The following is a 115,343-nucleotide window of genomic DNA, read 5'->3' as shown; positions in this document are numbered from 1 at the left end:
TTCAACAAATAAAAGAAGCTGAAATCTTTGTATTGATTTCAGCTTCTTTTTTGTTGGGAAAAATATTAAATTTATACAATTCATTTAATTAGACTATACGGATTTGCCTGTCTTTGTGGCTACCAAAACCCATATGGTTAATTAAATAATTTCCTTTACCTGCGCCACGCCTTTATCGGTCAGCATATAGTACCCATTTGTTACATACAACAAGCCTTGCTTCTTAAGATGTGATGCGGCTTGGTGTGTATAGTCTGGCTTCCAGTTCAAGTGTTCGTGAATGGTGCCGATACCGTTTTCAATGGCCGCCACAGGTGTGTTCATATGGGTATAGATGTGGCAGAGCATCATCGTTTCTCGATAGTGACGACGCAAGTGGCGTTGACGACGATAGGTTGCGATATAGCCCGTCTTTGGCGTGCAAATAACGGCAATTAATAAAGCGAGACCTATGGTGGTTGCAATGGAACCCGCGATGGATACGTCCATGGTGAAAGCTACTTCCGTACCGACGACAGCACAGATTATACCGATGATGATACTGCTAGTAAGCATGGCTTTCACAGAGTCCGTCCATAAATAAGCGATGGCTGCAGGTCCTATCATGAGGCCGATGACGAGAATGGCACCAACCGCTTGGAACGAGGCTACAACGGTGAGGGATACCATGGTCATGAGCACATAGTGGATGAGGGCTGGCATAAAGCCGAAGAGCCCCGCTAGTAGCGGATCGAAGGTAGATAACTGCAATTCCTTGTAGAAGAGCATGACTAAAATTAAATTGATGATTGCCACGCCTAGAGAAATCCATAGCGATATAGGCCCCAAGTCGGTGCCGTTCACAATCCATCGGTCAAAGGGGGCAAAGGCTATTTCGCCGAGTAATGCGGTATCTACATCGAGATGAGCGTTACCACTGTATAGGCTGACTAGAATGATGGCGATAGAGAATAGAAGCGGGAAGATGATGCCGATAGACGCATCTTCGTTGACAAGCCCCGTATTGTGTATCATTTCTGTAAGCCATACGGTGCCTACACCAACTAAGGTAGCCCCGACGAGTAGAAATGGAGAGTTTAAATCTTCCGTCATAAAGAAGGCTAGCACGATGCCGAGAAATACGGTGTGCGTAATGGCATCGGCCATCATGGACATGCGGCGCAATACGAGGAAAACCCCAGGGATGGCACATGCGATGGATACCGCAATGGCAATGAGCAATATCTCTGTATGAACTGTCATGGGGCACCTCCTATGCGAGGTTGTGCGTCCTCTGCTACGTAAATACTATGCTGTGCCTTGGATTTGGGAGCCCTTGTGGTTTCTAACAATAATGCGTGCTTTGACTGTCTATTTTTGCGGAACTGCCAGAGCATACCTCTGTTAGGAGCAAAGATGAGGCTCAATAATACGAGAATCGATAAAATAACTATGATAGCTGGGCCTGTCGGTAATTTTAGAACCGATGTACTCCAGATAGTACCGCCGATGGCGGATATCATGCCGAAACATCCTGCTAATATACACATGGTGCCCAGTTTATTCGTCCACTGTCTTGCCCCTACGGCGGGTGCAATGAGGAGGGAGCTAATCAAAATAGCGCCTACCGATTGAATGCCGATAATAATGGTCATGATCAATAGTGAACGATATAAAATAAGGGTGAAAGTGACGGGAATTTGTAGTGTTTTGGCGTATTCCACATCGAAGGAGATGAGCTTTAACTCCTTCCAGAATAATGCGGTTAACACGATGATGATGAGCGCCGCTGCAGATGTGATGTACACGTCACGCGCCAATATGGTGGCTGCCTGTCCAAATATGAATTTTGAAAGCCCCGCCTGACCTGCATTGTTTAGACTTTGAAGGTAGGTGAGTAGAACCATACCAAGACCAAAGAAGGCAGAGAGTATAGTAGCCAGAGCGCCATCGAATTTGATTTTGCTGTTTTCTACGGTAATGGTAATGAGCCAAGCCGCAGTAATCGATGAAAGTGCGGCACCGGCGATGAGAACCTCAATATCTTTAATGCCTGTCAGCAAGAAGGCTATGACCACACCGGGTAATGCCGCATGTGATAGACCGTCACCAATGAGACTTTCCTTGCGAAGTACCGCAAAGGTACCAGCGATACCGCTAGCGAGACCTAATAACGCCGTGCCGAGCAGTACCATTTGCGTCGTATAGGATTGGAGTATGGTCATACAATCCTCCCCTTGCCGTAGGTGCGCTCAATAGCTTCGTCCGTAAATGTATCTGCTACGGGGCCATAGGCGACAGTTTGTTTGTTTACCATCGTTACCCAATCGAAATATTGGGGCACCGTATTTAAATCGTGGTGGACGACGATAACCGTTTTGCCTCGAGCTTTCATTTCTTGTAAAAGCGAAATAATAGCATGCTCTGTGGTTTTATCGACGCCCTTGAACGGTTCGTCCATGAGGTAAATATCTGCCTCTTGGACGAGGGCTCTTGCGAGGAAGACGCGTTGTTGTTGTCCCCCTGAAAGCTGGCGAATTTGTCGATCCACATAGTCGCTCATACCCATTTTTTCAATCATAGAGAGGGCGAGTTCCTTATCCTTTTTGCTAGGTCGCTTGAACCAACCTAGATGACCATAACGGCCCATGAGTACTACATCTAGTACGGTGGTAGGAAAGTCCCAGTCTACGCTGCCACTTTGAGGGACGTAGGCGATTTTCTTGTAATCATTTTTGTCCATTGCTAAGTGGTGATCGATATAAAATTTTACACTTCCTGAGATAACTGTTAGTAGACCGAGCATGGCCTTTAATAATGTGGACTTACCGGCACCATTAGGGCCGACAATGGCCGCTAAGGAACCGATGGGTACCTTCATATCTACGTCCCATAATACGGGTTTTGTCGTATATGCTACGGTCATATCTTCAACTTCAACGGCCCATTCCATGGAAACCTCCTTGTATTAATGAGTGCTACTGGCTGTGAATTGCTAGTAGCACATGTACTTACAATAATAAAGTAAACTTAAGTCAATCTAATTTAGTATAAGTAAATTTACTTTGTTGTATTCAATTAAGAAATTCTAATAAATGATTATTTAAGTGCTTTGGTAATTGTATCAATATTAGCTTTCACCATACCGATATATGTACCACCTTCAGTGCCTTCAGAGCCGAGAGAGTCAGAGTATAATTCGCCGCCGATGGAGACGTTCCAACCTTTAGCTTTAGAAGCTTCTTGAACGGCTTCAATTGTTTTGTGAGGTACAGAAGACTCTACGAAGATAGCTTTGATCTTGTGGTCTACGATATATTGAACCAGTTCATTCACATCTTGTGTGCCTGCTTCTGTAGCAGTGCTTACACCTTGCAAACCTTTTACTTCAAAGCCGTATGCGCGAGCGAAGTATTGGAATGCATCATGAGCTGTTACAAGTACGCGAGATTCTTTCGGAATAGATTCTGCTTGAGCTTTAACGTACGCATCAGTTTCATCTAACTTAGTAAGATATGCGTCATAGCGTTTTTTGTAATCTTCTTTATGAGCCGGATCGGCTTTAGCAAGACCTTCGTATACTGCTTTTGCTGCCAGCTTCCAGTTAGCAACGTCAAACCAAATATGAGGGTCTTTTGTTTTTACACCATCTTCTTCGTCAAAGTCGAGCAATGTAGATGGATCAATGGCATCAGATACGCGGATGGTCGCTTTATTTTGCTTTGTTAGATTATCGAAAATGGAGCCCATTTTACCTTCCAAGTGAATGCCGTTGTATACTACAACATCCGCCTTAGACATAGCTGTTACATCGCCTGCACTCGCTTGATATAGGTGAGGGTCTACACCTGGGCCCATGAGACCTTGAACGGTTACATGGTCACCGCCGATTTCTTTTACTAAATCCGTTAACATCGTCGTTGTAGCTACGACATTAAGTTTTTTCTGACTATCTTGGGCTGTGTCTTTTCCGCAGCCTGCAAGGGCAAATACTATAAGTGCTAATGATACGACGACTAATAAAATTCGATTAAATTTCATAATAAGTCTCCTTTTTATAGATACTAAATTTAAAAACATTAATGACTTTGTTTGAGGGACATATTTTGTTCTAATAATGAAATAATTTGAAGAAGGAAAATATCTCTCTGAATTTAAACGGAAAACTAGCCGCTACTAACGTAGCGGCTAGTGGCAGTTATACGGTCTTCTGCTAAGGTCAAAATAATCTAGGGAATAAGTGCTTGTAGATGGTTAGGCCCAACGAGGGCAACAATACCAAGTACCATCATGACCTTCATTTGAATACGCTTTCTACGTCTCATGATGAACCTCCTTTGTGTAGTTTTTTGTCATATCAACTAGATATGTGAGTCCGGACAGTTATCTTGAATTCAATATATCATAAATGAGAAATTTTATCAATAAGAATTTATTCTTTTAATATTCATCTTTATTTAGTATGATATTATGCATAGACAAAAGGTTAATAAGGAGGCTTCTTATGAATAAATTATTCCGATACGCTGCTGCAGGTGTACTTATTGCATCTTTTGGCATGGTAAGTGATTATACAGCCGATGCGGCGAAGTTTTTAGAATCTCCACGTGAGGTTACTATTGTAAAACCTGAGTTGCCTGAGATTCCTAAAACCGCTACGGTAGCGCCTGATATGCGCGTACGCTTCTTGATTGATAAAAAAGGTAATGTTAAAAATGTTTTCGTTGAGCGTTCTTCTGGCTATGCTCCAGTTGACGAAGCAGTAAAAAAAGCAATTTTACAGTGGAAATTCACACCTGCTATTGGCACAGATCAAAAGGCACACGAATCCATTATTGGGATGACAATTACTCTGCCTAAGCAAGCTGTGAAAGCTAAATAAGGAGAAAACGATGAATAAAGTGTTGCGTTGTATTATATTAAGTTCATTGTTTGTAATGAGTATGGTAGCTTCTGTGTTGGCAGCTCCATACGACCCACCAGTAGCTATAGCTACACCACCTATTGACCGAGCACTGCTCGCTGCCTATGGTGAAGCAGCTCATGGTGCGGATATACGTTTTACCATCAAGGAAGATGGTTCTGTAGGGGACGTTGAAGTTGTTTCATCTAGTGGCTCTAGTGCTCTTGATGCGGCTATTGTAGATACTATTTCTAAATGGAGATTTAGTCCTGCTACAGATTCCAATGGTAAACCTGTAGCATCTTCTAAAACTGAATATATTGATTTTAAAAACTAATCAAAATCACTCATACAGAACTGCACCCAAAAAATTGGACACAATTTCGAGGTGCAGTTTTTGCATGCCAAAATATTCTAAAAAATAAAGTAAGGTTATTCATTTTCATAATATTGGATTCGTAAATCTTAAAAATTAATCAAAATTGTATCTGTAGCAACTGAAAATTACTTTCAAAATGATATAATAAAACTGTAATAATAAATTAGCCCGTGGAGGTATAAGCATATGAATCCATTAAAACAAAAGCTAGATATTAATAATGAACGTTACAGAATTATCGTGTCCATTAAAGAAGATTATTTGGATGGTAAATTGTCCTTAGAAGAGGGCAATCGCATTTTAAAAGAAAAATTAGGCACTTGTACACCTGATGAATTTGCCTACGCAGAGCAAAGCTTGAAAGGTGTTTACAAGGACGAAGAAATCCTAGAGAAAATGGATGATCTCTTAGAATTATTTGATGGCGTTTTGGTGCGTGCCGAAAATGAGTACCCTGAAAATCATCCGTTATGGGCATACTTGGAAGAAATTAACGCTGTTGAGAAGGTAGCACTAGAAGCGGATGAGTTATTAAAGCAAGAGAAGTTTATCAAAAATCCGTGGCTCGGCGTTTTTGATTCCTTAGCAGAGTGGAGAACACATCTGTCTCGTAAGCAAAATCAACTTTATCCAATGCTTGAGGACCACGGCTTTGACCGTCCAACGCGTATTATGTGGACCTTTGATGATGCTGTGCGCGATGCTATCTCTGCATCCTATGCATTGCTTCGAGAAGATAAATACGAAGAATTCCTAGCGTCTGTGCCAGAAACATTGGCAAAATTGCGTGATTTGAATTCTAAAGAATTAGAAGTCTTATTGCCCACATCTTATAAATTGTTGAGCGACGAAGAGTTTGTGCGGATGAGTAAAAATGACCATGAAATTGGTTATGCCATTATTCAAGCGCCAGGTTTATATGTAGTGCCAGGTATTAATGATTCTGCGGCGCAATTGAATGGTAATAATTCAGCTCAAGGTGGTGCTGTATCTAATGAATTCTTAAATGATTTAGCGGGTTTGTTATCTAAATATGTAGGTCCTGTTGGAGGTGCGCCCGTTGGTAAGGACGCAGTCCTCGATGTAGCCACAGGTAAATTGACATTAGAGCAAATTAATTTGTTATTCCGTCATCTCCCTGTAGATTTATCCTATGTAGATGAAAATGAACTAGTTAAGTTCTACAGCGATACACCACATCGTATTTTCCCTCGCAGCGCGAACGTTATCGGTCGTGAAGTGAAGAATTGCCACCCAGCGAAATCTGTTCATATAGTAGAGGAAATCGTAGAGAAGTTCCGTTCTGGCGAGCAAAGCCAAGCGGAGTTTTGGATCAATAAACCAGGCTTGTTCATCTATGTTATTTACACAGCCGTACGCGATGAAAATGGTAAATTCCGTGGCGTATTGGAAATGATGCAAGACTGCACTCATATCCGTGAGCTCGAAGGTTCCCGTACATTATTGACTTGGGATAAAACTGATTTTGTAGGCGATGGTGGTAAGGAAAAATCCTTGGCTCAAGAGGCTGCAGAAGAGGTAGAAGAAGAGCCGTTAACAACTGATGCGGATGGTCGATTCCATATCGATGCGAAAACGACATTATCTAATCTAATTAAACAATGCCCAGAAATTGTAGATCATTTGATTTCTTTAAATCCTAAATTCGAGAAATTAAAAACACCTATGGTAAAAGTAATGGCTAAGGTAGCAACAATTAAGATGATGGCAGAACGCGGCGATTTTGAGGTAGATGATCTAATTAGTAAAATCGACGCATTTATCAATAAAGATAAGAAATAATTGTATTCTTTAAACGCTAAAGAGGCGAGTTCTTAAGAGCTCGCCTCTTTTTGCTTTGTTATTTGACTAGTTGTTTTGTAAATAGGTTTAGTTACTTTGTAACTATGTCTAGTTTTAAGATACTCTATTGAATACTAATAGTTTTATGCAGCTAGGTATTAATTTATCGCATTATAAATGTGCTGCACTAATTTAAAATAAACATACATTAATTTCCTATAAATCATCTGTTTTATGTATACAAATTTGACTGAAAAGGGTAAAATAGAAAATAATGAAAGTATTTGCCTAAGCAGTGTTTTCATATACAACATTACTTTTACAAGCGAAATTGCTAATATATTTAAAGGTGAGGATCTAGATACTATGTCTACAAGACGCGTTTGGAAGCAAAGTGAAATTAAAACAAACCCATTATTTTCTATGATGCGCAGTACAATTGAAACTGCATTCTATGGGAACAATGTAACTCCTGTAACATCTGTGGCACAAGCGTATCAACTAGCCTCTGAAGAGCCAGGTGTTATCATCCTCGATATGCCGGTATTTAAACCATTAGAACAAGGCTTGCCAGCTGATGCAAAGGTCCTTGTTACAAATGATGGTAAAACTACAGGTCGTTATGCTAAAGCTCGTCGTATTATTGGAGACGAGGGTATCGATGAAGTTGAACTCGCGAATATTGCACGTGATGCAGTATATGATAGCCGTAGTAAAGAGTGGATTTCTGCAGAATCTATCGTTGGTCTTGATAAAAAATTCACAGCTCGTGCTCATTTGATGATTCCAAAAGATCACGCATCTATCTTGTATTCTTGGCTCATGAACTTTAAGTTCTTTGATGCAGCTGTAAAAGAATTCTACAATGACAGTGTAGAGATTCCAGAAGGCGACATCTATATTTACTCTGATCCTGACTATGTTGTACCAGGTCATCCAGGCGGTCTTGCTATTTTCGACCCTGCTCATAACTGTGCTATGATTCTTGGTATGCGCTACTTTGGGGAGCATAAAAAAGGTACGCTTACACTTGCGTGGTCCTTGGCAAATCGCTTCGACTATGTTGCTTGCCACGGTGGCATGAAACGTTACAACCTTGAAGATGGTAAATCCTACACTATTGGTGTATTCGGTTTGTCCGGTTCTGGTAAATCCACATTGACTCATGAAAAACATGATGGTCGTTATGATATTTCTATCTTACATGACGATGCATATATCATCAATACTGAGGATTTGAGTTCGATTGCTCTTGAACCTACGTACTTTGACAAAATGCAAGATTATCCTGTGGAACATCCTGCTAACGAATTCTTGTTGACGCTACAAAATGTAGGTGTAACGATGGATGAGGATGGCCGTAAGGTTGTACTGGCCGAAGATGTGCGAAACAGCAATGGACGTGCTATTAAATCTCAATTCTGGACAGATAACCGCGTAAACTACGTAGGTGAACCTGTTAATGCGATTGTATGGCTTATGAAAGATAAAACATTGCCACCAATCCTTAAGATTTCCGATCCTGTATTGGCTTCTACAATGGGTGCAACCCTTGCGACTCGTCGTTCTACAGCAGAAAAACTTGATGCTCACGTCGATCCAAATGCGCTTGTTATCGAACCATATGCAAATCCATTCCGTACATATCCATTGGTTCGTGATTATGAAAGCTACAAAAAATTATTCTCCAAATGTGGCGTAGAATGCTACATTATGAACACAGGTTTCTTCTTGGAAAATAAAATTCCTAAAGAAGTTACTCTCGATTTGTTAGAGCGTTTAGTAGAAGGTACATTAGAATTTAAACCATTCTGTGAATACGAAAACCTTTCCTATGTAGAGGTTCCTGGCTTTGAACCTCCATTCGAAGTGCGCGAGTATCATCACCAATTGCACCAAGCTTTTGAGTTCCGTTATGATTATGTAGAAAAACTTAAAGGTCATAAAAACGAATTACCTCAAGAAGTATTGGATGTACTTAAATCTTTAATGTAATCTAAAAATTAAAAAGGGTTATAATAGAATGGGGCTGTAATAGAATGCGATTTTACCGCATCCTATATGTAGTTCGTTTAACTTATAAGACATACCAAGAAATTTAGGTTTGTAAGACACTAAATTTCTTGGTATTTTTTTATTTTTCCCCATGTATATGTAACGTATATTTTAGTAATATATAGTTATAATAGAAATAATGTTTTATTATAAGACTTGTATATGTACATAGTAATAAGGACTCGTATATGGACATAAAAGACATTAAATATATTAGTACCATTGTTGAGATGGCATCATTTTCAAAGGCATCTAAAAAATTATATATTTCTCAGCCCGCGTTGAGTCAGGGGATTCGTCGTATTGAAGCAGAGCTAGGGGTTACGTTATTTGTTCGTGATCGTACAAAAGTTGTGCCAACTGCTGCGGCGTTACAAATTGCAAAAGAGGGTATGCCGTTAGTTTTAAAGGCGGAGGCTTTAACGCAATCTATCATTAATCAAGGCACAGATGTAGCCTATCATGTACGTATCGGCTTGTCTCAATTCTATGGACATCATATGCTTGGGAAAACACTGAAAAGCTTTCAACAGATAGAGCCTTCTTGGGAGTTCCATGTTGTAGAGGGAGAATCTCACTTTTTGGAACAGCAAATTTGTGATGGCTTAGTAGATGTAGGGCTATTCCCAACGCCGATTTATTCTCAGGACCTTGAAAGTTATCCCGTTTTAGATGAGCAGATTTTATTGGCTATTAGTGTGGAAAATAAGAAGGCCATAGACATTGCAGATTCGCTCATGACCGGTGATGGAATTCGAGAAATATCTCCTTTTGGAGCATTTCCGTTTATTTTGCTAAGAGAAGGTCTCAAATTGCGGACGTTGGTTAACCGTCTATGCCAAGCGGAGTCCTTTGTGCCAAAAGCCGTCATTGGCTCTGAAACGTTAGATTCATGCCGGTCCTTGGTAGAAGATGATTATGGTATCACATTCTTGCCGAATACTCTTAATAGCAAGGGGGATGACGATAAGGTTAAATTCTATCCTCTTGCATCGAAACTTTGCTGCCGCCAATTAGTTCTTGTGGCGAGGTCTGATAGGGCAAAACGTTTCCATTTATCTGAAGTAGCACATATTATGCAGCAATTTTTGTAATGTATAGATATAAAAATAGTTAGGTGGCGTATCCTAAGGAGGGCGGGACATATTAATGAATTAATAATTAATATATAAATTAATACGTAAATCCATCAATTAATCAATAAGATATAGAGACTAATTCCTGTAAAATTCAGGAATTAGTCTCTTTTTATTTATGAAAAGAAACTGAAAGAATCGAATTAAATAAATATAGTAATTATCATATTCTTAGATATAGATGCGTCAAAAATTTCTCAAATTTTAATTGACAAATGTCCTTTCAGAAAATATACTTATAGTAGTTTAAAACATATTTAGGAGATAGGATTTAAAACCCATCATTGTAGTGGATTTAAAGTGAATTAAAAGTAGAATATGTTTTCTTATTATTGTTGGTTGGCCTATGTAGGTCACTAGGAGGTTTACTATGAGTAAAGAAGTGGAAAATAAAAAGACTCATGAACATGATCACCATTGCTATTGCGGTGAACATCAACATGATCACGGTCATCATCACCATGGTCACGACCATGACCATCATCACGACCATGGTCATCATCACGACCACGATCATGACCACGATCATGAACATGGTCACGACCATAGTCATGCAAAGGCTCTTCCGACGGATAAATGGGTGCCACACACTCATGAACCAGGGGTACCTCATGAACATGGCGTAAATGACTATATGAAAGCCGTTGCTGAGTATCGTAAAACATGGCCTACAAAACAAGACGTTATTGAACAAACACCAGATCCTGCGGTACGCGAAATGATTCTTCGCATGGAGCAAATCGGTTGCGATACAGTATTTGACCGTTTTGATAAACAACAACCACAATGTACATTTGGTATTGCCGGTGTATGTTGCCGTATTTGCTTCATGGGGCCATGTAAAATTACACCTAAGAGCCCTCGTGGGGTCTGTGGTGCCGATGCAGATCTTATCGTAGCTCGTAATATGACACGTGCTGCTGCAGGTGGCTTGACCCAACATGGTGCACATGCTCGTGAAATCTTGATTTCTTTGAAAGCGGCTGCTAATGACCAATTGGATATTCCAATTTTAGGGGAAGAAAAAATCCGTACTGTATGTAAAGCTTTCAATATCCCTGAAGAAGGCCGTTCCTTAAAAGAAGTGGCTAATGACTTGGCAGATGTTCTATTAGAAGATTTGAGCCGTGCATTACCTGGTGAATATAAAACAATTACTGCAATGGCTCCTGCTGAACGTCGTGAAGTTTGGAAAAACTTGGATATCTTGCCTATTTCTGCGTACAATGAAGCCTTTGATGCATATCATCGTACATGCGTAGGTACAGATGGTGATTGGGAAAGCAACATGAAACAATTCTTGCGTTGTGGTCTTGCTTTCACATTCACAGGCGTAGTAGCAGCGGACATCGCAACAGACGCATTGTTTGGTCAAGGTGGTCGTCGCACATCTAAAGTTAACATTGGTGCCTTGAAAAAAGGTTATGTTAACATCGCCGTTCATGGTCACTTGCCAACATTGGTATCCCAAATTTGTAAAATTGGCGCCTCTGAAGAATATTTAGAAAAAGCAAAAGCTATCGGCGCTAAAGGTATTCAATTCTATGGTATCTGCTGCTCTGGTTTGTCCAGTATGTACCGTTATGAAAATGTTATTCCATTGTGTAATGCTATCGGTGCTGAACTTGTACTTGGTACAGGCGCTCTTGATTGCTGGGTAGCTGACGTTCAAGACGTTTATCCTGCTATCATGGACGTAGCACGTTGCTTCAACACAAAGGTTATTACTACATCTGATGCAGCTCGTTTACCAGGTGCTGAACACATCGGCTACGACCATCATCACACTAACTTGGCTGAAACAAAAGAATTGGCTCGCAAAATCTTGGATCGTGCTCTTGAAGCTCATGAATTGCGCAAAGGTATGCCTGTATTCATTCCGCCATACGAAATCACAGCAGAAGTTGGCTTCTCTCCAGAATCCACTGTTAAACATTATGGTTCCTTCAAACCATTGGCAGAGGCTTTAAAATCTGGTAAAGTTCGCGGTATCGTTAACGTAGTAGGTTGTTCCAACCCTCGTGTTATCTATGAAAAGGCAACTGTAGATATTGTTGATACACTTATTAAAAATGGCTGTATCATCCTTACAAATGGTTGTGCATCTTTCCCATTGATGAAACTTGGCTATTGTAATACAGATGCTAACAAGAAATGTAGTCCTGCATTGCAAGAGTTCTTGGGTGATGATCAACCACCAGTATGGCATGTGGGTGAATGTGTAGATAATGCGCGTTCCTCCGGTATCTTCGGTGGTATTGCGGCAGAACTTGGTCTTAACTTACCTCAATTGCCATTTGCTATGTCTAGCCCTGAATGGTCTAACGAAAAAGGTATCGATGCATCCCTTGGCTTCCGCTTGATGGGGATTAACTCTTACCACTGCGTTGAGCCACCTACACAAGGCTCTGATGCTGTTACAAAATGGCTCAAAGAAGACACTAAAGATATCTTAGGCTCTGTTATGTATGTAAATACGGATCCTGCTAAAGTAGCTGAGAAAATCTTGGCAGATATCGATGAAAAACGTGCTGCTTTAGGTTGGGCTGAAGTAAAATAGTAAGATAGAAATTAGTAAATTGTAGTTTATAATAAAAAACGCTCAAAAGCGTAATGGTTATCGTATTTCCTTAAGCTTTTGAGCGTTTTTTTTTTTAAGAATATAGTATTACTTGTTAATTCGTGAGTCCTTATAAACCCTTTACTATTAACCCTTATGGTAATATGTATGTAGACTTAACAATATGTATAAGTTTATGAAGTAACGAAAAAAGGACTCTGTATAGAGTCCTTTTTTCATGTAAGGGGAGTGTTAGTATTAATATCAAATGAAACATGTATTTAAACAAGTAGTAGGTTTGGGGTTAGTATTACTTGTCGGGAGATAAATACACGTACGGTAACCAGGGAATTGTTACCTCTATTTATCATTTGACATTATCATTATAGGAAGAGTAAATGAGTTAAAAATGAAGAAATTTAATAAATTTCTTTAAGTTTCTTATATTTGTAAAAAACATGGTAATTAATTTTAATTATTGTTGATAAATATGGGACAATTTTGGTATTATATAAAGGAGAAGTTGTATATTTTATAAAGGTTTATCCACATTAAGCTTTTATAAAATATACAGCTCGATAGCATGAGAGGGGCAGTCATATGAGTAAAATATTCACCATATTAACACTTTTGTGGCTACTCAGTATAGGGGGGACTACTAACGCAACGGACTGGTACTATGTTGGACCAGATGCATCAGGAAACCAATTATTTATTGACAATGACAGTGTACAGAAGAGTGATTACGATGCACTTTTGTGGCTGCGAGTTAATGAACTGGGTGGCGACGAATTGCGATATAAAGTTTATATCAGTAGATATAATCGAACCATGGAAACATTGAAGGTAGATGCGTACATGTCAGACGGGACGCCGTATGAGAATGTAGAATTTAATGAGAATCCTGAGCCCATTGTGGGTAACACAAATGGTCAAGCCATTTACATTTTATTATGGAAATAAAAGAACCATCTAGTACAGCAAACTAGATGGTTCTTTTTATGTGTAAAATATTTATAAAGCATTAGGGAATAATTTATATACTACATCCTCTAGATATAGAGAATGGTATATATGAGGTTTTTAGACTTGAGCTGTATTGCGAGTCAACTCCAAGTCTTGAATCATTTGGAGATCGTCTTGAGGTGAACGACCACCAGTAGTTAAGTAGCCACCAACCATAATACCGTTTAGGCCACCTTTTAGAGCATAAGCTTGTAAGTCTCGTAGATTTACTTCGCGACCCCCTGCAGTACGAATCAATGCGTTTGGCAAGATGAAACGGAATACGGCGAAGGTACGTAAGATATCCAATGGACGTAAAGCTTCGTTGCTTTCAAATGGAGTCCCTTTAACAGGATTCAAAATGTTTAATGGCACGGAGTCAATATGTAAACGTTTAAGTTCGAACGCCATTTCTACGCGTTGTTCTAATGTTTCGTTAAGTCCAAGAATGCCACCAGAGCAAACACGGATGCCTGCTTTTTGTGCATTATCTATGGTAAACATTTTATCTTCGTAGGAATGTGTAGTACAAATATCTGGGAAGTGACTAGGTGCCGTTTCGATATTGGAGTGGTATCGAGTAACACCAACTTCTTTTAATTTGAGTGCTTGTTCGTAAGTTAACAACCCAAGAGAACAGCAGATTTCAAGACCAATTTCGTTTTTGATACGGCCTAATACATGGATGATTTGATCAAATTCATCAGGGTTATTAGTATTACGACCACTTGTTACGATGGAAAAACGAATGGCACCAGCCTCTTTAGCTTTACGTGCTGCTTGGAGAATGCTTTCTTCATCCATGAAAGGATACTCCTGAACGCCTGTGTTGTGGTGTGCGGATTGAGCACAGAATTTACAGTTTTCAGGACATTTGCCGGATCGAGCATTAACAATGGCGCATACATCCACAGAATTATCATTGAAATGTTGGCGAATTTTATCAGCCATAGCGAGTAGAATCATAGTATCATCATCTGAAGTATGAATTAGCTCGATTGCTTCTTCTTTTGTAATTTCGCCGCCGTTCATGATGCGGTTTGCAATGGTAAGTATTTTTTCGTATGTACCCACTTGGGATGGTTGTTGATCTATAGGCAAAGCCATAATAGCCTCCAGGAAATTGTTAACTTAATAAAAACATAATATATTGACAATTTGATTGTAAACGTTCGCGCATAAATTGTCAACTTAATGCATGAATTGGTTAACAAAAAAATATATTATGATTTATATCTTATGATGAAAGAATATGTGCTTATCTTATAATTTATATTTATTAATAGTTAAGAAAAGTTTAGTTTAACTATATCTTTTTGATGCTAAATGATAGTTATTTTTAACTTATCTTTAAGGTTTTGTAGTATAATAAACTATTGTAATTACTATATATAACTATAATAAGAATATTAATGGAGGAGTGGATATAGATGCAGCCGTTTCGATTTATACACTGTGGTGATCTGCATTTAGGGGCACCCTTTCAATATGCTACAGGTATTAGCAGCGCTGTTGATCGCGTTGTAAGTGAAGCAACCTATGTAGCCTTAGATAAAATTATTGATACTGCTATTACAGAACATATTCATGCTGTTGTAATAGCTGGTGATATTTATAATAGCGAAGACCATAATTTAGAGGCTCAAGTCCGTTTTGTGCGCGCCATGTATCGCTTGGCGGAGCATCGTATTGATGTCTATATGGTACAAGGTAACCATGATCCTGCTGAAAGCTGGAAAGCACAATTACAGATGCCAGATAATGTACATGTATTTTCTAGCGAACAGGTACAGCGTTTCCCGCTCATCGTTAACAATATAGAAATTGGTGGCGTATATGGTATTAGTTGTGGTCATGGTAATGAAAGCGACAACTATGTTCGTCAATACAGAGCTTTTGAACGGGATGAGTTTTCTCTTGCTGTTATGCATGGTACTGTAGGTTCTAGTGTAGGCTCTGAAAATCATAATGTAATAGGACCTTGTAACTTAACTGATTTAACAGAGGCCGCTATGGATTATTGGGCATTGGGCCATATTCATAAATCTCAAGTTCTTAGCGAGGAGCCTCTCGTAGTTTATGCTGGTAATTCGCAAGGATTGCATCGTAAAGAACATGGACCAAAGGGATGTTATCTTGTATCCGTATCTCATAATGGTCATTGTGATTTGCGATTTATCGATACCTGTGCTGTCCGATTTGAGGAAATCAAAATCGATATTGCTGGCATGCAAAATGAAACGGATTTCTTAGAGATTTTGCGCCGTAAAAAAGAAAATTTGCGAAAGCAGCATAAGAAAAACATCTTGCTATCCATCGTTTTGTCTGGTACAGGACCTCTACATCGCCTATGTACGCAAGAGGGGATTCGAAAACTATGGTTGCAAGAGTCTCAAAATGAAGAGAAAAGCAAATCTATATTTGTTATGCCTTACCGTATCATTTCTAATACAAGACCTAGTATTAATCTAGTCGAACGACGTCTATTAACAGATGTAGTAGGTGATTACTTGCGTGCTTATGATGATATGGTAGATGGGGATGCGATACAGACTGCGCGCCAAATCATGGCGGATCGTCCTGAATTTAAGCGCTTAGGCGCATATGCAGATTTATTAAGTGATGAATTATTGGCACGAGCTTTGAAACGTTGTGAAATTGAAGGTGTTACTGTATTGATGGGGGCTAATGATGAACATTAAACGCATACGATTTGATGAATTTGGCCCGTATCGCGACTGGTCTTTCACCACGGGTGACAATGGGGTTCAACTCATGTATGGCCCTAATGAAAGTGGTAAGACATCCTTGCTCGAAGGGATGCGCACCTTGTTGTTTGGCGGTACTCATAAGGCTTATGGCTCTATGACGGGGGCCCTTGATGTGGACCGTAATGGTGAAAGCTACTATATCGGTCGTAAGGGTAAGCATTTAGACTTTTACAGTCCTGGTAATCCTGCCATCCATGAAGAGCCGGCTCAACATTGGTGGCATGGCATCGATAAAAAAACATATAACCGCATATTTGCGTTAACATTAGATGACCTACAAGGACTTGATGTATTACAAGAGGTAGAGGTTCGTTCCCGATTCTTTGGCGCCGAAGGGGGAGAACACTTAGGGGGAGCTGTTAAGGATGTTGAAAAAGGGGCTACAGACCTACTTGTAGCATCCTCGAATGGTAAACGTCGCATCAATGTGTTGATGGATGAGCTTAAAGAAAACCGCCAAAAGCTGAGTCAGTTGGCGGAGCATGAAGCGCAATATGTGGAATTACAAACCGTCTTTCACAGTACGGAGCAAACCGAAATAGAATTGCAAAATCAGTTGAAAGAATGGAAGGAATATCGGGATGGTATCGATGTAGTATTGCGTGCGTGGGATACGTATCGTCGCAGTGAAGAGGCACGTATGCACATGCAGCAGTATAATAGTGAGCTCGCCTTGAGTCGTGATGAGTTTCTTCGCCTTGATGAAGAAATTAAACGGGCTCGTGACAATATGCAATTATGGCAGGAAAAGGAAGCAGCATTGATGCCAGCTAACTTTAGTCCTGATAGCCCATTTGGAACTTATGGCCAAGATATTGAAGATCTTATTCAACAAGGTGCTAAATGGGAGCAGTTACGCCGTGAGTGCGAGGAAGGCGATGCGTACATCCGTAAGGTTAGAGAACAATTGGAGTTTTCACGCACCCTACATTCTGCGTGGCGTCATGATGAGCCAATGGCAGAAGACATCAATTGGTTTGATGGAGAACGTTTGGCAAGTCGTTTGCGCACCGCAAAAGAACAACTTTTACATTGGCAAGACCGCAAACCTGCAGAGGCTACCGATGAGGTGCCGACGGCGAACCTTGAAGGGGCATCCTTACCTAACTTTAGTGAAGAAGAATTAGCTAAAAAAGAATATTTGGAACGTGAATTAGATCGTATCTTAATGGATATAGATCGAGTAGAGGTTAGACGGAATAGTCTTGGTTCAGATGCACAGCCCACACTTCTGCCAAAATGGCTACAACGCATTAGTGGTATAGGTGCTGTTATTGCTGTATTGGTAGTATTAGCAGGTCTGTTGGTTCTTGAATCTGCATTATATACTATAGGTGGTTTTATTTTCTTGATTCTATCTATGGGGCTATTCTGGTATGCTACATGGAGGCTTCATAATGGTAATTCTGAAGTGTCTAAATTAAACTATGAGTTACAAATTTTATCCTCCCGTAAATCCGATGTAGAGCATCAGCTAGAGGCTTTGATCAAGGCTGCTACGCCTACAGCGAGTCCTGTACCATCCTTAGAAGGGGTGGCACATCTTGAACGTTGGATTCAAGAAGGTCATACATTACAAGGCATTTACGATGAAGCTCTCGCAGCATGGCAAAACTGGTTACCACAAGGGGCGGCTAAGAGTCTCGATGAAGATGATTTCTTTGGCCTCAAACATGAATATGATCAATATCATGAGCAAATACGTACTATAGAAGGCTATGAAAAGCGTTTGGCAGAGCATAAAGAAGGCCTACGTATTATTGAAGACCAAGCGATGGCTTTGTGGTATAACCTTGGGATAGAGGCGCCAGTATCTCCAACAGAGCTAAAACGCATTTATAACCAATATAAGAACTTCCAACAAAATAAGATTGTATGGGAACAAAAGGAAGCACAACGTAAAAGCTTCCGCAATGAATACGATAATTGGCATCGCAAGGAAAAAGAGCTACTCCTTCGTCAACAAGAACTGCTCCATAAAGCTGGTATGGAAAGCTCTAACGAGTATCGTCAACATCTTATCGATGAGGACCAATATAAACAGTGGCAAACCATCTATAAGCAAAGTCAGGTGCAGCTTGATTTGCTTGCTCCTGACGCGGAGAATAAAGACTTGTTCTACCGTCGTTTGCGTGAAGGCAACAAGGATAACTGGTTGGATGAACTGGCTCATTCTGAGCGTGAAATAGCCTCTATCGAAGATAAATTGGCTACCTTGTACGAGCGTCGCGGTCAAATCGTTGAAGCCATGCGTACACTTGGATCTGACCAGGAACAACACCAAATGTTGCAAGAACGTGAAGCTTTACGAAGTGAATTAGAGTCTGCTCTCGAAGATTGGGCTACGCAAGTATTGATAAGTCATTGTATGGATAAGGCTCAACAATCATATGAACAAGAAAAACAACCTCATATGTTAGAGCTTGCCTCCTCTTATGTTGAAAGACTAACTGGTGAGAGGTATACGCTTGATATTCTAGGTATCAATAAAGGGGTAGCACTTATCAACAACAATGGGGAACGACTAGAACTTAAATTCTGGTCTAGTGGTCTAGCTGACCAAGTATACTTGGCATTGCGTCTTGCCCTAGCCAAGGTATTCTCTTATCAAGTAGAATCCTTGCCGATTATCTTGGACGATATTTTGGTGCGTTTTGACGAAAACCGTCAACGTAGTGCCTTGGAATTGTTGGCCGAGCTTGGAAAGAATCAACAGATTTGGCTCTTTACCTGTCAACGCTCTGTATATGATATGGCTCAATCTATTATGGGCATCGATTGCCATAGACTAAGTCGTAGCTAAATTAATTTCGGACTTGAATTAAAGACTAGTTGAATTAAAGACTAATTAGATTAAATAGATATCAACGAGGTAATGAAATAATCCCTGTGGTCGCCGCAAGCTTTCACAGGGAATATTAATGGCATTGTTGTGTGTGATTGTAACCAAAGTAACTGTTTTAGTTACCATAGTGTGTTAGTATACATTTAGAACGAAAGGGGTTGAGTACTTGAACACAGCTTATTTGGACATGATCCAAGGGAAGAACCCTGGTGTAACGCCTGTGTGGTATATGCGTCAAGCTGGTCGTAGCCAAGCGGAATATCGCAAAATCAAAGAGAAATATTCATTATTTGAAATTACAAAAGAGCCCGAGTTATGTGCTCGTGTTACGGAATTACCTGTTAAGGAATACGGCGTTGATGCGGCTATCCTTTACAAAGATATCATGAGCCCAATGGTGGCTATGAATGTAAATGTTGAGCTCAAGGCCGGTGTGGGTCCTGTGTTTAGCACGCCTATCCGTTCTATGGCTGATGTAGAGGCTCTAGATTCCTTTGATCCTACCAAGGTAGAGTATATCGGTAAAACGATTACACTCTTAACATCTGGCATGCTCGACGTGCCACTCATTGGTTTTTGCGGTGCGCCGTTTACGATTGCATCCTACCTTATCGAAGGGGGACCAACGAAGAACTACAATAAGACTCGTGGCATGCTCATCGGTGCTCCTCATGTGTGGAATGCATTGATGACTAAACTGGCGGACATGTCCATTGCGTACTTATCCATGCAAGCCGAAGCGGGTGCCAATGCACTTCAAATCTTCGACTCTTGGGTAGGGGCTGTTAATGCAGATCAGTATAAACAAGGGATTTACCCTCATATGGAACGAATCATTAAGGCTGTAAAAGCTAAATATCCTCATTTACCTATAGCGATGAATGGCGTTGGCACTGACCATTTGGTGTCTATTTGGTCTCATTTGCCATTAGACGTCATTGCCCTTGATTGGCGTAGTTCCATTGTTATGGCGAATGAACGGGGTGTAACGCAAACCGTGCAAGGTAACTTAGATCCAGCGTATCTGTTCGGAGACGAAAAAACATTGGCTCACGAAGTAGATCGTATTTTGCTCGAAGGAGTTCGCTATGGTCGCCATATCTTTAATTTAGGTCATGGCGTATTCCCCGAGGCAGATCCTCAAAAACTCCATTGGCTAACGGACTATGTGCATGAACGTAGTCGTGAAATTTGGGCTCAAGAGAGGTAAATTAGTGAAAGTAGAAAAAAAAGGATTATTATTCCTGTCTTATGGTAGCCCTTTAAGTAAGGATGATTTAGTACCCTATATGACGAGCATTCGTCGTGGCCGTGTACCAACGAAAGAAGAGATTGCTAATCTTACTAAGCGTTATGATACAATCGGTCAATGGGAAAATGTTGAACTTCAAACTATGGCAGAGTGCCAATATAGAACCTTGCTTACTCTGTTGCCGACTATGCCTTCCGCTATTGGTTTTTTACACATGAAACCGTCCATTGCAGATGCAGTTGACTCCTTAGTCCAGCAAGGAGTGGAGCATATTATCGCTATTGTAACGGCTCCATTCTTCACCGCTCTCGGTACTGGAGCTTATGAAAAACAAGTACAAGCAGCTATTTCAAATTATGATAATGTGACATTCGACTTTATCCGTTCATGGTGGGACCAACCAACTTTCAAGGAATACTGGGTAAAAACAGTTTCAGAGTGTGTAAATAATGATAAATTAGAATGTATAGATAGTGTTAACGCTGATTGTGTGAATAGTGTTAAATCAGTGTATGTAGATAGTGTAAAATCAGAGTGCGCAGTTGTAGATGCGAACGGTAAAGATGTATTTGTTGTTTTTAGTGCTCACAGTATACCTCTTATCAATAATCATGGTGGCGATTCGTATGCGTTAGCTTTAGAGGAAAGCGCCAAAGAGATTGCTGAACATTGTAAATTACCGAAATGGACTGTGGCGTGGCAAAGTGCAGCTCCTCATGGGCAATGGTTGGGGCCTACTGTAGAGGATGCTATCAACGAAGCCTTACAAACTGGTGCTGATCGCATTGTTTTTGTACCATTTGGATTTGTAAGCAATCACGTTGAAGTATTGTACGATAATGATGTGGAGTGTAAAGAACTCGTTGAAACAGAGGGCGCAACATATATGCGTGCACCCATGCCAAATTGTAATGAAACATTTTTACAAGCAATGGCGAGTGCAATAATAGAAAGGATTCATTCGTGAACGTAACAATTGTGGGCGGTGGCTTAACAGGGCTAACAGCGGCTTATTATTTAGGTCATGCAAAGCCAGAATGGACCATTACTCTTTATGAACAAGCACCACGATTTGGTGGGAAAATACAAACGCAACATGTGGATGACTTCGTAGTGGAACTCGGTCCTGACTCCTATTTGGGTCGTAAAACAGAAATGACAGATCTCGTGCATGATCTTGGACTAGGGGATACCCTTGTGTCTAATGAAACAGGCCAAGCCTTTGTATATGATAAGGGTTCTATCCACCCAATTCCAGGCGGCTCCATTATGGGCATTCCTACGGAAATGATGCCCTTTGTGAAAGCAACGCTCATTTCTTGGCCTGGTAAATTGCGTGCTGGTTTAGATTATTTTAAGAAACCATATCAACTTGATGAAAATGGTGATGTATCCATTGGTCATTTCTTCAAATATCACTTAGGACAAGAAATGATGGATAAACTCATCGAGCCCCTATTAGCGGGTATCTATGGTGGCGATATTTATAAAATTAGTCTATTGTCGACATTCCCTCATTTTATTCAAGTAGAACAAAAATATGGGAACATGGTAAAAGGTATGATGGCCGCTAAGATGAGTCATTCCAAAGCAGGTGTCTCTAAAGCAGCTAAAGATGCTGTAGCAGAAGGCGATGTGCCTCGTGCTGGTAAAGGAACCATGACGGACCGTCAATTTGAAAGTCACGAAGCCAAGACTAGTCAAGATAGTTCTGCCGGTAATAGTGTAAGAGGATCTAGCTATGTGATAAAGACTAGTTCTAATCATCAGTCTGCTAAGGCGCAAGCGGATATGGAAAATCGAAAAGGAACAGCGGCTCAATCCGGTATGTTCCGTCAATTGACAGGTGGCCTTGAAAGTGTGATTACCGCTATCGTTGAGGCTATGCCTAGTAATGTACACCTGCATACAGGTACACTAGTTTCTGATATTCGATATGTTGATGGTATATACTCAATCGATGTGGTCAATCAGTATAACGATTCTTGTGGCTGTCAATCTACGGCTGATTCCGTTAATACTGATTCTATTAGTACTGATTTTATTAATGCCGATAACAGTCTGAACGAGAGTAATTCAGCTACAGAGGCGCTTCTTGATAAAGCTCCCGTTATGGCAGATCATGTGATTATCAGTACGCCACCGGCAACGTATAGACAATGGTTTAAGGATGATCAGGGTTTTGACTTCTTGCGTTCCATGGAGCAATCTAGTTGTGCCATTGCTATTATGTCTTTTGATAAAAGCACCTTTGATGGTGATTTAAAGGGCTCAGGTCTTCTCATTACTAGAAATACAGATACGCCTCTTACAGCGTGTACTATTCTTAATCAAAAATGGCCTCAAACAACGCCAGATGATAAGGTGGTATTGCGTGTCTTTATCGGTAAGCCTGGCAATGACGTGGTAGAACGACTCAGCGAAGAGGAACTTTCAGAATTGGCAGTCAAAGAAATTCAACATATCATGGGTTTCTCTGTCAAACCAGAGTGGGTGCGCATCAATCGCCTCATTCACTGCATGCCTCAATATAATGTAGGCCATCGCGCAGGTATTAAAGCCGTTCGTGAACATGTGGCAGAGCATTATCCGAATTTACACCTCATCGGTACGCCATTTGACGGTATTGGTATTCCTGATGGTGTAAAACAAGCAAAAGAACTGGTAGAAAAACTTGTGAATGACAAGTAAAATAGTGACTTGCTTAAAAGAGTTAGTATAGTATTAAGAGCTATAGGATTATCCTCAGCATAAAAGCAGTATTTTAGGCTTAACTAAAGAATATACTAATAAAAAAACTCAATAGAAACTAAATTGAAAAGACTCTATATGCTATAATAGTAAGTGGAGTCTTTTGATTTCCTTAGTTATATAGATACATTATTATTTTGATATAATCACCGTAGATAGGAGTGATCATAATGGGAAAAGCAATCCCTACAGTAGAAGGTTGGCATAGCCAACACATGGTATTCGCCATGGATTTCAGCGCATGGAACTGCTTTACAGCTGAAGAAAAAGCAGCAGCGCGCAATGAATTAAAAGCATTCTTAGCAGACCTTGAAGCTAAACATCAAGCTAAAGAAGGAAGTTATGCATTCTATGATTGTAATGGAGCAAAAGGGGACTTAATCCTATGGATTCTTGGTCCATCTCTTGAATACTTGGCTCAAATAGAACGCAAATTCCGCCGTCTTGCCATTGCAAGCGTATTAGTACAAACATACTCTTATACATCTGTAACAGAAGTAAGCACCTATGTTAAGGCTAAGCTCGATACAGAGGAAGTTAATCAAAAACTATATCCTCATGTACCTCGCGATAAATATATCTGTTTCTATAATATGAGTAAAAAACGCGAAGGTGATGATAATTGGTTCATGCTACCACCACAAGAACGCGGAGCCTTGATGAAGTCTCATGGTGAACTTGGTAAAACATACTTGGACGTTTTATCTGAATTCACCACAGGTGGCTGTGGCTTAGATGACTGGGAATGGGGTATTACCATCTTCAGTAACGACGACATCCAATTCAAAAAAATCGTATATGATATGCGCTTTGAAGTAGCCAGTGCAAAATACGGTATCTTCAGCGACTTCTACGTTGGTACCATCATCGACGACGCACTACTAGAAGAAATCTTTGGATAATAAAAGAGCCTGCAATGCAGGCTCTTCTTTATTATTTAATTCATATATATCGATAAATAACTGCTTATTGTATCGTATATTTGTTCAATTTATAATGTTGTTAAGGTAGTTGGCGAGGTTGGGCCTCTCTTCGTTATAGAAGGGGGTGAGCTTATGAGTGACTTTGAACTTATTACAGTTATTACTGGAATCTTGACGCTAGTCGTTTCCTTTGGAGCACTTATAGCGCTTATTTGCCTCACAAAAAGCAAATAGCCCTCCGTTACCAAGTGTAATTAGATAAACAGAAAGGCCATTTCCTAGATAATTAGTTTTTGAGATGCGCCTGACGTTCCTACTCGTCTGACTATCTATTTATATTATAGAGATAAAGGTATATATCGTCAAATTATAATGAATGGACTGCCTTGCAGTCCATTTTTCTCCCCTCAAAATGAAGGCTATAATTTTGAGGGGAGAAAAGTTAATATACGCACTATACTTCGTAAAATATAATTCACAATATATGAGTATCGCACTCGCAACTATATTCTCATAAAAGAGAACCCCGCATCGATCCGACTTACGAGGTCAAGGCCCTAGGCCGCAGACCTGATAAGTATGGAGGAGAGATGCGGGGTTTCTTTTATCACTTAGTATAGAAAAGTGAATTATATTTTGTAGTACTGTTCAGTGAACGTAAATTTTCTGTTCCAGAAAATTATACGTTCATGTTTGCACCTTTACGCACATAGAACCAGTAGCACACAGCCACAGTTACAATGTTAAATGCAAGTAATACAGCAAAGGCTGGGTGAATATTGCCGAACATGGAATATACAAAGCCAAAGATCTTAGGTGTAATGAAGGCACCGTATGCAGCTACAGCGGCTACGAAACCTGTAATTAAAGAGGAGAGCAAAGGATTGCCAAATACGTGTGGAATCATACGGAATGTTGCACCGGTAGCAAAACCACAGCATACAAAGGTTAATACGGACATTGCGAAGAAGAATGGGAAGTTGTGCATATCTACACCAACCGCAATCAATGCAGTGGAAGCACATAAGCCAATAAGACTAATGAAGGTAACTTTTGTACCGCTGTTGATCTTATCTGCTAACCAACCACCTACAGGACGAAGGGCACCCGCTACAAGTGGACCTACGAACGCGATGGATGCAAATGGGACTTCAGGGAATTCTTTGCCTACTAACAAGCCTAGTGCAGCTGCGTAACCAGAGAATGCACCGAAGGAACATGTGTAAAGCAATGTAAGCGCCCATGTATGCTTATTGCCAAAAATTTGTACGAGGTTTTTAGGATTTGGTTTTTCTAGAGGTAGGTTATCCATGAAACGAGTCATCAATGCAAGGATAACTACAAGAGGTACAACCCACATGAAAGCAGCATTAGCTAGATATACTGCGTTGCCCTTAATAATTGCTGGCGTTACGCCAAATACACTACCTAAAGCGGCAGATCCCATAGCAAATGGAGCTAGGAAGTAGATTACAGAAATACCAAGATTACCAACGCCGCCGTTGATACCAAGCGCTGTGCCTTTTTCGGATTTAGGGAAGAAGTTGCCAATGTATGCCATAGAGGATGAGAAGTTGGCACCTGCTAAACCGATAAGAGCTGTTAAAATCATAAATGTCGCATAAGAAGTTGTTGTATCTTGTACAGCAAAGCCAAGCCAAACAACAGGAACTAATAAGATAATTGTGGAAATAAATGTCCAGTTTTTACCGCCTAATAGTGCTGGCATGTATGTGTATACAAATCGCAATGTAGCACCTACAAGGCCTGGTAAGGCAGCTAATGTAAATAATTGATCTGTAGTAAAGTTAAATCCAGCGCTATTTAGCTGAGCCGCAATGGTTGCCCATAAGTACCAAACACAGAATGAAAGTGTTAAGGCAATGGTGGATATAACGAGGTTTTGTTTAGCAATTTTTTTGCCAAACTTTTCCCAAAATTCCGGATTATCCGGTTGCCAATTAGCCACGATTTCGCTACGGCTTGCACCTACTTGAGGCATTTTTAGTTCGTTCATTTTGAACTTCTCCTTACTGTAACAACTATACACGCAGATAAGACAAGAAAAATATATTAAAATTATATATAAAGTATATATAAATAATAAAATCTAAAAAATTCCTATAGAAAGTATTCGATTTGCTTACAAATTGCGTTATAATTATTGTAGCATTAATATTTTTCAATGTCTTACATCACAGATATATTATATAGTGTAATTTTTTTTGTGAATGTGATGTAAAACACACATATTCTGAAATTAATAAGTTATAATAATCTTATATATACGAAAAAGTATATAGTATAGGTGCTTTTACTATAAATAGATTAGTATAACTAATGGATTTTGTTATAAAAGTACTGTGGAGTGATAATGGTATGGATCAAAATTTAATTAACCAATTGCTTGCTTTGCCGGGTGAGGAACTACATCTTAAAAAAGGTGATTTTCTCTTCCGTGAGGGGGACAAGGCAGAATACTTTTACGTAGTAGTAAAAGGTAGAATGAGCATTAAAAAGTTCGAAGCTAGCGGACACATTTTTGCGTTGCGTTTAGTAGGACCGAATAATGTAATTGGTGAGGTTCCGTTGTATGAGGAGAACACTAGAACATATGTGTTCAACGCCATTGCTCGGGAGGATTGCTCTGTTTACTGTATACGCTATGATGTGTTGGAAGGGGCTATTGCAAAAGACCATTCATTGGCCATTGCGATGATGAAAATCTACACTTTACATATGCGTCGTCAACAGGCAAAATACCGAGACTTGCTACTTTACGGCAAGAAGGGAGCATTCTATTCTACCTTGTTGCGCTTAGCCAATAGTTATGGTGTAAAGCGCGAGGATGGTATCTTTATTGATATTGCCCTAACAAATCAAGAGTTGGCTGAGTTTGCTGCCACATCAAGAGAAAGTTTAAATCGCATGTTAAGTGAGTTGCGTAAGTTAGGCTATGTAGCCTATGACAAACACCATCTAGTAATCTGTGATTTTGACGCTTTAATCGGATTACTTGATTTAGAGGTTGATGGTATCGACCCTAATATTAGTAATATCGAATAACAGGATTTTCTCCCTTGTGTTAGCACATCTAGCACAAGGGATTTTTTTGTAGTTTTGAAGGAGGACACGAGATGAGCTTGTTGTCTCAAAAGTTTAAGTTTCTTCGCAAGAAGGAAGTATCTCCAAGTGGTCATCAAATCACAGAAGATGGTGGTCGCGAGTGGGAAAATTTTTATCGTGACCGTTGGTCTTACGATAAAGTAGTCCGTACGACTCATGGTGTAAACTGTACTGGTTCTTGTAGCTGGAACATTTATGTTAAAAATGGTGTTGTAGCTTGGGAAAATCAAGCAACTGATTACCCTGAAACACCAGATGATATGCCGGATTACGAACCACGTGGGTGCCCTCGTGGTGCGACCTTCTCTTGGTATCTCTATAGCCCTTTGCGCGTAAAATATCCTTATGTACGTGGCGAATTGGCTGAGCTTTGGAGAGAAGCAAAGAAGAATGCTAAGAACCCAATTGAAGCTTGGAAATCTATCGTAGAAGATCCTGAAAAAGCGAAAAAATATAAGTCTGCCCGTGGTATGGGTGGCTTTGTGCGCTCCACATGGGATGAAGCAACAGAAATCACTGCAGCATCCTTACTATATACAGCAAAAACTTACGGTCCTGACCGCAACGCAGGATTCTCGGTAATTCCTGCGATGTCCATGTTGTCCTATGCAGCAGGGGCTCGTTTCCTTAACTTGATGGGTGGTACACCATTGTCCTTCTATGACTGGTATGCCGATTTGCCACCTTCCAGCCCTCAAGTTTGGGGTGAACAAACTGATACACCTGAATCTGGTGACTGGTATAATGCTGGTTACATCATGACTTGGGGTTCTAACGTACCGTTAACTCGTACGCCAGATGCTCACTTCTTGACAGAGGTTCGTTATAAAGGAACTAAAGTGGTATCCGTGTCTCCTGACTATGCGGAATCTACCACATCTTCCGATGCATGGCTCAATGTAAAAGCTGGCACCGATGCGGCGCTTGCTATGTCTATGGGTCACGTTATTTTAAAAGAATATTACATCGATAAAGAAACTCCATACTTTATAGAGTATGCAAAAGAGTTTACAGATATGCCATTCCTTGTACGCGTTGAAGAAATTAACGGCACGGTTCAACCAGGTCGTTTCTTGAATGCTAAGGACTTAGGTCGCCAAGAGGAAGGCGCTGACTTCCAAATGGTATTGATTGATGAATTGACAAATGAAATCGTTGTTCCTAATGGTACAATGGGTGAACGTCACACACATCCTGAAAAATGGAATTTACGTCTTGAAAATCGTGATACAGGGGCTAAAATCGATCCTCGTTTATCCGTATTTGATCAACGTGAAGATGTGACTGTTGTTAAATTACCGTACTTTGGCGATGAAGAACACGAAGGTATTATTGAACGCGCTATTCCAACTATTACAGTACAAACTGTTGATGGTCCTGTGAAAGTGACTACTGTATACGATCTTATTCTTGCTAACTATGGTATTGACCGTGGTATCGGTGGTGAGGTAGCGACAGCTTACACTGACGACACACCTTATACACCTACATGGCAAGAAAAAATCACTGGCGTAAAAGCAGATATTGCTATTGCTACAGCACGTGAGTTTGCAGATAATGCAGAAAAAACGAAAGGTCGTTCCATGATTATCATGGGCGGTGGTATCAACCACTGGTACCATGCCGATGTTATTTACCGCACTATTTTGAACCTTATCATGTTCTGTGGTACAGAAGGCGTTAACGGTGGTGGTTGGGCCCACTACGTAGGTCAAGAAAAACTTCGTCCTGTTGAAGGTTGGGGTGGTATCATGACTGCCAATGACTGGAGTAAGGCTCCTCGTTTGCAAAATGGTACATCTTGGTTCTACTTTGCTACAGAGCAATATCGTTCTGACTGCATCGATTTGGCAGATCGCGTATCTAAATTGGCTAAACCTCGCTATCGTCATCCTGGGGATTACAATGTATTAGCAGCTCGTTTAGGCTGGTTGCCATCTTATCCTACTTTCAATAAAGGTAGCCAAGATTTGATTAATGATGCTCGCGCAGCCGGTGCTAGTACAGAAGCAGAAATCAACCAATATGTAGCACAAGCCTTGAAAAATAAAGATTTACAATTCTGCGTAGAGGATCCTGCAGCTAAAGAAAACCACCCTCGCAACCTGTTTGTATGGCGTGCGAACCTTATCGGCTCCTCTTCTAAAGGTCATGAGTACTTCTTGAAACATTTATTAGGCACAAAAAATGCCGTATTGGAAGATGATGATGCTCCTACGCGTCCAGAAGAAATTAAATGGCGCGAAGCAGATGGTGCGGGTAAGCTTGATCTCTTAATTGATATCGACTTCCGTATGGCGTCTACAGGTTTATATTCTGATATCGTGTTCCCAGCGGCTACATGGTATGAAAAAGAAGACTTGTCTTCCACAGATATGCATCCATATGTACATGTATTCCAAGCTGCTGTTGATTGCGCATGGGAAACTAAATCCGACTGGGATACATTCCGTACCCTTGCAGAAACAGTATCTCGCGTAGCAAAAGAATCTGGCTTTACAGAATATGAAGATATTGTAGCTACTCCACTTGGCCATGATAGCCCAGGCGAAGTAGCGCAACCAGAAGGTAAAGTTCTTGATTGGAGTAAAGGCGAATGTGAACCAATCCCTGGTAAAACAATGCCGAACCTCGTTCATGTAAAACGCGATTACAGTCAGATCTTTGAAAAATACATTGCTTTAGGACCTAATATCGAAAATAAAATGGGTGCTCACGGTTTGGCGTGGGATGTATCTGACGAATATCAAACATTGTATGCTCAAAATGGTACGATTGATAATCCAGACTTCATTTCTCATGGCCGTCCAAGCATTTACGAATGTAAGGAAGCTTGTAATGTTGTATTAACATTATCTTCTTGTACAAATGGTAAATTAGCGGTTCGTTCTTGGAAAGCGATGGAAGAAAAAACAGGTCTTTCTGGGCTTGAAAAGAATGCAAAAGGTCGCGAACAAGAAAAAATTACCTTCGATGACATGGTTCGTCAACCACGCTTTATCATTAGCTCTGTAACAAGTACTGGTAAGAACGATAAAAACCGTCGTTATTCTCCATTTACAACATCTACAGAAGATAAGGTACCATTCCGTACTGTAACAGGTCGTCAATCGTTCTATTGTGATCATGAAATGATGCGTGACTATGGCGAAGCTATGGCATTGTACAAACCTGTATTGTCATATAAACCAGTACAAGGTGATTATAAACAAGAAGGTATTCCAGAAATTACATTGAAATACTTAACTCCACATAATAAGTGGTCTACACATAGTATGTACTTTGATAGCCAACAAATGTTGACATTATTCCGCGGTGGCCAAACAATTTGGCTCAACGAAGATGATGCAGCAGAAATTGGTGTTAAAGATAACGACTGGGTAGAAGCTTTCAATAAAAATGGTGTAGTTGCAGCTCGTGCAGTTGTATCTCCACGTATTCCTCGTGGCATTTCTTATATGCATCACTCCCAAGACCGTCACATCAACGTTCCTGGTACGCAAGTTAAGAAAGATCGTCGCGGTGGTACACACAATGCGCCAACTCATATTCACATGAAGCCGACACACATGATCGGCGGTTATGGTCAATTGAGCTATGGCTTTAACTACTATGGCCCAACTGGTAACCAACGTGATATGACAATTGTGGCTCGTAAATTGAAGGAGGTGGATTGGCTTGAAGATTAAAGCTCAAGTATCCATGGTCCTAAATTTGGACAAGTGTTTAGGCTGTCATACATGCTCTATTACTTGTAAAAATACATGGACGAACCGCGAAGGCGCGGAATATATGTACTTTAATAACGTGGAAACCCGCCCTGGCGTGGGTTACCCACGTAATTGGGAAAACCAAGAGAAATGGAAGGGTGGCTGGACTCTCGATAAAAGCGGTAATTTGGCGCTTTCCACAGGCTCTAAAGGCTCTCGATTGATGAAGTTGTTCTATCATCCAGAACAACCAGAAATTACGGATTACTTTGAACCTTGGACATACGATTATGAAACATTAATTCATACCGGTCGTAAAAATAATCAACCTGTAGCACGTCCTCGTTCTTTGTTAACAAAGCAAAAAATGGAAGTAACATGGGGCCCTAACTGGGATGATGATTTGGCTGGTGGTCATCATGCACGGGAAGATGTGAACTTGGCTAAGATGGGTGATGATATCGTATTTGACTACGAAGAAGTATTCATGCGTTATTTACCACGTCTTTGTAACCACTGTTTGAATCCTGCATGTGTAGCAGCATGTCCATCCGGTGCTATCTACAAGCGTGATGAAGATGGTGTTGTACTTGTTTCTCAAGATGTATGCCGCGGTTGGAGACATTGCGTTCCATCTTGCCCATACAAAAAAATCTTCTATAACTGGGAAACAAATAAAGCTGAAAAATGTGTATTCTGTTACCCTCGTTTGGAAAATGGCTTGCCTCAAATTTGCGCTGAAACATGTGTAGGTCGTATGCGCTATGTTGGTGTAGTCTTATACGATATGGACAAAGTTCAAGAAATGGCAGCTACGAAGGATGAACAAGAAATTTACCAAAATACAGTAGATTTGATCTTGGATCCTAATGACCCAGAGGTTATTAAAGCCGCTCGCGAAGCAGGTATCTCTGAAGCATTCTTGAAAGCAGCTAAAAAATCTCCTGTTTACAAGCTTGTAAAAGAATGGGGCGTTGCATTGCCATTGCATCCAGAGTATCGCACATTGCCAATGGTTTGGTATGTGCCACCGCTCAGCCCAATCTTACAACGTGTTACATCTGATGTTTACTTGCCTGATGCACATGAAATGCGCGTGCCTGTACAATACTTAGCTAATATGTTTACTGCTGGTAATACAGATATTTTAGCTCGTGTATTACAACGCATTCTCGATATGCGTGAATACATGCGCCGCCGTGAGACAGGTGATGAAGCAATCGCTCATGAAGTAGATCTTACAGAAGAGCAAATGTATGCTATGTACAAATTGTTAGCATTGTCTAAATATAATGATCGTTTTGTTATCCCATCCGATGTTAATGTATCTCGCGAAGGTCGCTTAGAAATGCAACACAATCGTGGTTTTGCATGCCCGACAGGGGGTTGCCATAATGGATGATGCACAAAAAATAGCTCTCATTGCTTCTTTTTTGCTTCGGTATCCAGATGAATCTTGGTACAATGAACTTGGTGAATGGAAAGAGGATACTTACTCTGTTGAGCATCCTCAGCTTCGCCAAGGATTGCTAGAGTTCTTTGATTACATTGAAGAAACGGATCGTAAGGCCTTTGAAGATCAATACGTACGTATCTTTGACTTCAGCCGTAATACGACGATGTACTTATCGACTTACGAATTGCAAGGTACAGGGGAACAAGCAGAGGAACTCGTTAAATATAAAGCCTTCTTCCTAGAAAATGGCTATGATTTACCAAAGGAGATGCCTGACTATATTCCAGCTATTTTAGAGTTATGTGCAGTTATCGAACCTGAAAAGGCTCGTGAAGTATATGATTATTGTAAACCAAAGCTAGAATATATTAGGGATCGATTGATCGAAGCAAAACTGACCTATGCATTCTTATTTGATATCATATTGTCGGTTGCAAATGGATTGGAGGACGGTGCACGATGAATCTATTTTTATGGGGCGCTTTGCCATATATTGCGTTTACCTTCTTAATCGTAGGCACACTTGTTCGTTTCTTCTACTTTGAAAGAAACTGGACTACAAAATCAAGTGAATTTTTAGAGAAAAAACAATTACGTATTGCCAATCCATTGTTCCACTTTGGTTTGCTATGCGTTATCGGCGGTCACGTAGTAGGTGTATTAGTACCTAAAACTTGGACTGCAGCTATGGGTATTAATGACCATATGTACCATGAAGGTGCATTGTATATGGGTGCTGTAGCGGGTATCATCTTTATCGTTGGTTTCTTGCTCTTGATGAAACGCCGCTTTACTGTACCTGCTATGAAAGTAAATACATCTGGCTTTGATAAATGGCTATATTTATTTTTAACATTGGCTATCTTTAGTGGTATGGCCGGTACATTACTTAATGCATCTGGCTTCTTTGATTACCGTGTATCCATCGGTCCATGGTTCCGTAGCTTACTATCCTTTATGCCGGATCCATCCTTGATGGAAGGTGTACCATTCATGTTTAAATTCCATATGTTGGCATGGATGGTGGTTGCTATTATCTTCCCATTCAGCCGTTTGGTACACTGCTTGAGTGTTCCACTCAACTATTTAACACGTCCGTTCATCGTATATCGTAAACGGGATCAAAAATAATTAGGATGATGATTAATTTGTATGCCTATATATAATAGGATTCATTAATCTATGGCCCCTTGTAGTGGTGAAAGCATATGCTCACAACTATGAGGGGCTTTTTATTTACCGATTCTGTATTAGTAGATTACAATGTATTCTCTGTAGAGAAAAAATTTATTCATTGTAATAAACTTAGAATTACTATAATAGGCATTTTAATTTAGAATTATTCTTATAATATATACTACGTATCTAATATAAGTAATCTACAAAATTCGATTTAAATGATAAACTATATCGTATAGATTGAATTTTTTAGGTATTATTTTCGAGAGGTATATGATGAATCAAGTTGAAACAAAACAGAAAAAAAGTATTTACCATATCTTTGTATGGATTGCTATTTTCTCCTTAGTTATGATCGGTTTATTAGAGTGGGGCTACATGGCCGGTGGTCGTGCCTTTGGTAACTATAAAGTGTATACGGGTCTTGTGCCATGGTGTGTATGGATCGTCATGACCTATTTAGCGACTCGCCCTAAATGGTTTACAAGCCGCTATAACTTAGGTGACATGTATAAGGTACACCGTGCATTAGGTATTGCCACGGTAGCTGTTATTGCATTCCATTTATATCTCTATTTTGGTAAAGCGGCTAAATCCATCCTTGGTTGGTGGGGCGGATATGTGGCTCTTACCTCCTTTGGTATTGCTACAATCTCTGGCCTTGCGTTCTTAACTCCAAAACTTAGAAAGGTTACACCATCTGGTCGTAATGTAGGTATTTGGTTACATCGATTAAATCTTGTAGCACTTGTTGCTGCAGATATCCATATTCATGGTTTTAATCGTATTTCTAAAATGGTGCCATTCTTACAAGTGTTTGATATTATTACATACGGTCTCGTTCTTTACTGCATTTACTTGATGTTTAAAAAGAAATAATATGAATTATTAGAATCCCTTCTGTATCATGCAGAAGGGATTTTTCGTTACATTTATAGTTTCTAGTAAATTAACATAGGATATTAACATAGGATATTATCAGTTTGAGTCATAAATGATTGTGAGATTGATATACATTTTCTCTTTACTCATATAATGAAAATTGTTATTATCTGTATGTTAAACATGATAATGATAATTAGGTTCGTAAATTCATTGTCTGTTCATTTTTATTCTTGTTATTTTTATTTCTGTTATTTTATTGTGTGAGGTTTAGTATGATTAAACGTAAAATGACCAGTGCTTTTGCAGTGGCTGCCATGATGGGTGTGGCTACAGCTTTTGCTGTTAACCCATTTTCCGATGTCCCTTCTGATAGCTGGGCTTATCAAGCAGTAGATCAATTGGCTACAGCTGGTATTATCAATGGATATCCTGATGGTACTTTCAAAGGGCAAAATAATATTACGCGTTATGAAATGGCTCAAATGATTGCGAAAGGCATGGCTAATCAAGATCGTGCAAATGCGGAACAACAAGCTATGTTAAATCGCTTGGCTGATGAATTTTCCAATGAATTGAATACACTCGGTGTGCGTGTAGCTAAATTGGAAGATCAAGTAGGCAATGTCAAAGTTACTGGTGATGCTCGTATCAACTATATCGGTAAAGAGGGTATCGATGGTTATGATTACGAAGATAAAATCACAGCTCGTGTACGTTTAGGTCTTGATGCAAAGGTTAATAAAAATACATCTGTTAAAGCACGTATTACAACAGGCTCTATTGAACTAGGTGATAGCTCTAAAGAGGCACAAGCTAATTGGGATTTAGCATATGTAGAGCACAAATTCGGTAAAAATGTTGTGGTCGATGCGGGTCGCTATACTCAAAAATTTGGTGGTGGCTTGATTTATAGCTCTAACTTTGATGGGGTAGGCGCTACAGCTAAGCTTGGTGATAAAGTTACATTAAATGGCGCTTATGGTTACATGACAGCAGGTCGTTTTGCTAAGACTAGTAAAGCTGATAATGGTGATGTAGGTCTTATCAATGCTAATGTAGCTGTTAATGATCGCTTTGGTTTTGGTGGTATGTTTGCTCATGTAGGTACAACAAATGTACGTATGGGTAATGGCAAGAAAAATAACGAATTCGATAATGTATATGGATTTAATGCTAAGTATAATATTGGTAAATTTGGTATTGATGGCGAGTGGGTAAAAGCATCTGGCTTGAGTGATTCCGATATTTGGAACGTTGGCGTTAAATGGGGCGACTATAAAATTAATAAGAAGAACTCTTGGGCTATCCGATTAGATTACTTTGATCAAGCTAAGAATGCACCTGTATTTAAAACACAAAAATATGAATCTAATGATTTATTAAAGAAAACACGGTATGAAGGTTATAAAGCATGGCAATTAGGTGCATCCTACGCACCAGAGAAAAATATCGGCATTAATGCATACTACGGTTTCAATGCTAAAACACAAGAGGGTAATCGTGTAAATGATTACTATCGTGCGGATCTTAACTTTAAATTCTAATTTAATCAGTAATTAGTTCTAGGTAGAATGCTATAGGGTGAGGGTGTTTTATTAGCATGCTACATTAGGCCAAACTAGATGTATACTTGTAGATCCTATAAGACATAGAGAGGTTTATTATGGCAGAAGTTGTAAAAAAACAGTTTAAGAGTAAATACCATATTTTAATTTGGATTGCAGTTTTATCCTTAATATTTATGGGGATGGTGGAATATGGTTATGTAACAGGTGGTAGACCATTCGGAAATTGGAAGGTTCACTTAGGCCTTATTCCTTATGTGGCATGGCTTGTATTAACATACATTGCAACAAAACCAAAATGGTTTATCAAACGATACAATCCAAAAGAAATGTTTGAAATTCATCGTATCGTAGGTATTGTTAGTGTGGTTCTCGTATGTGCACACTGGTATGTATACTTCTTGAAAGCTTTGAAATCCTTTTTAGGCTTCTGGGGAGGTTATATCTCCCTTGTGGCTATGTTTATTGCTCTTATCTTTGCGGTATTATACTTAACACCTTGGGTAGGGAATATGGCAAAATCTGTATCTCGTAAAAAAGCAATCTGGATTCATCGCTTGAATCTTGTTGCTATTATTGCGGCAAATATCCATGTTCATGGATTTGGACGTTTATCTAAAATGGTGCCATTCTTACCTGTATTTGACGTAGTGACTTATGCGCTTGTTATTTACTATATTTATTGGATGTTCAAACAAAAATAATATATCGTAGGCATCTCTTTCTTTGGTAAAAGTAGAAGAATCACACGATAAAAAGGACCATCGCTGACCCTTATGGGTATAAGCGATGGTCTTTTTAGGTTGTTTGCGATACAATAGAATTATAAGTATATATTCTATGGATTTATGTAAATATATGCTGTTACATTCTTTTGAGGTAAGAATAAAAATCTGTTCTATAAACATTTCTTTTGTATTATAGTATTCTTTAGCTCATATCGATATGTATATTACTACCTTTATAGGTAATTTCAAATAAGAAAGAAGGATATTATGGATTCTTCTTGGAAACGAATTATATACCTAATCTGTACTATACAGGTTGGTGGGGGTATAACAATTATTGGTGTATTATCCTTTCTTCCGTTATTTTTAGCTGAGCTAGGTCTTCATGATCCAGGAGAAGCCGCCATGTGGGCAGGCCTTGTATCAGGTGTAACGCCTTGTATGGTGGCTCTTAGTGCACCCTATTGGTCGCGTAAGGCTAATCAGCTTGGTCCGCGTAAGGTAATGATGTTCATCTTGTTTACCCTGATGGTGACTGTTGGTGCCTGTACTTTTACACAAACACCATGGCAGTTATTAATGTTACGTATATTGCAAGGTGTGGTAGGGGGCTATGTTCCAATAGGATTGGCTATTATTATTCTCGTAACCCCTGAAAATAAGGTACCTTGGGCAATGGGCTTATATCAAGCCTCCATGGTTATGGGTCTTGTTTTTGGACCACTCATGGGTGGTTTGGTGGCGGACTTATTAGGTTATCGTGCACCATTTGTTATGTTCTCAGCCTTAACAGGGCTTTGTATGTTGGGAATTTATCTATTCATGCCTAATCTACAGTTTGAGCATAAGGTAGATGCTAGAGAGTCGCAGCTGTCTCTAATTAAATCCTTTTTGGTCATACCTCGAGTTCGCCTCTTGGTAGGGCTATTGTTCTTATGTAATTTTGGTATTACTGGTATTGGTCCCATTTTACCACTATACATTAAGCACTATATGCATATGAATGATGAGTTTGTAGCCACTATTGTTGGTATAATCATCTTTGGCGCCGGTTTGTTTAGTGCTTTAGCTTCAATCTCCATTGGTAAGATAACAGAACGTTTAACCATGCCTCGTATTGTTTTTACTGCTACATGGGCTGTAGGAACTTTGTTTATACTTCAATATATAATGCCTAGTATATGGGGCCTTGGAATATTCCGTGCCATTGCAGGATTCTTCATGGGTTTTATTACACCGATTGCCAATACGCTCATATCCAAGGCGGTTCCTATTGAGCGACGAGGTATCGTGTTTGGTGCGGTGTCTAGTGTGCCCATGATGGGAAATGTATTGGGGCCTGTCCTTAGTGGCATGATTGCTCGCGCCTTTGGGTACGGGGCGGTCTTTTGGTCTACAGCAGCTATATTCTTTGTAGCGGCGCTATTTATTTATCGTAGTTTAATTATTCCTAGTGAAAGTAAATCATTTTAGCTGACTAGCTTTCACAGTTAGATATAGTTACATATAATTAGTAATATGTATAGATAATATATAAAAAATATATAGATAATATATAGATAATATGTAAAAGATACGTATGACAAACTCCAATGCGTGGAGGGCGGTAAGTTGCGAAATGTTTTAAAGATATTAGTCTGTCTAATCGATAAAAGAGATGAGAGTGCATCGTTATGTTATTAAAACAATTAGAGTATTTTGTGTGTGTAGTAGATAACAACAGTTTTACACAAGCTGCAACAGAGCAATATGTATCTCAATCTGCTATATCTCAGCAAATAAAAGCTCTTGAAACTAGTCTTGGTGTTGAACTAATGGTTCGAGAAAAACGAAGCTTTCATCTAACACCAGCAGGACAATATTTATATCGATCTGGGAAAAAACTATTAGAACGGTTTCATGATATTAAGGTAGAAACGACGCGTATCGGTACAGATGCACGTGTGAGTTTGCGCATTGGTTATTTGAATCGTTACAGTGGAATTGCTCTGCAGCAAACGGTGATTCACATGGCAAAGCGTTATAAAAATTTAGATATTCGTATGTACAGCGGCAGTCATGAAGAGCTATATGGCATGCTCAGTGATCGTCGTGTAGATGTAGTATTTAATGATCAATGGCAAATTTTATCTGATGATTTTGAAAGTCATTTAATTGATAAAGCCACTACATCTATTGAGGTACCACAAGGATATACTAATGAAGACTGTGTAGAACTAAAGCATATCGATGATTTACCAATTATTTTATTGTGTCGTGGGAAATATACCTTGTCTGAAGAAGAACACTATCGTAAAGCCATAGGTTATAATGGTGCATTTGCTTATGCTCGTACGTTAGAAGAAGCACGCTACTTAGTTGCAGGGCAGCAAGGGCTATTACTATTAGATTGTTTTAAATATTTAACAGATCCTATGCCAGGTATCGAACGTAAGGTATTGATGAATCATGGTAAACCTATGGAACGCCACTACTACTTTATATCTCAACGAAATCAAAATAATTCATATATTGTAGCACTCAGAGATATGTTCCAGCAGGTACTTGAAAAATTATAAATGAGATTATAAATGAAAAAGCCGTTAGCAATTTGCTAACGACTTTTTTCTTTTTCTGCACATCGTCTATTTGTATTTTCCTTATATAGTTATGATAGTATTAGAAATTTAAATTTTTTTTGTATCTATGAGTATAGCCTTACAAAAAGTCTTTTAACATCATGAGGCCATCAATACATAGCTTGATACCGTAAATGACGAGAACCGAACCACAGAAACGGTTAATCCATGCCATATGAGTAATCTTAATTTTTTTAGCTAGAAGATGCATTGTGGTAGCTAGAGATCCAAACCAAATAGGTGTCATTACCAAGAAACCAGAGAAGAAGTGGTAGATGTTTTCTTTTGGAATATTAGCCTGAAAAGCACCGAGCATCATTGTCGCATCTAGAATGGCTTGTGGATTGCCCCATGATACAGCGATGGCTGAGACGATAATTTTCCTAATTGGAATATGCGTGTCTACGTTGCGTATGTCTGGTTGAGTTTTAAATATATTAAAACCCATATATACAATGAGGAGTCCCCCAAAGATGAGAACTATGAGTTTTGTGAGTGGCCACATTTCAAGAACGGTACCAATACCATAGAAGGCGGCAGCACTTAAACTCATGTCAAAAAACGCTAGTATGATCAGCGTCAATATAATACGGCGAACAGGTTGTACCAAGGCCGTATTAATAATGAAGAGGTTTTGCATGCCAACAGGGGCAAACGTAGCGAGGCCGACAAGAAGTCCTTGTAAGAAGTACATGTTAACCCTCCTGACTATAGTATGATAAAGTACTAATAAGGTGAATAGTAGCACGAAACCCCTCCATTACTGGAGGGGTTATTACTATTCTAACTATATACAATTATATCATACTATACAAAGTGTGTATATTCCTACCATAAATCGATCATATGTTGTGTTACAAGGCTTACAGCAGTGATAGCAATCCAGCAACAAGCACCTAATGCAAGAGCGGAGCCACCGGATTTAATCAATTTCACAATATTAGTATTAAGGCCAATCGCTACCATGGCCATTGTAATAAAGTATTTGGAAATAGTTTTGAATACGCTTAAGAATTGAATATCTATATTTGCATAGGATAATGCAGTAGTAATTAAAGAACAAATTACAAAGTAGAGAACAAACTTAGGGAAAATTTTAGCGATACTAACACTACCACCATCAGTTTGAGCCGCATTTTGTTTTGCTTTATATACTTGGTAACTAGCAAGGCATAAACAAATCGGAATAATTGCAAGGGTACGAGTTAATTTAACGATTGTTGCATATTCTAGAACTTGTGTACCAGTACCTTTCATGCTATCCCATACAGCAGCAGTAGCTGTTACAGAGGATGTATCGTTTACTGCAGTACCGGCAAATAGACCAAAGCCCATATTGGAAAGGCCAATGGCATCGCCAAATGGAGGGAATACAAAGGCAGCTACGACGTTGAAGAAGAATACAACAGAGATAGCCTGTGCAATGTCTTGATCTTCAGCTTTGATAACTGGTGCAGCTGCAGCGACGGCAGAACCGCCACAGATGGAGGAGCCTACGCCGATAAGTACGGCTGTATTAGAGTCCATATGAGTAAGGCGATAAATAACATAGGACACGATTAAAGATGTAGCGATGGTTGAAATGATGACAGGTAAAGAAATCCAACCTACATGTAAAATTTGTGTAATGTTTAAGCCAAAGCCCAATAAAATAACAGCCCATTGTAAAATCTTCTTGGATGTAAATCCAATGCCGGCGCCAGTTTTTTCGCGCTTCCAAGATGTGAATACAGAGCCAATAATTATACCTAGGATAATAGCAAAGATTGGACTACCGATTAGATGAAATTCAAGACCTAATAGCCAACAAGGAATAGCGAGGACCGCACAGAGCAAAATGCCTGGCAGTGTTTTTTGATTAATACCCATTATAAAAACCTCCTTACTGTACATACAGTTCACGTCATATGTGGTATCATGTGGCGTTTGCTTTCTATAGTGTTAATAGTACCATAGGAAGGGTTTTTAAATCTACTATATATGTCAGAATTATACAGAATATTCATCGCATTTTTGAAGTTTTTATATGATTGATATAAATAAAAACAAATTATAAGATAGAAGTTAATATTATTGAGTTAAAGATTTTGTATAATCGTAAAATTCATAATAATAATTTATAAGTTGAAATTTAAACTTGTTTTGTGATGAATAAGGTGTATATAATGAATAGAATCTATTTCAGGTGGGAATAGAGTATATAAAGTGAGGACCCTTATGATTGATATTACAAAAATAATTGAAACCAATAAAGAATATGTGAAACAACACCCTGAGCTACCAAAGGCAAGATTAACAAGCCATCCTACAAAAAAGTTAGGCATCGTAACTTGTATGGATACCCGCTTAGTAGGTATGCTAGAAGAAGCACTAGGCTTTAATCGAGGTGAGATAATTGTCATCAAAACTGCAGGAAATAGTGTAACACAACCTATCGATAACATTGTGCAAAGCTTGCTCGTTGCTACCTATGGTATGGAAATTGAAGATGTGCTAATCATCGGTCATGAAAACTGCGGTATGATCGACTTTTCTGCTACTACTTTTATGGAATCTATGAAAGCAAAAGGTATCAGTGAAGATGCTATTCGCATGATCGAACCGGGCCTTATCGACTGGATGGATCGATTCCATATCTCTGAAGACAATGTAATTTATACAGTTAACTTCCTACGCCACCATCCACTATTTCCAAAAGGAATGGGTTTCTATGGCGGCATGATGGATCCTGATACAGGTGAATTTCGCTACCTCGAAATCTAGGCTAAGATTTGATGGGGCCCAAGTTGATTTGTACATTTAGGTGAAAAAGAACGATAACTAACCTCTACGCTCCAAAGCGAGCTAAGTCGCTAATCGGTTAGTTATCGTTCTTTTTATAACTGTATTTGTGAACTCGTCCCATTGAGTCTATTCATAAATCAATAAAACAAAATTCACTGTATCAAAAGAGAAAGGGAATGGCTTAGCCATTCCCTTTCTCTTTTCCCATATAGCCAACCTATTATTATCGTATTCAAAGTAGCGGTCTGTGACTCTATGGGACTAATACTGCGATAATGTTATAAAAAGCTGTGTTCCTAAGCGAAGTGCGACTTAGTTTACTATGGAGCGCGGAGGTTAGGGACACAGCTTTTTAGCTAAAATGTAGCGATGTATTCGGGACCCATAGAGTCATAGCATCGTAAACTTGAACAGTAATAATAGGTTGACTATATATTCCTTTTCGCTGTATATTGTAATTAGATTGTAAACTTAATCATATAAATTAGTTAACCTATGCGGCAGTAAGTATTCGCTTGAGAGGAGCTTTGTATGAAGCAGTTAGGTATTTCTATAATTGGTACAGATACAGATGTAGGTAAGACGTTTGTGACAGGGTTATTGGGGGCGATGGCTGTAGACGATGGCTTTGCTGTTGGTATGGTGAAACCTGTGTCTTCTAGTGCAGTTCCTTTCCCTGAATGTGTGACGATGGATGAGGATAATTATAATATTGGCCTTGAGAGTAAAGATGCAACACATTTGATGCGCTCGGCAGGTATTCCTGAATCTCGTCGTTATGAAGTGAATCCTTATGCTATAGCCGGTGATTTCTCTCCTCGCCTTGCAGCGGAATTGGCTGGTATCGAGATTGACTATGATGGCCTTGTAGAACATACATTAGATGTAGTGAGTCGCTATGACATAACCTTTGTAGAAGGTGCAGGCGGTATCACGACCCCTCTCTATGGAGATAAAACTTTCACGGATTTTATGAAAGATATCAAATTACCAGCTATTGTTGTAGCAGATGGTCGTCTTGGATCTATTAATCGCGCCGTTTTGACTTGCGAATATGCTAAGTTGCATGGTATCGAGGTGAAAGCTATTATCGTAAATGATACAACAGCTGTAGATCTGTTTTTGTTGAAAACAAATGTGGCAGATATGGAGCGTTACACAGGTGTTCCTGTAGTAGCTGTAGTGCCGCCATACCAAGGTCCGGATATTCAAAAGGTTCAACTTGGTTGGGCTCGATCTTTTATTGATTCTAAGGAATTATGGAACACAGTATTAGGTCTATAAATAATAATTGGCTGATTTTATATTAGCTATAGCAATTTTATATATGTTAGAAGTGATATTGAGTACATATTAACAGTAATTTTGAGACGTATTAAATTTGTAATTTAGCATACCTTAGATTGGGCAACTTAATTTAGTTTATATAAGGTATATGTGATAGAGAGTTATAGTTTGTAAACTTAGTAAGTATGAGGTGACGAAATGGCAGAGAAACAGCTTTCACAAGCAGCACAATGGGACCACGAGTTTGTATGGCATCCATTTACACAAATGCAAGATTGGCTAGCACAAGAACCAGTAGTAATTGAACGCGGTGAGGGGGTATACCTCATCGATGAGAACGGTAAAAAGTATTACGATGGCGTATCTTCGTTGTGGGTTAATATTCATGGTCACAACCATCCTGTATTGAATCAAGCATTGAAGGATCAAATCGATAAAATCGCACATAGCACATTATTAGGCCTCGTAAGCCCTCCGTCTGCACAATTGTGTAAAGAGCTTGTAGAGCTTGCTCCAGAAGGCTTAGATAAAGTATTTCTCTCTGATGATGGCAGTACGGCTATCGAAGTGGCTATCAAAATGGCGTACCAATACCGTCAACAAGTAGGGCAAACGAAAAAGACTAAGTTTATTGCCCTCAATGCAGGCTATCATGGGGATACATTAGGTACCGTATCCGTAGGTGGTATTCAATTATTCCACCAAGTATTCCATAATCTATTATTTAAACCATTAACATTGCCAAGTCCTGGTGTATATAGAGATTTGGCAGATCGAGATAAAGCCTTTGAAGAGTCGTTGACTGAATTGGAACGCATCCTTAACGAAGAAGGCGATGAAATCACAGCTCTTGTTATGGAACCATTGGTGCAAGCAGCGGCAGGCATGCTCGTAATGCCTCATGGTTATTTGAAACGGGTTCGTGAGTTAACAGAACAACACGATGTATTCCTCATCGTTGACGAAGTAGCTACTGGCTTTGGCCGAACTGGCAAATTCTTTGCTTGTGAACATGAAGGGGTATCTCCAGATTTTATGACCTTATCCAAAGGTATCACTGGTGGGTACCTTCCATTAGCGGCAACATTGACTACAAAACGCGTATTCGATGCATTCCTCGGCACCTTTGAAGAAAAGAAAACATTCTATCATGGTCACTCCTATACTGGTAATGCATTGGCCTGTGCCGTTGCGTTGGCTTCTTTGAAAGTATTCCGTGATGAAAAGGTAATTGAACAATTGCCTGCTAAAGTAGACGCTTTCACAAAGGCTCTAGAACCTATTAAATCTTTGAAACATGTTAAAGAGGTTCGTCAGCGGGGCCTCATTGTAGGTATTGAACTTGAAAAAGATGTGTCCACCCATGAAGCGTATCGCCCAAATGATGCGGTAGGTGCTAAGGTGGCAATCCTTGCCCGTGAACAAGGTCTTATTTGCCGCCCTATTGGCGACGTGATTATCCTCATGCCTCCATTGGCATCCACTGTGGAACAATTAGAGGACATGGTTCGTATTGTGGGTGAAAGTATCCAACGTGCCACTGAGGAAGAGGGGATACTTGAAGATATGCGCCCAATTATTTTATAATGCTAAATTAATTATTGGAAAGCTACACCTATTGTCTTTTGCTAGTAGTTTAAGACAATGGGGTGTAGTTTTTTTGTATAACATATCGAAATTTCGTTATATTTTAAACTATAGACTATACATTGCCAAAATTCGATGATTATTTAGCATATCTATGATACTATATATGTATAAAGGAGGTCATCGTATGGACATTTATGTAATTATGCAAGTTATTATTTTATTTGGTGCCATCTTCCTCGGTGTTCGCCTAGGTGGCATGGGCATCGGTTACGCTGGCGGCCTTGGGGTTGTGTTGTTAAGCCTTGGTATGGGGATGTTTCCGGGACAGATTCCATGGGATGTAATTCTGATTATCATGTCTGCTATCGCAGCCATCTGTGCCTTACAGTTAGCCGGCGGTCTTGATTATTTGGTGCGCATTGCTGAAAGTATTTTGCGTAAAAATCCTAAGCATATCAACTATTTAGCACCAACTGTTACGTATTTCTTAACTATTCTAGCGGGTACTGGTCATACAGCATTCTCTATGATTCCAGTAATCGTAGAGGTGGCGAAAAGTGAAAATATTAAGCCATCTGTGCCATTATCTATCGCCGTTGTAGCGAGTCAAATTGGTATCACAGCGAGTCCTGTATCGGCAGCAGTAGTTGCTATGAGTGGGTTCCTTGAGCCATATGGTGTTAACTATCCTACATTGCTCGCCATCTGTATTTCCACAACATTTGTAGGGGTTATGATTACGGCATTTATCATGTCTACCTTTGCGAATAATGATTTATCTTCTGATCCAGTGTATCAAGAACGTTTGGCGGCAGGTCACGTGGCGCCACCTCGTGAAAAAAGCACTGATTTCCACTTAAAACCTGGTGCAAAAACTTCAGTATTGATTTTCTTGATTGGTATCATTTGTATCGTATTCTACGCAACAGCAATTTCCAAAAACATTGGTATTATTAAACCAGTTATCTTTGGTCGAAATGATGCTATCATCGGCTTTATGATGATTATTGCGGCTGCTATCACATTCTTCTGTAAGCTTGATACAGCAGAACTTGTTAATACAAGTACATTCAAATCCGGCTTATCCGCTTGTGTCTGTGTACTAGGCGTAGCATGGTTGGGTGATACCTTTGTAAAAGGTCATATCCCTGAAATCAAAGCGCTCGCTTCTAGCATGGTAACAGCATATCCGTTCCTATTGGCGGTAGCGTTCTTCTTTGCAAGTACATTGTTGTATAGTCAAGCAGCGACTACACAAGCCTTGGTACCAGCTGTAATTCTAGCTCTCGGTATTACACCAGAGAATACAGGATCCGTTTATATTATTATCGCATCCTTTGCAGCTGTATCTGCACTCTTTGTATTGCCTACATATCCAACACTTTTGGGGGCTGTACAAATGGACGATACGGGCTCTACGCGAATTGGTAAACTCGTATTTAACCATCCGTTCTTCATACCTGGCGTACTTGCTATTGCCATCTCCGTAGCACTCGGTTTCTTAGTGGCTCCGTTGATGCTGTAACTGGTGAAAGTTAAAAACAATTCGTATACATCGTTTTTAGTAGAAACACGTATTGAGTTAATACACATAAATCGTGAGTTAATAGATACATATAGTAATGTATTATTATAAAAGGACGTAACCTTTAAAGTTACGTCCTTTTTCTTGCGTGTATGTAGAGATTTCTATTAGCCTTTACCATCTTGGAACGCAGGGAATAATGGTATATAGATTAGCGGATTTTTATAGACTAAGATATACTAGATATATAAGAATATTCCGAAGATATTTTATTAAGGAGATATACAATGAAAAACGTCTTAATTGTTTCTGGCCATACAAATTTACAAGGTGATTCTTTTGCGAACAAAATCATTTTAGAGGATCTTCAAGTAAAGTTGTCTAATGCAACTTTTGATTTTCTTGATCAAGAATATCCCGATTTCAAAATTGATGTGTCAGTAGAACAGGCAAAAATGGAAACCGCTGATATTATTGTATTGCAATTTCCTATCTTCTGGTACAGTATGCCAAGCCTTATGGCTAAATGGATGGAGGATACCTTCGTTCATGGTTGGTCTCACGGATTTACAGGAAAAGCCTTACATGGCAAAAAGTTATTGCTTTCCTTTACAACAGGTGCACCGGCAGATATGTATGTAGAAGGTGGTATTCAAATGTATCCTGTAGAGACTATGACTACTCGTTTCCAACAAATGGCTAATCTTTGTGGCTTAGTCTATGAAGGATATATTTACACTGGTGGTGTATCCTATGCTAGCCGTCCAGATGCAGAGAAAGTAAAAATTATGGAGGCTGCTTGTCATGAACATGCAGATCGTGTGATTACACGTTTGAAAGAATTATCTAAATAATTAGTTAAACAGTTAGCTATGGTATTAGTTGAATCGTTAGCTAAAGGTTTTATGTTATAGATTTAATATTCTTGTAGATTTCCCGGTAAAACAAATGGCCCATCTAATCAGATGAGCCATTTTTATTATTTATTTTTATTCTTACAGTTTCTACAGATTCCAGCAATCTCTAAGTGATGTTCCGTCACAGTAAATCCTGCTTCGCTGAGTTCTTTAGGCATTTCTACGACGGGGCAGGTATGGAGTGGTAGCATCGCACCACAGCTCGTACATACTGCATAGTGGCGGTGTGTATGAGGGGTGATTTCATAATATGCCATATCACTACCCATGAGCGTGGTACGTGTAACGATACCCTTAGTTTCTAATAGTTCAAGTGTACGGTAGATAGTAGACATCCAAGTAGTGCTACCGTCACCTAAGCGTTCTGCGATTTCAAGGGCTGTAATGGGTTTATCTGTAGTTGTTAATACAGACCAAATGGCTTCGCGCTGTTTGGTCTTTTTTATGCCTTCTGGCCAAGTTGTTGTATTCATAGCTCTCTTTCGATTCTATTTTAATACTAAACATGCTATACACCTGTATAGTTAAATGACTTATATGGCTAATAGAATATCAAATATGCTATCGCATTTGGTTAGATATATTTTTATATTTAACTAGTTATATTTTTTAATCTACTAGCTGTATTATTTGACTCTAACTAGTTATATTACTCTAACTAGCTATAATATTTATGCCTAAATATATAAATTATTGTTTTAGCTTATCTACTAAACTGAAAGCGTCGTATGATGGTGCGAATATTTTTAATGACTAACACTACCAGTAAAATACCTACCGACGTTAGGGACACGAAGCCACCAGGTGCTACGTTAAGGAAGTAGGATCCAAAAAGTCCGATAATCATGGCAAGTAAGCTAAATCCAATGGAGCATAATAAAGTTATTTTAAATCCTTTTTCTAATTGTAATGCAGATGCTACTGGTAATGCAATCATGGCACTCAATACGAGAACACCAACGATTTTAATAGAAATGGATACGGCGGCAGCCATTAAGATAGCAAAGATATAGTTGATAAAATCTACCTTAACACCTGCTACACGAGCCGCTTCTTCATCGTAAGCGATGTAGAGTAAGGAGTTATACAAAAAGTATAGCGTTAATACTGATAAAATGGTGAGCACTGCAATACTAATCATATCGGTTGCGTTTACCGTTAGGATGCTACCAAAGAAGAATACATTTGCGTTAGCCTTTAGTTTGCCTGAGCTAATAAGTGTAATAGCTGTACCGATGCTGAGGGATAAGATGATAGTAAGAATAAGATCGAGATGGTGTGAAAAATATTTTCGCAAGAACTCGATGAGTGCACCGCAGATGGCAGTGAAGATAAAGGCTCCTAAAATTGGATTAGTATTCGTTAATAAACCTAGTGTAATACCTGCTAGCGATGCGTGACTCATGGTATCGCCAATCATACTGGAACGGCGTAGCACCATGAAGATACCAATACATGGACATAAAAGAGAAATACAAATTGCTACGAAGAAGGCATTTTGCATGAAATCATAACTAAACATGGCGCACCTCCTCAACTGTGGTATCATCGGCCTGAGCCTGAGCCTGAGCCTGAGCCTGAGCTTCTATTGTTACATCTGTGAAACAGGAGCAGTTTTTGTGATCTATTGGATTGCGACCTGTACTGTGCATGATTTCACTAGCATATTGCTCAGGGGAGCAAAGGTGACCTTGACCATTTGCAATATGGTAGATATTGGTAGAGTTGGCGAGAGCCATTTCGATATTGTGCTCAACAGAGATAATCGTAATATGGTGCTCTTGGTTCAAATTTCGAAGTAGAGCATAGATGCCCTCTTGGCTTTTTCTATCGATACCTGTTGAAGGCTCATCGAGGATGATGAGGTCAGGCTTACCGATGAGGGCGCGGGCGATAGATACACGCTGAGCTTGTCCACCTGAAAGTTTGCTGATGAGACGGTCTTTAAATTCCGTCATATGGGTAAGCTCTAATACGCGATTGACTTCCTGTTTATCCTTAATCTTTAAAAGTTTACGGTAGGAATCGAGGATTTCTTTTACCGTAATAGGAAAGCCTGCGTGAGAGAAGTCATTTTTTTGAGACACATACCGAATATTATTGGTGCTTCGCTTGATAGAGCCTTTTACAGGGGTAAGAAAACCTAAAATGAGACGGAGCAAGGTACTTTTACCACACCCATTATCCCCAACGATGGATATATAATCACCACTGTGAATATGTAAATTAAGGTCATTTAACACATAAGGCGGTTGACCTTGATAGGAAAAATAAAGATGTTCTATTGATAACATATGAAAACCACATTTCTGATTGACAAAATTCTAAGTAAGTTTATACTATAACTATATTACAAATGCAACTGAGTCGCAACTGCAACTAAAGAATGGTTTATATTCTGTATAGGCATAGCGATCAGGTTTTTACAAAGGAGGACTACGATGATCAAGAAACTGATTTTGTTAGTTGTAGGTATTATGATGGCTGCTTTATTTGCAGGTTGTGGCAACGATGCACCGAATGCACAGAAGGAACAAGCAAGTAAAAAAATCCAAGTGGTAACAAGCTTTAATGCAATGGCTGAGTTTACTAAGGCTATTGGTGGTGACAAGGTAGAGGTATCTACTATTATACCAGATGGCGTAGAACCACATGATTTCGAATTGAAGCCTGAAAATATGAAACAATTGGCAACAGCTCAAGTATTTGTGTATAACGGTTTTGGTATGGAGCCTTGGGCAAAACAAGCTATCGAAGCAGCTAAAAATGATAAACTCGTATCTGTTGTAGCTACTGAAGGTGTTGAAGCTATTAAAAATACTGACCCAGAAGAAATTAAAGAACATGGTGCAGAAGATCCTCATGCATGGTTATCTTTGAAAAATGCTAAAATTGAAGTGAAAAATATCAAGGATGCCCTTGTAAAAGTTGACCCAGCAAACAAGGATTATTATGAAAAGAATTATACTGAATACGTTGCTAAATTAGATGCAATGATTAAAAAATATGAAGAGCAATTCGCTAAAGCTCCGCATAAAAACTTTGTTACAGGCCATGCAGCATTTGCGTACCTATGCCGTGATTTTGGTTTAGAACAAAACAGTGTGGAAGATGTATTTGCTGAAGGTGAACCTAATGCAGCACAATTGGCTAAACTCATCGAATACGCTAAAGAAAACCATATTACTACTATCTTTGCAGAAGAAATGGCTAGCCCAGAAGTATCCAAAACTTTGGCACAAGAAGTAGGTGCTAAGGTAGAAACTATTTATACTATCGAAAGCAACGAAGATAATAAAACATACTTAGAACGTATGGATGAAAACCTTACAAAAATTGCAGCATCTTTGCAATAAGATAAACGAAAAGGCGGCCCCTAGTGGGGCTGCTTTTTTGCGTTATAATAGGTTAGAATAATGTCTTAAAATTTGAATTATATAGTATAATATATTAATAGATGAAATAAAAAGGAAACCTAATATGGTTATCATTAATAAATCAGGGGTTGCTGATGAAAGGGCTTGACCATAGTTATTATTTTGAAGGGGCAAGTTACCTATAAGCAATTTGGTCTAAATCTTTGGATAACGGGAATTTCTTTTTACATAATATCCTTCATCTTTGGTGTGGGAGGTATAATGTTGTCCATGACGGTTTAAATATAGTTTGTGTTACAATTAGATAGATATAGGTGTTTTGGAGGTTTTATGGAAACAAAATGGTATTCAGATATTTGGCAACTTGTGGTAGCTCCATTTAAACGTGGTATTCCACAGATTGTAGAGCATGGATCTTGTCGCAAAGGGTTCTATGCTACAGTAGCTTTGGCATTGGTGGCATTCGTATTTTCAAATATTCTACCTACTTTTTTGAGTATGATATTTGTGGATAAACTTAGTGTTGCACTTACTGGTGCGGCGGCTCTTTCTGGGGCCGGTATATTAGGCCTAGCGGTTGGCTTGCTATTTGCTTTTATTGGTATTGCTATTTATTCTGCGATTTTCTCTTGGGTCGCCAATAAATTTGATGCCCATACTACATATGAGTCTGTGTTAAAAATCATGTGGTACGAACAAGCTTATAATCAGATTATGGGCTTAGTATATTTCATTGGCTTCCTATTACTATCATTGCCATTTTTGTTGCTACTAGGCTCTAATCCTGACTCTATAGTAGGTAGTATTGTATGGATAACTATTATTATATTCGCAACGATAGCTTTTGCAGTCTATACATTCTGGGTATGCTTAACATTGTTGAGTCGCCAAATTAATAAATCCCGTTTAGCAACTTTTGGTATTTCTATTATTACGAGTTTGATTCCTGTAATCCTTTTAGGTATCTTGATTGGCATGGTAGTACTTGCTACTTCCAGATAATTACATAACATGAAAGGGGCTGTAACAAAATACCCCTTACTACGAAAAAAGCTATTAGCTGATTATATATAATCTGCTAATAGCTTTTTCTGTATTTTATAAGGGAAAAGGGCCCCGAAGGACCCATTCCATTAGGATAATTAAAGTATGAAAAGATGTCTGTTTTGTGCTATAATGATGAACGGAAAATGAAAAGGAACTATTTTTTATAGCTCCTTATTGTGTGTTGTATGTTATAGTATTCAAACTTAAATGTTGTGTATGTATATTGTGTAAAAGGTGGTGATACCTATGATGGTGGGTTTAATGCAGTTTATCTATCGTTTATTAAACCCTATTGAAGAGAATAATCCTCGTATGTATCACTTTGATATTGCCTATGGGCAACTCATAGGAATGCTGCTATTAACACTCATATGTTATCAATTTACTATTGTAGGTGAAGGCGTATATTTAGATGCTATACGTGCGTTTATACGCAATTCTTCGTTATTAGTAAGGTGGGAATCGCTATCTCTTCCAGTAGGTCAACATGAAATACAACTTTTTTTGGAACAGATGGGTAGTCCTAGAGAATTTTGGAATATGGGTCGCTTTGCATGGGTAATCGGAAAAGTTATTTTTATGGCATGTATCATTATAGTTTATGCGGTTGCTCAACAGCGTAAATTTTATGTTCGAACTGTTACAACCGGTATTTTGCATATCATGTCATTTGCTCAACTTGTTGTGGCATTGATTACTTTTACAGCAGGGATTATGCTGATTTTAACTTCGGTACCATTAATACTGCAAGCAATCATTGGCTTCTGTATGATTGTGCTATGTGTTTTAAGTACCGTATTATTGTTACAAACTATGGGACGTATTGTGGGAGCATGTATTAATGGGACCCCTTATGAAGGTTTGATTCTAATGTTGATTGCTCTTTTGGTAGCACACGTGTTTGAATGGATTTATATGTTGACTCGATAAAATACATATGATATATCTAGGACGAGACATGGCTCGTCCTTTTTTACTAGTTTTAAACTAAAAGGAGCATTTATGACATGGTATAAGGATATATTGCATTTATTTACCAGGCTTAGCGAACAATCTTTTCAGAATATTATCAATTATGGATCTCATACAAGAGCCATTCTGAATCTAGTCGTATCTACTATTGTATTATATATAATGACCTATAGCTTACCGTTTATGGTGAAAGTTATATCTCCAATGCTCGGGATTAAACGGATTACTGGGTTAACTCATTTTGATGTAATTAGTATTTTAGCAAGTTCTGTATTTTTAATTTTTCAAATTATCATCGGTTCATTTGTTATATGGCGCTTACTTGTTTTATTAGGTGGTCGTGGTACTTATGATGGGGTATTGCGCAATTATATATATGGATTAGCTTATACAAATGCACTTCGCACGGTTGTCTTAGTATTAATTCATATACTAGGGATTATTTTTTTCTCTTTGTCTCTTCAAAAATATGTAGGGGATATGGCTTATCTTATTACGATGTTCAGCCAGTATTATGCCGTGTTCATTGTAGCCCAATTAATGAGACGTTATGTTGAATTAGGTATTATTAAAACCTATATTGTTATGTTTGTTGTGGCATTATTATCTGTCTCTGTATTACCTCAATGGATCCGTTTTGTTCATACCATTTTCAAATGATGTATTATGATAAGAATTAAAAACCGCAAGATAAATATCTTGCGGTTTTTGTTCACTCTATAATAAGTTGGGCTTCGTAGTGTTGTAATAATAGCGCCACATTATCTTCGTCGTATTCGATTTGTTGTGACCATCTTGCAACTTGCTTTAAGGGTTGTCCCTCTAATGCGCTGGCTATAAGTATATAGTCAGTACCCTCCTTTGCATAGGCTAAGATAGATTCCAAGGAATAGTCTGATAGCATATCGATTTGGCGATACAATATATATTGGTACACTTTGTTAAATAGGCTCATATCTTCATGCTGTATATAGGTCTGTACGGATGCGATGAGTTGGTCTAGTTTACTAGATAATGTATTAACTTGTGCTGTCCAATTCTCATCGATGGGTTCCGTTTGTTTATATAGGTCTAATAGTTCTTTGAAAGATTGCTTTGAGAGCTTTGGCGTATATTGGAATAGATTAGGATCTAAATCAAAGGCTAATAATTCAAAAACATTGTGGAGTGTTAATCGCTCCTCAGAATTGAATTCATTATGGTCATCTTCAATTATAAAGAGGAGTAAGTCCATTGGTTCTTGTCGGGCCAATAGTTCAACCGAAGCTTCACAAGATAATCCAACGCCACATAGTTCTAAGTCTTCAATGTATTTATAAAAGCGTGGATGCATATGACAGGTGTCACAAAGTCCTTCTTCTCCCAATTCAAGAACTACCTTGCATAGACCTTTTTCATTGAGTAAGGGACACATAGGTTGTGCTTTAGAAAAGATAAAATGACTGCCTTCATCATCAACAGTGATGGCTTGGCGTAAGCTTTCACCAAGAGAGCCAGTCATAGCATGGTAACGTTTAGCAGTAGGCTCATCTATATCGATGGTCCACAGCTGACAACATGTATTTTCGCATTGATCGGCCTTGCATTGAAATGCGTGATATATAGTGGGGTAAATTGAAATCATAGTTAGCTCACATGTAGTTACAAAAATGAATCTATGTGCATTGTATCATAGGGCGTAGGTACATGCACTAATTATATAAATAAAGATTATAAACCGCGTTGATTTAGTGTATAATTGTATATATATTGTTATGATAACTGTTTGAGATATGGAGGAACCAATGAGATCATTTTTTGTAAAAGGTAGCCTTGTATTGGCCTTGGCAGCGGCATTTGGCATGCCAAATGCAAGTGCAGCCCCTTTAGTAGCTGTAGAGCCAACTGTGGCAGTTGTTGATGGCAACCATGCGGCGATTGTAGGCGCTAATGGTTTATTAAATGCCTTTATCCAAAATCATCCAAATGCAGGAATTACGGAAATCGCCTTTGATGCGGATGGAGGTCAAATTAAGTATGATGTTGAAGGTTTTGATGAATCTGGCAAGTATGAGTTAACGTATATCTATGCTACTAATCAAATCTTTGAAAAGCGCGAAGGGGACTTCCATAAATCACTAAAGAAAAAATCGTTTGATCCTCGGGAAATCTTACCGCCTGCAGCTGTGGTGAACTTTGCTTACGCCCAAACAAAAGGTAAAGCTGTGAGCCTTAATGAATGGGCTGTGCGCTATGATAAAGGTAAAATTGTCTACAAAGTTAGCTTTGGTACAGCAGATAATAAAGAAGTACATGTGCGTATGGATGCAATGAATGGTAAATTGCTATCTGTTAAATTTGACGATTAATATATGATTGACTAGTTATTATATCTTAATAGTGCCTAGTTATTTTATTCTGAATATAATAATTAAATGCCTTAATACTATTTTTCTTAAAAAAATAACTAGTATTGAGACATTTTTTGTGAAAGTTTGCTCATGAATGTGAAATTTTAGATATCGATACGTATATTTTGAAGCCGTTTATCCCTTATATATGGGATAAACGGCTTTTGATATGTTTTTCATGGAATTTTTAAGTATAAAGTAAATCCCATAGGATTTCATAGGAATTATATATAAATTCATTCTAAACTCACTATAAAATAAGCTTTTAACAGTGCTTCTACATTTTGACTTCATAGACTGTCGATAGTATGTGTACCAGTCGAAAGACAAACTCAAGTATATCTGAAATTTCCAAGCTATATATCTACAAGTCCATGCTAGATATATGTTTTGGAACTTACATGATGACATTGAGTTGACTGGAAATATACATGCGTAAAGTTGCATGTAAATGAATTAATAAGGAGGACAATATGAAAAAATCTATTTTAAAAAGTAGTATTGCTTTAGCAGTGGCTGGCGTATTTGGTGCCACTGTAGCTGTAACCGCAGCTGAACCAGTAACTCCAATGCCTGTTACACAAGAAACAGCGAGTGCAGCGACTCCAGCACAACCAGTTACTGATCCAGTAGTTCCTACTACAGCGGTGGCTCCAGATGTGGCTACTACTGCAGTTGCACCTAAAACTCCGGTAGCTCCTGTGGCAGACGGTAATCAAGTAGGTACAGCAGTTCGTAATACTACACCAGTTCCAACAGCTACACAAGATGTTAAAACACCAGTAGCTCAAGAAACTATAGTACCTAGTACAGAAAATCCTGCAGCAGCAGTTCCTACTATTGAAACTGCATCTGTAGCTAAAGCTCCTAGTGAAACAAGAGTAGTACGCGGTGGCGATAAAAAATCAGAATCTGTAGCAAAGCATGATAAAGAAGTTAAAAATACTAAAAAAGCTGCAGTAGACAAAGCGCCTAAAGTAAAAGTTGTGAAAGACGAAAAAAAGGCTGATAAAGAAGAGCCTACTAAAGAGGAAAAAAAAACTCTAAAAGTAGAAAATCACAACCTAGCACAACCAATCAGCAAGAAGGCGTAGTAGACCAAAATAGTATTTTCGTAGTTGGTGCTAATTATTTAATTGACCAATTCGAAAGTAAATTTGGAAACTCCAAAATCACTAATGTATCCTTCAAAACTCAAGGTAAAACTGCCATCTATGAAGTAGCTGGTTTTAATACTAGTGGTGCTCATTCTATGACTCTAGATGTGGCTACTGGTAATGTAACGGATGGTACTCCTAAAGCATATGATGCATCTATGGAAGCTAGTGCTATTGATGCTGGGACAGTAATACCTCCACATGTGGCAATTAATGCAGCTTTCGTACAGTCTGGCAAGGTAGCAACTGGTATTAATGCGTGGTCTCTTGCTAATCAAAATGGTAAACCACTATATACCATAGAATTCCATGATGCACAAAATAAACCGATATCCGTTGTATTGGATGCTAAAACAGGGACGGTAGCAAAATAAGTTGATCTCCTATTCTATAGCGCTGTAAAGCAAACCCTTTCAAAAACGAACACTAAGCACTCAAAACTATACACACATAACATAAATACACTTACACACACATACACAACACATAAAACACACAAAAACACACACAATAAACAACACACACACAATAAACAATTACACACAGCCCTCTGGATTGGATAGATAAACATTGACTCTCTCCTATGCCATCTATCGTTCAGAGGGCCCCTTATGAATTGTGGTTCCCTCCGAATCATAAGATTATATACTTGGTATATATACTCTCTCTCACAATAAGAACGTAACTGCTTTACAGCACGCTGGGTATAGGAGAGCAAGAAAGCCCGTATCACATGTAGACTTCTACATGTGATACGGGCTTTCTTTATTTTACATAGATTAAATATATTGTCGTGGTACGCGCTCTGAGAATCCACAAAAGATTTCATAAGGAATTGTAGAAGCAAGGGCTGCAATTTCTAAAGCAGAAATGCTTTCATGACCTTGAGACCCTAGAAGTACCACCTTATCGCCAGGTTTTACCGTGATTGTATCTGGAACAGAAACCATGAATTGATCCATACAAATACGACCTACTACGGGACAACGAGTGCCATGAATCAGTACGGTGCCCCGATTGGATAAACTACGAGGGTAGCCATCCGCATAGCCTACAGGGATAGTAGCAATTGTCATTGGCTCAGTTGTGATATAGGTAGATCCATATCCAATGCCTTCGCCAGCAGGGATATGTTGTACATGAACAACTTCACTATGGAAAGATAAAACAGGTTTTAAGCCCAATCGATTTGGTACATCAAGAGATGGCATGATACCGTATTGAATAATACCAGGACGAGCATCTGTGAATAGACTATCTTTGACAGATAAAAGACCTGCACTGTTGGCGAGGGAGAAACGGTAATCCGCTTCTGGACGGAATGCTCGTATTTCATCTACCATGCGATGAAATTTTTGCGTTTGGCTATGGGCATGTGTTTGATCCGCCGCATCAGCATTACTCATGTGGGAGAAGAATCCGTCTATTTCCAAATTTTCGTAGGACTCAATGCGTTTGATAAACTCAATGGCATCCTCAGGCTTGATACCGATGCGATGCATGCCTGTATCAACGGCAACAGCAACGCGAATAATCATGTCGTGATTATCAGCTACTTTATTGAGTGATTCCAAGTCGGTAGATTCACAAACGGCAGGAATCGAATTAGTGTCTGCCACAAGTTCAAAGGATTGTGGCCTTGTGAGTCCTAATAAATAAATAGGTACCATAATACCTGCATTGCGAAGTGGTACGGACTCCTCTGGAATAGCAACGGCTAAGGATTCGTAACCTTCCTCCACGGCAATACGACCCATCATAACACTGCCGTGGCCGTAGCCATTGGCCTTGATGACAGCTGTAGACGTACTCCATTCAGGTAAACTATCTTTAATTTTACGCAAATTCTCGCGAACGAGACTTGTATTTATGGTCAAATAGGTAGGTCTCATGGTATTCCTCAATTCTATATAACATTACTCTTATTTTATAACTTTTGGGGAATTACACAATACTTTTGTGAAAGTTATATACAGAAAAATGAGTTTTATTTTGAATTTTATAGGGTTTATACATATATTATATACAATTATTGTGAAAGTAAACTAATTGGTTGTGAAAGTATATTAATTGGTATAGGTATTTGATATATAATAGAAGTTTTTTTAGTATAAAAATAGCATAAAAATCTAGTTATCCGCATAAAAACTGGACTTATCACACTTTATCAAGGTCAAAACCACTCAATTTACTACTAATTTACTACTTATGAATGAGCTTTGATACGACGATTTATCCTTGAAAAGTGAAGATATAAAGATACTTCCAATAAAATTTGAATATTTAATAGGTAGACACTTCAAAAAATGAGGTGTCTATTTTTTTACCCGATTTTGAAAGGAAGTGAACTTATGAAAACAAAAAATCAAGAATCAAAAGGTCGTTCCCCACTCTTTAAGACCATCAAACATTCATTCAGCCAATAAAAAAGAAAGGATAGGTAAAAATATGGAACTTAAATTTGTGATTCCCAACATGGAAAAAACATTCGGCAATTTAGAATTTGCTGGCGAGGATAAAGTCGTTCAGCGAAGAATCAACGGACGGCTAACTGTCTTATCAAGAAGCTATAATCTCTATTCTGATGTTCAAAGAGCAGATGATATTGTGGTGGTGCTTCCTGCTGAAGCTGGCGAAAAACATTTCGGCTTTGAGGAACGTGTGAAGTTAGTCAATCCACGTATTACCGCAGAGGGCTACAAAATCGGCACTCGTGGTTTTACAAATTACCTTTTACATGCTGACGACATGATAAAAGAATAAAGAAAGAGAGGAAAAATGATGAGATTAGCAAATGGCATTGTATTAGATAAAGACACGACTTTTGGAGAATTGAAATTCTCTGCTCTACGTCGTGAAGTGAGAATCCAAAATGAAGACGGGTCGGTTTCAGATGAAATCAAGGAACGTACCTATGACTTAAAATCCAAAGGACAAGGACGCATGATTCAAGTAAGTATTCCTGCCAGCGTGCCTTTGAAAGAGTTTGATTATAACGCACGGGTGGAACTTATCAATCCCATTGCGGACACCGTTGCTACTGCCACCTATCAAGGAGCAGATGTTGACTGGTATATCAAGGCAGACGATATTGTGCTGACAAAGGATTCTAGTTCATTCAAAGCTCAACCACAAGCAAAGAAAGAACCGACACAAGACAAATAGTCGCTAGGTAGAAAGGAGACTTTTTCGCATGAAACAGCGTGGTAAAAGGATTCGCCCATCTGGTAAAGATTTAGTCTTTCATTTTACGATAGCGTCACTCCTGCCTGTTTTCCTGCTGGTTGTCGGACTGTTTCATGTGAAGACAATCCAGCAGATCAACTGGCAGGATTTTAACCTATCACAAGCAGATAAGATTGACATTCCCTATTTAATTATCAGTTTCAGTGTCGCAATTCTTATCTGCTTGCTGGTAGCGTTTGTATTCAAACGGGTTCGCTATGATACGGTTAAACAACTTTACCACCGTCAAAAACTGGCAAAGATGATACTTGAAAACAAGTGGTATGAATCTGAACAGGTCAAAACAGAGGGTTTCTTTAAAGATAGTGCTGGTCGTACAAAGGAAAAGATAACCTACTTCCCTAAAATGTATTATCGACTTAAAAATGGCTTGATACAGATACGGGTGGAAATCACGCTGGGAAAATATCAAGACCAACTCTTACACTTGGAAAAGAAATTAGAGAGTGGCTTGTACTGTGAGCTGACGGATAAAGAGTTAAAGGATTCCTATGTGGAATATACTTTGCTCTATGACACCATAGCCAGTCGTATTTCTATTGATGAAGTAGAAGCTAAAGATGGTAAACTTCGCTTAATGAAAAACGTATGGTGGGAATATGATAAGCTCCCTCATATGTTGATTGCTGGTGGTACAGGTGGCGGTAAAACTTACTTTATACTGACACTGATTGAAGCCTTGCTTCATACAGATTCAAAACTGTATATTCTTGACCCGAAAAATGCTGACCTTGCGGACTTAGGTTCTGTGATGGCAAATGTCTACTATAGAAAAGAAGACTTGCTTTCTTGCATTGAAACATTCTATGAAGAAATGATGAAACGTAGTGAGGAAATGAAGCAGATGAAGAACTATAAGACTGGCAAAAATTATGCTTACTTAGGTCTCCCGGCACACTTCTTAATCTTTGATGAATACGTCGCTTTCATGGAAATGCTGGGAACAAAAGAAAACACCGCAGTTATGAATAAGCTGAAACAGATTGTCATGTTAGGTCGTCAAGCTGGCTTCTTTCTAATACTGGCTTGTCAACGTCCAGACGCAAAATATTTAGGCGACGGAATCCGTGATCAGTTTAATTTCAGAGTGGCTTTAGGTCGTATGTCTGAAATGGGCTATGGCATGATGTTTGGCAGTGACGTACAAAAGGATTTCTTCTTAAAGCGAATCAAAGGTCGTGGCTATGTTGATGTAGGAACAAGTGTCATATCAGAGTTTTATACTCCCCTTGTACCAAAAGGATATGATTTCTTGGAGGAAATTAAAAAGTTATCCAACAGCAGACAGTCCACGCAGGCGACGTGCGAAGCGGAAGTCGCAGGTGTGGACTGATCTTGCTGGCTGGTGTGGCAATAGCCACGCCAGCACTTAACCCCCCGTATCTAACAGGGGGGTACAAATCGACAGGAAACAGTCAAAAAAACATTAGAAAATCCTTTGGTTACAAGGGATTTACAAAATTTCAGCGTATGTCAAATGGGCTTTAAAAGTTGACATACGCCTTTTTGATTGGAGGGATTTTTACTGAATGAACAAACTTGGTTACAGCATTTAAAAGAAAAACGCTTGGCTTATGGACTATCTCAAAACCGTTTAGCTGTTGCGACTGGTATTACAAGGCAGTATCTAAGCGATATTGAAACAGGAAAAGTCAAGCCATCAGAGGATTTACAGCAGTCCCTTTGGGAAGCTCTGGAACGCTTCAATCCCGACGCTCCCCTTGAAATGCTGTTTGATTATGTAAGGATTCGCTTTCCGACAACAGACGTACAGCAGGTGGTCGAAAACATCTTACAACTGAAACTGTCCTATTTTCTTCATGAGGACTATGGTTTCTATTCTTATTCAGAGCATTATGCTTTAGGCGACATATTCGTCCTTTGCTCCCATGAACTGGACAAAGGAGTTCTGGTGGAATTGAAAGGTCGTGGGTGCAGACAATTTGAAAGCTATCTTCTGGCACAACAAAGAAGCTGGTATGAGTTCTTTATGGACGTTTTGGTGGCTGGCGGTGTGATGAAACGCCTTGACCTTGCCATTAACGATAAGACAGGGATTTTGAATATCCCTGTACTCACTGAAAAGTGCCAACAGGAAGAATGTATCTCCGTCTTCCGCAGTTTTAAAAGCTATCGCAGTGGCGAACTGGTACGCAAAGAGGAAAAGGAATGTATGGGAAACACCCTCTATATCGGTTCATTACAAAGTGAAGTTTATTTCTGTATCTATGAAAAGGACTACGAGCAGTACAAGAAAAATGATATTCCCATTGAAGACGCAGAAGTAAAAAACCGTTTTGAGATTCGATTGAAAAATGAGCGTGCCTATTATGCAGTCCGTGATTTACTCGTCTATGACAATCCAGAGCATACCGCCTTTAAAATTATCAATCGGTATATCCGTTTTGTAGATAAAGACGATTCCAAACCTCGTTCTGATTGGAAACTGAATGAAGAATGGGCTTGGTTTATTGGGAACAATCGTGAACGATTAAAACTAACCACAAAACCAGAGCCTTACTCCTTCCAAAGGACGCTGAACTGGCTATCTCATCAAGTTGCCCCGACCTTAAAGGTTGCGATTAAACTTGATGAAATCAACCAGACGCAGGTTGTAAAAGACATTCTCGACCATGCGAAACTGACAGACCGACACAAGCAGATTTTGAAGCAACAGTCAGTAAAAGAACAGGACGTGATAACAACAAAAAAATAACTCAAATACAAATTCATTGAATATAGAGAGGAGAACATTTTTATGAATTTTGGACAAAACCTTTATAACTGGTTTCTATCAAACGCTCAATCACTGGTGCTTTTAGCAATCGTTGTGATTGGCTTGTATCTTGGCTTCAAGCGTGAGTTTAGCAAACTGATTGGCTTTTTAATTATTGCGATTATTGCGGTTGGCTTAGTCTTCAACGCTGCTGGAGTAAAAGACATTTTACTAGAGCTATTCAATCGCATTATTGGTGCTTAAATAAAACCGTTCTTTTGTGGAATATAAGTGGTTTTCTTATGTTCCGCAAAGGAATGGTACACCAAACGAAGTGCGGTAGGGATTTTTGAATCTCTACAAAGAAAGGACGTGAATATATGGACGATATGCAAGTCTATATTGCGAATTTAGGCAAATACAATGAGGGCGAATTGGTCGGTGCGTGGTTTACCTTTCCCATTGACTTTGAGGAAGTCAAAGAGAAAATCGGCTTGAATGATGAATATGAGGAATACGCCATTCATGACTACGAGTTACCCTTTACGGTTGACGAATACACTTCCATTGGCGAACTCAATCGACTATGGGAAATGGTATCGGAATTACCCGAAGAATTACAATCGGAGCTATCTGCTCTGCTCACTCATTTTTCAAGCATTGAAGAACTAAGCGAACATCAAGAGGATATTATCATTCATTCCGATTGTGATGATATGTATGACGTGGCACGCTACTACATTGAAGAAACGGGTGCTTTAGGCGAAGTACCAGCTAGTCTTCAAAACTATATTGATTATCAAGCCTATGGTCGGGATTTAGACCTTTCAGGAACGTTTATCTCAACCAATCATGGGATTTTTGAAATCGTCTATTAAATCTGTCGGTACATTACTACTGGCAGATTTTCTATTTTACGGGGTGGCTCAATCAGCTACCCCTATTTTTTATGAAAGGATTGATTACATGAAGAAAATACGAAGCTATACCAGTATCTGGTCTGTGGAAAAGGTACTGTATTCTATCAATGATTTTAGACTTCCGTTTCCCATAACCTTTACGCAAATGACATGGTTTGTCGTGTCACTCTTTGCAGTGATGATACTTGGCAACTTGCCCCCTCTTTCCATGATAGAGGGAGCATTTCTCAAATACTTTGGGATTCCTGTGGCTTTCACATGGTTTATGTCTACAAAAACTTTTGATGGTAAAAAGCCTTATGGATTTTTGAAGTCTGTCATTGCTTATGCACTGCGACCAAAGCTGACCTATGCAGGAAAAAAAGTAACGCTTGGCAGAAACCAGCCACAAGAAGCCATTACAGCAGTTAGGAGTGAATTTTATGGCATATCCAATTAAATACATTGAAAACAATCTCGTCTGGAATAAAGACGGGGAATGTTATGCTTACTATGAGCTTGTTCCTTACAATTACTCATTTCTAAGTCCAGAACAGAAAATACAAGTGCATGATTCTTTCAGACAGCTTATCGCACAAAATCGTGATGGCAAAATTCATGCTTTACAAATCAGTACAGAATCCAGCATACGTTCTGCACAAGAGCGTTCCAAAAATGAAGTCACTGGCAAGCTCAAAGCGGTTGCCTATGACAAAATCGACCAACAGACAGACGCTTTAATATCCATGATTGGCGAAAATCAAGTGAACTACCGTTTCTTTATCGGCTTTAAGTTGCTTCTCAACGATCAGGAGTTTTCTATGAAAAGTCTTACCGTTGAAGCAAAAAATGCTTTGTCTGATTTTGTCTATGATGTGAACCATAAGCTGATGGGCGATTTTGTTAGTATGAGTAATGATGAAATCCTGCGTTTTCAGAAGATGGAAAAGCTCTTAGAAAATAAAATCTCTCGTCGTTTCAAAATCCGCAGGTTAGATAAGGACGACTTCGGCTATCTGATTGAACACCTTTACGGACAGACAGGCACTGCCTATGAAGAGTATGAGTACCATCTATCAAAGAAAAAGCTGGATAATGAAACGCTGATTAAATACTATGACTTGATTAAGCCTACTCGCTGTTTGGTGGAAGAAAAACAGCGATATTTGAAAATCCAGCAGGAAGATGAAACCGTCTATGTAGCTTACTTTACCATTAACAGCATTGTCGGAGAACTGGACTTCCCGTCCTCTGAAATCTTCTACTACCAGCAACAGCAATTTACATTCCCGATTGATACGTCAATGAATGTGGAAATTGTAGCGAATCGTAAAGCCCTATCTACTGTCCGCAATAAAAAGAAAGAACTGAAAGACTTGGATAACCACGCTTGGCAAAGTGATAATGAAACCAGCTCCAATGTGGCGGAAGCTCTGGAAAGTGTGAATGAGCTGGAAACCAATTTAGACCAAAGCAAGGAATCTATGTACAAGCTGTCTTATGTGGTAAGGGTATCAGCAAATGATCTTGACGAACTCAAACGTCGTTGTAATGAAGTGAAAGATTTTTATGACGATTTAAGCGTAAAACTGGTACGACCATTTGGGGATATGCTCGGCTTACATGAAGAATTTTTACCTGCCAGCAAGCGTTATATGAATGATTATATTCAATACGTGACCTCTGATTTCCTCGCTGGTTTAGGTTTTGGTGCTACTCAAATGCTGGGGGAAAATGAGGGGATTTATGTTGGCTACAGCTTAGATACTGGACGCAATGTCTATCTGAAACCTGCTCTTGCCAGTCAAGGGGTTAAGGGTTCAGTAACCAATGCGTTAGCGTCGGCTTTTGTTGGTTCGCTGGGTGGTGGTAAATCCTTTGCGAATAACCTTATCGTCTATTATGCGGTGCTTTATGGGGCACAAGCAGTGATTGTAGACCCAAAAGCAGAACGTGGCAGATGGAAAGAAACCTTGCCAGAGATTTCCCATGAAATCAATATCGTCACTCTGACTTCTGATGAGAAAAACAAAGGCTTACTTGACCCTTATGTGATTATGAAAAATCCCAAAGATTCTGAATCACTGGCTATTGATATTCTGACATTCCTTACGGGGATTTCCTCTCGTGATGGGGAACGCTTCCCAATCCTTAGAAAAGCCATTCGTGCAGTAACCAATAGTGAAGTACGAGGGTTGATGAAAGTGATTGAGGAATTACGGGTTGAGAATACGCCACTAAGTACCAGTATAGCCGACCATATCGAAAGTTTTACAGACTATGACTTTGCACATTTATTATTCAGTAATGGTTATGTGGAGCAGTCTATCAGCTTAGAAAAACAACTGAACATTATACAGGTTGCGGACTTGGTACTTCCCGACAAGGAAACTTCCTTTGAGGAATATACCACTATGGAGCTTTTATCCGTTGCTATGCTGATTGTCATTAGTACCTTTGCTTTAGACTTTATCCATACAGACCGAAGCATTTTCAAGATTGTAGATTTAGACGAAGCATGGAGCTTTTTACAGGTAGCACAAGGAAAAACACTATCTATGAAGCTGGTTCGGGCTGGTCGTGCTATGAACGCTGGGGTATATTTCGTGACCCAAAATACAGACGACCTCTTAGATGAAAAACTGAAAAATAACCTCGGCTTAAAATTTGCATTTCGTTCCACTGACCTTAACGAGATTAAAAAGACCTTAGCCTTTTTTGGTGTAGACCCAGAGGACGAAAACAATCAGAAGCGATTGCGTGATTTGGAAAACGGGCAATGCCTTATCAGTGATTTATATGGTCGTGTCGGTGTGATACAGTTCCACCCTGTATTTGAAGAACTGCTCCATGCCTTTGATACCAGACCACCTGTGCGAAAAGAGGTGTAAATGTGAAACCATCAATAGTAAACAGAATAAAATCAAACTGGACGCTGAAACGTCTAGGTAAAGTGGCAATGACAGTGGCTTTCACACTTGTGATTGCCATTTTTCTTTTAGCCATGCTGGGAACGGTGGTTCAAGCTGCGGGCTTGGTAGATGATACGGTCAATGTGGCAAATGAATACAGCCGATACCCACTTGAAAACTATCAACTGGATTTTTATGTGGATAATAGCTGGGGCTGGCTTCCGTGGAACTGGTCGGACGGGATTGGAAAACAGGTCATGTATGGACTATATGCCATTACCAATTTTATTTGGACAATCAGTTTGTATGTTTCCAATGCGACAGGTTACTTAGTACAGGAAGCCTATTCCTTAGACTTCATTTCCGCTACAGCAGATTCCATTGGTAAGAATATGCAGACCTTAGCTGGTGTGAGTGCAAACGGATTTTCAACAGAGGGTTTCTATGTTGGATTCCTCTTACTCTTGATTTTGGTTCTTGGGGTTTATGTTGCCTATACGGGACTGATAAAGAGAGAAACCACAAAGGCAATTCATGCCATTATGAATTTTGTGCTGGTGTTTATCCTATCGGCTTCCTTTATTGCCTACGCTCCCGACTACATTAAAAAAATCAATGACTTTTCATCAGACATCAGTAATGCCAGTTTATCACTTGGCACGAAGATTGTCATGCCCCATTCCGATAGTCAAGGCAAGGACAGCGTGGACTTAATCAGAGATAGCCTGTTTTCCATACAGGTTCAGCAACCGTGGCTACTGCTTCAATACAACAGTTCAGACATTGAAAGTATCGGTATTGACCGTGTGGAAAGCCTGCTCTCCACCAGCCCAGATTCCAACAATGGCGAAGACAGAGAAAAAATTGTTGCGGAAGAAATTGAAGACAGAAGCAATACCAATCTAACCATTACAAAGACCATTAACCGTTTAGGTACAGTCTTCTTCCTATTTGTCTTCAATATTGGGATTTCCATATTTGTATTCCTATTAACAGGAATCATGATTTTCTCGCAGGTACTTTTTATCATCTATGCTATGTTTCTGCCTGTGAGCTTTATTTTAAGCATGATTCCATCATTTGATGGTATGTCAAAACGAGCCATAACAAAGCTCTTTAATACCATTTTGACACGAGCTGGAATCACATTGATTATTACGACAGCATTTAGTATTTCAACCATGCTCTATACCTTATCGGCTGGTTATCCGTTCTTTTTGATTGCTTTTCTACAGATTGTGACCTTTGCAGGAATCTACTTCAAGCTGGGCGATTTAATGAGTATGTTTTCTCTACAGAGTAACGATTCTCAAAGTGTGGGAAGTCGTGTGATGAGAAAACCTCGTATGCTTATGCACGCTCACATGCACCGTCTACAGCGGAAACTTGGACGTTCCATGACTACTCTAGGGGCTGGGTCTGCCATTGTTACAGGTAAAAAAGGACAGTCGGGTTCGGGGAGTTCTGCAAGGACACAAGCAGATCACTCCCGACCAGACGGAAAGGAAAAATCAACACTTGGAAAACGTATCGGTCAAACCATCGGTACAGTAGCTGATACCAAAGACAGAATGGTAGACACTGCTAGTGGTTTGAAAGAACAGGTTAAAGATTTGCCGACCAATGCAAGATATGCAGTATATCAAGGAAAATCCAAAGTAAAAGAGAATGTCCGTGATTTAACCAGTAGTATTTCTCAAACCAAAGCGGACAGAGCCAGTGGACGCAAGGAACAGCAGGAACAAAGGCGAAAAACCATTGCGAAGCGTCGCTCTGAAATGGAACAGGTCAAACAGAAAAAACAGCCTGCTTCTTCTGTTCATGAAAGACCGACTACAAGACAAGAACAATATCATGATGAACAGACCTCAAAACAGTCTAATATTCAGACTTCATATAAGGAATCTCAACAAGCCAAACAAGAGCGTCCAGCAGTTAAGTCCGATTTTTCAAGTCCAAAAGTGGAACGCCAAGGCAATACCGTTCAAGAAAAAACCGTTCAAAAGCCAGCAACTTCAACCACTACAGCAGATAGAACTTCACAACGTCCAATCACAAAAGAACGTCCGTCTACTGTTCAAAGAGTACCACTACAAAATACAAGAAGTAGACCACCAATCAAAACCGCCACCATTAAGAAAGTCGGTAAGAAACCATGAAGTTGAAAACTTTAGTGATTGGTGGTTCTGGATTATTCTTGATGGTCTTCTCACTGCTTCTGTTTGTTGCCATTTTATTTTCAGATGAACAGGACAGCGGAATTTCCAATATTCATTATGGAGGTGTGAATGTTTCCGCAGAAGTGCTGGCTCATAAGCCTATGGTAGAAAAATATGCCAAAGAATATGGCGTTGAAGAATATGTCAACATACTTCTTGCGATTATACAGGTGGAATCGGGCGGTACTGCGGAAGATGTTATGCAGTCCTCGGAATCCCTCGGTCTTCCACCTAATTCATTGAGTACAGAAGAATCCATTAAGCAAGGTGTGAAGTATTTCAGTGAATTATTAGCCAGTAGCGAAAGGCTCAGTGTAGATTTAGAATCGGTTATCCAGTCCTACAATTATGGTGGTGGTTTCTTAGGGTATGTGGCTAATCGTGGAAATAAATATACCTTTGAACTGGCTCAAAGTTTCTCAAAAGAGTATTCAGGTGGCGAAAAAGTGTCTTACCCCAATCCCATAGCCATACCTATCAATGGGGGCTGGCGATACAACTATGGCAATATGTTTTATGTGCAACTGGTAACGCAGTATCTTGTCACAACAGAGTTTGATGATGATACGGTACAAGCCATCATGGACGAAGCACTGAAATATGAGGGCTGGCGATACGTTTACGGTGGAGCTTCCCCGACTACTTCTTTTGATTGTAGCGGACTGACACAATGGACGTATGGAAAAGCTGGAATTAACTTACCACGAACCGCACAACAGCAATATGATGTGACCCAGCATATCCCACTATCGGAAGCACAAGCTGGCGATTTGGTTTTCTTTCATTCTACCTATAACGCTGGCTCTTATATTACTCATGTTGGGATATACCTTGGCAATAACCGTATGTTTCATGCAGGCGACCCAATCGGTTATGCCGACTTAACAAGCCCCTACTGGCAACAGCATTTAGTGGGAGCAGGACGAATCAAACAATGAGAATGGAAGATTTAATGATGAAATTTAGAAAAAATCAGAATAAAGAAAAACAGATACCAAAGGAAAAGAAACCTCGTGTCTACTATAAGGTCAATCCTCATAAAAAGGTTGTGATTGCCTTGTGGGTACTTTTAGGGCTTAGTTTCAGCTTTGCGATATTCAAGCACTTTACAGCTATAGATACTCATACTATTCACGAAACAACTATCATAGAAAAGGAATACGTTGATACTCATCATGTAGAAAATTTTGTAGAGAACTTTGCGAAAGTCTACTATTCATGGGAGCAATCCGATAAGTCCATTGATAATCGAATGGAAAGTCTAAAAGGCTATCTGACAGATGAACTTCAAGCTCTCAATGTTGATACAGTACGCAAAGATATTCCTGTATCGTCTTCTGTAAGAGGATTTCAGATATGGACGGTAGAGCCAACTGGCGACAATGAGTTTAATGTAACCTACAGTGTAGACCAGCTCATTACAGAGGGAGAAAATACAAAGACCGTCCACTCTGCTTATATAGTGAGTGTCTATGTAGATGGTTCTGGAAATATGGTACTGGTTAAGAATCCGACCATTACCAACATACCTAAGAAATCAAGTTATAAACCAAAAGCCATTGAAAGTGAGGGGACGGTTGATTCCATTACAACCAATGAAATCAATGAGTTTTTAACGACGTTCTTCAAGCTCTATCCTACAGCGACAGCCAGTGAACTTTCCTACTATGTGAATGACGGGATATTAAAACCAATCGGAAAAGAGTACATCTTTCAAGAACTGGTAAATCCTATTCACAATCGTAAGGATAATCAAGTCACGGTATCGCTGACAGTGGAGTATATCGACCAGCAGACCAAAGCAACGCAGGTATCTCAATTTGATTTGGTACTTGAAAAGAACGGGAGTAATTGGAAGATTATAGAATAACAAATATTGGTACATTATTACAGCTATTTTGTAATCACGTACTCTCTTTGATAAAAAATTGGAGATTCCTTTACAAATATGCTCTTACGTGCTATTATTTAAGTATCTATTTAAAAGGAGTTAATAAATATGCGGCAAGGTATTCTTAAATAAACTGTCAATTTGATAGTGGGAACAAATAATTGGATGTCCTTTTTTAGGAGGGCTTAGTTTTTTGTACCCAGTTTAAGAATACCTTTATCATGTGATTCTAAAGTATCCGGAGAATATCTGTATGCTTTATATGCCTATGGTTATGCATAAAAATCCCAGTGATAAGAGTATTTATCACTGGGATTTTTATGCCCTTTTGGGCTTTTGAATGGAGGAAAATCACATGAAAATTATTAATATTGGAGTTTTAGCTCATGTTGATGCGGGAAAAACTACCTTAACAGAAAGCTTATTATATAACAGTGGAGCGATTACAGAATTAGGAAGCGTGGACAGAGGTACAACGAAAACGGATAATACGCTTTTAGAACGTCAGAGAGGAATTACAATTCAGACGGCGATAACCTCTTTTCAGTGGAAAAATACTAAGATAAACATCATAGACACGCCAGGACATATGGATTTTTTAGCAGAAGTATATCGTTCATTATCAGTATTAGATGGGGCAATTCTACTGATTTCTGCAAAAGATGGCGTACAAGCACAAACTCGTATATTGTTTCATGCACTTAGGAAAATAGGTATTCCCACAATCTTTTTTATCAATAAGATTGACCAAAATGGAATTGATTTATCAACGGTTTATCAGGATATTAAAGAGAAACTTTCTGCGGAAATTGTAATCAAACAGAAGGTAGAACTGCATCCTAATATGCGTGTAATGAACTTTACCGAATCTGAACAATGGGATATGGTAATAGAAGGAAATGATTACCTTTTGGAGAAATATACGTCTGGGAAATTATTGGAAGCATTAGAACTCGAACAAGAGGAAAGCATAAGATTTCATAATTGTTCCCTGTTCCCTGTTTATCACGGAAGTGCAAAAAACAATATAGGGATTGATAACCTTATAGAAGTGATTACGAATAAATTTTATTCATCAACACATCGAGGTCAGTCTGAACTTTGCGGAAAAGTTTTCAAAATTGAGTATTCGGAAAAAAGACAGCGTCTTGCATATATACGTCTTTATAGTGGCGTACTGCATTTGCGAGATTCGGTTAGAATATCGGAAAAGGAAAAAATAAAAATTACAGAAATGTATACTTCAATAAATGGTGAATTATGTAAAATCGATAAGGCTTATTCCGGGGAAATTGTTATTTTGCAGAATGAGTTTTTGAAGTTAAATAGTGTTCTTGGAGATACAAAGCTATTGCCACAGAGAGAGAGAATTGAAAATCCCCTCCCTCTGCTGCAAACGACTGTTGAACCGAGCAAACCTCAACAAAGGGAAATGTTACTTGATGCACTTTTAGAAATCTCCGACAGTGACCCGCTTCTGCGATATTATGTGGATTCTGCGACACATGAAATCATACTTTCTTTCTTAGGGAAAGTACAAATGGAAGTGACTTGTGCTCTGCTGCAAGAAAAGTATCATGTGGAGATAGAAATAAAAGAGCCTACAGTCATTTATATGGAAAGACCGTTAAAAAAAGCAGAGTATACCATTCACATCGAAGTTCCACCGAATCCTTTCTGGGCTTCCATTGGTCTATCTGTAGCACCGCTTCCATTAGGGAGCGGAGTACAGTATGAGAGCTCGGTTTCTCTTGGATACTTAAATCAATCGTTTCAAAATGCAGTTATGGAGGGGATACGCTATGGCTGTGAACAAGGATTGTATGGTTGGAATGTGACGGACTGTAAAATCTGTTTTAAGTATGGCTTATACTATAGCCCTGTTAGTACCCCAGCAGATTTTCGGATGCTTGCTCCTATTGTATTGGAACAAGTCTTAAAAAAAGCTGGAACAGAATTGTTAGAGCCATATCTTAGTTTTAAAATTTATGCGCCACAGGAATATCTTTCACGAGCATACAACGATGCTCCTAAATATTGTGCGAACATCGTAGACACTCAATTGAAAAATAATGAGGTCATTCTTAGTGGAGAAATCCCTGCTCGGTGTATTCAAGAATATCGTAGTGATTTAACTTTCTTTACAAATGGACGTAGTGTTTGTTTAACAGAGTTAAAAGGGTACCATGTTACTACCGGTGAACCTGTTTGCCAGCCCCGTCGTCCAAATAGTCGGATAGATAAAGTACGATATATGTTCAATAAAATAACTTAGTGTATTTTATGTTGTTATATAAATATGGTTTCTTGTTAAATAAGATGAAATATTTTTTAATAAAGATTTGAATTAAAGTGTAAAGGAGGAGATAGTTATTATAAACTACAAGTGGATATTGTGTCCTGTATGTGGAAATAAAACACGATTAAAGATAAGGGAAGATACTGAATTAAAAAAATTCCCCCTCTATTGTCCGAAATGCAGACAAGAAAATTTAATTGAAATAAAGCAGTTCAAAGTAACTGTGATTACAGAGCCAGACGCAAAGACGCAGAGCCGATAAAATGAGATTAATACAATCTCATTTTATCGGCTCTTTCCGTTATGTATGGATTCTTTTAATTAGTCTTCGATGTTTCTTGCTTCGTTGATACCGCTGGCTAAAGATTCCATTAAGGATAGTTCTTTGTCTGTAAAGCTATCCATGTATTTCTCTATCTGTAATCGTCGGGTGCTTTTTACCAAGTTATTAGCAGGTAAGAAAAATTCATCAACGGAAACATGAAGTAACGATACAAGGTCATAAAGAACTTGTATGCTGGGGTGTTGCCCTTTATTTTCAATATTAGTTAAGTACCGTGGGTCAATTTCAATCAATGCTCCCACTTGTTCACGAGTTAAACCTCGTTTCAATCGAGCTTCTTTAATGGCTAAACCAAAGGCTCTAAAATCATATTTATCTTCTTTTTTACGCATAGTAGACCACCTCTATACATTTTATTGTTCCTACTGAATTAAAAACAGGTATAGAAAAACGTGTTATATGGTTTATAGGTTTATATTTAATAAAAAGCACTACTAAACGCCAATAAAAAAAACCGTTATATGGTAGTGCTATTTACGCTGTTAAAATATTGTATATTACTTCCAAATGGCGGTTTGTTGGAGGTCAACGTCGCCATGAAGTACATCATATACAATAAATTTCCTTACATTGGGTTCTTGTCAAAAAAAGTCGTCTATCTGCAATAGATAAGTACGTCCACCAATGTGGTTTTATAAATCATATAGATAGAATAACAGAAGCATGTAAACAGAGAAATAAATCTGTTTATATGCTTTTTTGGCTATTCAGAACTTTTTTACAAAGTTTATTTATCAGTAATGCAACAAATCCCCCTTTCACATTGGGACTAAGAGTGAAAGGAGATAAACGAGCAAGGCTCACTTCCTTTCCTAGACAGAAAGGGGGTGAGAAACATGAAACCATCTTCTTTTCAGACCACAATAGAAAATCAGTTTGACTATATCTGTAAACGTGCTATGGAAGACGAGCGAAAGAATTATATGCTTTATCTTTCAAGGATTGCAAAGCGTGAGGTGTCCTTTTCGGATGTTGGCGATTATCTTGTTAGCCAGTTTGCGACAACAGATAACTATTCAACTGACTTTCAGATTTTTACACTCAATGGGTTATCAGTAGGCGTTGAAAATGATTTGTTGAGTGAAGCATTACGTGAGTTGCCAGACAAGAAACGTGAAATTCTACTGCTGTTTTACTTTATGGACATGAGCGATTCAGAAATTGCAGACCTGTTGAAATTGAACCGTTCTACTGTCTATCGGCATAGAACCAGTGGACTAGCCTTAATTAAAAAGTTTATGGAGGAATTTGAAGAATGAAAACACAATATCCTATGATTCCCTTTCCTCTCATTGTAAAGGCAACAGATGGCGATACCGAAGCGATTAACCAGATTCTACATCATTACAGAGGGTACATAACGAAGCGTTCCCTACGACTTATGAAAGATGAATATGGCAATCAAAGTATGGTCGTTGATGAAGTCTTACGTGGAAGAATGGAAACCAGACTGATTACAAAGATTTTGTCATTTGAAATTAAGTAATATCCTCTCTCCTTTCGTGGAAGCGTGCTAAACCATTCCACGCTTCCCGAACAGGGAGGTTTGTTATTCCACCAAAGCATATTGAGCTTTCAATGTGTTTTGATAGGCTAACGAGCCATTGTTCTTTGAAAACTGAATAAAAGTAATCGAATACGTTTCGATAAGAAAAGAGCCAACGGAACTAACCGCCATGACCTATCTTATAAAGATAGCGAGCGATTCATGTTAGTGATCCGAGAAGCAATCTTTAGCAGGATTGCCTGCAACGACATTCTTATCGTGATAATGATACTCCCATACAGTCAATAGTCCGAGCGTGATAAAACCGTCGCAGGCAATGAGTATGGCTACATGAGAACCATGCAGGGGTGGAACTCCCGTGAGCTTTGCTAAAGCTGTTCGATTGCTGGTAAAACAACTTTTATGAAATCCAAATAAGTGATTTGGAAAGGAGGATTTTATGAAGCAGACTGACATTCCTATTTGGGAACGTTATACCCTAACCATTGAAGAAGCGTCAAAATATTTTCGTATTGGCGAAAACAAGCTACGACGCTTGGCAGAGGAAAATAAAAATGCAAATTGGCTGATTATGAATGGCAATCGTATTCAGATTAAACGAAAACAATTTGAAAAAATTATAGATACATTGGACGCAATCTAGCGTCGCCAAAGGGTCTTGTATATGATAAAATAGTATTAAGTCGTATCAAGGCTCTTTCCATAAAGGAAAGGAGCAAATGCCATGTCAGAAAAAAGACGTGACAATAAAGGTCGAATCTTAAAGACTGGAGAGAGCCAACGAAAAGACGGAAGATACTTATACAAATATATAGATTCATTTGGAGAACCGCAATTTGTTTACTCGTGGAAACTTGTGGCTACAGACCGAGTACCAGCAGGAAAGCGTGATTGTATCTCACTTAGAGAGAAAATCGCAGAGTTACAGAAAGACATTCATGATGGTATTGATGTTGTAGGAAAGAAAATGACACTCTGCCAGCTTTACGCAAAACAGAACGCTCAAAGACCAAAGGTTAGAAAAAACACTGAAACTGGACGCAAATATCTTATGGATATTTTGAAGAAAGACAAGTTAGGTGTAAGAAGTATTGACAGTATTAAGCCATCAGACGCTAAAGAATGGGCTATTAGAATGAGTGAAAATGGTTATGCTTATCAAACCATCAATAACTACAAACGTTCTTTAAAGGCTTCATTCTATATTGCTATACAAGATGATTGTGTTCGGAAGAATCCATTTGACTTTCAACTGAAAGCAGTTCTTGATGATGATACTGTCCCTAAGACCGTACTAACAGAAGAACAGGAAGAAAAACTGTTAGCCTTTGCAAAAGCTGATAAAACCTACAGCAAAAATTATGATGAAATTCTGATACTCTTAAAAACAGGTCTTCGTATTTCAGAGTTTGGTGGTTTGACACTTCCAGATTTAGATTTTGAGAATCGTCTTGTCAATATAGACCATCAGCTATTGAGAGATACTGAAATTGGGTACTACATTGAAACACCAAAGACCAAAAGTGGCGAACGTCAAGTTCCTATGGTTGAAGAAGCCTATCAAGCATTTAAGCGAGTGTTAGCGAATCGAAAGAATGATAAGCGTGTTGAGATTGATGGATATAGTGATTTCCTCTTTCTTAATAGAAAGAACTATCCAAAAGTGGCAAGTGATTACAACGGCATGATGAAAGGTCTTGTTAAGAAATACAATAAGTATAACGAGGATAAATTGCCACACATCACTCCACATAGTTTGCGACATACATTCTGTACCAACTATGCAAATGCAGGAATGAATCCAAAGGCATTACAGTACATTATGGGACATGCTAATATAGCCATGACGCTGAACTATTACGCACATGCAACATTCGATTCTGCAATGGCAGAAATGAAACGCTTGAATAAAGAGAAGCAACAGGAGCGTCTTGTTGCTTAGTAGTACAAATGAATTTACTACTTATTTACCACTTCTGACAGCTAAGACATGAGGAAATATGCAAAGAAACGTGAAGTATCTTCCTACAGTAAAAATACTCGAAAGCACATAGAATAAGGCTTTACGAGCATTTAAGAAAATATAAAAAGATAATTAGAAATTTATACTTTGTTTAAAAATAAAATTATATAAATAATAGTATAATTTATATAGAAGTAGTATTACATATATTTAAAGCTATTCAATTTAGGAGGTTCTCATGAGTGAACGTGTAGTAGTGGTAAATGCAGGCAAAATGAATTATGATCATGCATTGGATTTCTCCATATTATCTAATGATGTGCAGGTCTACGAAGATAGTACGAATGCTGAGCTTATTGAACGGATTCAAGGTGCTCGTGTTGTGGTTACAAAAGAATTGCCTGTAAATGCCGAATTGCTTTCACAATTTCCTGATACTGTAGAGCTTATCGTAGAAGCAGGTACTGGCTATAATAATATTGACCTTGATGCAGCAAAGGAAAAGGGCATCACTGTGTGCAATATTCCTGCGTATAGCACAGAGCGTGTAGCACATACGGTGATCATGATGATCCTCAATTTTGCATCTACCATGCAGCAACAAATTGGTATGCTGGCTAAAGGTAATCGCAGCAATTTCACGAAATACCTTCAAGTGAGCCATACAGAAGTGAATGGTAAAACCTTAGGTGTTGTCGGAGCTGGTCACATCGGTATGGAAGTCATCAAAGTTGCAAAAGCACTAGGCATGAACATCTTAGTGCATACACGTACACCAAAGGCTGATGGCGATGGCATTCGTTATGTGAGCCTTGATGAATTGCTAGAAAATAGTGACTATATTTCCTTACATTGCCCGCTAAATGACCAAACTAAACATCTTATTAATAAAGAAACAATCAGTAAGATGAAACCTAATGCGGTCATTGTGAATACGGGTCGTGGACCTCTTATTAATGAAAGGGACCTTTGTGAAGCATTAGCCGCTAAACGCATTGTTGGAGCCGGTCTTGATGTACAGGAGGTAGAGCCTCCTGCAGAGGATAGTCCTCTCTATACACTAGATAACGTCATCATTACTCCGCACATGGGTTGGAAAGGCCTTGAAACACGTCAACGCTTGGTAGGCATTATTCGAGATAATGTACAAGCCTTCTTTAAGGGGGAACCAATCAATGTTGTATCTTGATAAATTTTAAATAATTATATAATAGGTTCTATAACGGCATGGAAGTAATTGTCTAATTCTGTAGGCGATTCTTTCATGCCGTTTTTTGCCCACCATAACACCATTTCCACAAAGCTACCTGAAATATGATTAATAATAAAGTCATCCGGTAGATTTGTATTTGCTTTACGGTCTTGGTTGATAAAATATCCTTGTACCAACTCATTTAGATGATCCCTGAAATAGCGCAAAAAGATTTCGTTATTATCACTAGCTAGTAGCTCCAGGATTTTATTTTCATTTTGCTGTAAATGTTGTAATAAATGACCAAATACTGAGACTGGATAAATACTTTGTTGATACAGCCCATGAGCATGAGGTAAATGATTAATACTATCTTTTATATGTAAAAATAAGTCTTCGCAGAGTGCTTCTAGTAATGCTTCTTTTGTGTCGAAATGAGCATAAAAGGTTGTGCGGCCAATGTCTGCGGCACTAATGATTTCCTGAACGGTGATTTTGTCATACGCCTTATTAGATAATAATTTGTTAAAAGCTATAAATATGGCTTTACGAGTTTTTTTCTGCCTACGATCCATATTAACTCCTGTCATTCTTTTAGTACAGAATAGCGTATATGTTCCGTAATGAACATATGAGATGTTTTATATATTGTATTAAAACCATAGGTTGATACAATTAAAGTGAACAAGGTGTTCGCTATCGTAATTATTGTACTGTAAGTGTAGTCATAATTCAATTCATATTGGTAGTGAAAGTGTGATAAGGGGATTGTTGTATGGTACATCGAATACATGATATATTATCTGGTTTATATATGACGATTTTAGCGGGGCTATTTTTACTGCTTGATGGGATTCCGCATTTGATAGAAGAGTTTTGTGGACAGAGACCATTTCAAAATATATTCCCTTTTGAACCTTCCTGGATTACCGTTATTATTTGTGGTTTTCCTCTTGTATATTTGTCTATACGAAGGATTGTATATAATAAGGGGATTAGTAAAATCTCGTCAGCTTTATTGATTTCTATGGCTATGTTTGCGGCCATTGCTATTGGAGATATATTTGCGGCTGGTGAGGTTGCCTTTATTATGGCTTTAGGCGCTCTCCTTGAAGAAGCAACTACGGAGCGAGCAAAAAAGGGATTAAAAAAGTTAATTTCATTAGCACCTGTTAAGGGTCGTAAAATACAAGATAACAAAGAAATGATGGTTTCTGTAGAGTTTATACAAAGTGGTGATTATTTACGAATCCTTCCGGGCGAAACAATCCCTGTAGATGGACGCATTATTAATGGTGAAACAACGGTAGATCAATCCATTATGACAGGAGAGTCTATACCTGTTGATAAAACAATTGATGATGATGTATTTGGCGGAACGATTAACTGTTTTGGTGCCATAGATATTATAGCTACCAAAGTGGGCGAAGATAGTTCTATTCAAAAAATGATTCAGCTTATTAGAAATGCAGAACAGAAACAGGCTCCTATTCAGCGTATAGCTGATACTGTTGCTAGTCGATTGGTTCCTATTGCATTGTTGATTGCTTGCATAGGCTATCTAGTAACTGGAAATATCATCGTTGGTGTTACTGTGTTGGTAGTATTTTGTCCTTGTGCATTGGTGCTTGCTACACCTACTGCGGTTATGGCCGCTATTGGTCAAGCTACTAAACATGGCGTTATTATTAAATCTGGTGAAATTCTTGAAACTATGGGAAAAGTAGATACCATGGCATTTGATAAAACCGGTACTTTAACACGTGGGCAGTTAGCGGTTCAATCTATTTTAGCCGTTGATACAGATTATAGTGAGACTGATATTCTTCAATTAGCTGCATCGGCAGAGGCTAAGAGTGAGCATCCTATTGGCAAGGCTATCGTTTCTCATGCGATAGAGCAAGATTTAGAAATACTTGACACTACTTCGTTTACGATGTCTGTAGGTAAAGGGATTATAGCTGTAATAAAAGGTCGAGAATTATATTGTGGAAATGAACGATTCCTTGAAGAGCATAATATTATTGTCAGTGAGTCTATTCAACAAGCCATTAATGTATATCGAAGTGAAGGAAAGGTATCTGTCATTATTGCAAATAATGAGTATATTATAGGTATCATTACATTATCTGATACAATGCGAAATGATGCGATAAATATTATATCTGCTATCTCAAGCTTAGATATGACAACAGTATTACTTACTGGTGATAGTAAAGCAGCAGCTACATATATTGGAAAGAAATCTGGCGTTTCCGAAATACATGCGGAGCTTTTACCAGGAGAAAAAGTAAGTATTATCGAATCATTGCAAGGGAAACAGCACAAGGTTTGTATGGTTGGCGACGGAATTAACGATGCTCCGGCTATGAAGACTGCTGATGTGAGTATTGCAATGGGGACTATTGGTAGTGATATTGCCATAGAAACAGCAGACATTGCTTTGATGAGTGATGACCTTAGTAAAATTCCTTATATTAAACGATTATCAGATGCTACGATTAAAACTATAAAATTTAGTATTGCTTTATCAATGGCCATTAATTGTATCGCTATTATTCTCTCATTGCTTGAGGTTTTGACGCCTACTACAGGTGCATTAGTGCATAATGTGGGATCTTGTTTAGTGGTCCTCATCGCTGCCCGTTTGTATGATAGAAAGTTTATTTAAACGCAATAAGAGCCGTCCCCGGTTGTATGGGGGCGGCTCTATTGATTAGGGCTATCATAGATCAAGTCTTGGTATATATATTTATATATATCAAGGGAGGTAGTTATCCTCAAACTTGATTATGATTGTTGTTGTGTTTTGATGGGACTCCACCAATGGCGTCTATAGGCCTTGATGCCTTCCACCACGGTTCTTGTCGCTTTAGCTGCAATATCTTTCGTTGCAGCTGGGATGCCCTCTAGGCGATAGGGAATACCTAACTCCTTATATTTAGCAATACCCATAACGTGATAAGGTAAGCAATCAACGGCTTGTAAATTTTTCAGAGATCCTAGGAAAAAGCCTAGACGATAGTGACGATCGGCATTATCTGTAATCGTAGGGACTACTACGTGACGAACCCAAATCGGAACTTCCACGTCTGCCGTCAATCGAGCAAACCCGAGAATGGGCTCTAACGGTTTACCCGTTAACCATAAATGCTTGGCTGGATCGATTTCCTTAATGTCTAGGATGACGAGACTAGTTACACTGAGTAATTTACGGTATGCCACCTCTTGGTGGGGGTCAAAACAAATTCCACTTGTATCTAAACAGGTATGGACGTTTCTTTCACGGAAATATGTGAAAAGCTCAATAACAAAGTCGATTTGCATAAGAGCTTCCCCACCTGTGACGGTGATACCACCATTAGTATAAAATTGGCGGTTACGTTCGTACTGGTCCCATAATTCCTTTACGGTCATGAATTTAGCATTATCGCTAGTTTCATCCCATGTATCAGGATTATGGCAATAAGCACAGCGCATGGGGCATCCTTGAAGAAATACCACCATGCGCATGCCTGGACCATCAACCGTACCCATCGTTTCAACCGAATGAATACGTCCAGTCATAGGAAACCTCGATTAGATACGTTGATGGAATGTACGGGAAATAACTTCGTCCTGTTGTTGTTTTGTCAATTTGTTGAAGTGCACCGCATAACCGGATACACGAATCGTCAATTGAGGGTACAACTCAGGATGTTTTTGAGCGTCTAACAATGTTTCACGAGTAAACACGTTAACGTTCAAATGATGGCCGCCCTTTTGGGAATAACCATCCAATAACTCTACCAAGTTATCAACTTGTTGGTTGCTCATGGGTATAACCTCCTTTCAACCAAGACTAACACTCGTATCGGTGCCGGTGAAAGCAGTCCGATACTGTGGAAGATTTTATTTATCTTCCTTTATAGTAACATTTGGTTCGCTGCATGCGAAGTTTGTATTGCTGTTAGGCAATTGAGAAGGGTCTAACTCAATATCAAAATCGCTGACGGAAACAAATGTTTCACCAGATTTACCTAATGCGTCCGGAATGATAGAGAAGGTATTAGAAATACCATCGGAGCAATCACGCCATGGCATTTTAGCTACGGATGCCAACGAGGATACAGCACCGTGAGAATCACGACCGTGCATTGGGTTCGCGCCAGGAGCGAAAGCTTCGCCAGCTTTACGGCCATCTGGAGTAGAACCTGTAGCAGTACCATATACTACGTTGGAAGTAATTGTTAACAAGCTCATAGTTGGAACGGATTGACGATATGTAGGATGTTTACGAATCTTGTTCATAAATGTGGAAACAACCTTTGCTGCCAAGCTATCTACACGGTCATCATCGTTACCATATTTAGGGAAGTCACCTTCGATTTCGAAATCAACAGCGATGCCATTTTCGTCACGGATAGGTTTTACCTTAGCATATTTAATAGCGGATAAGGAGTCTGCTACTACGGATAAACCAGCGATACCAGTTGCAAACCAACGAGTTACCTTGCGGTCATGCAATGCCATTTCTAGTTTTTCATAAGCATATTTATCGTGCATGTAGTGAATGATGTTCAAGGCATTTACATATACGCCTGCCAACCATTCCATCATGTCGTCGAATTTTTCCCATACTTCGTCAAATTCTAAGTATTCGGAAGTGATAGGGCGGTATTTAGGACCAATTTGTTTCTTCAACTTTTCGTCAACGCCACCGTTGATAGCGTAAAGCAAGCATTTCGCCAAGTTGGAACGAGCACCAAAGAATTGCATTTCTTTACCGATACGCATTGGGGATACGCAACATGCGATGGCGTAGTCATCACCAGAGTTAGGACGCATCAATTCGTCATTTTCGTATTGAATGGAAGATGTTTCAATGGATAATTTCGCACAGAAACGGCGGAAACCGATAGGCATGCGAGGGGACCATAATACAGTGAGGTTTGGCTCTGGAGCAGGGCCAAGGTTAGTCAATGTATGTAGGTAACGGAAGGACATCTTAGAAACCAATGTACGGCCGTCAGTACCCATACCACCGATGGATTCAGTGGTCCAAACAGGGTCACCTGTGAACAAATTGTTGTATTCGTGGATACGTGCGAAGCGAACCATGCGCAATTTCATAATGAAATGGTCTACGAATTCTTGGATTTGTTCCTCTGTGTATGTGCCGTTGCGAAGGTCTCGTTCCGCATAGATATCGAGGAATGTGGAGTTACGACCAATGGACATAGCAGCACCGTTTTGCTCTTTAATAGCACCAAGATAGCCGAAGTAAATCCATTGCATAGCTTCACGAACATCCTTAGCTGGTTTGGAAATATCATAGCCATAGGATGCTGCCATCTCTTTCAATTCTTTCAAAGAGCGGATTTGATCTTGTATTTCCTCACGGTCGCGAATAACATCTTCTAGCATGTCACCCATTGTAATGCTAAATTGTTCTTTTTTATCTTCAATGAGATAATCAACACCGTAAAGAGCGATACGACGATAGTCACCGATAATACGACCACGGCTATACGCATCTGGTAAACCAGTTACAATGTGAGCTGTACGTGCAGCTCGCATTTCTGGAGTATATACATCAAATACGCCATCATTGTGAGTTTTGCGATGTTTCTTAAAGAAGTCCTCTGTTTGCGGATCCATTTTGAAGCCGTATTCTTCAATAGCGGATTTTGCTGTGCGCAAGCCACCATATGGGAACATAGCGCGTTTTAAAGGTTTGTCAGTTTGCAAACCAACGATTGTTTCACGTTCTTTGTCGATATATCCTGGCGCATGGGCAGTAATGTGTGTGGCCACGGAAGTATCAGCATCGAGCATGCCGCCTTTTTCACGTTCTTCTTCATAAAGCTTCATTACTTGTTCCCACAATTTTGTTGTTCGTTCTGTAGGACCAGCAAGGAAGGAATCGTCCCCTTCATAGGGGATATAGTTTCTTTGAATAAAGTCGCGTACATCAACGGCTTTATCCCACACACCTGTGTTAAAATCTTTCCATGCAGTATGTTGCATTTTGCACCTCCATAAAAGGATATAACTATAGATTTCTATGCCTATAGTGTACAATGTTTGTAGCAATTCTACAATGAATAGATGATATAGATTTTCAATACATACTATGCAATTTTGTGAAGTATCTCATAAATTTCCATAAGCTAAATTGTTTAAATACACCAGTATATATAGGCTTATATGGGATTTTGCTTTTTGCAATTTCATTTAATGTATATATAATAATATGAAATTGCATATCAATATTAATAAAGGAAATAAAAATTTTATTAAAGAGGATGAAGGCGGATTATTCAATAGTATGATTGGATAGTTTATATTTGTGTACTGTTCGGAGGCCGTTTATATCTTGTACAGAATCAGCCTGCAAGTCTTTATAAATGCATGTATATTGTAATGCTACGGAACGTTGCCAGCCAGGAAAACAAGCGTTTCTTTTCTTCACTGACACTATATACTATACTCTGAGCAGCTCTTGTTGAAGAGTAACTGATATTGCTTAAAATAGGAGGTCACATTATGGATTTTAATGAAAAATTACGGGAGTATAGAACACAATCTGGATTATCTCAGGGGAAATTAGCAGAAACACTTAATGTGTCGAGACAGGCCATAACAAAGTGGGAATCGGGCAATGGAATGCCGGATATTTCAAATTTAAAGGCCCTTTCAGGTGTATTCAATGTCTCTGTGGATGAATTGCTTTCAGAAGAAGCGGTTAAACCTCGATATCCTTATGAAAGCATCGTAGAATATGATATCGATGAGATAAAACATTTCGATATTAAACTGGGTTCTGTTAATTGCGTAAAAATGAGAGCTGGAGAGGGTGAGAAGATAAAGGTTCAATTGGTCAGTGATACTATTGAAAATTTGACGGAACTGGTGAAAGTAAAAATCGATGATATCAAAAGGCGTATCGATGTGGATGTAAATTGTTCCAAATCCTTATCTGAAGAGCTTGTAAAAGAACATTTGTGGATTTTTATAAATTTGCCTGAAAAATATATGGGAGATACGGAGCTAGCGACCCATTGTGAAAAACTAGAGCTATTTGATATTATTAGTGAAAAGTTTGAGCTAGACGGAGCGGTTAAAGAAATTTATATTGCCGGCGGTAACAGTCATATAGAGCTGGATAACAACTCTCCAATGGAGATATATGTAGCGGATTATACGGGGCGAATTGATGTGAATCAGATATCGGCGAAATCTCGGCTGCATGTCCCTCACGAGTATGCTTTCAAAGCGGTGAAAAAAGGTATTCGTACTAAATTGCTCTTTGAAGATCGTGGACATCTTGTAGACGATTTTTCTGTGTCTGAATCAGAAAATCAAATTGAAATTAATGGAATCAATAGTGAACTTACAATAGTCAAGTTAAGTGAATAGTTGTATTAACTACATAGACATATCTGCTACATAGTTTTCATAAAGCGTTATTACTTTTTCTAACGACTTTGTTACACATTTTGTAGGTCCCATAAGGAACAAAGCATCCCCTTCATAGGAATAAAAAATATGATTTAATTTATTGTAGTGTTAGGGGTATATTATGGTACTATTGAGATAGTGTTATTAAGCTATAAAACATGTAGATAACATGATCTTGGTAGAATGAATCAAGATAGAAATAATTTGGATAGAATATACGTTAATCAAAGTGGATTATAAGATTGTATAGGCGAATGCTATTGAAAGGTGGATGTTAATGACAAATCGAAAGAAAGCACTTTTAGGTGCTTCTGCTACTATTGCGGTGTGGGCTACTGCATTTCCTTTCAGTAAAATAGCATTACAGTCAGTAGATTCATTGACATTGTCTGTGGCAAGGGTCATGGGTGGCGCTTTACTTATGCTGGTAATCGGTGTTGTAAAAGGGCTACATATACCGACAACATGGCGTGAGTGGGGACTATATATTCTGTTAGGTGCTACAGGGAATTTTCTTTACCAAGTTGTATTTAATGAAGGCTTGCGCACAATTCCAGCGGCCACATCCAGTATTATTATGGCCTTGACTCCGATGACGACAGCACTGATGGCCACGATTATTTATAAGGATACAATACGACCTATAGGATGGCTATTTACCATAACTGCATTTATAGGTGTAGCCATAATTATTCTATGGAATTCCGCCCTTACTATTCCTGTAGGAGCCTTGTGGACTTTGTTAGGGATGATACTCTTTGCAGTGTATAATATTCTAAATCGTGGACTTAGTTTAAAGGGACATAAGCCTATCACTATCGCCATGTGGTCTATGTTTACGGGGGCTATTATGGCATTGCCCTTTGCGGAACATGCTATTGAATTGATTGTGGTGGCACCGATTAGTGCAAAATTTGCTATGGCCTATTTAGCATTCCTATCTAGTGCGTTAGGCTTTGTATTCTGGAGCTATGCCTTGGAACATGCTGAAAAGGTTTCTGATGTAACTAATTTTATGTATATCTCGCCTATAGTGGCAGCTATTGTAGCAGCCTTCTTATTGGGGGAAATACCTAATATGGGTCTCTATATAGGGGCGCCTGTCATTTTAGGATCCCTATATCTCTTTAATCGATATAGATAATTTATTTTTGTTAGTGTTTGAATTGGTTCAGCTTGATGTAAAAAAATAAAATTAGATGAATAGGGATGTGAACCCTTATAAGATAAGAGCTATATAATAAAAGAACCTCAACCTTTTAACTGGTGAGGTTCTTTTTTGGTTTGACAGTCCTTATAAATTGTAGTAATCTAAGTACATAATTAAATCATACCTTATAGATATGTTTTAAATTTAAAATTAATTCCTACTGAATTGTAGGAAAAGAGGTGGTACAGTGATTGCTATACGAAATGTAACGAAAGAGTTTGATGTTAATAAGCAAAAGGTTACTGCATTATCTGATGTAAACTTTACCATAGAAAAAGGCGACATATTTGGCATTATTGGCTTTAGTGGAGCCGGTAAATCTACACTGTTACGCATGATTAATGCTTTAGAGGTACCTACCTCTGGTCATGTTGAAATAGATGGTGTGAATATCAATGGTTTAAGTTTTAACGAGCTCAGAAAGGTTCGTAAGCGCATCGGCATGGTGTTTCAACAGTTCAATTTATTGAATGCTAAATCTGTGTATGATAATGTGGCGATTCCATTAATTCTAAATAAAGTTCCTAAATCAGAGATTGATAATAAGGTTAAAACCTTGTTAGACTTTGTTGATTTAGGTGATAAAGCAAATGCCTATCCAGGAGAATTATCTGGTGGTCAAAAGCAGCGCGTTGGTATTGCTCGTGCGTTGGCTACAGATCCATCAATTCTGCTTTGCGATGAAGCAACAAGTGCTCTTGATCCAGATACAACAGAGTCTATTCTTCAATTATTAGAACGCGTTAATCGTGAACTAGGGGTAACAGTCGTTATCGTAACTCATGAGATAGATGTAATCCAAAAGATATGTAATCGCGTTGTAGTTATGGAATATGGGAAGCTTATCGAGAGAGGTTCTGTACTTGAGGTGTTTAGTAAACCTAAGCATGAAACAACAAAACGATTTGTTAGGACTGTTATTCCTGATGAAATCCCATCTACAGTTAAACATACCTTGGCTTGTGATAAAAGGCCTTACACAATACTTAAAATGCACTTCTTAGGAAATAATACAACTGATAATGTGCTATATCATATTAATAAAACTTTTGATTTAGAAACGAGTGTGTTGTTTGCTACGGTAACAGAGTTAGAGCATACGGTACTTGGAATTTTCATCGTTCAGTTCATTGGTGATGATCTTGAAGTGGGCAAGGTAAAAGAGTATCTTGTGACACAAGTCATTGAATGGCAGGAGGTGGCACTATAATGGATTTCTTTATGCAAGAACTTGGCGTTCCCGGTTCGCAGTTATTACTAGCTGCAGAACAAACATTATATATGGTGTTCCTATCTCTATTCATTGGTACAATACTAGGGTTAATTATTGCAGTTACACTGGTGGTAACAAATCCTAATGGGATTGTTAAAAATAGTGTTGTTTATACCATTACAAATACAATTGTTAATATCGTGCGTTCCGTACCATTTATCATCTTGATGGTGTTTATCTTACCGTTGACTAAGATGATTGTTGGTACTCGTGTGGGCACAACGGCGGCTATTGTACCGCTTGTTATATTCATTGCGCCTTATCTTGCTCGACTCTTTGAAAACTCTATTTTAGAGGTCAATAAAGGCATTATTGAGGCTGCACAGTCTATGGGGGCCTCTCATTTTGAGGTGATTTGGCATTTCCTTTTACCAGAGGCAAAGGGATCGCTTATCTTATCCATTACAACAGGTACTATAGGTCTTATCGGTGCTACTGCTATGGCTGGTGCCATTGGTGCAGGTGGTGTAGGTGACTTGGCTCTTACCTATGGTTATGAACGGTTGAACTTCCCATTGATGCTATTTACCGTTGTTATTTTAATTATTTTTGTTCAAATTATTCAAACAATAGGTAACTACTTTGCACGTCGTGCGCGTCGTTCCTAATTTGATGAAATAGATTTTAGTTATATGGATTGTGAAAGTATAGGAGAATGCACTATGAAATTTAAAAAATTCCTTGCCCTTGGTATGGCATTAGTATTTAGCGTAGCTTTTATCGCAGGTTGCGGCTCTAATAATAGCGATAATGGTGCTAAAAAAGAATTAACCTATAGTAAATCTCAAGGCCCTTATTCTGAATTGTTTGAAAAAGGTGTAAAACCAATTTTAGAAAAACAAGGCTATACCTTCAAAGGTGTAGATATGTCTGACTTGGTACAAGCAGACCAAGTATTGAGTGATGGTGAAGTTGATTTTAATGTTGAACAACATACAGCATACATGAAAAACTTCAACGAAAAACAAAATGGTCATCTTGTAGCATTGACCCCAATTCCAACAGTGCCAGCTGGTATCTTTAGTGGTTCTAAGACATCTTTAGATCAAGTAGCTGATGGCGATACTATTGCAGTTCCTAATGATGCGTCTAACATGGCTCGTGCCTATGCGTTGTTGCAAAAAATCGGTTGGATTAAACTTGATCCTAATAAAGACTTAGCGACAGTCACACAAGCAGATATTATTGAAAATCCTAAACATCTTAAATTTACAGAAATGAAGTCCCTTACAATTCCTTCTGTACGTACTGATTTTGATTATATTGTTATTACAGGAGCTATTATTTATAATGCAAAAATTGATCCTAAATCTGCATTGGCAAATGAAGATGTATTGCCACAATGGTTATTACAACTTGTAGTAAACGAGAAAAACAAAGAGGCTCAATGGGCAAAAGACATTGTAGCAGCTTATCATTCTCAAGAATTTAAGGATTACATGGAAAAAAATAATAACGGTTTATGGTTTGTACCAAAAGGTGAATAAATAAGAGAACCACCGATAAGTTGCAGCTTATCGGTGGTTCTTTTTTCCTATAATTCTATTGTATGGTAATACAAAAAATAAACCAATTAACAGTCAATAACGTCCAATCAAGCGGACAAATGAGTGTTAATCAGTTTATGATTAACAATAGTATACTAAACGAAAAAGATTTAGACAAGCTTCAAAAACAATATAATTATCAGTACTATCAAGCTGCGTGTCATGGGTCGTCACATGATTTTGATTTGTTTGATTTAGGTGCTATTAGGTTAACTACGGAACAAGGTTTGAATAAAATAAGGGTTTCACCTAATGATTTTAATTTATATGAAATTATATATTATAATAAAAAGCAGAATTACTGCTGCTGCTGTACATAAAGGTACAGGTAGTCAGACCAGTAATTCTGCTTCTATGGTTACTATATATGAAATGACGAAAGATATCAATGATGGATATGGAACCCTTCACATTGATGTTAATGGCAATCCTGAATTTTATATACTTATTCCTGCCACATAGTTTTCGTATAGTTCTTTATAGTGACCACCGCGTTTGATGAGTTCGTGGTGTGTTCCTTGTTCTGTGATAGTGCCGGTAAAAATCCAAGTATCTTGCAGTACCATGCCTACCGTGTTGTGTAAGCTTTCACGAGATACGTCGCGAATATCTACGCCATCGTTGATGATTGTGGCCGTTAAGGTTGGTATATATAATGTGCCTGCCACGGTGAGTAACGAAAGAATTGATACGATAATGACTGGAAACCATAAAGATTTTATATAGCGTATAAAAGGTTTCATTTAAATCCTTTCAGTAATTTTAGTTAAATTAATAATTTTCGATATTTATATTGTATTGTATAAAACCAAAAATATCTAGTAAAAACTATTACTAAAAGTTTAGTATTAATCAATAAGTATTATGACGAATATTATATTCTCACTAAAAAAATTCTGCTATACTGTATTAGCAATTTTGCAGTTTTATTTTTAGTAAGGAGTGTTCTTAATGAAGTTGAATTGGAAATTATTTGCACCGCTTGTAGTAGCTATTCTTGTATGGCTCATCGGTGCTCCTGAAGGTCTTAGCGCAAATTCTTGGATTTATGTAAGTATTTTTGCAGGCCTTGTGGTGGGGTTGATTTTAGAACCAATGCCACCAGCTTTCATCGGTATCATTGCTGTTACCGTATCTATGTTATTTAAGGTTGGTCCAGCACCTATTATAGACAAAGCAACTGGTGTAGCAAAGGCTATTACGGATGCCCAAGCTATCAGCTGGGGACTTAGCGGTTTCTCTAATGCTATCGTGTGGTTGATATTCGCAGCATTTATGATCGGTATCGGTTATGAAAATTCTGGTCTTGGTCGACGTATTGCATTGTTCCTCGTAGCCAAGCTTGGAAAGTCCTCTTTAGGCCTTGGGTATGCTATTGCTATTACTGACCTTGTGTTGGCTCCATTTATTCCAAGTAATGCGGCTCGTTCTGGTGGTACGATTTATCCAATTGTATCTAGTATTTGTCCGATGTTCGATTCTTACCCCGATAAGAATCCTCGTAAAATTGGTTCCTATTTGAACTGGGTAGCATTGGCAACAACTTGTGTATCTAGCTCTATTTTCTTGACTGGTGCGGCGCCAAATCCATTGGCTCTTGAATTGTCTGCAAAGTCGGGTATCGTAGCTGCCAACTGGGGCACATGGTTCCTAGCATTCTTGCCAGTGGGTATTATACTATTTATCATCACACCATTATTGACCTATGTATTCTGTAAACCGGAGGTAAAAGGGTCCCCTGAAATTGCAGCATGGGCAAGGGATGAATATAAGAAATTAGGTTCCATGACACGCAGTGAAATCTTCATGGCCTTGATTTCTGTATTGGCTCTTGTGTTGTGGATTGGTGCTTCTACATTTAAAGTGAACCCAACTACAACAGCTTTGATTGTTATTATCTTGATGATTTTCACCAAGATTATGACATGGCAAGACTTCCTTGCTAACAAACCAGCATGGAATGTTTTGACTTGGTTCGCTACACTCGTACCTATGGCTGCGGGTCTTAAAAACGTAGGCTTTTTGGAGTGGCTTGCTAAATCTGCAGGTGGTTCTTTAGTATCCTTAGATCCCACAATGGCAGTTCTTGGTTTGTTATTAGCATTCTGCTTGCTTCGTTACTTCTTTGCTTCTGGCACCGCTTATGTAACTGCCATGGTAGGCTTATTTGCTACTCTAATTCTTCAGATTCCTAGTGTTGATCCAGCTCAAGTTATGTTGATTCTTTTAGTACCAATGGGTATTATGGGTATCCTTACACCATATGGTACTGGTCATAGCCCAATTTGGTTTGCTAGTGGTTATAATAAAGGCCCTGAATTCTGGAAATTAGGTGCTATCTTTGGGATTATCTACCTTGCGATATTTATTGTGGTGGGTATTCCATGGATTCAGTTCGTAATGCCACTTTTAGGATAGGCTTTCCGCCGCCATATGTCTCTCTGCGCTCCATTCGCTGCAAGTCGCTGGACAGACATATGGCGGCTTCTTCTATCTTAAAATAACAATACTCACTTTAGGAAAAGTAAGTCGAGCTTACAGAATACTACGAGTAGCTTTCTTTATATCCGAAAATGGAAAAACTCGATAGAGCTCGACAAATCTAAGAAAATAAATATAATATTGATGTGATAGTAAATATCTTTTTTGGGGTTTCTGATGGAGGTGGTTTATTATTATGTCTGCTACAGAGCGTGTTGTACAGTCGATTTTATATGAGCTGGGCTGTGTTTTGATTGGCTGTTTGGTGATGCAGTTTGTTCCGCATGAGGGGCAGCCTTTGGTCTTGATGATTATTTTTTCCTTGTTGGCGATGGTTTGGAATTTTGTGTTTAACTGGATATTTGATAAACTAGTACTAGGTGACCGATTAGCGCGAGGGCCTGTAATCCGCACAATTCATGCAGTGTTGTTTGAAGGTTTGTTTATGCTTGCCACAGTGCCTATTATTATGTACATGATGCATATGAGCTTTTGGATGGCCTTTGCTACAGATATAACGATGACATTAGTCATATTAGGTTATACTTATATTTATAATTGGGTATATGATCGAGCACGTCTATATTTTGTAGAGGCTTAATTTTGAATGTGAGGTAGGTACCTCTTGTAAAATCTATATCGTATAGTAGGAGGTTCTTATGTCTACAAAATCTATTACGGGCACAGGTCTCTTGTTGGCCGTTGCCTTATTGGCGCAAAGCTTGCGCCTTATTTTTCCCTTTATTCCTAATCAGGTGAGCATGTTCCTCATCGGTTCCATTACATCTGCTACATTTGTTTTGGCGACGTGGCGCTATGGTTGGAAAAATGGTCTAGTCATCGCTTGGATTGCACCAGTGGTGGCGCATTTACAAGGCATGTTACCATTACCGCCGTTCATTTTGATTACGGCTCTTGGCACGACAGCGTATGTATTTGTGGCACATTGGTTACAACATAAGCCAAAGCTTTTACTTATTATTGTGGCGGCTTTGGTAAAAGCCGGCGTACTCTTTGGAGGGTACTCCTTGTTCTTCTCCTTGTTCCAATTTCCACCAAAGATTGTAAATACCATGCTTTTTGTAGCTAGTTGGCCTCAATTGGTAACATCTTCTTTAGGTATTATTTTGGCATTACTTATTACAAAACGTACTAAAAATTAGTCTAACTTAACTTAGAGTTATGACAACCCATTCAAAATAGATATGACTTTTTCGGGGCACTCAGGCAGTATGAGTGCCCATTTTTGTTGACCTTAGTCATTGTCTACTTTTATAATTAACATATTGTATACAAATATGAGGAGTTGATAGGAATGAAATTTAATACAAAATGTGTTCACGGCAGTGGTAAACCAGATAGCACTGGTGCAATTTCCCCTGCAATCTATATGTCTAGTACATTTTCTCATCCAAAGTTGGGGGATACAACAGGTTATCAATATTCGCGCGAGTCTAATCCAACGCGCGACCGTTTGGAACAATTGATAGCTGGCCTTGAAGAAGGTACAGATGCATTGGCATTTTCCTCCGGTATGGCAGCTGTGGACGCAGTATTCCACCTATTCTCTCCTGGAGATCACATCATCTTAGGTGATGATTTATATGGTGGTTCTATCCGTATGTTCACAAATATTTACGAACAGAACGGCATTGAGTTCACTTATGTAGGCACCTCTGATCTTGATGCGGTGAAAGCTGCTTTTAAACCAAATACAAAGGCTGTTTATATTGAAACACCGACAAATCCTATGATGGAGATTACCGATATTCGTGCACTCTGTGCATTGGCGCATGAACGTAATGCGCTAGTGATTATCGACAACACATTTTTGAGTCCATATTTCCAAAAGCCATTGACCTTGGGTGCCGATATTGTCGTTCATAGTGGTACAAAATTCATCGGTGGTCATCACGATGTAATTTCTGGTTTTACTATTGTAAAAGACGAAGAAATCGCCGCAAAATTGCGTTTAACGTACAAAACCGTAGGTGCATGTTTATCTGCTATGGATAGCTGGCTCGTTATTCGCGGCGTAAAAACATTGGCACTTCGTATGGAGCAACACCAAAAGAATGCCATTGCTCTTGCGGAATGGCTAAAGACACAACCTAAGGTAACAAAAGTATTGTTCCCAGGACTTCCTGAACATCCGGGCTATGAAATCAATAAAGCTCAAACAACAGGCTTTGGCGGCATGTTATCCTTCGAAGTAGATAGCGAAGAAACGGCTAAACAAGTATTAGAAGGTATTGAGCTTATTCAATTCGCTGAAAGTCTTGGTGGTACAGAATCCTTGTTGACATACCCTGTAACGCAAACACATCCAGATTTAAAACCGGAAGATGCAGAACGTAAAGGTATTACACGTCGTTTGTTGCGTTTATCTGTAGGGATTGAAGATACAGAAGACTTGATTGCAGACTTGGAACAAGCTTTTAATAAATAAAGGAGTTCCTATGGGACAATATAACTTTGATCAAATTTTAGATAGAACGCACACGAAATCTTTAAAATATGATTTTGCTGTAAAACGAGGCAAACCTGCGGATGTGTTGCCATTCTGGGTAGCGGATATGGATTTTGAAATTCCCCCTGAATTGAAGCAAATTTTATTAGACCGCGTAAACCATGGTGTGTTCGGATATACCGAGTCCGACGACGAATACTTTGATGTGTTACAAAATTGGTTTAGCACTCGTTTTAACTGGATTCCAGAACAAAAATGGCTTGTTAAAACGCCTGGGATTGTATTTGCTTTGGCGATGGCGGTGCGAGCTTTCACCAAGGAGGGTGAAGGTGTGCTCATCAACCAACCAGTGTACTACCCATTTAGCATGGTTATTGATGACAACAATCGGCATCTTATCAATGTGCCGCTCATCAAAGGCGAAGAGAGATATACTATCGACTTTGAAGGCATTGAGCGAGCTATCGTTGAGGAAAATGTTACATTATTCCTCTTGTGTAACCCCCATAATCCGGTAGGACGCGTGTGGACTGAGGACGAGTTGAAACGCCTCGGCGATATTTGTATTAAACATAATGTGCTCATTGTGAGCGATGAAATCCATGCAGATTTTGTATGGAAAGGGCATACGCATAAGGTCTTTGCCGCTCTTGGTGAAAGCTATGCAGAACACTGTATTGTATGTACAGCACCTAGTAAGACCTTCAACATTGCAGGCTTACAAGTAAGTAATATTTTCATTCCTAATGATTCCTTACGCCGCCGTTTTATCAAAGAAATCGATCGTGCTGGTTATAGCCAATTGAACACGATGGGGATTGTGGGCTGTGAAGGGGCCTACAAAGTAGGGGCTCCTTGGCTTGATGAATTGAAAGAATATATTCAAGACAATATTCAATTTACCATCGACTATATAGCAAAATATATGCCAAAAATCCATGTGTATCGGCCTGAAGGGACATATCTCATGTGGCTAGATTGTTCTCAATTGCCGCTGAGCCCTAAAGAGCGAGATGAATGGATCGTTAATGATGCCAAGTTATGGCTCGATACGGGTTCTATGTTTGGCATCGATGGGGAGGACTTTGAACGCATTAATGTTGCTTGTCCTCGTAAAATATTAGAAGAAGGGCTCGAATCTTGGCGCCGTGCCTATGAGGCTAAGGGCTTTTAATTAGATTAGGTTATCAAATTGTAGAATATGTAGAGGTGACATTATGCCTATTAAAGTAATAAAAAATTTACCGGCCATAACGAAATTAGCTCAAGAGAATATTTTCGTTATGGATACTGAGCGGGCGGAAAATCAACAGATCCGACCTTTGCAAATTTTGCTAGTCAATTTGATGCCTACTAAAGAAGTGACGGAGACGCAAATTTTGCGTGCTCTCAGTAATAGCCCATTGCAAGTTAATTTAACATTGTTGCATACCGCATCTCGTAAGGCTAAAAATACAGATGAACAATATTTAGAAACTTTCTATCGTACTTTTGATGAGGTAAAAGACCAGTTCTTTGACGGTATGATTATTACCGGTGCTCCTGTTGAGTTAATGCCTTTTGAAGAGGTAGACTATTGGTCTGAACTCGTAGAAATCATGAACTGGGGCGAAGAACATGTATATTCGACCTTCTATATCTGTTGGGGGGCTCAAGCTGGTTTATATCATCACTTTGGTATTAACAAATCTATTATGGATGAGAAATTATTCGGTGTTTATGAACACGATATTTATAATGATCGACCAGTGCTCATGCGTGGATTTGATGAAAAGTTTTGGATGCCACATTCTCGTCACACTACAGTTTCTTTGCAACAAATTAAGGAAAATCGTGACTTGGAACTTTTGGCTGGGTCTGAACCAACAGGTGCTGCTATCGTTCGTAGTTTAGATAATAAGCATATCTTTGTATTTGGTCATGCCGAATACGATTGGGACACACTTAACCGTGAGTACGTGCGGGATATCAAAAAAGGTATGGATATTGCAGTTCCTGAAAACTACTTCCCGGATAATGATCCAAAACAACGTCCCATCGTGCGCTGGCGCTCTGTAAGTACACTATTATTTACAAACTGGTTGAACTACTATGTATACCAAGAAACACCGTACATCATTGAACAAATCCAAAAAATGAAATTTGAACGGGATAAAAATTTAGGCGCTTACATCTAAATGTAAGTACTTATTTCTAATCTATTGATAGTAATATGTACCCCTAATTACTTCTAACATTTCTCAAGGGAACTAGTTCTTTGGAAGTAATTAGGGGATTTTTATTTTTCATAAAATGATTTAGTTCGCATTAGAGTCTTTGGTAAAAGTTTTTATCGTCCTTTGCTTACCATAGTTTAAAGTTATGGAGAAGACCATATAAAAAATAGTAGACATATTTTTTAAAACATAGTACTATACTAGGCATAAAGAATGAACTCAATTCACAGTTAATATAAAGGAGTTGTTATAATGAGCAAACAATACAGATTTGAAACATTACAATTACATGCTGGTCATACCGTGGATCCAACAGGTTCTCGTGCAGTACCTATTTACCAAACTACATCTTTCGTATTTAAAGATGCAGAAGAAGCAGCAGGCCGTTTTGCATTGACTAATCCTGGTGGTATTTACTCTCGCCTTGGCAATCCTACTACAGATGTATTGGATGCTCGTGTAGCACAACTTGAAGGCGGTGCTGCTGGTATTGCAGTAGCATCTGGTTCTGCAGCGGTTACGTACTCTATTTTAAATGTAGCAGATGCTGGTGATAATATTGTTGCTGCATCCACATTGTATGGTGGTACTTATAATTTGTTTACTGCTACATTGCCTCGCTTGGGGATTCAAACTAAATTCGTAAATCCGGATCATTTGGAAGAATTTGAAGCAGCTATCGATGAAAAGACTAAAGCCGTTTATATCGAATCTATTGGTAACCCTGGTATTAATCTTATCGATGTACAAGCTATAGCTGATATTGCACATAAGCACAATATCATCTTGATCGTAGATAACACATTTGCATCTCCATACTTATTCCGTCCATTAGAACATGGTGCTGACGTAGTTGTACACTCTGCTACTAAATACCTTGGTGGTCACGGTACAACATTGGCTGGCGTAGTAGTAGAATCTGGTAAATTCGACTATAAAGGTTCTGGTAAATACCCTGGCTTCTCCGAAGGTGACGAACACTACAATGGATTAGTATTTGGTGATTTGCCAATCCCATTCACTGTAAAAATTCGTGCTCAATTACTTCGTGATACTGGTGCATGCATTACTCCACTTGCAGCATGGCAAATCTTGCAAGGTATTGAAACATTGTCCTTGCGCGTAGAACGTCACGTAGAAAATGCTCGTAAAGTAGTAGATTTCTTGAGCAAACATCCTAAGGTAGCATGGGTAAGCTATCCAGAATTAGAAGACAGCAAATACAAAGCATTAGCTGATAAATACTTCCCTAAAGGTGTTGGTGCAGTATTCACATTCGGTGTAAAAGGTGGTAAAGAAGCCGGTATTAAGCTAGTTGATTCTTTGGAAATCTTCTCCAATCTTGCCAACGTAGCAGATGCTAAATCTCTTGTTATCCATCCTGCATCCACAACACATGCACAACTTAACGAAGAACAACAAAAATCTGCTGGCGTAACACCAGATATGATCCGTGTATCCATCGGCCTTGAAAATATCGATGATATCATCGAAGACTTGGCACAAGCTTTAGATAAAGCATAATTTTCGTACCTCTTGTTTGGAAAACTATAGATCAAACCTTCAAAACTTACAAATGATATCCTTAAGCTGAACTTTGCTTAAGAAATAGAACACATAACTATCAAACCTATAAAACTTATGCAAAAGGCCTCCCACTGGGAGGCTTTTTTGTTATTAGTGTGTTGTTGTCTTTATAAGAATGAAATGTTGTGTAGGTGTAATACAACCTTGATAGAATGGGCATAAAAAGACCTTGGATTTAATGATCCAAGGTCTTTAAGGGAGTATAGTGTGTGTAACGTTTGGTCTGTGGTGTGTGCACAGACCGTTTTCCTATTGTGTGAGATAGGATGTTAGGGAGCCCGTGGTTAGTGTTACGGGCTCTCTGAGAGTGTGTTAGAGAGTGTATCCAAAGAATACAGTGTGTATAGTATGTGTGTTATATGTGTAGTGTGTCATCTAAGTGGGTTAGGATAGGGTTTCACTTGATGAAATGAAAATCTTAGTATTTTGTGTTTTTAACTTTAGCGCTAATAACTTTGCCGGATGTAGCGTCTACTTTAACTTCAGCATTTTTACCGCCGCCAGTTGTCATATCAAATTCATATACAACTCTGCCGTTTTCACGTTCAACAGTCCAATCCATAGTTTGGAAATCAGAACCAACTTTTTCCATAGCTTTTGTTTCAGCTACTTCAGGAATGATGATGTTTTGAACGTTAATTGTTTTAGAAGCTTTGGAGTAACCTTTTACTTCTTTACCAACGATTTGACCAGATGCTTCGTCTACTTTAAGCTCTACTTCACGGTTGCCATAATAACCTTCTACTTCATAGTAAGGATTATGTTTTGCATCATAGGAAATAGATTTTACAGTAGCGCCAGGGAATTGTTGTTGGAATACTGTAACAGCGCCCATATAGTCAACAGAATAGTTAGCTTGTGCGGATGGAGCAACGCTACCAACACCATTCCAGTTGCTATGGTTGTTGTAACCATGGTTGCTAGCTGCACCAACTACACCTGCTAATAATACTGTACTAACGCCAAATGCACATAGTACTTTGGATACTTTCTTAACATTTTTCATAAGCAATGCCTCCTGATACCAAATTATAATTTTCGTTTAGTTACGATTTTGTGAAAGTAGATTTTACTCAATCTACTTATGTATAATTTAATATTATTGTATGAAAATAAGGTGAAATTAGATGATTTTTGTATGAAGATGAGTATATCTTTTAGTTATTATGAACTATTGATAATAACTATTAGCTATAGTCAAAATTAAAAAGTACTAAAAACATAGTATATATAGTATTAGACTATATAGTAAACTAAAAGTCAACCATTATAGTTGACAATTAAAAATACAAGTGCTTTAATTTAGATAGTTAGTAGTTTGTTTCCGTGTTATCTTGGACTTTTATTCTCCATTGATAGCACAAATTCCTGCTTAGGTCTGTTATGAATGGAGGTATACCATGAGCTCTACTGTATCAAAACAAACTCGCATTACCACCCGTCAGTTAACGATGACAGCACTCTTTGTGGCGCTAATCGCGGTTGGTGCTTTCATACGGGTCCCATTACCGAATTGTCCGTTTACATTGCAAATCTTATTTACTACATTAGCGGGCATTGTTTTAGGTAGTCGTTTAGGTGCCGCTAGTGTTGGCATTTATATTGTACTAGGCCTTGTTGGGGTTCCTATTTTTACATCTGGTGGAGGTCCTAGTTATATTTTGCAACCTACCTTTGGTTATTTAATTGGCTTTATGGTTGGTGCGTATGCAGTAGGACGCATTGCAGAGACAATGGATACACTATCGTTCAAACGTTTGCTAGCCGGATCCATATTAAATCTATTTATTGTATATGGTCTTGGCATGGTGTACCTATACTTTATTATGAATCTGTATTTAGGTAAGCCGATTGGTGTGGAAGCTGTCATTATTACTTGCTTCCTAATCCCAGTTGGCCCAGACATTTTCTTGTGCGCTGTAGCAGCATCTCTTGGCAAGAGAATTATTAAAGAATTACAGCACTAATAGAACGTTTTAATAACTATTATAATTAGAATAACTAGAATAAGTATAATAATTATTATAATTATTATAAGGCATCAATTTGTTGTAGATTCATATAGACATTGAATTATAAAATATAGGTTATTTTATTTAACAGAATCATTCCTATTAAAAACGAGGCGTTAAGCCTCGTTTTTTATGTAATTCTTAAGGGTATACATAGCCTAATATAGGTTCTGCAGATTTGATTTTTGTAATCTCTACATATGGTTGTTTACGACCGTGGAAGTCTCGCGTAGAAACCTTTCCTTCAATCGATACCCATTGTTCATTTTGTAAGCTATCACCATCTGTTTTATAGGCTGTCATGCCAATAGGGGCAACGTCAGCAATACAACAAGCCATAGCCATACGAGAAATAGTAAATTCGTTAGATTTTAATGTATTATCTTCGCGGTTCACATAGCCTGTCATATAAACTGTGTAGTCTTTATATTGATCCGCATTAGATCCAACTTTTACAATGGTTTGATAGAAATTGTCTGAGTTCAAAACGATTTCTTTTTTGTCCTTGGAAATTCCTGGCTCTTTACTTTCACTGTTAACGGTGACAACCTCTCCAATAGCATCGTTTGTAAAGTCAAAATTGTTAGTATCATCGTTTACACGAGCGGCACCATGAACGCCTGTTGATGGTACAAGAACAGGAGGAACGATGAGCAACATAATAGGAATAATAATTGGAACGATAGATTTCCAGTTATGTTTGTAGTATTTTGACGGAGCCCAAATAATCGTCGCTAAACCGCCTAAAATAAGGGCAACGCCACTAATACCTAGTAAAAGTTCATAACGAGGTGCAATATAGTTCAAATAACGACCTGTCACAATGAGGTAAATACAACAGATACCTAAGATGAGATACAATAGACCTTTCACGATAGAAAAGCGATCTTTCAGTCCTAATGTCATGAAATCATCTCCTTTTAATTAATTAAGAACTGAGATAATGATTATAAAAATTTGTAAATTAGCTAAGAAAGAATTTGAATACTAATGCTGCTATATAGGACATAACGGCAATCGTTATACTTAATCGTATGATAAATGAGGTAGGCATATATTGTTTTAATATATATACGTTTTTGATATCTAACATCGGACCTAAGATGAGAAAGCCCATTACGGAACTAATAGGAAATAAGGTGCTCAAGGATTTACCGATGATGGCATCTGATGTAGAGCAGATTGAAAAGAAGAATGCTAACATCAGCAAAATTGGAATGGCTGTAAATTCTGGCAAGGTTAATCCTGCGTTGAGAAGCCAAGGCTTGCCATACACTTGAACTATAGATAGTACAGTTGCCGCCATGGAAAAATAGAATAAGAGTTGAGAAAACTCTCGTTCCATATGGACTAACAATCTTTTTTTATCGATATGTTTAGTTTTAGTTGTTTCTAAAACGATTTCTTCGTAGCTAAGATTCTGTGGTGTTCTTGCTTTCAAAATAGATGTGGCTGGAGGCCAAAATCGGAACGATAGGGCTACTAACAAGGCAACACCTAGTCCTAAAACGATACGCCATACGGAGAGCATGGGATTGTCAGGAAACGCATACCATGTAGAAAGAATGGTGATAGGGTTGATAATCGGGCTAGCGAGCATAAATAAAAGAGCTACTGATAAAGGGATGCCTCGATCTATTAGCGCCTTGAATAAGGGGATGATGGCACAGTCACAAATTGGCAAGGCAAAGCCACTGACCATAGCAGCCCCATAGCTTTTCAAAGAATGGTCACCTAACAGTTTTAGTAATACTCGTTGTGGTACGAAATAGCGAATAATCGTTGAGCCTACCGTGCCTAATAAAAGGAATGGAATGGCCTCGATGATGAGGCCCGTGATTATGGCGAAGCATTGGTGAATGGAATAGGGGATGTCATGGCGAAAAGCTGTGACCAACAGTATATAGGTTGTAATACCAATAACTAATAGATTAGGAATGAGTCCCCATGTGGAATTCCGGCACAGTTGTTCTACTTTTTCTGGTGTAGGAGCTGTTATAATTTTAGCCTCTCCGTTGTAGGTACGTAGTAAAGCGTGATGTGTATTGGATTCTGTGATAATACAATCTGCACTATACAATTGACTCATTACATCATTACCTAAACCAGGGAGTATGGTTGAGACAAATTGATCGGTACAAATATACAATACCTTTTCTACTTGTAATAGGTGGCTTAATATATCGCTATATAGTAAGGCTTCTAGTTGATGAAAGCTTACCATGCCATTCCACTCAATCCATAGCTCTTTTGGCTGTAGTCGTTTTAAATAATCCCCGATTTTACAGGCTATCAATTCGTAAGACTTGATATCGCTAGGAACAATGGCACTGAGTTCATCCGCATTGAGTTGTAAGGGCTCTTTGATGAGAGGTTCACTGCCTTCTTCGGCGCTGATTATTGCGGTACCGCCTAGCTTTTTACGGTATTGTAATTGTTCGTTTATGAACGTGCTTTTACCGGATCCAATAAACCCTGTAACGATATAAACTGGTATCATGATTGACACACTTCGTTATGTACCATTGGTACATTAAAATCTGTGCCGATAACGACTAAACTATAGTCATTAGTTTCACTAGGTGAAAGCGAACAGTAATGAGTGCCGTATTGGAGTTCGTGAGGACCTTCCGTGGTTGGTACAATCCCTTTGGCACGAAGCACTGTATCAGGCATGCCTTCTAAAATGGTTTTCCATTGTGCAAGACTAAGGGTGCGCAAATCCTTAAAGGTATGACTCATAAATAAATGTTCATCGTGTAAGCAGTGATCATCATGACAATGATACAGGCGCTTGATGTAATCACGCAAACCAATGGTATCCCATGCTTCTTCATGAATTGGTGTATGTGGCGCGAGGTCGCGAATCATACGTTTTGTAATGCTTGTCTGTTGAATATCTTCTGTATGGCTCAAAAAAATCGCATCACTATGAGTGATTTGATCCTTGAAGAAAAGACCAAAATTTTTGATAAACATTGGTGCTTGCATAGCATCGACAGTCGTTATTGATGCGTGAATGTAAGCAGATTTTGCAATGTCCTCGTCGTTACAAGTATGGATGATTTCACTGAGCTTGCTAACACCTGATGGCTCGATGTAGATCATATCGATTTTGTAATTTTGCAGAATATCAAGTAGTGCTTGTTGGAAATTTCCTTGTAAGCTACAGCAAATACAGCCAGATGTTACTTCACGGACTGTGGCCCCTGTTTTTGCAAGATTAGCAGCATCGAGGCTAGTTTCACCAAAATCGTTTTCTATAATAAGAATTTTATCTTTCGATGTATGTTCTTTTAGTATATGTTGTAAGAATGTTGTTTTTCCAGAACCTAGAAATCCGGATATGATAACTATTGGAATCATATATACCTCCTGCGTAATGTAAACACAGTATACACCTATAGGATAACACAGAAAATACTCTATGGGGTATATGGAAACTAGCAAGTTTATCAGAGTTTAACAGCCTTCTCTGAAATTTATAGATTATATACTATATATGAGTATACTGGCACATGTAGTTGATATTCATAATTATTTATAAATAAAACGATGCATTCCATGTTGTTCATATATGAAAGAATACTCCTGTATGAATAAATATTTATTTATGTAGTTGAAAAATTTTTATGAAAAAAATCCCTCCTACAAGATAATTCAGTTGGAGAGATGGCTGAATTACTTGTAGGAGGGTTGGAGAGTCACTATTACATGGGTCTCGTAACTTGATGTGTTATTTGCTTATAGTATAACAAATTATACATCAAAAATATAGTAATTATTTATTTTATTGTAATTTTGCTAATAATGCTTTGAGGTACACATATACATTTTCAACAGAAGGTAAATGAACGCGTTCTGATGGTGTATGAGGACTTACGATAGTAGGCCCAAAGCTAATCATTTGTGTATTTGGCAATACGCCTTTTAACAAACCACATTCGAGACCTGCGTGAATAGCATTTACATTAGCTGGTGTATCGAACATTTCGTTATGCAAGGAAATCGCTTGTTCTTCCAATTTTGAGCCTTTGTCGTATTCCCATGCTGGATATCCACCTGTACGCTCTGCAGCTACGCCAAGTGCTTTTGCAAGAAGCATCATTTTTTTCGTTAAGAATTCAAGACTATTGCTATTGGAACTACGAATAGAAATGAGTATTTCAATGGTATGTTGATTTTCACGTACGATAGCAATATTATTAGATGTTTCTACAAGGTTTGGGATAGACTTACTTACAGAATGAACCCCATCTTGTGCAAGATAGATATATGTAATAAGTGCTTCTGTTGTGTCTTCTGCATATACTATTTCAGGAGTAGGAACATCTTCAACTACAAATGTAAGGCCTGGATCCTGTACGCTATATTCGTGTTGGTATTGTTTTTCTTGGTATGCGAGCAATGTTTTAATGGCTGCCACATCTTCAGAGCGTACGGATAGTACAGCTACTGCCTTAGACGGAATTGCATTATGTTTTACGCCACCTTCAAAAGACGCTAAGCTAATAGGATATTGTTGTTGAATATCATAGAGTACACGGGTTAACACTTGGTTTGCATTGGCTCGTTGCTCGTTGATTTCGATGCCAGAGTGCCCCCCTTTAAGGCCGGTTACTGTAATGGATAAGCCCGCATCATAGCCTAGTTGATTGTTATCGCGTAACAATGGAATTTTTACATGTACGTGGCAACCGCCAGCACAACTAACGGTGAAGTCATGTTCTACCTCTGTATCCAGGTTGAGTAAGTAGTCACCAGTTACTTGACCTTCTTTAATGGCAAAGGCACCATCCATACCAGTTTCTTCGTTGGTAGTGAATAATAATTGCATTGGTCCATGTTGTTGGCTTTCATCTTCAAGGAGAGCAAGCATCATAGCAGCGCCCATGCCATTATCGGCACCTAATGTTGTATGGTCTGCGTGCATCCATTCGCCTTCGATGATATTGGCAATTGGATCTTTAGAGAAGTCGTGGTTAGAGTCATGGTCTTTAACACAAACCATATCAATATGACCTTGTAAAATGATGGATGGACGGTTTTCATAACCTGGAGATGCAGCTTTTTTGATAACTACATTAAAGATTTCGTCTTGATGAACTTCAAGACCTAAATTTTTAGCAAAGTTCACGATGTAATCGCTGATGCCTTTTTCATTGCCGGACTCACGAGGGATTTGGCTCATTTCTTTAAAAATTTCTAATACGCGTTTTGCTTGAACGATTGTTTCCATAATGGTACCTTTCATTCTCATGTAAAATAGATATGTATGTATTATTGAAAGCTTTTAAAACAATATAAAATAAAATATTATGGCGTAATGGTCGCTTGTTTTACAGTCTAGACTAGCTTCTTTCATACATACGAACTATATAAATTATTGTTGTATATATATAGTTATATCACAATAAAGATTATTAGGATAGCTTATGCTAGGTGCTAGCTATATAGGAATAATATTGTATAATGAGGGTATACGAATAACGAATAACAATTAACTAAATTTCTATAGATCTTAGAAGGTTGGTGAACTAATGCAACATGAAAGCCGCAATATTAGCATGCTTATGGATTTTTATGAGATGACTATGGCACATGGCTACTTTACAAAATTAAAAAATGTGGATCGCGTCGCATTTGATGTTTTTTTTAGACGTAATCCAGACAAGGGCGGTTTTGCTATTTTTGGTGGTCTCGAACAAATCGTTGAGTACATTTTAAATTTACACTTTGATGAAAGTGATATCTCTTATTTACGGAGTCAGGGTATTTTTAGTGAAGAATTTTTAGCTTATTTAAAAGATTTCTCTTTCACTGGTGATGTATATGCCTTCCCAGAAGGTTCTATCATCTATCCTAATGAACCTGTAATTACAATTGTGGCGCCTCTCATAGATGCACAAATCATAGAAACTGCAGTGCTTACTATGATGAACCATCAATCCCTTATCGCCACAAAAGCTAATCGCATTGTTCGCGCTGCGGATGGGCGTATTGTGGCTGACTTTGGTGCTCGTCGTGCACATAATGTAGACGCTGCTGTATATGGTGCAAGAGCCGCTTACATTGGTGGTGTTCAGTCCACTGCAACCGTTTTAGCAGGGCAACAATTTGGCATTCCTGTCAGCGGGACCATGGCACATAGCTGGGTTATGTACTATGGTTCTGAATACGATGCTTTTAAAGCCTATGCCGAAGTGTATCCAGATAATGCAGTATTCCTAGTTGATACTTATGATGTGTTAAACTCTGGCGTGCCCAATGCTATTAAGGTAGCAAAGGATGTATTAGAGCCAATGGGGAAACGCTTAAAAGGAATTCGCCTAGATTCTGGTGACCTTGCGTATTTGGCGAAAAAAGCGCGGCGCATGCTAGATGATGCAGGCTTAGAAGATTGTAAAATCATGGCATCTAATAGTCTAGATGAGTATACAATCACATCTTTGCTCATACAAGGTGGCCCTATTGATATTTTTGGTGTAGGGGAACGCCTCATTACCTCTAAGAGTGACCCCGTATTTGGTGCGGTATATAAAATTGCTAGCATCGAGAAAGATGGTATGTGGGAACCTCGTATCAAGATTTCTGAAAGTGTAGAAAAAATTACTAATCCAGGTCTTAAAAAGGTATATCGTGTTTATAATGATAAAGGTCGTGCGATTGCAGATCTATTAACATTGTTGAGAGAGGTACCTGATACAGAGGAACCATATCGTTATATCGATCCTGAGCAACCTTGGCGTGAATTATATTTTGAAAATTGTACTTTTAAAGAGATGAAGCAGCTTATTATCAAGGATGGTAAATTAGTTGTGAACTTACCAACCCTAGAGGAAATTCGAGCATATGTGCAAGATCAATTAGCTAATGAAATTTGGCCTGAAGAGCAACGCTTTGAAAATCCACATCGTCACTACCTTGATATGAGTCCTAGCTACTATCAATTGAAGATGGATTTATTGAACCGTATTTATCGGAAAAAGTAGGAGGGCCTATGTTAGAAAATCCACAAGCTACAAAGGATGCCCTCATTCAATGGATTCGAGATTATTTTGGTAAAAATGGTCCTAACTGTAGTGCTGTAGTTGGTATTTCAGGTGGTAAGGACTCGACTATCGTGGCAGCTCTTTGCAAAGAAGCTCTCGGTGCAGATCGCGTAGTTGGTGTTCTTATGCCAAATGGAGTGCAATCGGATATTGATGATGCTCAGACAGTGGTAAATCATTTAGGAATTCCGCACATGACGGTCAATATTGGTGCTGCCTATGAGGCGCTAACTCATGCTATCGTTCAGGCTAAGGGGTATGATGCTGTAACGGGGAGAGCCGATTTATCTAAAGATGCTGCCATTAATACCCCGCCTCGTCTCCGGATGGCAACTCTCTATGCAATAGGACAAAATTTACCAAATGGTGCTCGTGTAGCAAATACTTGTAATGGATCTGAAGACTACGTAGGATACTCTACAAAATACGGAGATAGTGCAGGTGATTTTAGCCCTCTCGCACAACTCGTAGTAGAAGAAGTTCGTCAAATAGGAAAACTTCTTGATATTCCATTGCACCTAGTTGATAAGGTGCCAAGTGATGGTCTCAGCGGTCAGTCCGATGAGGATAAATTAGGATTTACCTATGCTATATTGGATCATTATATTAGAACTGGGAAAATTGAAGATCAAGCAACAAAAGAGCGAATCGATTATCTGAATCGAATTAATAAGCATAAATTAGAGTTGATGCCGTCATTTGACCCAAACCTTTAATTGATAGGGTGAAAATCTTGATTTATAGTGGAGGCAATATGGAGACAAAAATCGCTTTGATTGGTACTGGAGGAACTATTGCAGGAAAAGGTACTTCAAATACTGATTTAACAGGCTATACGGCAGGGGTGTTAGGACTTGACAAAATCTTAGCCTCCGTACCTGGTACAAAACCGTATGGTCCTTATACATATACTCAGTTTAGTAATATTGAAAGCTCCGATATTACCGTAAATCACTGGTTAGAACTTTCTAAGTTGGTGCAAAAATTGGTTAATCGAGATGATATCGGTGGTGTTGTTATTACTCATGGCACAGATAGCATGGAGGAGACGGCATATTTTCTGAATCTGACAGTTCATACAGACAAGCCAATTGTTATTACTGGATCTATGAGACCCGCAGGTGCTATTAGTGCAGACGGGCCAATTAATTTATTGCAAGCTATCCAAGTAGCGAGAACACCATCGTCTGTAGGTAAAGGTGTGATAGTCGTATTAAATGGCTACATTGATGGGGCAAGGGATGTATCTAAATGCAACACTACTAATGTAGCGACTTTTGATAGTCCATTAGTGGGGCATCTTGGTATTGTACAAGATGGTGTTGCCCACTATTATAAAGTGTCTACTCGACGTCATACTCAAGACTCTGTATTTGATGTGAGTAAATTGTCTGAGTTACCTCGTGTAGTTATAATGACCTGCTATGGTGGTATGGATGATATGGTGCCTATGAGTGTAGTTGCTACAAATCCTGACGGTTTAATTTTAACAGGTCTTGGTCATGGTACAATCCCACAAAACGTACGTCAAATCACACAGAATACAAAGTTTCCAACGGTACGTGCTTCTCGTACCGGTAGTGGTATGGTATCTGCAGTGCCACAAGATGCACTGGCAAACTATCTAGTATGTGATACTTTAAGTCCACAAAAAGCGCGTATTTTATTGATGCTAGGGCTTACAAAAACTAAAAATCTTAAAAAGTTACAACAATTCTTCCATGAATATTAAAGGCACATAATACTCATGGAACATATGAAACATAATAATTCTTTGAATCTAATAATTAATTTGAAAAATTTGAGAAAATATCTCAAATTTTAATTTGATATTCATTTTCAAAAATTATACTATATGTAACAGTTTTATATGCAATAAACCGCACATTCCGATCGCCTAGGATGTGCGGTTTTTCATTTGTATTATATTTTTCATATATGAGTGGGGTATTGAATAATAATTTTTGGGGTATCATTCTAGATATTTTTGTATATTACAAAATAGGATTATTCAGCGCCGATAGCATTTTCTAGTGCTCTTTGTACGCCTACATAGACGGCCTTGGCTAAGGTGTCTCCAAATAGTGAAAAGGAACCAGCATCTGTTAAGATATCTCCATTTGTATCAATGGTGAGAATGATACCATCTGTAGAGGTACCTGTGGCAGATGTTTTTCGTTCTTTTGTAATTGCATCAGGAATATCTTCATTAATAAACGGATGGAGGCGTACGCTTTCAACATTCCAATCTTGAAGGGCTGCGGTTTTTGCTTCGGTAATTGTCATAACAGCTTTTACCATAGCGCTATCTGTTAAAGCTTTATTTGTAAATACGAGGATATTGATTGTGCCTGGCACTATGAAGTCTCCATCACGCTCTTCGTAACAATAGCCTGTACCTGCGCGATGTGCCGTTTTTTCATAGCCTGCAGTCACGATAGTTTCCACAATAGTATCATGTTCTTCAACTTTGGCATAGGCGTGTAGATGCATTGTGGCAGACGTGAGAAGTGCTGTACTAAAATGAACAGGAGTATCAATATGTTCAAATTCTTGAGCCAAATAATCGGCTACAGAGCCACCGGGTAAATCTTTTTCTGTTTCGATTTGATATGTTAGCTGTTGGTTGCGTACCGCTAGCGTATGGTGATAGCCACCATTTAATTGTCCGCTCGAAAGAGAATAGTGGATATCGTCAAAGTGTACCGTAACGGAGTGTAACTCTCTAGTTACATAGCCTCCAGTAGCGAGCTCTTGGGGTGCTTCGTATAGATTTTTGAACATGTAAGTCTCCCTAGTTTTATGATTGTTATATATGGAATATAACGATATAATATCTTTATTATCGTATTGCAAATGCATATGTAAAATTATAGCATATATATTTACCGTTATTATATTGCTATTATGTTGTGATAGATATTTGTGATTGTATAGATTTATATTATGGATGGTTACTATGGCTAATTTCTTAAGTGCTGTTTCTGAATTTCTTTTTAAAGACGCTAATATATTAATTCAAATAAGGGACTGGTTTTTTGCACAAGCTGGAAATATCTTATTAGCACTAATTTTATTTTGGATAGGGCGATATGCTATTAAATGGGTAAAAGCTTTTGCAGTGCGCATTATGACAAAAGCTTCCTATGACTCAGCAGCAATGAGCTTTATCACTCAAATTATTAATTATGCCTTGCTAGTAGGGTTAGTATTGATTTGCTTAAACCAAATCGGTATTCCTACAACATCCTTTATAGCTGCTTTTGGTGCTTTTGGTTTAGGTATTGGTCTCGCCTTACAGAATAACCTTTCTAACTTAGCATCTGGTTTATTAATTCTTATCTTCAAACCTTTTAGAGCGGGTCACGTTATTCAGGTGGGTGATGTAGTCGGCAGTGTTAAATCAATCCAATTTATGTATACAGTTATTACTACAAAAGATCAAAAGAATGTATACATACCTAACTCTCTTCTTACATCACAAGCTGTAACTAACATTGTTTATACTACAGAACGGGTTATCCCATTTACGTTTGACATTGGTTATAATAATGATCATCATGAGGCAATAAAAATCTTAAAAAATATTTTTGCAGCAGATAAACGTGTCCTTAATCCGAAGAATATGGAAATAGGTATTTCTGAATTTGGAGATAATTCTGTACGAATTGCTGCTTATGCTCGTGTTAAGTCGAATGATTTTCTCGATGTTCAATATAGCATCATGTCTGATGTAAAAGATGCCTTTGATAAATATGGTATCGATATTCCATATCCTCAACGTGTAGTATATATTCAAAATGTAGATACATCGACAGGTGAAATTAAAGGGACAAAAAAGAAAGCAACTACTACAAATGTAGCACTAGATGATAGTCTTGAAAGTTAAGATACTGGAAGGTAGAACGAGAGTGATGACACTTTTAACGACGAATATTCATATGTTTTATAAGAAATTGGTATTGGCCATAACTTTTATAGGAATCATATTTATAGGTGCTAGTGTTGCTCAAGCTGCATACATTACACCTCCTTCTACTGTTGGTGAGGCCGTAGTCCTAATTGATGCAGATACAAAAGAAATTTTATTTGCAAAGAACCCAGATAAGTGGATGCATCCAGCTAGTACTACAAAAATGGTCACCTTGTTAACTGCCTTAGAATTAAAGGGCACACAGCTTGATGAATTAGCTACTATAAGTAGCTATGCAACGAGCATGGAAGAATCAAACCTTGGGGTTCGCGTAGGCGATCAGATTACATTGGAAGGTGTTCTTGAAGGTATGATGGTTGCTAGTGGTAATGATGCGGCCGTTGTAGTAGCCGAAAATGTAAGTGGTTCTGTGGATAAATTTGCTAAGGATATGACTCGCATTGCTGCAAAAGCGGGGGCAAAGAATAGTGTGTTCTTGAATCCTCATGGATTAACACAAAAGGGTCACCATTCTACGGCTCGTGATTTAGCGATGATTGCCGCATATGGCATGAAATACCAAATGTTCCGTGACAAAGTTGCCAATGATTACTATAAGGTGCCGTACCAAAACCGTGCACCAGAAACAATTCGTACTACAAACCACTTCATTCGCAACAAATATCCTGGTGCAAATGGCTTGAAAACAGGTTTTACAAATGCAGCAGGAGAATGTTTGATTGCGTCTGCCACACGTAAGGGCCATACTATGATTGTAGTCATGTTAAACGATGATAATCGTTGGGATGAAGCGGTACAATTCCTTGATTATGGCTTTAAACTTCGTGGGGTAATTTAAGGACCTATTGTGTAATGGGGGATATATGAGTTCATTTTTTGCATTTTTAAAACGCATGCGCTTTATCAATCGATGGAGCCTCATGCGAAATACGGAAATAGAAAATATTCAAGAACATAGCCTTGAAGTGGCTATGGTAGCCCACAATTTGGGAGCTATAAAAAATGAATACTTCGGTGGAAATGTAGATATTAATAAGGTAGCTGTCATAGCTATGTATCATGAGGTGAGTGAAATCTTTACAGGAGATATGCCGACACCAATCAAGTATTTTGATCCAAAGTTGCGTGAACTGTATGGTGAGGTTGAAACTTTGGCGCAAGAAAAAATGCTATCAACCTTGCCAGACCGGTTACAATCTGTTTATAAGCCTATACTTGTTGATGCAGAGACTAGTCCAGAATGGCCTCTCGTTAAGGCTGCCGATACAATTTCAGCCTATATGAAATGCGTCAAAGAGCTCAAGGCAGGGAATGATGAGTTTAAAGAGGCACATGATTCTATCTTAGCTAAGTTGAAAACTCTAAATATGCCTGAGGTAGATATGTTTATTGAATTATATATCCCTGCTCTTGGTAAGAGTTTGGATGAGTTGAACTATTACGAAATTAAATAACTATTAAAAGAGACGACTTCTTGAACTGTACCCCAAAATTTGCACACAATTTTGAAGGTATAGTTCATTTGGGCCGTCTCTTTTTGATTTTAAAGATTTGTAGATTATGTTGCTAATGCTTTATCAAATTTTGTTAGTTTGTTTAATAATAATTATTATAAGCGTATTTGTTAATTATTATGCTTTATTGAATATTATAGTTTATTTTTTCTATCTATAATCTCTTGATTTCTCATTAGTATTTTTTTACCTCGCCACGAGAAGGCTCGATGACCGTATTTTGCTTTGAATTCTTTGTTCGTTAGTGTTTCTAGTTCGTTTATATTGATATACGGTTCTATCTGTTGGAATTCTGGGATGGGCGTAGTTGGAATATCTTTGTTATGAGGACACACCTCTTGGCACACATCACAACCAAATACGAGTGGTGTTTTAGCGAGAATCTGTTCCTCTTCATCGGTAAGTTCTCCTTTTTTCTGAGTTAAGTAGCTTTTACAAGTCGCGAATTTAAATTCGTCATGGCCCAAACATTGGCCTAAGCATGCTGTAATACAACGATTGCATCCTATACAGGACTGCTCAAGAGGGGTATTTGGTTTGAGTTCTAGTGTTGTTAAAATCGTACCAATAACGACATAAGAACCCCATTTAGGGCTGATAAAACAGTTGTTCTTTCCGTAAAAGCCGAGACCTGCTAAGTAGGCCATGTACCGATCTGCTAAAGGAGAGGTGTCGCAATGAATAGAGAACTGAGCCGAGTCATCAATTATTTGTAATCTTTCAATAAGACGTTCTAAATATTCATTAATGACCAGGTGATAATCTGTTGACCATGTATAGCGCGATAGATTGGCATGGCCTTTGTGTTGTACATGGTACGGGAATAGACAAACGATGGCACTTTTGGGCATAAACTGAGTCGTTCCTAGTAGTCTTGCTTCCACATCTGCCGTAGTAAAGGGGCATGGGTTGCTTTCAAATAAAATAGTTTTGGCCTGTTCAGGTAGTGGCCATGAGGCAATTCCAAATTCATAAATATGTAATTCTTTGCAAATTTCCTGTAAATTTATATCTTTCATCGTAGATTTAGTGGTAAATAATTGGTAAAATAAAAGTATAAGAAATGCACGAGATTCTATAGTTTTTTGTTAAGTTTGTAGTTTGGTGAGAACTGTATTTTTATAGTTAGCACCGTAATTCTGTTAGTATTAGTATACCATTGAGAGGACAGATTATGTTAGCATTTATGAAAGTATTACAACCGAAGACGGTGGAAGAGGCTTATGAATTAGCCACAAAGAACAAAACTGCTCCTATGCTAGCAGGCGGCTGTTGGCTGCGTCTAGGACGACGAACTTGGCCATCAGTGATTGATATGGCGAGTCTTGATTTGCGTTATGTTCGTGAAGAAGATAAGGAGTTTGTTATTGGCGCTATGGCGACACAAGGAGATGTGGAACGCTTTGAGCCTTTACAACAATTCTGCGGCGGTGCCGTAGTTAAAGGCGTTAAGGAGATTCTTGGCGTTCAATTTAGGAATACTGCTACCATGGGCGGTTCTGTAGCAAGTAAGTTTGGCTTCTCTGATATCATCCCCGCGCTATTGGCAGTGCATGCAGACATCGTTACCTTCAAAGGCGGTCGTATGTCCATGCAAGATTATATGACTTATAGAGAACGTGATATTCTCGTGGAAATTCGCATCCCTAAAGTAGATGTAGCTGTAGCTGTTGAAGCCCTTCGCATTTCTCGTGGTGATTTCCCGTTATTGACAGGTGCTCTTCGTCATGATGAAAAAGGCGTTGAATTGTATATCGGTACAAGACCTGGTGTACCTCAATTAGCTGTTAAAGCAAGTGCCTTGCTTTCAGAAAAAGGATTATCTGCCGCAAAAGAGGCAGGTCAATTGGCATCCGAAGAACTAGTGTATCAATCTAACTCTCATGCGTCTAAAGAATATCGCATGGAAATGGTAAAAGCAATGGTTCAACGCTTAGCTAAGGAGGTGGCACAATAATGGAACTCGTACTTAATATTAATAACAAAAATGTAACTGTTAATGTGCCAACTGATGAGATGTTGCTAGACACATTGCGTAATCTTGGCTATTACAGTGTCCGCTGTGGCTGTGATACTACAAACTGTGGCCTTTGCACTGTATGGGTGGATGACGAAATTATTTTGTCCTGTGCATACCCTACATTTCGTGCGCCAGGACATAAAATTACTACATTAGAAGGCTTACAAGAGGAAGCTGAATTATTAGCGGCTTGTATCGCAAGTGAAGGCGCAGATCAGTGTGGCTTTTGTACAACTGGCATGATGATGAGTGCTATTAATTTGAAACGCAAAAATCCAAAGGCTAGCGATGATGAGATTCGCGAATACCTCATAGGTAACTTATGTCGCTGTACTGGTTATGAATCACAACTTCGAGGAGTTCGTAAATTCTTAGAAGGAGGCCTATAATGATGAATAAGCATATTGGAAAATCCTATGACAAAGTTGACTCCAAAGGTATTTTGTCTGGTAAACCGTCTTATACTGGCGATTTTGTTCCCAAAGATGCGCTCGTTATTAAGGCTCTTCGTAGCCCTCATGCTCAGGCGCGCATCAAATCTATTGATACATCTAAAGCCAAATTGATTCCTGGCGTAGAAGCTATTTTTACTTATGAAGATGTGCCTAATACGCGATTCACATTAGCAGGTCAAACATATCCAGAGCCATCCGCTTATGATGCACTCATCTTGGACCCTGTAGTTCGCTATGTTGGAGACGAAGTAGCTCTTATCGTAGCAA

General features: G+C 38.7%; 103 protein-coding genes and 1 pseudogene (1 of these 104 running past the window's edge). 78 read left to right on the top strand and 26 right to left on the bottom strand.

Translation table 11 applies throughout. The features are described 5' to 3' along the window. Positions 1-141 precede the first annotated feature (141 nt). The 4 genes from ACMKPP_RS03925 to ACMKPP_RS03910 all read right to left on the bottom strand — a co-directional run bounded on the left by ACMKPP_RS03925 (position 142) and on the right by ACMKPP_RS03910 (position 4,020). Positions 142-1,242: a metal ABC transporter permease gene (locus ACMKPP_RS03925; RefSeq protein WP_279008739.1), complete on the bottom strand. Its 1,101-nt coding sequence runs from the start codon at positions 1,240-1,242 to the stop codon at positions 142-144. After that, positions 1,239-2,204 (bottom strand): metal ABC transporter permease, encoded by a 966-nt coding sequence (locus tag ACMKPP_RS03920; protein WP_279008737.1) that lies wholly within the window; start codon positions 2,202-2,204, stop codon positions 1,239-1,241. Before ACMKPP_RS03920 ends, ACMKPP_RS03925 begins: the two co-directional genes overlap by 4 nt. After that, positions 2,201-2,932 carry a metal ABC transporter ATP-binding protein gene (locus ACMKPP_RS03915; protein ID WP_004697906.1) on the bottom strand — a complete coding sequence of 244 codons (732 nt, stop codon included), beginning with the start codon at positions 2,930-2,932 and terminating at the stop codon, positions 2,201-2,203. The genes ACMKPP_RS03920 and ACMKPP_RS03915 overlap by 4 nt, the downstream gene beginning before the upstream one ends. Before the next feature lie 146 nt (positions 2,933-3,078). Then, positions 3,079-4,020 (bottom strand): metal ABC transporter solute-binding protein, Zn/Mn family, encoded by a 942-nt coding sequence (locus tag ACMKPP_RS03910; protein ID WP_418369302.1) that lies wholly within the window; start codon positions 4,018-4,020, stop codon positions 3,079-3,081. Between the two features lie 463 nt (positions 4,021-4,483). On the opposite strand from ACMKPP_RS03910, the gene ACMKPP_RS03905 reads away from it, so the two are divergent. From ACMKPP_RS03905 to ACMKPP_RS03875, 7 genes are all read left to right on the top strand, one after another. After that, positions 4,484-4,861 (top strand): energy transducer TonB, encoded by a 378-nt coding sequence (locus ACMKPP_RS03905; protein WP_315296314.1) that lies wholly within the window; start codon positions 4,484-4,486, stop codon positions 4,859-4,861. A gap of 10 nt (positions 4,862-4,871) precedes the next feature. Beyond that, positions 4,872-5,219 (top strand): energy transducer TonB, encoded by a 348-nt coding sequence (locus tag ACMKPP_RS03900; RefSeq protein ID WP_004697914.1) that lies wholly within the window; start codon positions 4,872-4,874, stop codon positions 5,217-5,219. 228 nt (positions 5,220-5,447) lie between these two features. After that, positions 5,448-7,064, top strand: a complete 1,617-nt coding sequence (locus tag ACMKPP_RS03895) for a PAS domain-containing protein (RefSeq protein WP_004697795.1) — start codon at positions 5,448-5,450, stop codon at positions 7,062-7,064. 366 nt (positions 7,065-7,430) lie between these two features. Continuing rightward, positions 7,431-9,059: a phosphoenolpyruvate carboxykinase (ATP) gene (locus ACMKPP_RS03890; RefSeq protein WP_042977301.1), complete on the top strand. Its 1,629-nt coding sequence runs from the start codon at positions 7,431-7,433 to the stop codon at positions 9,057-9,059. Positions 9,060-9,307: 248 nt separating this feature from the next. Beyond that, the gene (locus ACMKPP_RS03885; RefSeq protein WP_024061068.1) at positions 9,308-10,213 is read left to right on the top strand and encodes a LysR family transcriptional regulator; all 906 of its coding nucleotides are present in this window, start codon (positions 9,308-9,310) and stop codon (positions 10,211-10,213) included. Positions 10,214-10,625: 412 nt separating this feature from the next. Next, the gene (cooS, locus tag ACMKPP_RS03880; protein ID WP_128114388.1) at positions 10,626-12,815 is read left to right on the top strand and encodes an anaerobic carbon-monoxide dehydrogenase catalytic subunit; all 2,190 of its coding nucleotides are present in this window, start codon (positions 10,626-10,628) and stop codon (positions 12,813-12,815) included. Between the two features lie 600 nt (positions 12,816-13,415). Continuing rightward, on the top strand, positions 13,416-13,778 hold the full coding sequence (locus ACMKPP_RS03875) for a hypothetical protein (protein WP_418369301.1): 363 nt from the start codon (positions 13,416-13,418) through the stop codon (positions 13,776-13,778). 120 nt (positions 13,779-13,898) lie between these two features. On the opposite strand, the gene bioB is transcribed toward ACMKPP_RS03875, so the two are convergent. Then, positions 13,899-14,927: a biotin synthase BioB gene (gene bioB / locus ACMKPP_RS03870; RefSeq protein ID WP_004694042.1), complete on the bottom strand. Its 1,029-nt coding sequence runs from the start codon at positions 14,925-14,927 to the stop codon at positions 13,899-13,901. A 323-nt stretch (positions 14,928-15,250) separates the two neighbouring features. On the opposite strand from bioB, the gene ACMKPP_RS03865 reads away from it, so the two are divergent. The 6 genes from ACMKPP_RS03865 to hemQ all read left to right on the top strand — a co-directional run bounded on the left by ACMKPP_RS03865 (position 15,251) and on the right by hemQ (position 24,341). After that, positions 15,251-16,522, top strand: a complete 1,272-nt coding sequence (locus ACMKPP_RS03865) for a metallophosphoesterase family protein (protein ID WP_418369300.1) — start codon at positions 15,251-15,253, stop codon at positions 16,520-16,522. Beyond that, on the top strand, positions 16,512-19,394 hold the full coding sequence (locus ACMKPP_RS03860; protein WP_418369299.1) for an ATP-binding protein: 2,883 nt from the start codon (positions 16,512-16,514) through the stop codon (positions 19,392-19,394). Before ACMKPP_RS03865 ends, ACMKPP_RS03860 begins: the two co-directional genes overlap by 11 nt. Before the next feature lie 208 nt (positions 19,395-19,602). Further along, the gene (gene hemE / locus ACMKPP_RS03855; protein ID WP_123138387.1) at positions 19,603-20,646 is read left to right on the top strand and encodes a uroporphyrinogen decarboxylase; all 1,044 of its coding nucleotides are present in this window, start codon (positions 19,603-19,605) and stop codon (positions 20,644-20,646) included. 4 nt (positions 20,647-20,650) lie between these two features. Continuing rightward, a complete protein-coding gene (locus ACMKPP_RS03850) occupies positions 20,651-21,655 on the top strand; it encodes a ferrochelatase (protein ID WP_279008998.1) in 1,005 nt (334 codons plus the stop codon). Further along, positions 21,652-23,379 carry a protoporphyrinogen oxidase gene (gene hemG, locus ACMKPP_RS03845; RefSeq protein WP_279009001.1) on the top strand — a complete coding sequence of 576 codons (1,728 nt, stop codon included), beginning with the start codon at positions 21,652-21,654 and terminating at the stop codon, positions 23,377-23,379. The genes ACMKPP_RS03850 and hemG overlap by 4 nt, the downstream gene beginning before the upstream one ends. A 230-nt stretch (positions 23,380-23,609) precedes the next feature. Next, positions 23,610-24,341: a hydrogen peroxide-dependent heme synthase gene (gene hemQ, locus ACMKPP_RS03840; protein WP_279009005.1), complete on the top strand. Its 732-nt coding sequence runs from the start codon at positions 23,610-23,612 to the stop codon at positions 24,339-24,341. A gap of 700 nt (positions 24,342-25,041) precedes the next feature. Here hemQ and ACMKPP_RS03835 read toward each other — a convergent pair. Next, complete coding sequence (locus ACMKPP_RS03835; RefSeq protein ID WP_279009008.1) at positions 25,042-26,379, bottom strand: MFS transporter; 1,338 nt, start codon at positions 26,377-26,379, stop codon at positions 25,042-25,044. A gap of 362 nt (positions 26,380-26,741) precedes the next feature. Here ACMKPP_RS03835 and ACMKPP_RS03830 point away from each other — a divergent pair, with 362 nt between their 5' ends. The 10 genes from ACMKPP_RS03830 (at position 26,742) to ACMKPP_RS03785 (ending at position 39,569) form a co-directional block, all read left to right on the top strand. Beyond that, positions 26,742-27,428, top strand: coding sequence for a Crp/Fnr family transcriptional regulator (locus ACMKPP_RS03830; RefSeq protein WP_118091059.1), 687 nt, complete (start codon positions 26,742-26,744; stop codon positions 27,426-27,428). 71 nt (positions 27,429-27,499) lie between these two features. Then, positions 27,500-31,177 carry a nitrate reductase subunit alpha gene (locus tag ACMKPP_RS03825; RefSeq protein WP_418369298.1) on the top strand — a complete coding sequence of 1,226 codons (3,678 nt, stop codon included), beginning with the start codon at positions 27,500-27,502 and terminating at the stop codon, positions 31,175-31,177. After that, a complete protein-coding gene (gene narH / locus ACMKPP_RS03820; protein ID WP_038125763.1) occupies positions 31,167-32,600 on the top strand; it encodes a nitrate reductase subunit beta in 1,434 nt (477 codons plus the stop codon). Before ACMKPP_RS03825 ends, narH begins: the two co-directional genes overlap by 11 nt. After that, entirely contained in the window at positions 32,593-33,117 is a 525-nt protein-coding gene (narJ, locus tag ACMKPP_RS03815) for a nitrate reductase molybdenum cofactor assembly chaperone (protein ID WP_038125764.1), read from the top strand. The genes narH and narJ overlap by 8 nt, the downstream gene beginning before the upstream one ends. Next, positions 33,114-33,785: a respiratory nitrate reductase subunit gamma gene (gene narI, locus ACMKPP_RS03810; protein ID WP_004694017.1), complete on the top strand. Its 672-nt coding sequence runs from the start codon at positions 33,114-33,116 to the stop codon at positions 33,783-33,785. Before narJ ends, narI begins: the two co-directional genes overlap by 4 nt. Before the next feature lie 324 nt (positions 33,786-34,109). Further along, a complete protein-coding gene (locus tag ACMKPP_RS03805; protein WP_012863816.1) occupies positions 34,110-34,712 on the top strand; it encodes a ferric reductase-like transmembrane domain-containing protein in 603 nt (200 codons plus the stop codon). Between the two features lie 278 nt (positions 34,713-34,990). After that, the gene (locus tag ACMKPP_RS03800) at positions 34,991-36,262 is read left to right on the top strand and encodes a putative porin (protein ID WP_120055680.1); all 1,272 of its coding nucleotides are present in this window, start codon (positions 34,991-34,993) and stop codon (positions 36,260-36,262) included. Positions 36,263-36,381: 119 nt separating this feature from the next. Then, the gene (locus ACMKPP_RS03795) at positions 36,382-36,987 is read left to right on the top strand and encodes a hypothetical protein (RefSeq protein ID WP_004697749.1); all 606 of its coding nucleotides are present in this window, start codon (positions 36,382-36,384) and stop codon (positions 36,985-36,987) included. Positions 36,988-37,278: 291 nt separating this feature from the next. Then, positions 37,279-38,484 carry an MFS transporter gene (locus ACMKPP_RS03790; RefSeq protein WP_418369297.1) on the top strand — a complete coding sequence of 402 codons (1,206 nt, stop codon included), beginning with the start codon at positions 37,279-37,281 and terminating at the stop codon, positions 38,482-38,484. Positions 38,485-38,684: 200 nt separating this feature from the next. Next, complete coding sequence (locus ACMKPP_RS03785; RefSeq protein WP_418369296.1) at positions 38,685-39,569, top strand: LysR family transcriptional regulator; 885 nt, start codon at positions 38,685-38,687, stop codon at positions 39,567-39,569. 139 nt (positions 39,570-39,708) lie between these two features. Here the strand turns inward: ACMKPP_RS03785 and ACMKPP_RS03780 are convergent, their stop codons facing one another. Together ACMKPP_RS03780 and ACMKPP_RS03775 are read right to left on the bottom strand one after the other, a co-directional pair. Next, positions 39,709-40,323, bottom strand: coding sequence for a LysE/ArgO family amino acid transporter (locus ACMKPP_RS03780; protein ID WP_287511457.1), 615 nt, complete (start codon positions 40,321-40,323; stop codon positions 39,709-39,711). A 134-nt stretch (positions 40,324-40,457) separates the two neighbouring features. Continuing rightward, positions 40,458-41,498 carry a YeiH family protein gene (locus ACMKPP_RS03775; RefSeq protein ID WP_295821911.1) on the bottom strand — a complete coding sequence of 347 codons (1,041 nt, stop codon included), beginning with the start codon at positions 41,496-41,498 and terminating at the stop codon, positions 40,458-40,460. 348 nt (positions 41,499-41,846) lie between these two features. Here ACMKPP_RS03775 and ACMKPP_RS03770 point away from each other — a divergent pair, with 348 nt between their 5' ends. The 5 genes from ACMKPP_RS03770 (at position 41,847) to ACMKPP_RS03750 (ending at position 47,669) form a co-directional block, all read left to right on the top strand. Then, positions 41,847-42,392, top strand: coding sequence for a beta-class carbonic anhydrase (locus ACMKPP_RS03770; protein WP_021147676.1), 546 nt, complete (start codon positions 41,847-41,849; stop codon positions 42,390-42,392). Between the two features lie 552 nt (positions 42,393-42,944). Beyond that, the gene (gene bioD / locus ACMKPP_RS03765) at positions 42,945-43,697 is read left to right on the top strand and encodes a dethiobiotin synthase (RefSeq protein ID WP_221741392.1); all 753 of its coding nucleotides are present in this window, start codon (positions 42,945-42,947) and stop codon (positions 43,695-43,697) included. A 201-nt stretch (positions 43,698-43,898) separates the two neighbouring features. Beyond that, positions 43,899-45,287, top strand: a complete 1,389-nt coding sequence (gene bioA / locus ACMKPP_RS03760; RefSeq protein ID WP_221741391.1) for an adenosylmethionine--8-amino-7-oxononanoate transaminase — start codon at positions 43,899-43,901, stop codon at positions 45,285-45,287. A 187-nt stretch (positions 45,288-45,474) separates the two neighbouring features. Further along, complete coding sequence (locus ACMKPP_RS03755) at positions 45,475-46,815, top strand: anaerobic C4-dicarboxylate transporter (RefSeq protein ID WP_008603031.1); 1,341 nt, start codon at positions 45,475-45,477, stop codon at positions 46,813-46,815. A gap of 287 nt (positions 46,816-47,102) precedes the next feature. Further along, on the top strand, positions 47,103-47,669 hold the full coding sequence (locus tag ACMKPP_RS03750; RefSeq protein ID WP_418369295.1) for an NAD(P)H-dependent oxidoreductase: 567 nt from the start codon (positions 47,103-47,105) through the stop codon (positions 47,667-47,669). A gap of 125 nt (positions 47,670-47,794) precedes the next feature. Here the strand turns inward: ACMKPP_RS03750 and ACMKPP_RS03745 are convergent, their stop codons facing one another. From ACMKPP_RS03745 to ACMKPP_RS03735, 3 genes are all read right to left on the bottom strand, one after another. Then, entirely contained in the window at positions 47,795-48,205 is a 411-nt protein-coding gene (locus tag ACMKPP_RS03745) for a Fur family transcriptional regulator (RefSeq protein WP_279009238.1), read from the bottom strand. A 230-nt stretch (positions 48,206-48,435) separates the two neighbouring features. Further along, on the bottom strand, positions 48,436-49,254 hold the full coding sequence (locus tag ACMKPP_RS03740; protein ID WP_004693987.1) for a metal ABC transporter permease: 819 nt from the start codon (positions 49,252-49,254) through the stop codon (positions 48,436-48,438). Continuing rightward, positions 49,247-50,026, bottom strand: a complete 780-nt coding sequence (locus ACMKPP_RS03735; protein ID WP_155086325.1) for a metal ABC transporter ATP-binding protein — start codon at positions 50,024-50,026, stop codon at positions 49,247-49,249. Before ACMKPP_RS03735 ends, ACMKPP_RS03740 begins: the two co-directional genes overlap by 8 nt. A gap of 147 nt (positions 50,027-50,173) precedes the next feature. Here ACMKPP_RS03735 and ACMKPP_RS03730 point away from each other — a divergent pair, with 147 nt between their 5' ends. The 4 genes from ACMKPP_RS03730 (at position 50,174) to ACMKPP_RS03715 (ending at position 53,788) form a co-directional block, all read left to right on the top strand. Beyond that, positions 50,174-51,088 (top strand): metal ABC transporter substrate-binding protein, encoded by a 915-nt coding sequence (locus ACMKPP_RS03730; protein WP_004693983.1) that lies wholly within the window; start codon positions 50,174-50,176, stop codon positions 51,086-51,088. Between the two features lie 351 nt (positions 51,089-51,439). After that, positions 51,440-52,111: a hypothetical protein gene (locus tag ACMKPP_RS03725; protein WP_128114167.1), complete on the top strand. Its 672-nt coding sequence runs from the start codon at positions 51,440-51,442 to the stop codon at positions 52,109-52,111. Positions 52,112-52,402: 291 nt separating this feature from the next. Next, the gene (locus tag ACMKPP_RS03720) at positions 52,403-53,086 is read left to right on the top strand and encodes a hypothetical protein (protein ID WP_021147683.1); all 684 of its coding nucleotides are present in this window, start codon (positions 52,403-52,405) and stop codon (positions 53,084-53,086) included. Between the two features lie 72 nt (positions 53,087-53,158). After that, positions 53,159-53,788, top strand: coding sequence for a hypothetical protein (locus tag ACMKPP_RS03715; RefSeq protein ID WP_279009201.1), 630 nt, complete (start codon positions 53,159-53,161; stop codon positions 53,786-53,788). A gap of 52 nt (positions 53,789-53,840) precedes the next feature. On the opposite strand, the gene fliB is transcribed toward ACMKPP_RS03715, so the two are convergent. Then, complete coding sequence (fliB, locus tag ACMKPP_RS03710) at positions 53,841-54,752, bottom strand: flagellin lysine-N-methylase (protein WP_279009199.1); 912 nt, start codon at positions 54,750-54,752, stop codon at positions 53,841-53,843. 160 nt (positions 54,753-54,912) lie between these two features. Here fliB and ACMKPP_RS03705 point away from each other — a divergent pair, with 160 nt between their 5' ends. The 3 genes from ACMKPP_RS03705 to ACMKPP_RS03695 all read left to right on the top strand — a co-directional run bounded on the left by ACMKPP_RS03705 (position 54,913) and on the right by ACMKPP_RS03695 (position 57,049). Next, positions 54,913-55,476 carry a PepSY domain-containing protein gene (locus tag ACMKPP_RS03705; RefSeq protein ID WP_004693970.1) on the top strand — a complete coding sequence of 188 codons (564 nt, stop codon included), beginning with the start codon at positions 54,913-54,915 and terminating at the stop codon, positions 55,474-55,476. A gap of 515 nt (positions 55,477-55,991) precedes the next feature. Beyond that, on the top strand, positions 55,992-56,612 hold the full coding sequence (locus tag ACMKPP_RS03700; protein ID WP_279009195.1) for a ribonuclease E: 621 nt from the start codon (positions 55,992-55,994) through the stop codon (positions 56,610-56,612). Positions 56,613-56,770: 158 nt separating this feature from the next. Then, positions 56,771-57,049 carry a PepSY domain-containing protein gene (locus tag ACMKPP_RS03695; RefSeq protein ID WP_004697959.1) on the top strand — a complete coding sequence of 93 codons (279 nt, stop codon included), beginning with the start codon at positions 56,771-56,773 and terminating at the stop codon, positions 57,047-57,049. 405 nt (positions 57,050-57,454) lie between these two features. On the opposite strand, the gene alr is transcribed toward ACMKPP_RS03695, so the two are convergent. After that, entirely contained in the window at positions 57,455-58,567 is a 1,113-nt protein-coding gene (alr, locus tag ACMKPP_RS03690; RefSeq protein WP_279009193.1) for an alanine racemase, read from the bottom strand. Between the two features lie 556 nt (positions 58,568-59,123). On the opposite strand from alr, the gene ACMKPP_RS03685 reads away from it, so the two are divergent. From ACMKPP_RS03685 to ACMKPP_RS03615, 14 genes are all read left to right on the top strand, one after another. Beyond that, complete coding sequence (locus ACMKPP_RS03685) at positions 59,124-59,438, top strand: YdcP family protein (RefSeq protein ID WP_000420682.1); 315 nt, start codon at positions 59,124-59,126, stop codon at positions 59,436-59,438. A 15-nt stretch (positions 59,439-59,453) separates the two neighbouring features. Further along, the gene (locus ACMKPP_RS03680) at positions 59,454-59,840 is read left to right on the top strand and encodes a YdcP family protein (protein ID WP_000985015.1); all 387 of its coding nucleotides are present in this window, start codon (positions 59,454-59,456) and stop codon (positions 59,838-59,840) included. A 28-nt stretch (positions 59,841-59,868) separates the two neighbouring features. Continuing rightward, positions 59,869-61,254 (top strand): FtsK/SpoIIIE domain-containing protein, encoded by a 1,386-nt coding sequence (locus tag ACMKPP_RS03675; protein ID WP_000813488.1) that lies wholly within the window; start codon positions 59,869-59,871, stop codon positions 61,252-61,254. A 177-nt stretch (positions 61,255-61,431) separates the two neighbouring features. Further along, positions 61,432-62,637, top strand: a complete 1,206-nt coding sequence (gene mobT, locus ACMKPP_RS03665) for a MobT family relaxase (RefSeq protein ID WP_000398284.1) — start codon at positions 61,432-61,434, stop codon at positions 62,635-62,637. A 42-nt stretch (positions 62,638-62,679) separates the two neighbouring features. Then, on the top strand, positions 62,680-62,901 hold the full coding sequence (locus tag ACMKPP_RS03660) for a hypothetical protein (RefSeq protein ID WP_001009056.1): 222 nt from the start codon (positions 62,680-62,682) through the stop codon (positions 62,899-62,901). Between the two features lie 116 nt (positions 62,902-63,017). After that, the gene (locus ACMKPP_RS03655) at positions 63,018-63,515 is read left to right on the top strand and encodes an antirestriction protein ArdA (protein WP_000342539.1); all 498 of its coding nucleotides are present in this window, start codon (positions 63,018-63,020) and stop codon (positions 63,513-63,515) included. Positions 63,516-63,603: 88 nt separating this feature from the next. Continuing rightward, on the top strand, positions 63,604-63,996 hold the full coding sequence (locus tag ACMKPP_RS03650; RefSeq protein WP_000723888.1) for a conjugal transfer protein: 393 nt from the start codon (positions 63,604-63,606) through the stop codon (positions 63,994-63,996). After that, the gene (tcpF, locus tag ACMKPP_RS03645; RefSeq protein WP_000331160.1) at positions 63,980-66,427 is read left to right on the top strand and encodes a conjugal transfer ATPase TcpF; all 2,448 of its coding nucleotides are present in this window, start codon (positions 63,980-63,982) and stop codon (positions 66,425-66,427) included. Before ACMKPP_RS03650 ends, tcpF begins: the two co-directional genes overlap by 17 nt. A 2-nt stretch (positions 66,428-66,429) precedes the next feature. Further along, positions 66,430-68,607, top strand: a complete 2,178-nt coding sequence (locus ACMKPP_RS03640) for a CD3337/EF1877 family mobilome membrane protein (protein WP_000804748.1) — start codon at positions 66,430-66,432, stop codon at positions 68,605-68,607. Next, entirely contained in the window at positions 68,604-69,605 is a 1,002-nt protein-coding gene (locus ACMKPP_RS03635; protein WP_000769868.1) for a bifunctional lytic transglycosylase/C40 family peptidase, read from the top strand. Before ACMKPP_RS03640 ends, ACMKPP_RS03635 begins: the two co-directional genes overlap by 4 nt. After that, the gene (locus ACMKPP_RS03630) at positions 69,602-70,537 is read left to right on the top strand and encodes a conjugal transfer protein (protein WP_418369294.1); all 936 of its coding nucleotides are present in this window, start codon (positions 69,602-69,604) and stop codon (positions 70,535-70,537) included. Before ACMKPP_RS03635 ends, ACMKPP_RS03630 begins: the two co-directional genes overlap by 4 nt. Positions 70,538-70,811: 274 nt before the next feature. Further along, entirely contained in the window at positions 70,812-70,898 is an 87-nt protein-coding gene (locus ACMKPP_RS03625; RefSeq protein ID WP_472725475.1) for a tetracycline resistance determinant leader peptide, read from the top strand. Positions 70,899-70,913: 15 nt separating this feature from the next. Next, positions 70,914-72,833: a tetracycline resistance ribosomal protection protein Tet(M) gene (gene tet(M), locus ACMKPP_RS03620; RefSeq protein ID WP_002414694.1), complete on the top strand. Its 1,920-nt coding sequence runs from the start codon at positions 70,914-70,916 to the stop codon at positions 72,831-72,833. 118 nt (positions 72,834-72,951) lie between these two features. Beyond that, complete coding sequence (locus tag ACMKPP_RS03615) at positions 72,952-73,119, top strand: cysteine-rich KTR domain-containing protein (RefSeq protein ID WP_000336323.1); 168 nt, start codon at positions 72,952-72,954, stop codon at positions 73,117-73,119. Positions 73,120-73,178: 59 nt separating this feature from the next. On the opposite strand, the gene ACMKPP_RS03610 is transcribed toward ACMKPP_RS03615, so the two are convergent. Beyond that, complete coding sequence (locus ACMKPP_RS03610; protein ID WP_001227347.1) at positions 73,179-73,532, bottom strand: helix-turn-helix transcriptional regulator; 354 nt, start codon at positions 73,530-73,532, stop codon at positions 73,179-73,181. A 504-nt stretch (positions 73,533-74,036) separates the two neighbouring features. Between ACMKPP_RS03610 and ACMKPP_RS03605 the strand changes: the two genes are divergently transcribed. The 5 genes from ACMKPP_RS03605 to ACMKPP_RS03580 all read left to right on the top strand — a co-directional run bounded on the left by ACMKPP_RS03605 (position 74,037) and on the right by ACMKPP_RS03580 (position 77,859). Continuing rightward, positions 74,037-74,459, top strand: a complete 423-nt coding sequence (locus ACMKPP_RS03605) for a sigma-70 family RNA polymerase sigma factor (protein ID WP_000804885.1) — start codon at positions 74,037-74,039, stop codon at positions 74,457-74,459. After that, positions 74,456-74,686, top strand: coding sequence for a helix-turn-helix domain-containing protein (locus ACMKPP_RS03600; protein WP_000857133.1), 231 nt, complete (start codon positions 74,456-74,458; stop codon positions 74,684-74,686). Before ACMKPP_RS03605 ends, ACMKPP_RS03600 begins: the two co-directional genes overlap by 4 nt. Positions 74,687-75,146: 460 nt before the next feature. Then, positions 75,147-75,350 carry an excisionase gene (locus ACMKPP_RS03590; RefSeq protein WP_000814511.1) on the top strand — a complete coding sequence of 68 codons (204 nt, stop codon included), beginning with the start codon at positions 75,147-75,149 and terminating at the stop codon, positions 75,348-75,350. 81 nt (positions 75,351-75,431) lie between these two features. Then, positions 75,432-76,649, top strand: a complete 1,218-nt coding sequence (locus ACMKPP_RS03585) for a tyrosine-type recombinase/integrase (RefSeq protein WP_001291561.1) — start codon at positions 75,432-75,434, stop codon at positions 76,647-76,649. Positions 76,650-76,908: 259 nt separating this feature from the next. Further along, positions 76,909-77,859 carry a 2-hydroxyacid dehydrogenase gene (locus ACMKPP_RS03580; RefSeq protein WP_279008002.1) on the top strand — a complete coding sequence of 317 codons (951 nt, stop codon included), beginning with the start codon at positions 76,909-76,911 and terminating at the stop codon, positions 77,857-77,859. A gap of 14 nt (positions 77,860-77,873) precedes the next feature. On the opposite strand, the gene ACMKPP_RS03575 is transcribed toward ACMKPP_RS03580, so the two are convergent. Beyond that, positions 77,874-78,437 (bottom strand): TetR/AcrR family transcriptional regulator, encoded by a 564-nt coding sequence (locus ACMKPP_RS03575; protein WP_105086915.1) that lies wholly within the window; start codon positions 78,435-78,437, stop codon positions 77,874-77,876. 200 nt (positions 78,438-78,637) lie between these two features. Between ACMKPP_RS03575 and ACMKPP_RS03570 the strand changes: the two genes are divergently transcribed. After that, on the top strand, positions 78,638-80,533 hold the full coding sequence (locus ACMKPP_RS03570; protein ID WP_418369293.1) for a heavy metal translocating P-type ATPase: 1,896 nt from the start codon (positions 78,638-78,640) through the stop codon (positions 80,531-80,533). Between the two features lie 119 nt (positions 80,534-80,652). Here the strand turns inward: ACMKPP_RS03570 and pflA are convergent, their stop codons facing one another. From pflA to pflB, 3 genes are all read right to left on the bottom strand, one after another. Continuing rightward, positions 80,653-81,429: a pyruvate formate-lyase-activating protein gene (pflA, locus tag ACMKPP_RS03565; RefSeq protein WP_205112840.1), complete on the bottom strand. Its 777-nt coding sequence runs from the start codon at positions 81,427-81,429 to the stop codon at positions 80,653-80,655. A gap of 12 nt (positions 81,430-81,441) precedes the next feature. Then, entirely contained in the window at positions 81,442-81,678 is a 237-nt protein-coding gene (grcA3, locus tag ACMKPP_RS03560) for an autonomous glycyl radical cofactor GrcA3 (RefSeq protein ID WP_004693956.1), read from the bottom strand. 75 nt (positions 81,679-81,753) lie between these two features. Then, positions 81,754-83,871 carry a formate C-acetyltransferase gene (gene pflB, locus ACMKPP_RS03555; protein ID WP_038125770.1) on the bottom strand — a complete coding sequence of 706 codons (2,118 nt, stop codon included), beginning with the start codon at positions 83,869-83,871 and terminating at the stop codon, positions 81,754-81,756. A gap of 519 nt (positions 83,872-84,390) precedes the next feature. Between pflB and ACMKPP_RS03550 the strand changes: the two genes are divergently transcribed. From ACMKPP_RS03550 to ACMKPP_RS03525, 6 genes are all read left to right on the top strand, one after another. After that, positions 84,391-85,263 carry a helix-turn-helix domain-containing protein gene (locus tag ACMKPP_RS03550; protein ID WP_004693953.1) on the top strand — a complete coding sequence of 291 codons (873 nt, stop codon included), beginning with the start codon at positions 84,391-84,393 and terminating at the stop codon, positions 85,261-85,263. 319 nt (positions 85,264-85,582) lie between these two features. Beyond that, the gene (locus tag ACMKPP_RS03545) at positions 85,583-86,449 is read left to right on the top strand and encodes a DMT family transporter (RefSeq protein ID WP_039965380.1); all 867 of its coding nucleotides are present in this window, start codon (positions 85,583-85,585) and stop codon (positions 86,447-86,449) included. A gap of 253 nt (positions 86,450-86,702) precedes the next feature. Next, entirely contained in the window at positions 86,703-87,725 is a 1,023-nt protein-coding gene (locus ACMKPP_RS03540) for a methionine ABC transporter ATP-binding protein (protein WP_316060969.1), read from the top strand. Positions 87,726-87,796: 71 nt separating this feature from the next. Continuing rightward, positions 87,797-88,396 carry a methionine ABC transporter permease gene (locus ACMKPP_RS03535; RefSeq protein ID WP_423837869.1) on the top strand — a complete coding sequence of 200 codons (600 nt, stop codon included), beginning with the start codon at positions 87,797-87,799 and terminating at the stop codon, positions 88,394-88,396. Positions 88,397-88,450: 54 nt separating this feature from the next. Next, entirely contained in the window at positions 88,451-89,275 is an 825-nt protein-coding gene (locus ACMKPP_RS03530) for a MetQ/NlpA family ABC transporter substrate-binding protein (RefSeq protein ID WP_008602988.1), read from the top strand. Positions 89,276-89,587: 312 nt separating this feature from the next. Continuing rightward, a complete protein-coding gene (locus tag ACMKPP_RS03525; protein ID WP_012863840.1) occupies positions 89,588-89,797 on the top strand; it encodes a hypothetical protein in 210 nt (69 codons plus the stop codon). A gap of 59 nt (positions 89,798-89,856) precedes the next feature. Here the strand turns inward: ACMKPP_RS03525 and ACMKPP_RS03520 are convergent. Beyond that, positions 89,857-90,078 (bottom strand): annotated as a pseudogene (locus ACMKPP_RS03520) (hypothetical protein); the annotation flags it as partial. Between the two features lie 208 nt (positions 90,079-90,286). Here ACMKPP_RS03520 and ACMKPP_RS03515 point away from each other — a divergent pair. From ACMKPP_RS03515 to ACMKPP_RS03485, 7 genes are all read left to right on the top strand, one after another. After that, positions 90,287-91,753 (top strand): DASS family sodium-coupled anion symporter, encoded by a 1,467-nt coding sequence (locus ACMKPP_RS03515; protein WP_118091041.1) that lies wholly within the window; start codon positions 90,287-90,289, stop codon positions 91,751-91,753. Between the two features lie 259 nt (positions 91,754-92,012). Beyond that, positions 92,013-92,417, top strand: a complete 405-nt coding sequence (locus ACMKPP_RS03510) for a PACE efflux transporter (RefSeq protein ID WP_077708048.1) — start codon at positions 92,013-92,015, stop codon at positions 92,415-92,417. A gap of 58 nt (positions 92,418-92,475) precedes the next feature. Beyond that, on the top strand, positions 92,476-92,979 hold the full coding sequence (locus ACMKPP_RS03505; RefSeq protein ID WP_418369292.1) for an ECF transporter S component: 504 nt from the start codon (positions 92,476-92,478) through the stop codon (positions 92,977-92,979). A gap of 152 nt (positions 92,980-93,131) precedes the next feature. Continuing rightward, entirely contained in the window at positions 93,132-94,265 is a 1,134-nt protein-coding gene (locus ACMKPP_RS03500; RefSeq protein ID WP_077708050.1) for a trans-sulfuration enzyme family protein, read from the top strand. A 10-nt stretch (positions 94,266-94,275) separates the two neighbouring features. Further along, a complete protein-coding gene (locus tag ACMKPP_RS03495; protein ID WP_077708051.1) occupies positions 94,276-95,460 on the top strand; it encodes a MalY/PatB family protein in 1,185 nt (394 codons plus the stop codon). 43 nt (positions 95,461-95,503) lie between these two features. Next, complete coding sequence (gene metA, locus ACMKPP_RS03490) at positions 95,504-96,463, top strand: homoserine O-acetyltransferase MetA (RefSeq protein WP_004697897.1); 960 nt, start codon at positions 95,504-95,506, stop codon at positions 96,461-96,463. A gap of 291 nt (positions 96,464-96,754) precedes the next feature. Continuing rightward, positions 96,755-98,026 carry an O-acetylhomoserine aminocarboxypropyltransferase/cysteine synthase family protein gene (locus ACMKPP_RS03485; protein ID WP_008602970.1) on the top strand — a complete coding sequence of 424 codons (1,272 nt, stop codon included), beginning with the start codon at positions 96,755-96,757 and terminating at the stop codon, positions 98,024-98,026. Positions 98,027-98,507: 481 nt separating this feature from the next. Here the strand turns inward: ACMKPP_RS03485 and ACMKPP_RS03480 are convergent, their stop codons facing one another. Then, positions 98,508-99,095: a PepSY domain-containing protein gene (locus tag ACMKPP_RS03480; protein WP_008602968.1), complete on the bottom strand. Its 588-nt coding sequence runs from the start codon at positions 99,093-99,095 to the stop codon at positions 98,508-98,510. 394 nt (positions 99,096-99,489) lie between these two features. On the opposite strand from ACMKPP_RS03480, the gene ACMKPP_RS03475 reads away from it, so the two are divergent. Further along, complete coding sequence (locus tag ACMKPP_RS03475; protein WP_008602966.1) at positions 99,490-100,056, top strand: biotin transporter BioY; 567 nt, start codon at positions 99,490-99,492, stop codon at positions 100,054-100,056. A 186-nt stretch (positions 100,057-100,242) separates the two neighbouring features. Here ACMKPP_RS03475 and ACMKPP_RS03470 read toward each other — a convergent pair whose 3' ends face one another. The 4 genes from ACMKPP_RS03470 to ACMKPP_RS03455 all read right to left on the bottom strand — a co-directional run bounded on the left by ACMKPP_RS03470 (position 100,243) and on the right by ACMKPP_RS03455 (position 105,340). Continuing rightward, complete coding sequence (locus ACMKPP_RS03470) at positions 100,243-101,007, bottom strand: TIGR03943 family putative permease subunit (protein WP_008602964.1); 765 nt, start codon at positions 101,005-101,007, stop codon at positions 100,243-100,245. Between the two features lie 58 nt (positions 101,008-101,065). Then, positions 101,066-102,601 (bottom strand): permease, encoded by a 1,536-nt coding sequence (locus ACMKPP_RS03465; RefSeq protein ID WP_021147704.1) that lies wholly within the window; start codon positions 102,599-102,601, stop codon positions 101,066-101,068. Beyond that, a complete protein-coding gene (locus ACMKPP_RS03460; RefSeq protein WP_008602960.1) occupies positions 102,598-103,467 on the bottom strand; it encodes a CobW family GTP-binding protein in 870 nt (289 codons plus the stop codon). Before ACMKPP_RS03460 ends, ACMKPP_RS03465 begins: the two co-directional genes overlap by 4 nt. Positions 103,468-103,891: 424 nt before the next feature. Next, entirely contained in the window at positions 103,892-105,340 is a 1,449-nt protein-coding gene (locus tag ACMKPP_RS03455; protein WP_008602959.1) for an aminoacyl-histidine dipeptidase, read from the bottom strand. A 301-nt stretch (positions 105,341-105,641) separates the two neighbouring features. On the opposite strand from ACMKPP_RS03455, the gene ACMKPP_RS03450 reads away from it, so the two are divergent. The 3 genes from ACMKPP_RS03450 to ACMKPP_RS03440 are packed head-to-tail and all read left to right on the top strand — an operon-like array spanning position 105,642 to position 108,885. Continuing rightward, a complete protein-coding gene (locus tag ACMKPP_RS03450; RefSeq protein ID WP_008602957.1) occupies positions 105,642-107,093 on the top strand; it encodes a nicotinate phosphoribosyltransferase in 1,452 nt (483 codons plus the stop codon). A gap of 8 nt (positions 107,094-107,101) precedes the next feature. Then, positions 107,102-107,869 carry an NAD(+) synthase gene (gene nadE, locus ACMKPP_RS03445; protein ID WP_008602956.1) on the top strand — a complete coding sequence of 256 codons (768 nt, stop codon included), beginning with the start codon at positions 107,102-107,104 and terminating at the stop codon, positions 107,867-107,869. A 38-nt stretch (positions 107,870-107,907) separates the two neighbouring features. Further along, positions 107,908-108,885 (top strand): asparaginase, encoded by a 978-nt coding sequence (locus ACMKPP_RS03440; RefSeq protein WP_123138410.1) that lies wholly within the window; start codon positions 107,908-107,910, stop codon positions 108,883-108,885. A gap of 275 nt (positions 108,886-109,160) precedes the next feature. Here the strand turns inward: ACMKPP_RS03440 and ACMKPP_RS03435 are convergent, their stop codons facing one another. Continuing rightward, a complete protein-coding gene (locus ACMKPP_RS03435; protein ID WP_004697710.1) occupies positions 109,161-109,937 on the bottom strand; it encodes an adenosylcobinamide amidohydrolase in 777 nt (258 codons plus the stop codon). Between the two features lie 175 nt (positions 109,938-110,112). Between ACMKPP_RS03435 and ACMKPP_RS03430 the strand changes: the two genes are divergently transcribed. From ACMKPP_RS03430 to yfbR, 3 genes are read left to right on the top strand one after another with little or no spacing between them, the layout of a single operon-like run. Continuing rightward, positions 110,113-111,042: a mechanosensitive ion channel family protein gene (locus ACMKPP_RS03430; protein ID WP_008602951.1), complete on the top strand. Its 930-nt coding sequence runs from the start codon at positions 110,113-110,115 to the stop codon at positions 111,040-111,042. Between the two features lie 25 nt (positions 111,043-111,067). Further along, positions 111,068-111,925, top strand: coding sequence for a D-alanyl-D-alanine carboxypeptidase family protein (locus ACMKPP_RS03425; protein ID WP_221741702.1), 858 nt, complete (start codon positions 111,068-111,070; stop codon positions 111,923-111,925). A gap of 25 nt (positions 111,926-111,950) precedes the next feature. Continuing rightward, positions 111,951-112,541 carry a 5'-deoxynucleotidase gene (gene yfbR / locus ACMKPP_RS03420; protein ID WP_038125773.1) on the top strand — a complete coding sequence of 197 codons (591 nt, stop codon included), beginning with the start codon at positions 111,951-111,953 and terminating at the stop codon, positions 112,539-112,541. A 194-nt stretch (positions 112,542-112,735) separates the two neighbouring features. Here the strand turns inward: yfbR and ACMKPP_RS03415 are convergent, their stop codons facing one another. After that, positions 112,736-113,620: an epoxyqueuosine reductase gene (locus ACMKPP_RS03415; protein ID WP_187002517.1), complete on the bottom strand. Its 885-nt coding sequence runs from the start codon at positions 113,618-113,620 to the stop codon at positions 112,736-112,738. A gap of 155 nt (positions 113,621-113,775) precedes the next feature. Between ACMKPP_RS03415 and ACMKPP_RS03410 the strand changes: the two genes are divergently transcribed. The 3 genes in view from ACMKPP_RS03410 to ACMKPP_RS03400 are tightly spaced (each overlapping or abutting the next) and all read left to right on the top strand, a layout consistent with a single transcriptional unit that may run on beyond the window. Continuing rightward, positions 113,776-114,558 carry an FAD binding domain-containing protein gene (locus ACMKPP_RS03410; RefSeq protein WP_008602942.1) on the top strand — a complete coding sequence of 261 codons (783 nt, stop codon included), beginning with the start codon at positions 113,776-113,778 and terminating at the stop codon, positions 114,556-114,558. Next, positions 114,558-115,010 carry a (2Fe-2S)-binding protein gene (locus ACMKPP_RS03405; RefSeq protein WP_004693892.1) on the top strand — a complete coding sequence of 151 codons (453 nt, stop codon included), beginning with the start codon at positions 114,558-114,560 and terminating at the stop codon, positions 115,008-115,010. Before ACMKPP_RS03410 ends, ACMKPP_RS03405 begins: the two co-directional genes overlap by 1 nt. Beyond that, positions 115,010-115,343, top strand: the 5' end (the start) of a protein-coding gene (locus ACMKPP_RS03400; RefSeq protein ID WP_288565613.1) for a xanthine dehydrogenase family protein molybdopterin-binding subunit. Its footprint extends 1,964 nt past the window's final position; 334 of the gene's 2,298 nt are visible here — the first part of the coding sequence; it begins with the start codon at positions 115,010-115,012; the stop codon falls past the right edge of the window. The genes ACMKPP_RS03405 and ACMKPP_RS03400 overlap by 1 nt, the downstream gene beginning before the upstream one ends.

The sequence above is a fragment of the Veillonella parvula genome (assembly GCF_048309325.1).
Lineage (GTDB): Bacteria > Bacillota > Negativicutes > Veillonellales > Veillonellaceae > Veillonella > Veillonella parvula_T.
The sequence above is the reverse complement of the archived record's forward strand: the minus strand, read 5'-3'. Positions and strand labels throughout refer to the sequence as shown.

Bases quoted from the DNA above. Each gene is read 5' to 3' on its own strand.
- ACMKPP_RS03925 (WP_279008739.1), bottom strand. From the start codon at position 1,242: ATGACAGTTCATACAGAGATATTGCTCATTGCCATTGCGGTATCCATC.
- ACMKPP_RS03920 (WP_279008737.1), bottom strand. From the start codon at position 2,204: ATGACCATACTCCAATCCTATACGACGCAAATGGTACTGCTCGGCACG.
- ACMKPP_RS03915 (WP_004697906.1), bottom strand. From the start codon at position 2,932: ATGGAATGGGCCGTTGAAGTTGAAGATATGACCGTAGCATATACGACA.
- ACMKPP_RS03910 (WP_418369302.1), bottom strand. From the start codon at position 4,020: ATGAAATTTAATCGAATTTTATTAGTCGTCGTATCATTAGCACTTATA.
- ACMKPP_RS03905 (WP_315296314.1), top strand. From the start codon at position 4,484: ATGAATAAATTATTCCGATACGCTGCTGCAGGTGTACTTATTGCATCT.
- ACMKPP_RS03900 (WP_004697914.1), top strand. From the start codon at position 4,872: ATGAATAAAGTGTTGCGTTGTATTATATTAAGTTCATTGTTTGTAATG.
- ACMKPP_RS03895 (WP_004697795.1), top strand. From the start codon at position 5,448: ATGAATCCATTAAAACAAAAGCTAGATATTAATAATGAACGTTACAGA.
- ACMKPP_RS03890 (WP_042977301.1), top strand. From the start codon at position 7,431: ATGTCTACAAGACGCGTTTGGAAGCAAAGTGAAATTAAAACAAACCCA.
- ACMKPP_RS03885 (WP_024061068.1), top strand. From the start codon at position 9,308: ATGGACATAAAAGACATTAAATATATTAGTACCATTGTTGAGATGGCA.
- cooS (WP_128114388.1), top strand. From the start codon at position 10,626: ATGAGTAAAGAAGTGGAAAATAAAAAGACTCATGAACATGATCACCAT.
- ACMKPP_RS03875 (WP_418369301.1), top strand. From the start codon at position 13,416: ATGAGTAAAATATTCACCATATTAACACTTTTGTGGCTACTCAGTATA.
- bioB (WP_004694042.1), bottom strand. From the start codon at position 14,927: ATGGCTTTGCCTATAGATCAACAACCATCCCAAGTGGGTACATACGAA.
- ACMKPP_RS03865 (WP_418369300.1), top strand. From the start codon at position 15,251: ATGCAGCCGTTTCGATTTATACACTGTGGTGATCTGCATTTAGGGGCA.
- ACMKPP_RS03860 (WP_418369299.1), top strand. From the start codon at position 16,512: ATGAACATTAAACGCATACGATTTGATGAATTTGGCCCGTATCGCGAC.
- hemQ (WP_279009005.1), top strand. From the start codon at position 23,610: ATGGGAAAAGCAATCCCTACAGTAGAAGGTTGGCATAGCCAACACATG.
- ACMKPP_RS03835 (WP_279009008.1), bottom strand. From the start codon at position 26,379: ATGAACGAACTAAAAATGCCTCAAGTAGGTGCAAGCCGTAGCGAAATC.
- ACMKPP_RS03830 (WP_118091059.1), top strand. From the start codon at position 26,742: ATGGATCAAAATTTAATTAACCAATTGCTTGCTTTGCCGGGTGAGGAA.
- ACMKPP_RS03825 (WP_418369298.1), top strand. From the start codon at position 27,500: ATGAGCTTGTTGTCTCAAAAGTTTAAGTTTCTTCGCAAGAAGGAAGTA.
- narJ (WP_038125764.1), top strand. From the start codon at position 32,593: ATGGATGATGCACAAAAAATAGCTCTCATTGCTTCTTTTTTGCTTCGG.
- narI (WP_004694017.1), top strand. From the start codon at position 33,114: ATGAATCTATTTTTATGGGGCGCTTTGCCATATATTGCGTTTACCTTC.
- ACMKPP_RS03805 (WP_012863816.1), top strand. From the start codon at position 34,110: ATGAATCAAGTTGAAACAAAACAGAAAAAAAGTATTTACCATATCTTT.
- ACMKPP_RS03800 (WP_120055680.1), top strand. From the start codon at position 34,991: ATGATTAAACGTAAAATGACCAGTGCTTTTGCAGTGGCTGCCATGATG.
- ACMKPP_RS03795 (WP_004697749.1), top strand. From the start codon at position 36,382: ATGGCAGAAGTTGTAAAAAAACAGTTTAAGAGTAAATACCATATTTTA.
- ACMKPP_RS03790 (WP_418369297.1), top strand. From the start codon at position 37,279: ATGGATTCTTCTTGGAAACGAATTATATACCTAATCTGTACTATACAG.
- ACMKPP_RS03785 (WP_418369296.1), top strand. From the start codon at position 38,685: ATGTTATTAAAACAATTAGAGTATTTTGTGTGTGTAGTAGATAACAAC.
- ACMKPP_RS03780 (WP_287511457.1), bottom strand. From the start codon at position 40,323: ATGTACTTCTTACAAGGACTTCTTGTCGGCCTCGCTACGTTTGCCCCT.
- ACMKPP_RS03775 (WP_295821911.1), bottom strand. From the start codon at position 41,498: ATGGGTATTAATCAAAAAACACTGCCAGGCATTTTGCTCTGTGCGGTC.
- ACMKPP_RS03770 (WP_021147676.1), top strand. From the start codon at position 41,847: ATGATTGATATTACAAAAATAATTGAAACCAATAAAGAATATGTGAAA.
- bioD (WP_221741392.1), top strand. From the start codon at position 42,945: ATGAAGCAGTTAGGTATTTCTATAATTGGTACAGATACAGATGTAGGT.
- bioA (WP_221741391.1), top strand. From the start codon at position 43,899: ATGGCAGAGAAACAGCTTTCACAAGCAGCACAATGGGACCACGAGTTT.
- ACMKPP_RS03755 (WP_008603031.1), top strand. From the start codon at position 45,475: ATGGACATTTATGTAATTATGCAAGTTATTATTTTATTTGGTGCCATC.
- ACMKPP_RS03750 (WP_418369295.1), top strand. From the start codon at position 47,103: ATGAAAAACGTCTTAATTGTTTCTGGCCATACAAATTTACAAGGTGAT.
- ACMKPP_RS03745 (WP_279009238.1), bottom strand. From the start codon at position 48,205: ATGAATACAACAACTTGGCCAGAAGGCATAAAAAAGACCAAACAGCGC.
- ACMKPP_RS03740 (WP_004693987.1), bottom strand. From the start codon at position 49,254: ATGTTTAGTTATGATTTCATGCAAAATGCCTTCTTCGTAGCAATTTGT.
- ACMKPP_RS03735 (WP_155086325.1), bottom strand. From the start codon at position 50,026: ATGTTATCAATAGAACATCTTTATTTTTCCTATCAAGGTCAACCGCCT.
- ACMKPP_RS03730 (WP_004693983.1), top strand. From the start codon at position 50,174: ATGATCAAGAAACTGATTTTGTTAGTTGTAGGTATTATGATGGCTGCT.
- ACMKPP_RS03725 (WP_128114167.1), top strand. From the start codon at position 51,440: ATGGAAACAAAATGGTATTCAGATATTTGGCAACTTGTGGTAGCTCCA.
- ACMKPP_RS03720 (WP_021147683.1), top strand. From the start codon at position 52,403: ATGATGGTGGGTTTAATGCAGTTTATCTATCGTTTATTAAACCCTATT.
- ACMKPP_RS03715 (WP_279009201.1), top strand. From the start codon at position 53,159: ATGACATGGTATAAGGATATATTGCATTTATTTACCAGGCTTAGCGAA.
- fliB (WP_279009199.1), bottom strand. From the start codon at position 54,752: ATGATTTCAATTTACCCCACTATATATCACGCATTTCAATGCAAGGCC.
- ACMKPP_RS03705 (WP_004693970.1), top strand. From the start codon at position 54,913: ATGAGATCATTTTTTGTAAAAGGTAGCCTTGTATTGGCCTTGGCAGCG.
- ACMKPP_RS03700 (WP_279009195.1), top strand. From the start codon at position 55,992: ATGAAAAAATCTATTTTAAAAAGTAGTATTGCTTTAGCAGTGGCTGGC.
- ACMKPP_RS03695 (WP_004697959.1), top strand. From the start codon at position 56,771: ATGACTCTAGATGTGGCTACTGGTAATGTAACGGATGGTACTCCTAAA.
- alr (WP_279009193.1), bottom strand. From the start codon at position 58,567: ATGAGACCTACCTATTTGACCATAAATACAAGTCTCGTTCGCGAGAAT.
- ACMKPP_RS03685 (WP_000420682.1), top strand. From the start codon at position 59,124: ATGGAACTTAAATTTGTGATTCCCAACATGGAAAAAACATTCGGCAAT.
- ACMKPP_RS03680 (WP_000985015.1), top strand. From the start codon at position 59,454: ATGATGAGATTAGCAAATGGCATTGTATTAGATAAAGACACGACTTTT.
- ACMKPP_RS03675 (WP_000813488.1), top strand. From the start codon at position 59,869: ATGAAACAGCGTGGTAAAAGGATTCGCCCATCTGGTAAAGATTTAGTC.
- ACMKPP_RS03660 (WP_001009056.1), top strand. From the start codon at position 62,680: ATGAATTTTGGACAAAACCTTTATAACTGGTTTCTATCAAACGCTCAA.
- ACMKPP_RS03655 (WP_000342539.1), top strand. From the start codon at position 63,018: ATGGACGATATGCAAGTCTATATTGCGAATTTAGGCAAATACAATGAG.
- ACMKPP_RS03650 (WP_000723888.1), top strand. From the start codon at position 63,604: ATGAAGAAAATACGAAGCTATACCAGTATCTGGTCTGTGGAAAAGGTA.
- tcpF (WP_000331160.1), top strand. From the start codon at position 63,980: ATGGCATATCCAATTAAATACATTGAAAACAATCTCGTCTGGAATAAA.
- ACMKPP_RS03635 (WP_000769868.1), top strand. From the start codon at position 68,604: ATGAAGTTGAAAACTTTAGTGATTGGTGGTTCTGGATTATTCTTGATG.
- ACMKPP_RS03630 (WP_418369294.1), top strand. From the start codon at position 69,602: ATGAGAATGGAAGATTTAATGATGAAATTTAGAAAAAATCAGAATAAA.
- ACMKPP_RS03625 (WP_472725475.1), top strand. From the start codon at position 70,812: ATGCTTTATATGCCTATGGTTATGCATAAAAATCCCAGTGATAAGAGT.
- ACMKPP_RS03610 (WP_001227347.1), bottom strand. From the start codon at position 73,532: ATGCGTAAAAAAGAAGATAAATATGATTTTAGAGCCTTTGGTTTAGCC.
- ACMKPP_RS03605 (WP_000804885.1), top strand. From the start codon at position 74,037: ATGAAACCATCTTCTTTTCAGACCACAATAGAAAATCAGTTTGACTAT.
- ACMKPP_RS03600 (WP_000857133.1), top strand. From the start codon at position 74,456: ATGAAAACACAATATCCTATGATTCCCTTTCCTCTCATTGTAAAGGCA.
- ACMKPP_RS03590 (WP_000814511.1), top strand. From the start codon at position 75,147: ATGAAGCAGACTGACATTCCTATTTGGGAACGTTATACCCTAACCATT.
- ACMKPP_RS03585 (WP_001291561.1), top strand. From the start codon at position 75,432: ATGTCAGAAAAAAGACGTGACAATAAAGGTCGAATCTTAAAGACTGGA.
- ACMKPP_RS03580 (WP_279008002.1), top strand. From the start codon at position 76,909: ATGAGTGAACGTGTAGTAGTGGTAAATGCAGGCAAAATGAATTATGAT.
- ACMKPP_RS03575 (WP_105086915.1), bottom strand. From the start codon at position 78,437: ATGGATCGTAGGCAGAAAAAAACTCGTAAAGCCATATTTATAGCTTTT.
- ACMKPP_RS03570 (WP_418369293.1), top strand. From the start codon at position 78,638: ATGGTACATCGAATACATGATATATTATCTGGTTTATATATGACGATT.
- pflA (WP_205112840.1), bottom strand. From the start codon at position 81,429: ATGACTGGACGTATTCATTCGGTTGAAACGATGGGTACGGTTGATGGT.
- grcA3 (WP_004693956.1), bottom strand. From the start codon at position 81,678: ATGAGCAACCAACAAGTTGATAACTTGGTAGAGTTATTGGATGGTTAT.
- pflB (WP_038125770.1), bottom strand. From the start codon at position 83,871: ATGCAACATACTGCATGGAAAGATTTTAACACAGGTGTGTGGGATAAA.
- ACMKPP_RS03550 (WP_004693953.1), top strand. From the start codon at position 84,391: ATGGATTTTAATGAAAAATTACGGGAGTATAGAACACAATCTGGATTA.
- ACMKPP_RS03545 (WP_039965380.1), top strand. From the start codon at position 85,583: ATGACAAATCGAAAGAAAGCACTTTTAGGTGCTTCTGCTACTATTGCG.
- ACMKPP_RS03535 (WP_423837869.1), top strand. From the start codon at position 87,797: ATGGTGTTCCTATCTCTATTCATTGGTACAATACTAGGGTTAATTATT.
- ACMKPP_RS03530 (WP_008602988.1), top strand. From the start codon at position 88,451: ATGAAATTTAAAAAATTCCTTGCCCTTGGTATGGCATTAGTATTTAGC.
- ACMKPP_RS03525 (WP_012863840.1), top strand. From the start codon at position 89,588: ATGATTTTAATTTATATGAAATTATATATTATAATAAAAAGCAGAATT.
- ACMKPP_RS03515 (WP_118091041.1), top strand. From the start codon at position 90,287: ATGAAGTTGAATTGGAAATTATTTGCACCGCTTGTAGTAGCTATTCTT.
- ACMKPP_RS03510 (WP_077708048.1), top strand. From the start codon at position 92,013: ATGTCTGCTACAGAGCGTGTTGTACAGTCGATTTTATATGAGCTGGGC.
- ACMKPP_RS03505 (WP_418369292.1), top strand. From the start codon at position 92,476: ATGTCTACAAAATCTATTACGGGCACAGGTCTCTTGTTGGCCGTTGCC.
- ACMKPP_RS03500 (WP_077708050.1), top strand. From the start codon at position 93,132: ATGAAATTTAATACAAAATGTGTTCACGGCAGTGGTAAACCAGATAGC.
- ACMKPP_RS03495 (WP_077708051.1), top strand. From the start codon at position 94,276: ATGGGACAATATAACTTTGATCAAATTTTAGATAGAACGCACACGAAA.
- metA (WP_004697897.1), top strand. From the start codon at position 95,504: ATGCCTATTAAAGTAATAAAAAATTTACCGGCCATAACGAAATTAGCT.
- ACMKPP_RS03485 (WP_008602970.1), top strand. From the start codon at position 96,755: ATGAGCAAACAATACAGATTTGAAACATTACAATTACATGCTGGTCAT.
- ACMKPP_RS03480 (WP_008602968.1), bottom strand. From the start codon at position 99,095: ATGAAAAATGTTAAGAAAGTATCCAAAGTACTATGTGCATTTGGCGTT.
- ACMKPP_RS03475 (WP_008602966.1), top strand. From the start codon at position 99,490: ATGAGCTCTACTGTATCAAAACAAACTCGCATTACCACCCGTCAGTTA.
- ACMKPP_RS03470 (WP_008602964.1), bottom strand. From the start codon at position 101,007: ATGACATTAGGACTGAAAGATCGCTTTTCTATCGTGAAAGGTCTATTG.
- ACMKPP_RS03465 (WP_021147704.1), bottom strand. From the start codon at position 102,601: ATGATACCAGTTTATATCGTTACAGGGTTTATTGGATCCGGTAAAAGC.
- ACMKPP_RS03460 (WP_008602960.1), bottom strand. From the start codon at position 103,467: ATGATTCCAATAGTTATCATATCCGGATTTCTAGGTTCTGGAAAAACA.
- ACMKPP_RS03455 (WP_008602959.1), bottom strand. From the start codon at position 105,340: ATGGAAACAATCGTTCAAGCAAAACGCGTATTAGAAATTTTTAAAGAA.
- ACMKPP_RS03450 (WP_008602957.1), top strand. From the start codon at position 105,642: ATGCAACATGAAAGCCGCAATATTAGCATGCTTATGGATTTTTATGAG.
- nadE (WP_008602956.1), top strand. From the start codon at position 107,102: ATGTTAGAAAATCCACAAGCTACAAAGGATGCCCTCATTCAATGGATT.
- ACMKPP_RS03440 (WP_123138410.1), top strand. From the start codon at position 107,908: ATGGAGACAAAAATCGCTTTGATTGGTACTGGAGGAACTATTGCAGGA.
- ACMKPP_RS03435 (WP_004697710.1), bottom strand. From the start codon at position 109,937: ATGTTCAAAAATCTATACGAAGCACCCCAAGAGCTCGCTACTGGAGGC.
- ACMKPP_RS03430 (WP_008602951.1), top strand. From the start codon at position 110,113: ATGGCTAATTTCTTAAGTGCTGTTTCTGAATTTCTTTTTAAAGACGCT.
- ACMKPP_RS03425 (WP_221741702.1), top strand. From the start codon at position 111,068: ATGACACTTTTAACGACGAATATTCATATGTTTTATAAGAAATTGGTA.
- yfbR (WP_038125773.1), top strand. From the start codon at position 111,951: ATGAGTTCATTTTTTGCATTTTTAAAACGCATGCGCTTTATCAATCGA.
- ACMKPP_RS03415 (WP_187002517.1), bottom strand. From the start codon at position 113,620: ATGAAAGATATAAATTTACAGGAAATTTGCAAAGAATTACATATTTAT.
- ACMKPP_RS03410 (WP_008602942.1), top strand. From the start codon at position 113,776: ATGTTAGCATTTATGAAAGTATTACAACCGAAGACGGTGGAAGAGGCT.
- ACMKPP_RS03405 (WP_004693892.1), top strand. From the start codon at position 114,558: ATGGAACTCGTACTTAATATTAATAACAAAAATGTAACTGTTAATGTG.